Annotated in this window: 89 protein-coding genes, 1 tRNA gene and 1 riboswitch; of the genes, 55 read left to right on the top strand and 35 right to left on the bottom strand. The window is 67.3% G+C overall.

Annotated elements, in window-relative coordinates; genetic code table 11:
- The 14 genes from GGR33_RS24585 to GGR33_RS24520 all read left to right on the top strand — a co-directional run.
- Positions 1 to 171 (top strand): EF-Tu C-terminal domain-related protein (locus tag GGR33_RS24585; protein ID WP_484502666.1); only part of this gene is annotated, 171 nt, incomplete at its 5' end.
- Between the two features lie 124 nt (positions 172 to 295).
- A complete protein-coding gene (locus tag GGR33_RS24580) occupies positions 296 to 1,204 on the top strand; it encodes a DUF1444 family protein (protein WP_210302198.1) in 909 nt (302 codons plus the stop codon).
- Between the two features lie 89 nt (positions 1,205 to 1,293).
- A tRNA-Trp gene (locus tag GGR33_RS24575) sits at positions 1,294 to 1,370 on the top strand.
- 157 nt (positions 1,371 to 1,527) lie between these two features.
- The gene (secE, locus tag GGR33_RS24570) at positions 1,528 to 1,830 is read left to right on the top strand and encodes a preprotein translocase subunit SecE (RefSeq protein WP_183513349.1); all 303 of its coding nucleotides are present in this window, start codon (positions 1,528 to 1,530) and stop codon (positions 1,828 to 1,830) included.
- Positions 1,831 to 1,884: 54 nt separating this feature from the next.
- Complete coding sequence (nusG, locus tag GGR33_RS24565; RefSeq protein ID WP_183513348.1) at positions 1,885 to 2,418, top strand: transcription termination/antitermination protein NusG; 534 nt, start codon at positions 1,885 to 1,887, stop codon at positions 2,416 to 2,418.
- Between the two features lie 153 nt (positions 2,419 to 2,571).
- Positions 2,572 to 3,021 (top strand): 50S ribosomal protein L11, encoded by a 450-nt coding sequence (gene rplK, locus GGR33_RS24560; RefSeq protein WP_183513347.1) that lies wholly within the window; start codon positions 2,572 to 2,574, stop codon positions 3,019 to 3,021.
- A gap of 11 nt (positions 3,022 to 3,032) precedes the next feature.
- A complete protein-coding gene (gene rplA, locus GGR33_RS24555) occupies positions 3,033 to 3,728 on the top strand; it encodes a 50S ribosomal protein L1 (protein WP_183513346.1) in 696 nt (231 codons plus the stop codon).
- A gap of 318 nt (positions 3,729 to 4,046) precedes the next feature.
- Positions 4,047 to 5,690: a B12-binding domain-containing radical SAM protein gene (locus GGR33_RS24550; RefSeq protein ID WP_183513345.1), complete on the top strand. Its 1,644-nt coding sequence runs from the start codon at positions 4,047 to 4,049 to the stop codon at positions 5,688 to 5,690.
- Between the two features lie 781 nt (positions 5,691 to 6,471).
- Positions 6,472 to 15,885: a beta strand repeat-containing protein gene (locus GGR33_RS26335; RefSeq protein ID WP_183513344.1), complete on the top strand. Its 9,414-nt coding sequence runs from the start codon at positions 6,472 to 6,474 to the stop codon at positions 15,883 to 15,885.
- Positions 15,886 to 16,114: 229 nt separating this feature from the next.
- Positions 16,115 to 16,843 carry a hypothetical protein gene (locus tag GGR33_RS24540; RefSeq protein WP_183513341.1) on the top strand — a complete coding sequence of 243 codons (729 nt, stop codon included), beginning with the start codon at positions 16,115 to 16,117 and terminating at the stop codon, positions 16,841 to 16,843.
- An 8-nt stretch (positions 16,844 to 16,851) separates the two neighbouring features.
- Positions 16,852 to 17,559 carry an invasion associated locus B family protein gene (locus tag GGR33_RS24535; protein WP_183513336.1) on the top strand — a complete coding sequence of 236 codons (708 nt, stop codon included), beginning with the start codon at positions 16,852 to 16,854 and terminating at the stop codon, positions 17,557 to 17,559.
- A 40-nt stretch (positions 17,560 to 17,599) separates the two neighbouring features.
- Positions 17,600 to 19,210: a methyltransferase regulatory domain-containing protein gene (locus tag GGR33_RS24530; RefSeq protein ID WP_183513332.1), complete on the top strand. Its 1,611-nt coding sequence runs from the start codon at positions 17,600 to 17,602 to the stop codon at positions 19,208 to 19,210.
- Positions 19,211 to 19,277: 67 nt separating this feature from the next.
- Positions 19,278 to 20,408, top strand: a complete 1,131-nt coding sequence (locus GGR33_RS24525; RefSeq protein WP_183513329.1) for an aminotransferase class I/II-fold pyridoxal phosphate-dependent enzyme — start codon at positions 19,278 to 19,280, stop codon at positions 20,406 to 20,408.
- 83 nt (positions 20,409 to 20,491) lie between these two features.
- Complete coding sequence (locus GGR33_RS24520; protein ID WP_183513325.1) at positions 20,492 to 21,925, top strand: amino acid permease; 1,434 nt, start codon at positions 20,492 to 20,494, stop codon at positions 21,923 to 21,925.
- Here GGR33_RS24520 and GGR33_RS24515 read toward each other — a convergent pair.
- Positions 21,922 to 22,731, bottom strand: coding sequence for an exodeoxyribonuclease III (locus tag GGR33_RS24515; RefSeq protein WP_183513358.1), 810 nt, complete (start codon positions 22,729 to 22,731; stop codon positions 21,922 to 21,924). The genes GGR33_RS24520 and GGR33_RS24515 overlap by 4 nt on opposite strands.
- Positions 22,732 to 22,866: 135 nt before the next feature.
- Between GGR33_RS24515 and GGR33_RS24510 the strand changes: the two genes are divergently transcribed.
- Positions 22,867 to 23,595, top strand: a complete 729-nt coding sequence (locus GGR33_RS24510) for a lysophospholipid acyltransferase family protein (protein ID WP_183513324.1) — start codon at positions 22,867 to 22,869, stop codon at positions 23,593 to 23,595.
- A gap of 7 nt (positions 23,596 to 23,602) precedes the next feature.
- On the opposite strand, the gene GGR33_RS24505 is transcribed toward GGR33_RS24510, so the two are convergent.
- The 3 genes from GGR33_RS24505 to GGR33_RS24495 all read right to left on the bottom strand — a co-directional run bounded on the left by GGR33_RS24505 (position 23,603) and on the right by GGR33_RS24495 (position 28,185).
- A complete protein-coding gene (locus tag GGR33_RS24505) occupies positions 23,603 to 24,502 on the bottom strand; it encodes a LolA family protein (RefSeq protein WP_183513322.1) in 900 nt (299 codons plus the stop codon).
- A 144-nt stretch (positions 24,503 to 24,646) separates the two neighbouring features.
- Complete coding sequence (locus tag GGR33_RS24500; protein WP_425488813.1) at positions 24,647 to 27,634, bottom strand: DNA translocase FtsK; 2,988 nt, start codon at positions 27,632 to 27,634, stop codon at positions 24,647 to 24,649.
- 116 nt (positions 27,635 to 27,750) lie between these two features.
- Complete coding sequence (locus GGR33_RS24495) at positions 27,751 to 28,185, bottom strand: MarR family winged helix-turn-helix transcriptional regulator (RefSeq protein ID WP_183513316.1); 435 nt, start codon at positions 28,183 to 28,185, stop codon at positions 27,751 to 27,753.
- Between the two features lie 83 nt (positions 28,186 to 28,268).
- On the opposite strand from GGR33_RS24495, the gene GGR33_RS24490 reads away from it, so the two are divergent.
- From GGR33_RS24490 to GGR33_RS24475, 4 genes are all read left to right on the top strand, one after another.
- A complete protein-coding gene (locus tag GGR33_RS24490) occupies positions 28,269 to 30,104 on the top strand; it encodes a chloride channel protein (protein WP_183513304.1) in 1,836 nt (611 codons plus the stop codon).
- Positions 30,105 to 30,179: 75 nt separating this feature from the next.
- Positions 30,180 to 32,237, top strand: coding sequence for an NAD(+) synthase (locus GGR33_RS24485; protein ID WP_183513298.1), 2,058 nt, complete (start codon positions 30,180 to 30,182; stop codon positions 32,235 to 32,237).
- A 100-nt stretch (positions 32,238 to 32,337) separates the two neighbouring features.
- A complete protein-coding gene (locus GGR33_RS24480; protein ID WP_183513283.1) occupies positions 32,338 to 32,565 on the top strand; it encodes a hypothetical protein in 228 nt (75 codons plus the stop codon).
- A gap of 105 nt (positions 32,566 to 32,670) precedes the next feature.
- Entirely contained in the window at positions 32,671 to 33,090 is a 420-nt protein-coding gene (locus tag GGR33_RS24475) for a PilZ domain-containing protein (protein ID WP_183513279.1), read from the top strand.
- A gap of 9 nt (positions 33,091 to 33,099) precedes the next feature.
- Here GGR33_RS24475 and GGR33_RS24470 read toward each other — a convergent pair whose 3' ends face one another.
- Positions 33,100 to 33,531, bottom strand: coding sequence for an HIT family protein (locus GGR33_RS24470; protein WP_183513274.1), 432 nt, complete (start codon positions 33,529 to 33,531; stop codon positions 33,100 to 33,102).
- 176 nt (positions 33,532 to 33,707) lie between these two features.
- On the opposite strand from GGR33_RS24470, the gene GGR33_RS24465 reads away from it, so the two are divergent.
- The gene (locus GGR33_RS24465) at positions 33,708 to 34,673 is read left to right on the top strand and encodes a cation diffusion facilitator family transporter (RefSeq protein ID WP_183513269.1); all 966 of its coding nucleotides are present in this window, start codon (positions 33,708 to 33,710) and stop codon (positions 34,671 to 34,673) included.
- Between the two features lie 13 nt (positions 34,674 to 34,686).
- Here GGR33_RS24465 and GGR33_RS24460 read toward each other — a convergent pair whose 3' ends face one another.
- The 3 genes from GGR33_RS24460 to GGR33_RS24450 form a co-directional block, all read right to left on the bottom strand.
- A complete protein-coding gene (locus tag GGR33_RS24460; RefSeq protein WP_183513268.1) occupies positions 34,687 to 35,850 on the bottom strand; it encodes a M20 aminoacylase family protein in 1,164 nt (387 codons plus the stop codon).
- Between the two features lie 40 nt (positions 35,851 to 35,890).
- On the bottom strand, positions 35,891 to 36,958 hold the full coding sequence (locus tag GGR33_RS24455) for a hypothetical protein (protein WP_246413445.1): 1,068 nt from the start codon (positions 36,956 to 36,958) through the stop codon (positions 35,891 to 35,893).
- 166 nt (positions 36,959 to 37,124) lie between these two features.
- Complete coding sequence (locus GGR33_RS24450) at positions 37,125 to 38,345, bottom strand: GNAT family N-acetyltransferase (protein ID WP_183513259.1); 1,221 nt, start codon at positions 38,343 to 38,345, stop codon at positions 37,125 to 37,127.
- Between the two features lie 96 nt (positions 38,346 to 38,441).
- Here GGR33_RS24450 and GGR33_RS24445 point away from each other — a divergent pair, with 96 nt between their 5' ends.
- The 4 genes from GGR33_RS24445 (at position 38,442) to GGR33_RS24430 (ending at position 42,315) form a co-directional block, all read left to right on the top strand.
- Positions 38,442 to 38,789, top strand: a complete 348-nt coding sequence (locus GGR33_RS24445) for a hypothetical protein (RefSeq protein ID WP_183513256.1) — start codon at positions 38,442 to 38,444, stop codon at positions 38,787 to 38,789.
- Positions 38,790 to 38,903: 114 nt separating this feature from the next.
- Positions 38,904 to 39,914, top strand: coding sequence for a helix-turn-helix domain-containing protein (locus tag GGR33_RS24440; RefSeq protein ID WP_183513252.1), 1,011 nt, complete (start codon positions 38,904 to 38,906; stop codon positions 39,912 to 39,914).
- Positions 39,915 to 39,937: 23 nt separating this feature from the next.
- Positions 39,938 to 40,612: a cupin domain-containing protein gene (locus tag GGR33_RS24435; RefSeq protein ID WP_183513247.1), complete on the top strand. Its 675-nt coding sequence runs from the start codon at positions 39,938 to 39,940 to the stop codon at positions 40,610 to 40,612.
- A 170-nt stretch (positions 40,613 to 40,782) separates the two neighbouring features.
- The gene (locus GGR33_RS24430; protein WP_183513241.1) at positions 40,783 to 42,315 is read left to right on the top strand and encodes an acyl-CoA carboxylase subunit beta; all 1,533 of its coding nucleotides are present in this window, start codon (positions 40,783 to 40,785) and stop codon (positions 42,313 to 42,315) included.
- A 91-nt stretch (positions 42,316 to 42,406) separates the two neighbouring features.
- Here GGR33_RS24430 and GGR33_RS24425 read toward each other — a convergent pair whose 3' ends face one another.
- The 5 genes from GGR33_RS24425 to GGR33_RS24405 form a co-directional block, all read right to left on the bottom strand.
- Positions 42,407 to 42,703 (bottom strand): hypothetical protein, encoded by a 297-nt coding sequence (locus tag GGR33_RS24425; RefSeq protein ID WP_183513237.1) that lies wholly within the window; start codon positions 42,701 to 42,703, stop codon positions 42,407 to 42,409.
- Positions 42,704 to 42,913: 210 nt separating this feature from the next.
- Positions 42,914 to 43,372: an ABC transporter ATPase gene (locus tag GGR33_RS24420; protein ID WP_306484361.1), complete on the bottom strand. Its 459-nt coding sequence runs from the start codon at positions 43,370 to 43,372 to the stop codon at positions 42,914 to 42,916.
- A 58-nt stretch (positions 43,373 to 43,430) separates the two neighbouring features.
- Complete coding sequence (locus GGR33_RS24415) at positions 43,431 to 43,985, bottom strand: TerB family tellurite resistance protein (RefSeq protein ID WP_183513235.1); 555 nt, start codon at positions 43,983 to 43,985, stop codon at positions 43,431 to 43,433.
- 107 nt (positions 43,986 to 44,092) lie between these two features.
- Entirely contained in the window at positions 44,093 to 45,004 is a 912-nt protein-coding gene (locus GGR33_RS24410) for a metallophosphoesterase (protein WP_183513230.1), read from the bottom strand.
- Positions 45,005 to 45,035: 31 nt separating this feature from the next.
- Complete coding sequence (locus GGR33_RS24405; protein ID WP_183513226.1) at positions 45,036 to 45,248, bottom strand: hypothetical protein; 213 nt, start codon at positions 45,246 to 45,248, stop codon at positions 45,036 to 45,038.
- Between the two features lie 377 nt (positions 45,249 to 45,625).
- Between GGR33_RS24405 and yajC the strand changes: the two genes are divergently transcribed.
- The 7 genes from yajC to GGR33_RS24370 all read left to right on the top strand — a co-directional run bounded on the left by yajC (position 45,626) and on the right by GGR33_RS24370 (position 52,548).
- Complete coding sequence (yajC, locus tag GGR33_RS24400; protein ID WP_183513355.1) at positions 45,626 to 45,958, top strand: preprotein translocase subunit YajC; 333 nt, start codon at positions 45,626 to 45,628, stop codon at positions 45,956 to 45,958.
- 67 nt (positions 45,959 to 46,025) lie between these two features.
- Positions 46,026 to 47,627: a protein translocase subunit SecD gene (gene secD / locus GGR33_RS24395; RefSeq protein ID WP_183513221.1), complete on the top strand. Its 1,602-nt coding sequence runs from the start codon at positions 46,026 to 46,028 to the stop codon at positions 47,625 to 47,627.
- A gap of 69 nt (positions 47,628 to 47,696) precedes the next feature.
- Complete coding sequence (secF, locus tag GGR33_RS24390; RefSeq protein ID WP_183513216.1) at positions 47,697 to 48,638, top strand: protein translocase subunit SecF; 942 nt, start codon at positions 47,697 to 47,699, stop codon at positions 48,636 to 48,638.
- Between the two features lie 8 nt (positions 48,639 to 48,646).
- A complete protein-coding gene (locus tag GGR33_RS24385) occupies positions 48,647 to 49,030 on the top strand; it encodes an Mth938-like domain-containing protein (protein ID WP_183513205.1) in 384 nt (127 codons plus the stop codon).
- A gap of 10 nt (positions 49,031 to 49,040) precedes the next feature.
- Entirely contained in the window at positions 49,041 to 49,922 is an 882-nt protein-coding gene (locus GGR33_RS24380; RefSeq protein WP_183513200.1) for a phytoene/squalene synthase family protein, read from the top strand.
- A gap of 147 nt (positions 49,923 to 50,069) precedes the next feature.
- On the top strand, positions 50,070 to 51,809 hold the full coding sequence (locus GGR33_RS24375; protein WP_183513195.1) for an L-lactate permease: 1,740 nt from the start codon (positions 50,070 to 50,072) through the stop codon (positions 51,807 to 51,809).
- Positions 51,810 to 51,933: 124 nt separating this feature from the next.
- Positions 51,934 to 52,548 (top strand): GNAT family N-acetyltransferase, encoded by a 615-nt coding sequence (locus tag GGR33_RS24370; protein WP_183513189.1) that lies wholly within the window; start codon positions 51,934 to 51,936, stop codon positions 52,546 to 52,548.
- Here GGR33_RS24370 and tcuC read toward each other — a convergent pair.
- Both tcuC and trmFO read right to left on the bottom strand, forming a co-directional pair.
- On the bottom strand, positions 52,479 to 53,804 hold the full coding sequence (tcuC, locus tag GGR33_RS24365) for an MFS transporter (RefSeq protein ID WP_183513185.1): 1,326 nt from the start codon (positions 53,802 to 53,804) through the stop codon (positions 52,479 to 52,481). The genes GGR33_RS24370 and tcuC overlap by 70 nt on opposite strands.
- Positions 53,801 to 55,225 carry a methylenetetrahydrofolate--tRNA-(uracil(54)-C(5))-methyltransferase (FADH(2)-oxidizing) TrmFO gene (trmFO, locus tag GGR33_RS24360; protein WP_183513180.1) on the bottom strand — a complete coding sequence of 475 codons (1,425 nt, stop codon included), beginning with the start codon at positions 55,223 to 55,225 and terminating at the stop codon, positions 53,801 to 53,803. The genes tcuC and trmFO overlap by 4 nt, the downstream gene beginning before the upstream one ends.
- Before the next feature lie 300 nt (positions 55,226 to 55,525).
- Here trmFO and mddA point away from each other — a divergent pair, with 300 nt between their 5' ends.
- Both mddA and GGR33_RS24350 read left to right on the top strand, forming a co-directional pair.
- On the top strand, positions 55,526 to 56,311 hold the full coding sequence (mddA, locus tag GGR33_RS24355) for a methanethiol S-methyltransferase (protein ID WP_183513169.1): 786 nt from the start codon (positions 55,526 to 55,528) through the stop codon (positions 56,309 to 56,311).
- 331 nt (positions 56,312 to 56,642) lie between these two features.
- On the top strand, positions 56,643 to 57,401 hold the full coding sequence (locus GGR33_RS24350; RefSeq protein ID WP_306484358.1) for a TIGR01458 family HAD-type hydrolase: 759 nt from the start codon (positions 56,643 to 56,645) through the stop codon (positions 57,399 to 57,401).
- A 66-nt stretch (positions 57,402 to 57,467) separates the two neighbouring features.
- Here GGR33_RS24350 and GGR33_RS24345 read toward each other — a convergent pair whose 3' ends face one another.
- On the bottom strand, positions 57,468 to 58,442 hold the full coding sequence (locus tag GGR33_RS24345; protein WP_183513161.1) for a S1C family serine protease: 975 nt from the start codon (positions 58,440 to 58,442) through the stop codon (positions 57,468 to 57,470).
- Between the two features lie 327 nt (positions 58,443 to 58,769).
- Between GGR33_RS24345 and GGR33_RS24340 the strand changes: the two genes are divergently transcribed.
- Together GGR33_RS24340 and GGR33_RS24335 are read left to right on the top strand one after the other, a co-directional pair.
- Positions 58,770 to 59,321, top strand: coding sequence for a sigma-70 family RNA polymerase sigma factor (locus tag GGR33_RS24340; protein ID WP_183513155.1), 552 nt, complete (start codon positions 58,770 to 58,772; stop codon positions 59,319 to 59,321).
- Positions 59,318 to 60,031: an anti-sigma factor gene (locus GGR33_RS24335; RefSeq protein WP_183513151.1), complete on the top strand. Its 714-nt coding sequence runs from the start codon at positions 59,318 to 59,320 to the stop codon at positions 60,029 to 60,031. The genes GGR33_RS24340 and GGR33_RS24335 overlap by 4 nt, the downstream gene beginning before the upstream one ends.
- A gap of 331 nt (positions 60,032 to 60,362) precedes the next feature.
- Here GGR33_RS24335 and GGR33_RS24330 read toward each other — a convergent pair whose 3' ends face one another.
- Complete coding sequence (locus GGR33_RS24330; RefSeq protein ID WP_183513140.1) at positions 60,363 to 61,385, bottom strand: transporter family protein; 1,023 nt, start codon at positions 61,383 to 61,385, stop codon at positions 60,363 to 60,365.
- A gap of 534 nt (positions 61,386 to 61,919) precedes the next feature.
- The gene (gene uvrA / locus GGR33_RS24325; protein ID WP_183513134.1) at positions 61,920 to 64,949 is read right to left on the bottom strand and encodes an excinuclease ABC subunit UvrA; all 3,030 of its coding nucleotides are present in this window, start codon (positions 64,947 to 64,949) and stop codon (positions 61,920 to 61,922) included.
- A gap of 269 nt (positions 64,950 to 65,218) precedes the next feature.
- Between uvrA and GGR33_RS24320 the strand changes: the two genes are divergently transcribed.
- The 3 genes from GGR33_RS24320 (at position 65,219) to GGR33_RS24310 (ending at position 69,807) form a co-directional block, all read left to right on the top strand.
- Entirely contained in the window at positions 65,219 to 66,892 is a 1,674-nt protein-coding gene (locus tag GGR33_RS24320) for a methyl-accepting chemotaxis protein (protein WP_183513122.1), read from the top strand.
- A 162-nt stretch (positions 66,893 to 67,054) separates the two neighbouring features.
- Positions 67,055 to 69,208, top strand: a complete 2,154-nt coding sequence (locus GGR33_RS24315) for a marine proteobacterial sortase target protein (RefSeq protein ID WP_183513117.1) — start codon at positions 67,055 to 67,057, stop codon at positions 69,206 to 69,208.
- The gene (locus GGR33_RS24310; RefSeq protein ID WP_183513106.1) at positions 69,208 to 69,807 is read left to right on the top strand and encodes a class GN sortase; all 600 of its coding nucleotides are present in this window, start codon (positions 69,208 to 69,210) and stop codon (positions 69,805 to 69,807) included. The genes GGR33_RS24315 and GGR33_RS24310 overlap by 1 nt, the downstream gene beginning before the upstream one ends.
- Here GGR33_RS24310 and GGR33_RS26330 read toward each other — a convergent pair.
- Positions 69,804 to 70,580 carry a hypothetical protein gene (locus tag GGR33_RS26330; protein WP_183513099.1) on the bottom strand — a complete coding sequence of 259 codons (777 nt, stop codon included), beginning with the start codon at positions 70,578 to 70,580 and terminating at the stop codon, positions 69,804 to 69,806. The genes GGR33_RS24310 and GGR33_RS26330 overlap by 4 nt on opposite strands.
- 683 nt (positions 70,581 to 71,263) lie before the next feature.
- Between GGR33_RS26330 and GGR33_RS24300 the strand changes: the two genes are divergently transcribed.
- Positions 71,264 to 71,728 carry a DUF6632 domain-containing protein gene (locus GGR33_RS24300; RefSeq protein ID WP_343068623.1) on the top strand — a complete coding sequence of 155 codons (465 nt, stop codon included), beginning with the start codon at positions 71,264 to 71,266 and terminating at the stop codon, positions 71,726 to 71,728.
- Here the strand turns inward: GGR33_RS24300 and GGR33_RS24295 are convergent.
- On the bottom strand, positions 71,725 to 72,090 hold the full coding sequence (locus tag GGR33_RS24295) for a winged helix-turn-helix transcriptional regulator (protein ID WP_183513353.1): 366 nt from the start codon (positions 72,088 to 72,090) through the stop codon (positions 71,725 to 71,727). The two genes, GGR33_RS24300 and GGR33_RS24295, sit on opposite strands and share 4 nt — an antisense overlap.
- Positions 72,091 to 72,225: 135 nt before the next feature.
- Here GGR33_RS24295 and gstA point away from each other — a divergent pair, with 135 nt between their 5' ends.
- Positions 72,226 to 72,843, top strand: a complete 618-nt coding sequence (gene gstA / locus GGR33_RS24290) for a glutathione transferase GstA (protein ID WP_183513094.1) — start codon at positions 72,226 to 72,228, stop codon at positions 72,841 to 72,843.
- 42 nt (positions 72,844 to 72,885) lie between these two features.
- On the opposite strand, the gene GGR33_RS24285 is transcribed toward gstA, so the two are convergent.
- Positions 72,886 to 73,335 (bottom strand): MarR family winged helix-turn-helix transcriptional regulator, encoded by a 450-nt coding sequence (locus tag GGR33_RS24285; RefSeq protein WP_183513082.1) that lies wholly within the window; start codon positions 73,333 to 73,335, stop codon positions 72,886 to 72,888.
- Between the two features lie 223 nt (positions 73,336 to 73,558).
- Here GGR33_RS24285 and GGR33_RS24280 point away from each other — a divergent pair, with 223 nt between their 5' ends.
- Complete coding sequence (locus tag GGR33_RS24280; RefSeq protein ID WP_183513077.1) at positions 73,559 to 73,849, top strand: hypothetical protein; 291 nt, start codon at positions 73,559 to 73,561, stop codon at positions 73,847 to 73,849.
- 67 nt (positions 73,850 to 73,916) lie between these two features.
- Here GGR33_RS24280 and GGR33_RS24275 read toward each other — a convergent pair whose 3' ends face one another.
- On the bottom strand, positions 73,917 to 74,942 hold the full coding sequence (locus GGR33_RS24275; protein ID WP_183513072.1) for an LLM class flavin-dependent oxidoreductase: 1,026 nt from the start codon (positions 74,940 to 74,942) through the stop codon (positions 73,917 to 73,919).
- 244 nt (positions 74,943 to 75,186) lie between these two features.
- On the opposite strand from GGR33_RS24275, the gene GGR33_RS24270 reads away from it, so the two are divergent.
- The 3 genes from GGR33_RS24270 to GGR33_RS24260 all read left to right on the top strand — a co-directional run bounded on the left by GGR33_RS24270 (position 75,187) and on the right by GGR33_RS24260 (position 79,033).
- Complete coding sequence (locus GGR33_RS24270) at positions 75,187 to 76,761, top strand: amidase family protein (protein WP_183513067.1); 1,575 nt, start codon at positions 75,187 to 75,189, stop codon at positions 76,759 to 76,761.
- Between the two features lie 67 nt (positions 76,762 to 76,828).
- On the top strand, positions 76,829 to 77,599 hold the full coding sequence (locus tag GGR33_RS24265) for a helix-turn-helix domain-containing protein (protein WP_183513063.1): 771 nt from the start codon (positions 76,829 to 76,831) through the stop codon (positions 77,597 to 77,599).
- Positions 77,600 to 77,737: 138 nt separating this feature from the next.
- Positions 77,738 to 79,033, top strand: a complete 1,296-nt coding sequence (locus GGR33_RS24260) for a caspase family protein (RefSeq protein ID WP_183513062.1) — start codon at positions 77,738 to 77,740, stop codon at positions 79,031 to 79,033.
- A gap of 4 nt (positions 79,034 to 79,037) precedes the next feature.
- Here the strand turns inward: GGR33_RS24260 and GGR33_RS24255 are convergent, their stop codons facing one another.
- The gene (locus tag GGR33_RS24255; protein WP_183513048.1) at positions 79,038 to 79,829 is read right to left on the bottom strand and encodes a L,D-transpeptidase family protein; all 792 of its coding nucleotides are present in this window, start codon (positions 79,827 to 79,829) and stop codon (positions 79,038 to 79,040) included.
- Positions 79,830 to 80,094: 265 nt separating this feature from the next.
- On the opposite strand from GGR33_RS24255, the gene GGR33_RS24250 reads away from it, so the two are divergent.
- The 7 genes from GGR33_RS24250 to GGR33_RS24220 all read left to right on the top strand — a co-directional run bounded on the left by GGR33_RS24250 (position 80,095) and on the right by GGR33_RS24220 (position 88,255).
- Positions 80,095 to 80,307, top strand: coding sequence for a hypothetical protein (locus GGR33_RS24250; RefSeq protein WP_210302195.1), 213 nt, complete (start codon positions 80,095 to 80,097; stop codon positions 80,305 to 80,307).
- A gap of 47 nt (positions 80,308 to 80,354) precedes the next feature.
- Complete coding sequence (gene xseA / locus GGR33_RS24245; protein ID WP_183513037.1) at positions 80,355 to 81,860, top strand: exodeoxyribonuclease VII large subunit; 1,506 nt, start codon at positions 80,355 to 80,357, stop codon at positions 81,858 to 81,860.
- A 125-nt stretch (positions 81,861 to 81,985) separates the two neighbouring features.
- Complete coding sequence (locus tag GGR33_RS24240; protein WP_183513025.1) at positions 81,986 to 82,213, top strand: DUF4170 domain-containing protein; 228 nt, start codon at positions 81,986 to 81,988, stop codon at positions 82,211 to 82,213.
- A 151-nt stretch (positions 82,214 to 82,364) separates the two neighbouring features.
- Positions 82,365 to 83,309, top strand: coding sequence for a ribose-phosphate pyrophosphokinase (locus GGR33_RS24235; protein WP_183513023.1), 945 nt, complete (start codon positions 82,365 to 82,367; stop codon positions 83,307 to 83,309).
- Between the two features lie 93 nt (positions 83,310 to 83,402).
- A riboswitch (cobalamin riboswitch) is annotated at positions 83,403 to 83,599 on the top strand.
- A gap of 115 nt (positions 83,600 to 83,714) precedes the next feature.
- Positions 83,715 to 85,961 (top strand): TonB-dependent receptor, encoded by a 2,247-nt coding sequence (locus tag GGR33_RS24230; protein WP_183513018.1) that lies wholly within the window; start codon positions 83,715 to 83,717, stop codon positions 85,959 to 85,961.
- Positions 85,958 to 87,409 carry a PepSY domain-containing protein gene (locus GGR33_RS24225; protein WP_306484353.1) on the top strand — a complete coding sequence of 484 codons (1,452 nt, stop codon included), beginning with the start codon at positions 85,958 to 85,960 and terminating at the stop codon, positions 87,407 to 87,409. Before GGR33_RS24230 ends, GGR33_RS24225 begins: the two co-directional genes overlap by 4 nt.
- 159 nt (positions 87,410 to 87,568) lie before the next feature.
- Positions 87,569 to 88,255 (top strand): DUF1013 domain-containing protein, encoded by a 687-nt coding sequence (locus GGR33_RS24220; RefSeq protein ID WP_183513010.1) that lies wholly within the window; start codon positions 87,569 to 87,571, stop codon positions 88,253 to 88,255.
- 84 nt (positions 88,256 to 88,339) lie between these two features.
- Here the strand turns inward: GGR33_RS24220 and GGR33_RS24215 are convergent, their stop codons facing one another.
- Both GGR33_RS24215 and GGR33_RS24210 read right to left on the bottom strand, forming a co-directional pair.
- On the bottom strand, positions 88,340 to 89,323 hold the full coding sequence (locus GGR33_RS24215; RefSeq protein WP_183513006.1) for a hypothetical protein: 984 nt from the start codon (positions 89,321 to 89,323) through the stop codon (positions 88,340 to 88,342).
- 158 nt (positions 89,324 to 89,481) lie between these two features.
- On the bottom strand, positions 89,482 to 90,174 hold the full coding sequence (locus GGR33_RS24210; protein WP_183513003.1) for an RluA family pseudouridine synthase: 693 nt from the start codon (positions 90,172 to 90,174) through the stop codon (positions 89,482 to 89,484).
- 41 nt (positions 90,175 to 90,215) lie between these two features.
- On the opposite strand from GGR33_RS24210, the gene ftsY reads away from it, so the two are divergent.
- Both ftsY and GGR33_RS24200 read left to right on the top strand, forming a co-directional pair.
- A complete protein-coding gene (gene ftsY / locus GGR33_RS24205) occupies positions 90,216 to 91,505 on the top strand; it encodes a signal recognition particle-docking protein FtsY (RefSeq protein ID WP_183512998.1) in 1,290 nt (429 codons plus the stop codon).
- 95 nt (positions 91,506 to 91,600) lie between these two features.
- Positions 91,601 to 92,215, top strand: a complete 615-nt coding sequence (locus GGR33_RS24200; RefSeq protein ID WP_183512994.1) for a septation protein A — start codon at positions 91,601 to 91,603, stop codon at positions 92,213 to 92,215.
- A 3-nt stretch (positions 92,216 to 92,218) separates the two neighbouring features.
- On the opposite strand, the gene GGR33_RS24195 is transcribed toward GGR33_RS24200, so the two are convergent.
- From GGR33_RS24195 to ccmA, 6 genes are all read right to left on the bottom strand, one after another.
- A complete protein-coding gene (locus GGR33_RS24195) occupies positions 92,219 to 92,818 on the bottom strand; it encodes a DsbE family thiol:disulfide interchange protein (protein ID WP_183512987.1) in 600 nt (199 codons plus the stop codon).
- On the bottom strand, positions 92,815 to 92,970 hold the full coding sequence (gene ccmD, locus GGR33_RS24190) for a heme exporter protein CcmD (protein ID WP_183512982.1): 156 nt from the start codon (positions 92,968 to 92,970) through the stop codon (positions 92,815 to 92,817). Before ccmD ends, GGR33_RS24195 begins: the two co-directional genes overlap by 4 nt.
- Positions 92,971 to 92,980: 10 nt before the next feature.
- Complete coding sequence (locus GGR33_RS24185; RefSeq protein ID WP_183512976.1) at positions 92,981 to 93,784, bottom strand: heme ABC transporter permease; 804 nt, start codon at positions 93,782 to 93,784, stop codon at positions 92,981 to 92,983.
- A 76-nt stretch (positions 93,785 to 93,860) separates the two neighbouring features.
- Positions 93,861 to 94,922, bottom strand: a complete 1,062-nt coding sequence (locus GGR33_RS24180) for a zinc-binding metallopeptidase family protein (protein WP_183512972.1) — start codon at positions 94,920 to 94,922, stop codon at positions 93,861 to 93,863.
- A 165-nt stretch (positions 94,923 to 95,087) separates the two neighbouring features.
- Entirely contained in the window at positions 95,088 to 95,756 is a 669-nt protein-coding gene (ccmB, locus tag GGR33_RS24175; protein WP_183512967.1) for a heme exporter protein CcmB, read from the bottom strand.
- A complete protein-coding gene (gene ccmA, locus GGR33_RS24170) occupies positions 95,753 to 96,391 on the bottom strand; it encodes a heme ABC exporter ATP-binding protein CcmA (protein WP_183513352.1) in 639 nt (212 codons plus the stop codon). The genes ccmB and ccmA overlap by 4 nt, the downstream gene beginning before the upstream one ends.
- Positions 96,392 to 96,859: 468 nt before the next feature.
- Between ccmA and acnA the strand changes: the two genes are divergently transcribed.
- Positions 96,860 to 99,559, top strand: a complete 2,700-nt coding sequence (acnA, locus tag GGR33_RS24165) for an aconitate hydratase AcnA (RefSeq protein WP_183513351.1) — start codon at positions 96,860 to 96,862, stop codon at positions 99,557 to 99,559.
- Positions 99,560 to 99,740: 181 nt separating this feature from the next.
- On the opposite strand, the gene GGR33_RS24160 is transcribed toward acnA, so the two are convergent.
- The 4 genes from GGR33_RS24160 to GGR33_RS24145 all read right to left on the bottom strand — a co-directional run bounded on the left by GGR33_RS24160 (position 99,741) and on the right by GGR33_RS24145 (position 104,386).
- A complete protein-coding gene (locus tag GGR33_RS24160) occupies positions 99,741 to 101,519 on the bottom strand; it encodes a DUF7133 domain-containing protein (RefSeq protein WP_183512962.1) in 1,779 nt (592 codons plus the stop codon).
- 68 nt (positions 101,520 to 101,587) lie between these two features.
- A complete protein-coding gene (locus GGR33_RS24155; protein WP_183512957.1) occupies positions 101,588 to 102,595 on the bottom strand; it encodes an NHL repeat-containing protein in 1,008 nt (335 codons plus the stop codon).
- Between the two features lie 138 nt (positions 102,596 to 102,733).
- The gene (locus GGR33_RS24150; protein WP_183512951.1) at positions 102,734 to 103,969 is read right to left on the bottom strand and encodes a DUF2325 domain-containing protein; all 1,236 of its coding nucleotides are present in this window, start codon (positions 103,967 to 103,969) and stop codon (positions 102,734 to 102,736) included.
- A gap of 75 nt (positions 103,970 to 104,044) precedes the next feature.
- Positions 104,045 to 104,386 carry a winged helix-turn-helix domain-containing protein gene (locus tag GGR33_RS24145; RefSeq protein ID WP_183512944.1) on the bottom strand — a complete coding sequence of 114 codons (342 nt, stop codon included), beginning with the start codon at positions 104,384 to 104,386 and terminating at the stop codon, positions 104,045 to 104,047.
- Positions 104,387 to 104,606: 220 nt separating this feature from the next.
- Here GGR33_RS24145 and GGR33_RS26100 point away from each other — a divergent pair, with 220 nt between their 5' ends.
- Positions 104,607 to 104,846, top strand: a complete 240-nt coding sequence (locus GGR33_RS26100) for a hypothetical protein (RefSeq protein ID WP_246413444.1) — start codon at positions 104,607 to 104,609, stop codon at positions 104,844 to 104,846.
- Positions 104,847 to 104,903: the final 57 nt, after the last annotated feature.

The following is a 104,903-nucleotide window of genomic DNA, read 5'->3' as shown; positions in this document are numbered from 1 at the left end:
ACCGGCATCTGCACGCTGCCCGAGGGCACCGAGATGGTGATGCCGGGCGACAGCGTGACCATGGACGTGGCGCTGATCGTGCCGATCGCCATGGAGGAGAAGCTGCGCTTCGCCATCCGTGAAGGCGGCCGCACCGTCGGTGCAGGCGTCGTCGCCAGCATCCAGGAATAAGATGATCCCGGCTTCCATGCCGGGCCATCGTCGACAATGATCGACCATCGAGATCGCCGGTATCCGTCACCACGGGTGCCGGCGATTTTCGTTCGAAGCCTCTGCGGCAGGGAGGACGTCCCGAATGCCAGATGCGCCTACGAGCATCCGCCATCGGCATGATCGGCGGATGATGCTCACGATGGGAGGCGCGCTTCTGGTCACCTCGTGCTCGAAGGGGGACGACCTGCAATCGGGCCGCTTTCGCGACGAGGTCGCCGCGGCCGCCCGCACCGAATTTCCGGACTGGTCCATCGCCCTTGACCCGGCGGACCCGACGACCTTCAGGGTCGACGCTTTCCAAATCTATGTCGGCAACCTCTACGCGGTCGTCGATGGCCTGGAGCCCGGCCGCCGCAGGGCCGAGATCGTGAAATTTCTCGGCGTGGTGGAGGCGCAGCGCCGAAAGAAGGCTGCGACGGAGAGCACGAGCGGCGAAACCTTCGACCAGGCACGGCCGCGGCTGCGCATCCAGATCGTTCCGACAGACTACCTCGCCAAGGGCCTCGACGTCGTCCATCGGAAGCTCTCGGACGAACTGGTGATCGTCTACGCGCTCGACGAACCGGATTCCTATGGCACGCTGACGAACAAGCAAATCGATCGCTGGGGCGTGGCGGCGGCGACGGTCGAGAACACGGCGATCGCCAACCTCGAAGACGCCTCCCGCACGGTCGAGCCGAAAATTCGGACTGGACGCGGAGGCGGCTTCGTCACGATTTCGACCGGGGATTCCTACGACGGCGCGCGGCTCCTGCTCCCGGGCTTTCTCGATCGCGTCCGCAAGGATCTCGGCCCGAGCCTCGTCATGATGGTTCCTCGACGTGATTTCCTGATCGGCTGGACAGCGGACTACAGCGGCCGGCTCGATCTCTACGCCGATGCGAAGAGCGAATTCGAACGTGGTCCATATTCGCGCAGCCGCGAGCTGTTTCTCGCCTCCGCCGAGGGCGTGCGACCCCTCCGGCCCGAGGAACGGTCCGTCTATGATTAAAACCGGGCCGTAGTCGCGGGTAGGCGGCCGCCTACCTCTTGCATCCGGACCGCCCTTGCGGCATTGACGTCGCCGCGCCGAGGCGCCGTAGGAGTGTAGCTCAACTGGTTAGAGCGCCGGTCTCCAAAACCGGAGGTTGCGGGTTCGAGTCCCTCCACTCCTGCCAGTTCGGTGCAATTCCGCCTCCTTCGTTCATGGTCGACAAGCCGGAGCACTTGCGCTAGAGCGAGCGCACTCCGAGATCGTCGTCTGCGCTATCGCGGTTAGGGCTTGGGCTTCCGCCTGCGCCCCGCCGTCTCTCGGAATTTCCGGTTTACGTGATCATGGCATCGAACGAAGCGACGAAGAAAGCGGACCCTGCACGGGGCGCCGCCCGTGGGCCGGCAGCGCCGACTACGGCACGCTCCGCGCCTGCGCCGCGTCCTGCCGCCAAGCGCGTCGGACCGGTGGAGTTTCTCGGCCAGGTCCGCGACGAAGGCCGGAAGGTCACGTGGCCGACCCGCAAGGAGACCACGGTCACCACCATCATGGTGTTCCTGATGGTCGTCGTGGCGAGCATCTTCTTCACGGTCGTCGACCAAGCCCTGCGCTGGGGCGTCGGCATGATCCTCGGGATCGCAGGCTAGTTTTTCGGGCGCGCCATTCGCGCCGACGATCGTTTTGAGGAGTTGAACGGCACCGTGTCGAAGCGCTGGTACATCGTCCACGCCTACTCGAACTTCGAGAACAAGGTCGCCCAGTCCATCAAGGATCAGGCGGCTCAGCGCGGACTCACGGACCTGTTCGACGAGGTCATGGTGCCGACCGAGAAGGTCACCGAGGTGCGCCGCGGTCGCAAGGTCGAGGCCGAGCGCAAATTCTTCCCGGGCTACGTTCTGGTGAAGTGCGACCTGACCGACGAGGTCTACCACCTCATCAAGAACACCCCGAAGGTCACCGGCTTCCTCGGTGCCGATAAGTCGAAGCCCGTTCCGATCCCGGACGCGGAAGCCGAGCGCATCAAGGGCCAGGTGCAGGAGGGCGTCGACCGTCCGAAGCATTCGGTCTCTTTCGAGATCGGCGAGACTGTCCGCGTCGCCGACGGCCCCTTCGCCAGCTTCAACGGCACCGTCGAGGAAATCGACGATGCCCGCTCCCGCCTCAAGGTGGCCGTGTCGATTTTCGGCCGCGCCACCCCGGTGGAGCTCGAATACGGACAGGTCGAGAAGGCCTGATCGTAGGGCAGGCGGCCTACCGCCAGCCCATCATCCGCGGGAGATCCGCCCGGTTCGCCGCCGGGAGCTTCGGATCGCACCGCGACCTGCAACCGTCCGCTCCGTCGAAGGCTTAGGCAGCCCGGCGGCGGGCATACATTGGGAGCAGTCCCTATGGCGAAGAAGATCACGGGCTACGTGAAGCTTCAGGTCCCGGCCGGCGCCGCCAATCCGTCGCCGCCGATCGGTCCCGCGCTCGGTCAGCGCGGCCTCAACATCATGGAATTCTGCAAGGCCTTCAACGCGAAGACCCAGCAGATGGAGAAGGGCACCCCGATCCCGGTGATCATCACCGCGTATCAGGATCGCTCCTTCACCTTCGAGATGAAGCAGCCCCCGGTCACCTTCTTCCTGAAGAAGGCCGTCGGCCTGAAGATCGGCAAGAAGCCGGCCTCCGGCTCGAAGACCCCCGGCAAGGGCCCGACCGTCGGCAAGATCACCGAGGCTCAGCTTCGCGAGATCGCCGAGAAGAAGATGCCCGACCTCAACTGCGACTCCGTGGAGTCCGCCGTTGCCATGATCCGTGGCTCTGCCCGGGCCATGGGCCTCGAAGTCGTCGCGTAAGGGAGGGCGAAATGGCTGAAGGTAAGCGCATCCGCTCCGCCCGCGAGGGTATCGAGCCGACTAAGCTCTACACGATCGACGAGGCTATCAAGCTCGTGAAGTCGAAGGCGAACGCGAAGTTCGACGAGACGGTCGAGATCTCGATGAACCTCGGGGTCGATCCGCGTCACGCCGACCAGATGGTCCGCGGCGTCTGCAACCTGCCGAACGGCTCCGGCCGTACGGTTCGTGTGGCGGTGTTCGCCCGCGGCGCCAAGGCCGATGACGCCAAGGCCGCCGGTGCCGACATCGTCGGCGCCGAGGACCTCCTGGAGATCGTCCAGGGCGGCAAGATCGAGTTCGATCGCTGCATCGCGACCCCGGACCTGATGCCGCTCGTCGGCCGTCTCGGTAAGGTACTCGGCCCGCGCGGCCTGATGCCGAACCCGAAGGTCGGGACCGTCACCATGGACGTGAAGGGCGCCGTCGCCGCCGCCAAGGGCGGTGCCGTCGAGTTCCGCGTCGAGAAGGCCGGTATCGTCCATGCCGGCATCGGCAAGGTGTCCTTCGACGAGCAGAAGCTCGTCGAGAACATCAAGGCCTTCGCCGACGCCGTGTCCAAGGCCAAGCCCACGGGCTCCAAGGGCACCTACATCCAGCGCGTCGCCGTTACCTCGACGATGGGCCCGGGTGTGAAGGTCGAGCCGTCGAGCGTGCTCACCGCCTGATCGGCACCGCATCGAAGAAATTGCGCCCGGCCTCGCGAGAGGCCGGGCGTTTTCGTTTGGGGACACGGCGCCCATCTCACCACCGTCATTCCGGGGCGCCGCAGGCGAACCCGGAATCCACGAGTGGCTTCGACGGTGTGTCTGTGCCGCGCATCACGGATGGGTTCCGGGTTATCGCCTTCGGCGAGCCCCGGAATGACGGCGTGGAGGGTGTGAGAGCTGCGTTATCGCCGCATAGCGGCGACCTTGCGCCGCAACGCTGCAAAATCCCTGCAGCAAGGGGCAGTCAGCGCTCACGGCTGTGCTAGATAACGGTGCATGAGATGCACCCTGACCGTTTCATCGAAGCGACGCATCCTCTGCGTCTTCCCGGCCTACACGCCGTCTTTCGGGACCTTCTCCCACGCCTATCCGCTGATGGGCGGGGTCAAGGCGTTCATGCCGCCCCAGGGGCTCCTCGTCATCGCGGCCTACATGCCCGAGACCTGGGAATGCCGCTTCATCGACGAGAACATCAAGGCCGCGACGCCCGAGGAGTTCGCCTGGGCAGACGCGGTCTTCGTCTCCGGGATGCACATCCAGGAAGGCCAGATCCACGACATCCGGCGCCGCGCCCATGCCGCGGGTAAGGTCGCGGTGCTCGGCGGCCCCTCGGTCTCGGGCGCGCCCGAGAAGTACCCGGATTTCGACTACCTCCATTGCGGCGAGATCGGCGACGCCACCGACCATCTCATCCAGATCCTCGACGAAAGCTGCGCTCGCCCGGCGACCCAGGTCGTTCTCGACACCAAGGACCGGCTCGGCCTCTCCGATTTTCCCTCGCCGGCCTATGAGGCGGTGCCGCTCAAGCGCTATCTGATCGGCTCGCTGCAATTCTCCTCGGGCTGCCCGTATCGCTGCGAGTTCTGCGACATCCCGCAGCTCTACGGTCGCCAGCCCCGCCTGAAGACCCCGGAACAGCTCTGCTCAGAGCTCGATGCCATCGTGGCGCAGCCCGGCCACCCGGCCGTGGTCTATTTCGTCGACGACAACTTCATCGGCAACCGCAAGGCGACGCGGGACATGCTGCCGGTGCTCGTCGAATGGCAGAAGAAGAACAACTTCCCGCTTCAGTTCGCCTGCGAGGCGACTCTGAACATGGCCAAGCAGCCTGAGATTCTCGAGTTGATGCGGCAGGCCAACTTCATGACGGTCTTCGTCGGCATCGAGACGCCCGAGGCGGAGGCGCTGAAGGGCATCGACAAGACCCACAACGCCGCCGTGCCGATGTACGAGGCGATCGAGACCCTGAACTCTTACGGGCTCGAAGTGACGTCGGGCATCATCCTCGGCCTCGACTCCGACACGGACAAATCCGAGCAGAACCTGATCGACTTCATCGACAAGTCGGCGATCCCGGTGCTGACGATCAACCTGCTTCAGGCGCTCCCCAAGACCCCGCTCTGGGACCGGCTCGAGCGGGAAGGGCGCCTCGTTCACGACGCCAGCCTCGAATCCAACGTGCTGTTCATGCGGCCGCACGACACCGTCGTGGCGAGCTGGCGCCGGGCCATTGCCCATGCCTATACCCCCGAGCGGCTGTTCGAGCGCTTCAAACACCAGTGCGAGACGACCTATCCGCACCGGATCAAGACGCCGGCGGCCGGCAAGGTGACCTTCACGAACCTACGCCGCGGTCTGATCCTCGGATTCAACATCATCACGCGGGTCGGCCTGTTTTCCGACTATCGCAAGCCGTTCTGGAGCGCGGCCGGCTACGCGCTGAAGCGCGGGCAGATCGAGGCGGTGTTCAACATGGGCTTCGTCGCCCACCACCTGATCCGCTTCACCCGCGAGGCCCTGCGCGGCGAGCACAACGCCTCGTTTTATGCGGCCAAGGCTGCCGAGACCGAGGCCGCCCGGGATCGCGGCTTCTGGGCCAACGCGCGCCGCCGCTTCGTGCCGGAGCGAGAGGCGGCTTAGACCCCAGCTTTGGGATGAACGGATGAACGCTGGCGTAACATGGGACTTTGTCCCGTGCGCGCCGTTTTAGCCTGCCGTAAGCTCAGGCTTGGTCAAACAGGCATCATGAAACCGGTAAATCACTGATCGCGTCCGGTGATGGGCTCGCCACCCGATGCGGTGAACGAGCGGTCCACTACCGTGTGACTGGGTCGACGGTTCCGACACCGGCTGTGATTGTCCCGGTACCAAGCGGCCAGACCGGCGAGCGCCAGCTTGTTCCAAATCGATCCCCATCGCGCCGACCCGCCGCTCAACTAATCGTAAGGGACGGCCTCGACGCGCTGCTTGGCCGGCAAAAAGTGCAGGGTGATTCGGCTCGATTTGGCACAACCGGTCCGTCGAGGGCGCTCTGATGCGTCGAACTCGGTCGACGCGGCCTCGGCAACACCCGCTCTGATTGAAGCAGAAGCCCAGCGATGGCTCTTTGCAGTGTCTCTCCAGCAACGCATTTGTTGCAACCTAGAGACAGTCAATTGTCGGCAGGGGGTAAAACACTGCACCGATGAATGGGAAAATTCTTGGTTAACGCCCCTTAACCATACTTATTTTCAGAAAATCCAGTTCTCGCTCCCCCGCTGAACACCTCTTATCGGGCCGCATCTCGAGCACCGAGTGCAGAGTTTCGTGAGTAGAGCGACAACGCATTTCAAGCGTTGGCGCCCCGAAAATTCGTCGCTTCGAGAAACAGCTCAATCAAGCTCAAGTCGTCATAATGACTGGGCCGGGGGATTATTTTGCCATGTCCACGCACGTCTCCAACCTGCCGATCAACGCAGACGTCGTCCCGGCTCGGGTTGCATTACCCAGCGTGGACAGCACACAGATCAGTCACGCATCGATCCGGCATCGCATCTCCGGTGTGACGATCAAGCTCGGCGACCACTTCGTCCAGCAGATCACCAAGCTCGTTCGTCTCCGTCACCGGGAACTGATCGACGGGACCGTCGGCCGTCTCAACCGTTCGGCACGCCGCAGGCAACTGCGTCAGCAGCGCCGGCTGTCGGCTGATGCGACGCGAGGCGCCCTGCCTACCTGGCGGCGCATCGCCAGGCAGCTCACGGTGCCAACAGGTGCTGCGGCCATTCTGCTCGGTGCAGGCATCGCCGGCAGCTCGTCGGCTCAGGCGCAGACGATCCCGAAGCTCGCCAACTTCGCCAATGTCTGCTCCGGCATCAGCGTCACGCTGCCCACGCTGCAGCCTGTGACAACCGGAATCGGCGGCTTGCTCTCTGGCCTTGGCCTCAGCGGCCTCGGCAGCCTGCTGACGACCAACTTCGGACTTCTCAGCAACCAGCAGCTGGGCGCCAGTATCCTCGATGCGAATGGTCAGTTGGTGAACTCCGCGAATTGCGGCGTGTCCTCTACCAACGGCTTTGCCCTCAATAACAACGTCGGCATCAGCTTTGGCGGCGGCGTCATCACCGGTCTGGGCGGAGCCTCGAATACGGGGGCGACGGCAGGCGACATCACGGCCATCGCCATCGGAAATACCGCGACCACGTCAGCTGGCGCAGTCAACGCCATCGCGATCGGTGTCGCTGCGAAGTCGCTGACCACCGGTGCCGTGGCCCTCGGAGCTGGTGCCCTCGCAGAGGGCGGCAAAGCCGTCTCGATCGGCGTCGGCAACACCGCGAACGGCAATGGCGCGGTGGCCATCGGTGATCCGAACGTGGCGACCGGCACCGGCGCCCTGGCGATGGGTGCGAACAACACCGCAACCGGCACCGGCGCCGTCGGCCTGGGCAACACCAACACTGCGACCGGCACTGGCGCCCTCGCCATCGGCAACACGTCCAATGCCACGCTCGACGGCACGATCGCCCTGGGCAACGCCGCCAATGCCACCTTCCTCAACTCGATCGCGATCGGCACCAACACCAAGGCGCCGGGATCCGCCGTCGCCCAGGGCGTCATCGATTTCCGCACGGCTGGAAATCCCAACCAGCAACTCCTCAATTCGGCGACCGGTACGCTAACCATGACCCCGTCCGCGGTGGCGATCGGCGAGAATTCGGTCATCAACACCGGCGGTGGTGTCGCGCTCGGCTACAACAACAATGCCGGCAGCACGAACGGCTTCTTCTCGACGGCCATCGGTGCCGACAACCTGGCCAGCGGCGGCTATGCCACCGCCATCGGTGTCAACAATACGGCCTCGGGTAACGGCGGCGTCGCTCTAGGCGTGAACAACACGGCAAGTGGCCTTCGCGCGATCGCGGTCGGCCGCCAGTCCGTCGCTACCGGCGATTTCACCATCGCTCAGGGCTTCGTCTCGAGCGCCTACGGCACCAACGCGATCGCTTTGGGCGCCAACAGCACCGCCGGCGTTTCCGGCGGGACGGTCATCAACGATGTCGCGATCGGCTCGGCCGCTTCGGCGACCGCAGGCAGCTCGGTGGCGCTCGGCGCGGGCTCGACGTCCACGCGCGCTGGCCTCACCGGTGCCGCCGAGGCGTTCTCGCAGACGATTGTCGCTTCTACCAACGGCGCCGTCTCGGTCGGCGCGGCTGGCGGCGAGCGGCAGATCACCAACGTGGCGGGCGGCACGCAGGCCACCGACGCGGTCAACCTTCGCCAGCTCACCTCCGTCGCAAACAACGTCGCGACGACGCTCGGCTCGGCCTTCGATCCGACGACAGGCGCCTATACGGCTCCGAGCTACACTGTCGCCGGAAAGAACTACACGACGGTGAGCGCGGCGATCGCTGCGCTGAATGTGACCTCAGGCACCAGCGCCACCTTCGTCTCCGACAATACTGCGGCCAAGGGAGCGGCCGTTGCCACCGGGCAGAACGCTTCGGCAGGAGGCTACGGCTCGTCCGCGACCGGCAAGGCGTCGACCGTGATCGGCAACTCCGCCACCGACAACGGCACCGCCAACTCCACCGTCCTCGGCAATGCCGCCACCATCACCGCTGGCCTGACCGGCTCCAACGTCGCCCTCGGCCAAGGCTCCAACGTGACGGCCAACGCCGTCGGAACCCCGAATGCCGTCATCGGCGGAAACACCTACGGCTTCGCCGGGGTCGCTCCGGCCGGAACGGTCTCGGTCGGGTCGGCCGGTGCCGAGCGCACCATCACCAACGTCGCGGCAGGCCGTCTCTCGACCACCTCCACCGATGCGGTGAACGGCTCGCAGCTCAACGCCACCAACCAGCAGGTCACCACCAACACCACCAACATCACCAACATCACCAACGGCGCGGCCGGACCGGTGCAGCGCACCGCAACGGCAGGCCAACTCGCGCTGGTCGCCCCGGCCGGCAGCGGCACGGCACCGGGCGCGACTCAGAACCTCACCAACGTCGCGGCGGGCGCGCTTAACCCGACCTCGACCGACGCGGTGAACGGCTCGCAGCTCAACACGACCAACACCAACGTCACCGCCGTCACCGCCCAGACCACGGCCCTCGGCAACGCGGTCGCCGCCGATCTCGGTGGCGGTTCGACCTATACCGCAGGGGGCGGCCTGACCGCGCCGGCCTACAACACCTTCGGCACCACCGCGACCAACGTCGGCGCCGCCATCACCAACCTGCAGACGCTGGCGCCGGTCCAGTATTCGAACGCTGCGGGCACGGCGACGCCGCAGGTGCGCAGCAACGACATGGCTCTGGTCGGCGCTGCTGCCGGCACGGTCACGCTGCACAACCTCGCGGCCGGCACGGCCAATACCGACGCAGTCAATGTCGGCCAGTTGAACACCGCGATCGGCAACGGTCCGTTCGCCTCCAACCGCCCGGCCGGCGCGGCAAACCCGGTCGCCTCCGGCGCCGCTGCCACGGCAGGCGGCTACGGGTCGTCCGCCACGGCAGCCGCCTCCACCGCCCTCGGCAACAACGCCACCGACAACGGCATCGCCAACTCGACCGTCATCGGCAACGGCGCGAATGTCGCTGCGGGCGCCACCGGCTCCAACGTCGCCCTCGGCCAAGGCTCCACAGTCGTCGGCACCGCCGTCGCCACGCCGAACGCCGTCATCGGCGGCAAGACCTACGCTTTCGCCGGAGCAGCTCCGGCCGGAACGGTCTCGGTCGGCGCAGCCGGTGCCGAGCGCACCATCACCAACGTCGCGGCAGGCCGTCTCTCGACGACCTCGACGGATGCGGTGAACGGCTCGCAGCTCGATGCCACGAACCAGCAGGTCACCACCAACACCACCAACATCACAAACATCACGAACGGCGCGGTCGGCACCGTGCAACGCACCGGCACGGCAGACCAACTCGCGCTGGTCGCGGTAGGTGGCACCGGCGCGGCCCCGGGCGCAGCCCAGGTCCTCACCAACGTCGCTAACGGAGCGGTCACCGCTGCTTCGAAGGATGCGGTGAACGGCTCGCAGCTCAACACGACCAACACCAATGTCACTGCCGTCACCGCCCAGACCACGGCACTCGGCAACGCGGTCGCCACCGATCTCGGTGGCGGTTCGACCTACAGCGCGGGTGGCGGTCTGACCGCGCCGGCCTACAACACCTTCGGCACCACCGCGACCAATGTCGGCACCGCCATCACCAACCTGCAGACGCTGGCCCCGGTCCAGTATTCCAACGCCGCGGGTACGGCGACGCCGCAGGTGCGCAGCAACGACATGGCCCTGGTCGGCGCAGCTGCCGGCACGGTCACACTGCACAACCTGGCCGCCGGCACGGCCAACACCGACGCGGTCAATGTCGGGCAACTCAACACCGCGATCGGCAACGGCCCGTTCGCCTCGAACCGCCCGGCCGGCGCGGCCAACCCGGTTGCCTCGGGCGCCGCTGCCACGGCAGGCGGTTACGGCTCGTCGGCCACGGCCGCCGCCTCCACCGCTCTCGGCAACAACGCCACCGACAACGGCATCGCCAACTCCACGGTTCTCGGCAACGGGGCCAACGTCGCTGCGGGCGTCACCGGCTCCAACGTCGCCCTCGGCCAGGGCTCGGTCGCCTCGACCGGTGCCCAAGCCAACTACACTGCCTTCGGCCTGACCCCGCTGCAGAACGCGGTGGGCACGGTCTCGGTCGGTGCCGTCGGCGCCGAGCGTACCATCTCCAATGTCGCCGCCGGCAAGGCCAACACCGATGCCGTCAACGTCGCACAGCTCACCGGTGCTGCGTCGAACCTCGGCGGAACGGTCGCCACCACCATCGGCGGCGGCACGACCTACAACGCCACCACCGGCAAGCTGGCCGGCGGCTTCACCGTCAACGGCACCACCTATGCCGACGTCGCAGGCGCCATCGCAGGCAGCGCAGCCGGCGGGGGTGTCGTCCAGCGGACGGCGACGGCCAACCAAGTCGCCATCACCGCCCTGGGCGCCTCTGGTACCGCTCCGGGTGTAGCCCAGAACCTCACCAACGTCGCAAACGGCACCGTCGCCGCTGGCTCGACCGACGCGGTGAACGGAGGCCAGCTCTTCGGAACGGCCCAGTCGGTCGCCACCAACTTCGGCGGCACCTCCAAGGTCAACGCCGACGGCTCCATCTCCGCCCCGACCTACAATGTCGCCGGAGGCAGCTACAACAACGTCGGATCGGCCCTCAGCGCCATCGATAACGGCATCAACAACGGCAAGATCGGTGCCTTCGTCGCCGACAACACCGGCGGCAAGGCGAACGCCGCCGCCACCGGGGCGAACGCCTCGGCAGGTGGCTTCGGGGCGGTCGCCTCGGGCGCCGCATCGACCGCGATCGGTAACTCGGCACTCGACAACGGTGTCGCCAACTCCACCGTCCTCGGCAGCGGCGCCAGCATCACGGCCGGCTTGACCGGCTCCAACGTCGCCCTCGGCCAAGGCTCCACCGTCGTGGCCAATGCCGTCGGAACCCCGAATGCCGTCATCGGCGGCACGACCTACGCCTTTGCCGGGGTCGCTCCCGCCGGAACGGTCTCGGTCGGCGCAGCCGGTTCCGAGCGCACCATCACCAACGTTGCGGCAGGGCGCCTCTCGACGACCTCCACAGATGCGGTGAACGGCTCGCAGCTCAACGCCACCAACCAGCAGGTCACCACCAACACGACCAACATCACCAACATCACCAACGGTGCGGCCGGAACGGTGCAGCGCACCGCAACCGCGGGCCAACTCGCGCTGGTCGCCCCGGCTGGCAGCGGCACGGCACCGGGCGCAGCCCAGAACCTGACCAACGTCGCAAACGGCACCGTCGGTGCTGGCTCGACCGACGCCGTGAACGGAGGCCAGCTCTTCGGAACGGCGCAATCCGTCGCCACCAACTTCGGCGGCACCTCCAAGGTCAATGCCGACGGCTCCATCTCCGCCCCGACCTACAATGTCGCCGGAGGTAGCTACACCAATGTCGGATCGGCACTCAGCGCCATCGACAACGGCATCAACAGCGGCAAAATCGGTGCCTTCGTCGCCGACAACACCGCCGCCAAGGCGAACGCCGCCGCCACCGGTACGAACGCCTCGGCAGGTGGCTTCGGAGCCGTTGCCTCGGGCGCCGCATCGACTGCGATTGGTAACTCGGCGCTCGACAACGGCGTCGCCAACTCGACGGTTGTCGGCAGCGGCGCCAGCATCACCGCCGGCGTCACCGGCTCCAACGTCGCCCTCGGCCAAGGTTCGATCGCTTCGACCGGCGCCCAGGCCAACTACGCCGCCTTCGGCCTGACCCCGCTGCAGAACGCGGTGGGCACGGTCTCGGTCGGTGCCGTGGGCGCCGAGCGCACCATCTCCAACGTCGCCGCCGGCAAAGCCAATACCGATGCCGTCAACGTCGCCCAGCTCACTGGCGCTGCGTCGAACCTCGGTGGATCGGTCGCCACCACCATCGGCGGCGGCACCACCTACAACGCCACCACCGGCAAGCTGACCGGCGGCGTCACCGTCAACGGCACCACCTATGCCGACGTCGCCGGCGCCATCGCGGGCAGCGCAGCCGGTGGCGGTGTCGTCCAACGGACGGCGACGGCCAACCAAGTCGCCGTCACCGCTCTGGGCGCCTCCGGTACGGCACCGGGCGCGGCTCAGAACCTCACCAACGTCGCAAACGGCACCGTCGGTGCTGGCTCGACCGACGCCGTGAACGGAGGCCAGCTCTTCGGGGCAGCTCAGTCGGTCGCAAAAAATCTCGGCGGCGGCTCCACCGTCAACACCGACGGCACCGTGTCCGCTCCGAGCTACATCGTCGGCGGCAACACCTACGGCAATGTCGGCGACGCACTGGCTGCCGGCAACAAGGCCGCGGTCCAATATGCTACCGACGGAGCCGGCAATCCTCAGCCCACCATCGACCTGACCAAGGGCAACACGCTGGCTCCGGTCTCGATGACCGGGCTCGCCAACGCCACCACGGCCACAGGCGCAGTGACGCTCGGGCAGCTGCCCGTGCAATACACCGACGCGGCGGGTACCCCGACGCCGGCCACTTCGTCGAACACCGTCGGCCTCGTCGGCACAACCGCCGGAACGCCGGTGACGCTCGGCAACCTCGCCGCCGGCGCGGTCAACGCGACGTCCAACCAAGCCGTCAACGGCAGCCAGCTCTACGGAACCGCACAGTCGGTCTCCACGGCGCTCGGCGGCGGCTCGACGGTCGATGCCAACGGCGCCGTGGTCGCTCCGACCTACAAGCTCGCCAGCGGCAACTACTCCGACGTCGGCTCGGCCCTCACCGCCCTCGACGGCGGGCAGGCAGGCGCCTTCCGCTCGAACAATGCAGCCGGCGCCGCCGCACCGGTCGCCTCCGGTGCCAACGCCACGGCCGGCGGCTTCGGAGCGGTCGCTTCGGGAGCAGGCTCCACCGCCCTCGGCAACTCCGCGGTCGATAACGGTGTCGCCAACTCCACCGTCCTCGGCAACGGCGCGACCATCACGGCGGGCCTGACCGGTTCCAACGTCGCCCTCGGCCAGGGCTCGGTCGCCACGACCGGCGCCCAGGCCAACTACACCGCCTTCGGCCTGACCCCGCTGCAGAACGCGGTGGGCACGGTCTCGGTCGGTGCCGTCGGTGCCGAGCGCACCATCTCCAACGTCGCTGCCGGCAAGGCCAACACCGATGCCGTCAACGTCGCACAGCTCTCCGGCGCTGCGTCGAACCTCGGCGGAACGGTCGCCACCTCACTCGGCGGCGGCACGACCTACGATACGACGACCGGCAAGCTGACCGGGGGCTTCACCGTCAACGGCACCACCTACGCCGACGTCGCCAGCGCGGTCGCGGGCAGCGCGGCCGGTGGCGGCGTCGTCCAGCGGACGGCCTCGCCGAACCAGGTCGCCCTCATCGCGACCGGTGCCTCCGGCACCGCTCCGGGTGCGGCCCAGAACCTGACGAACCTCGCCGCCGGCACCGTGGGGGCAACCTCCACCGATGCGGTGAACGGCTCGCAGCTCTTCGGTACGGCCCAGTCGGTCTCCACCGCTCTCGGCGGCGGCTCCAAGGTCAATGCCGACGGCACGGTCGCCGGACCGACCTACAACGTCGCCGGTGGATCCTACACCAATGTCGGCTCGGCCCTGACCGCACTCGACAACGGCATCAACAACGGCAAGATCGGCGCGTTCGTCGCCGACAACACCGGCGGCAAGGCAAATGCCGTCGCCACCGGGGCGAACGCCTCGGCGGGTGGCTTCGGGGCTGTCGCCTCGGGGGCCGGCTCCACCTCGATCGGCAACTCGGCGGTCGATAACGGTGTCGCCAACTCGACCGTCGTCGGCAGCGGCGCCAGCATCACGGCCGGCCTGACCGGCTCCAACGTCGCCCTCGGCCAGGGCTCGGTCGCATCGACCGGTGCCCGGACCAACTACAACGCCTTCGGTCTGGCCGCTCCGCAGAACTCGGTCGGCACGGTCTCGGTCGGCTCCGCCGGAGCCGAGCGCACCATCAGCAACGTCGCGGCGGGCACAGCCGGGACCGACGCCGTCAACGTGAACCAGCTCTCGGGTGCCGTGAGCAACATCGGAACCTCGATCGCCAACAGCTTCGGCGGCGGCTCGACCTACAACTCCACAACCGGCCAGATCATCGGACCGAGCTATACGGTGGCCGGCAACACCTACACCAATGTCGGCGACGCCATCACCGCCGGCAACAAGGCCTCCGTCCAATACACCACCGATGCAGCCGGCAACCCGACCAACGCCATCGACCTGACCAAGGGCGGGACGCTCGCCCCGGTCACGATGAGTGGTCTGGCCGCAGGGACCCTCTCCGCGACCTCTACGGACGCGGTGAACGGAAGCCAGCTCTACGCGACCAACCAGGCGATCTCGAGCATCGTCGGCAGCAAGGGTGGGGCTTTCGTCTCCGACAACACTGCTGGTGCGGCCATCCCGGCCGCGACCGGTGCCAACGCCTCGGTCGGCGGCTTCGGGGCGGTGGCCTCGGGGGCTCGCTCGACCGCTCTCGGCAACGGCGCCACCTCCAGCGGCACCAACTCGGTAGCCCTCGGAGCGGGCTCGACGGATGGCGGTGTCGCCAACGTGGTCTCGGTGGGTTCAGCCGGCAACGAGCGGCGCATCACCAACGTCGCGGCGGGCGTCAACGCGACCGACGCGGCCAATACGGGACAGCTGACCGCGCTCTCCGCTCGCAGCCTCCAGTACGACACCACGGCCACGGGAACCACGAACTACCAGTCGGTCACGCTGAACCCGACGGGCTCCGGCCCGGTCACCATCCACAACGTCGCTGCGGGTGTTGCCCTCACCGACGCGGTGAATGTCGGACAGCTCAACGCGGCCTCGGCCAATTCCGTCCAGTACTCGACGAACCCGGACGGCACGCGGTCCAACACGCTGGCTCTTCTCGGCGGTACCGCCGGTGCTCCGGTGACGGTCTCGAACGTCGCGGCGGGTGTCGCGCCGACCGACGCGGTCAACGTCGGCCAGCTGCAGAGTGCTCTGAGCAACCAGTACAACAACCTGGCGCAGATCACCGAGTACCAGTTCCGCAGCGCCAAGATGGCGGCCTATGCGGGCACCTCGATCGCCCTGGCGACCGCAGGCATCCGCTTCGACGACCGGCCGGGCAAGATCTCGCTGGGCATCGGCGCCAGCGGCTATCACGGCTCGGCGGGCCTCGCGATCGGCCTCGGCGGGACGTCGGAAGACGGCAAGTGGCGCATCAACGTCTCGGCGGGCTTCTCGCCGAACAACCAGAAGGGTGCGGCTGGCATCATGGGAGGTGCGAGCTACACCTTCAACTGATCCCGCCACGATCGGGACGGCGTTTCGAGGGGTCCGGCGCGAGCCGGGCCCCTTTCGTCATGTCCGGTCGATCGAAGGCGCCGTTTCGGCAAACAGTTTTCCAACTCGCCGCCTTTCCGGTGACTGCGCGCTCACCGACTCTCCGTCGGCGCAAATCACTTGTTAACCATAAGTGCGCCGGGGCCACGCCATGATCGACCAAAGATTTCATCGCCCGCGCATGTTGATCATGGGCGGGGTCCTGAGTGCCGTGCTGCCGGTTCTGATCGTCTCATCGGCGACGGCAAAACCGGAGCCGGGCGCATTTCAGGTCGCGCAGGCCGAAGGTCAAGGCGATCCGGCGCCCGCGAAACCGCAGGCGGTGAGGAAGCCCAGGCCCAAGCCGGTCGCGCACGCCGCCAGCAAGGCCGAGACCCCTCCCAAGACTACTCCGCCCGCACCGACCGTCGCACCCACGGCCGCTGCCGCCGACCAGGCCACTCCGCCCGCAGCGCCTGCTGCGGCTGCCACCGACCCTGCCGCCGTCGTGGCCGAGCCCGTCCGCCACGCCCGAGAGGCCAAGCTCGGACGCTGCGTAGACACCATCTCGAAGGCATCGAGCAGCACCATCGACACGGCCCATGCCGCGGTCTCGACCTGGTCCCAGAAGGGTCCGGACGAGCATATGTTCCAGTCGATCGTGGCGTTGAGCTACAGCAACAAGGTCGCGCCGAAGGCGGCCACTGTCCTCGTGGCGGCGCCGGAGGGACCGGGCTGCGAGGCGACGACCGTGCAGGTCTATCCGACCACGCGCTCCTGCGGCGACGTCGAGGGCGACCTCAAGAAGGCCGGCCGCCAGGTCGGCGACTTCGGCGGGGTCGCGATGACCCAGGAGCAGGGCGCGTCCCGCCATCTGCTCCTGCCGGCGCCGGGCACGGGCTGCGTCGTGGTGGCGGTCGGGCTGGCCCTCAACCAGTGAGCCGGCCGATGCGCCTCCTGACCCTGATCGGCGCGGGCTGTGCCGTGTTGGCCGCCGCCGTCCCCGCAGCCGCACAGCAAGGCGCGGCGACGAAGGGCTTCACCACGGCGGCGGTGGACCGCGAGCTCTTCCGCGACGGTGAGGTGAAGCGCCGCAACGAGCGCTTCGCCGGATGGTCGCTCGATTGCGACGAGGTTCCCCGTCTGGGGCAGCGGTTCTGCAGTTTGCGGGCGCTGGCAAGGGACGCCGCCGGAACGGGCGTCGCAGATTTCGTGCTGTCGACGGACGACCGCGGCAAGCCCGCAGCCCTCGTCGGGCTTCCCCTCGGCCTCGATCTGTCGAGTCCGGTGACGATCGAGGCGGCGCATCCCCTCGTGCTCGGTCAGCCCTCGGCCAGCCTCGCCTCGTCGGCGCGCGAGATCGCGAAGACCGGGAAGAGGGCGCCGCCTGCTGCCAAGGGGGCCGTGACGACGGATATCCTGCGCTTCGTGCTGCATCCGACGCTCTGCGACCCGACGGGATGCCACGTCGTGCTCCCGCTGAAGCCGGCTGACATCGCAGCATTGCGGGCCGGGGCCGGCCTGCGGATGCGGTTCGCGGCGAGCGGCAGGGACGGACGCGGCTTCGCCGCCCGAAGCGATCTTCCGTCACGCCCGATCGAGGCGGTGATCGCGAGCGACGGGTTCGGGCAGGCGCTCGAGGCCTCTATCCGCTGAACGACCGGGATCGACACCACGGACGAGGGACGAGGCACCCATGATCACGATCCAGAAAGCCGCGCGCACCGAGACGTCGAGCTACGACGAGGTGCCCTATACCTCGCGCGCCTTCCCGGCGACCGATCCGCGCCGGCTCTCGGCCATCGCTCGGCTGTTCGGGCTCAATCCTCCGTCGCCGGCCAAGGCGCGAATTCTGGAAATCGGCTGCGCGGGTGGAGGCAATCTGTTGCCGCTCGCCGCCCGGATGCCCGAGGCGAGCTTCGTCGGCATCGACGCGTCGGGCAAGCACATCGCCCAGGCGCTCGAACAGGCCGAGACGCTGGGCATCGACAACGTCCGCTTCGAGCACCTGCTGGTTCAGGACCTCGACGATTCCTTCGGAAGCTTCGACTACGTGATCTGCCACGGCGTCTACAGCTGGGTGCCGAGCGAGGTGCAGGACGCGATCCTCGACAAATGCCGACTGCGCCTGACGCCCGACGGCGTCGCCTTCATCAGCTACAACACCTATCCGGGGTGGAAGACGCGCGAGATCGTGCGCGACGCCATGATGTTCCATACCGGCGGCGTCGAGGACCTGCGGGCCAAGCTCGGGCACGGTCGCGGCATGCTCGACTTCATGCGCGAGATGGCCGCGCCTGGGACCTTGTTCACGGAGATCCTGCAGGGTGAGGCGCCCGGCATCGCCACGGGCGAGGACGCCTACCTGATTCACGAGTTCCTGGAGGCGCACAACGCCCCCTGCTACTTCCACGACTTCGCGAAGCGCGCCCGCAGCGCCGGGCTCGCCTACCTCGCCGACGCCACGCTCGCCACGATGTTCACCGACAATCTAGAGCCCTCCGCCCGCGACCGGCTCATCGTCGCCTGTGGCGGCGACCAGATCCTGCTGGAGCAATATCTCGACTTCTGCCGCAACCGGCAGTTCCGCCAATCGCTCCTCGTCCACGCCGACAAGGGGCAGGCGATCGACCGGCGCCTCACCGACGAACGGCTGAGGGGCCTGCACTATCGCAGCCTGTTTCATACCCGCTCGCCCGACGCCGACGGACGCGGCTTCGTCTACGAGGGCCGCAACGGCTGGGCGCGGGCCGAGAGCGCTTTGGAGCGCACCGCCCTCGACACGATCTTCAGCGCCCAGGGCAGGGCGCTCGATTACGGGACCTGGGAGGCCGGCGTCGCGGCACGCCTCGGCGCGACCGCGATGGATCGTAGCGCCTTCGCGGGTTTCGTCAGCCTGCTGGTGACGCGCGGCCTTCTCGACGTGCTCGGCGAGGGCTGCGAGGCCGACGCTGCCGACAGTTCCACCGAGCACCTCCACGCGGACGAACTCGCACTCCGCATGGTGGCGGCCGGACAGCTCGACGTGACCAACGCCTATCACGAGCTGTCCCGACTCTCGCCGGTGGATGCCGTCGTGCTGCCCCGGCTCGCAGAAGACGATCTCGGCGAGGCGGTATTCGAGGCGGTCGAGGCCGGTCAGATCAAGCTACTGATCGACGGTACGCCGATCACCGACACGGAGATCCTGCGCAGCGAGAGCCAGCGGCACGCCGAGTCGTCCATCGCGCGGCTGCGGGCGCTCGGCTTCGTTCAGGGCGGCAGGAGCCAAGCTCCTGGATCGGAGGCCGTCGCGACCGGGGCGTGACGCGATCGCCGCGCCCGCTGCGGCACTCGGCCTTGACTCCCGTGCCGCGCGGATGGCTTGAGGCACCATGTCCAGCCTCGACGCCTTCGCGCGCGGCGCGCTCGCGGAACTCGACGCAGCCTCCCTGCGCCGCCGGCTCGTCGCGACCGAACGCGGCCCGGAGGCGTCGGCAGCGCGGGACGGGCGCAGCCTCGTCTCGTTCTCCTGCAATGACTATCTCGGGCTGAGTCACGATCCGCGCGTGATCGCGGCCGCCAACGAGGCGCAGGTGCGCTGGGGCACCGGGGCGGGGGCCTCGCGGCTCGTCACCGGCAACCATCCGCCGCTGATCGCCCTGGAAGAGCGGCTCGCCGCCCACAAGGGCAAGGAGGCCGCGCTCGTCTTTGGCAGCGGCTACCTCGCCAATCTCGGCATCGTTTCCGCGCTCGCCGGCACGGGCGACCTGATCCTGGTCGATGCCCTCGGCCATTCCTGCCTTTTTGCAGGTGGCAAGCTGTCGGGCGCCGAGTTGCTGCGCTTCCGGCACAACGACCTCGCGCATCTCGAGGTGCTGTTGGCCCGGCACCGTGGCAAGGCGCGACGCGCGATGATCCTGACGGAGCGGGTCTTCAGCATGGATGGCGATCGGGCGCCGCTCGCCGAAATCCTGGCGCTCGCTGAAGCACATGATGCCTGGGTGCTCGTCGACGACGCGCATGGGCTCGGCGTTGTCGAGCCCGGAGCCCGCGCGCCACTCGAGATGGGCACCCTCTCCAAGACGCTTGGCGCCTACGGTGGCTATCTCTGCGCCTCACAGGCCGTGATTGACTTGCTGACGAGCCGCGCGCGGAGCTTCGTCTACACCACCGGCCTGCCGCCGGCCGCCGCCGCCGCGGCGCTTGCCGCCCTCGACATCGTCGAGACCGAGCCGGAGCGCGCTGCACGGCCGCTGGCCCTCGCCCGGCGCTTCACGGCGCGGCTCGGGCTCCGCGAGGCGCAGAGCCCGATCGTTCCGATCGTGGTCGGGGAGACGGAGACGGCGCTCGCCCTGTCCGACGCCTTGCAGGCTCGGGGCTTCCTCGTGGTCGCGATCCGGCCACCGACGGTTCCCGCAGGAACGGCCCGGCTGCGTGTGGCCTTCTCGGCCGCGCATAGTGAGGCGCAGGTCGAGGCGCTCGCCGTGGCTCTTTCAGAGTTGCGGCCGCCGGTCGCGGCATAGACATCCGCTGACGATTGGCATTCGCGTTGCGGAGCGGATGCGGTCAGAATTTGGCTTGGCCGTTCGTTCGTAGGAAGCCTCGCTTGCTCGCCTCCGCTCTCGCCACCCGCAAGCCCATCGCGTCGATCCTGGCGCAGCAGGACGCCGCGGGCGCTTCGACCGGCCTCGCCAGAACGCTTTCTGCCTTCAGCCTCGTCTGCATCGGGGTCGGAGCGACGATCGGTGCCGGGATCTTCGTATTGACGGGGACGGCGGCCGCGCAGTTCGCGGGGCCGGGCCTCGCGCTGTCTTTCATCCTCTCCGGCTTCGCCAGCGCGCTGGTCGGGCTCTGCTATGCCGAACTCGCCGCGATGATACCGGCGCCTGGCTCGACCTACACCTATACCTACGCAACGCTGGGCAGCCTGGCGGCCTGGATCATCGGCTGGGACCTCGTGCTCGAGTTTGCCATGGCGGCGGCGACCGTCGCGGTGGGATGGTCGGGTTACGCGCAGAGTCTCGCTGCCGATCTCGGGGTGAAGCTGCCGGCCGCTCTCGCCTCGGCAGGCGGCAACGGTGGGATCATCGACCTCCCCGCCGCCGTGATCACCCTCGTGCTCACGCTGCTGCTCATGCGCGGAGCGCGAGATGCAGCCTTGAGCAATGCGATCCTTGTCGCCCTGAAGGTCGCGATCATCCTTGCCTTCGTGCTCGTCGGCGCCCTGCATGTGAAGCCGGAGCTGTGGTCGCCGCTGGTGCCGCCGAACCAGGGCTCGTTCGGCGCTTTTGGCTGGAGCGGCATCCTGCGCGGGGCCGGCGTGGTGTTCTTCGCCTATGTCGGCTTCGAGACCGTCTCCTGCGCCGCGGCCGAGACCCGCAATCCGCAGCGCGACGCGCCGATCGGTTTGATCGGTGCCCTGATCGTCAGCACAGTGCTCTACGTCACCGTCGCCGTCGTGCTGACCGGGCTCGTACCCTACAGGCTGCTGAACGTTCCCGATCCAATCGCCAAGGCGGTCGACACGATCGGCCTTGGCGGCTTCTCGCTCGTCATGAAGGTCGGCGCGCTGGTCGGGCTGACGACGTCCTGCCTCACGGCGCTCTACGGCCAGGGTCGCATCTTCTATGCGATGGCCCGCGACCGTCTCCTGCCCGATGCCTTCGCCCGGATCGATCCAGCCACGCGGGCGCCGCGCCTGGGTCAGGCGACCATCGGGCTGCTGACGGCAACCGTCGCCGCCTTCGTGCCGATCGACGTCCTGGGCGAACTCGTCAGCATCGGCACGCTGTTCGCCTTCATTCTGGTCTGCAGCGCCGTGCTGATCCTGCGTCGGACGGAACCGGAGCGGGCGCGTCCGTTTCGCGTACCGGGTGGCAGCCTGCTGCCGGTTCTCGGCATCCTCGGCTGCCTCGCCTTGATGGCGGGATTGCCCGGCGACACCTGGATCCGGCTCGTCGTCTGGCTCGGCCTGGGGCTCGCGATCTTCTACGGCTACGGGCGCCGCCGTTTGCGGGCCGCGTCGAGCGGCCCGGCTTAAAGCTCCAGAGTCAGCGTGACGGGGACGTGGTCCGACGGACGCTCCCAGCCACGGGCCTCACGGAACACGTCGACCGCGCGCACGGTGTCCTTCAAGTCCGGCGAGACCCAGGCGTGGTCGAGGCGGCGGCCCTTGTTGGCGGCCTGCCAATCGGGCGAGCGGTAGCTCCACCACGTGTAGATCTTTTCGGGCTCCGGCGTGAGGAAGCGTGCCGTATCGATCCACTCGGCCTCGCCGCGCAGCGTTTCGAGCGCCTGGGTCTCGATGGGCGTGTGGCTCACCACGTCGAGCAGCTGCTTGTGCGACCAAACGTCGTGCTCCAGCGGCGCGACGTTGAGATCGCCGACGAGGATTGCGGGACCAGCGCTACGCTTGCCGCCCCAGGCGCGCAGCTCCTGCAGAAAATCGAGCTTGTGCGCGAATTTCGGGTTCAGATCGCGATCGGCGATGTCGCCGCCGGCTGGCACGTAGAAATCGTGCAGCACGATGCCCGCCGCCTTGCCCGCCTCCGGGCCGAGCACCGCCGAGATGTGGCGCGCATCCTGACGCTCGCAAAACGGCATCACGGAGCGGGTGATCAGCGGAAAGCGGGATAGGATCGCGACGCCGTTATAGCCCTTCTGGCCGGCGAACTCGACGTTCTCGTAGCCCGAGCCCCTCAGCGCCTTCAGCGGAAAGGCATCGTCCGGGCACTTCGTCTCTTGCAGGCAGAGCACGTCGGGCTTCGCAGCGTCGAGAAAACGCAGTACCGAGTCGATGCGCAGCCGCACCGAGTTGATGTTCCAGGTGGTGACGGTGAAGCGCAACGGATCCGGCCCTGTAGGGTTGGCATCGGCGAAGGGCGTCACCGATAGATCGGTTTGGATCGTCCGTCGCCGGTGAAATGCCGCCGGAGAACACCTCTCCACGACCGCCTGCGAGCTCTCGGCCAAGGACCCTGCGTGTCACGCACTCGATCCGTGATCTTCAACCTGTACTGGGCCGGCTGGACGGGATTGTTCGCTTTTCCGCTCGTCGTCCTGGCCGCGCTCGGCTCTCCGGCGAAGCCGATCCGCGCCTTCACCCGGCTTTGGTCGCGAGGGATCCTGTTCGGCCTGCGTCACATCGTCGGCCTGACCTATGTCGAGGAAGGCCGCGAACGCATCCCGGCCGAGCCGTGCCTGATCGTCGCCAACCATCAATCGGCCTGGGAGACGCTGGCCTTCCTGACCCTCGTCCCGAACGTCGCGATCGTGGCGAAGCGCGAACTCGTGGCGATCCCGATCGTGGGCTGGTTTCTGAAACGCTCGCCGATGATCATCATCGACCGGGCCAACGGCACGCAGGCCCTGCGGATCATGATCGACGAGAGCCGCGCGGCGGTCGAGCAGGGGCGATCGATCCTGATGTTCCCAGAGGGCACACGCGGGGCGATCGACGAGCCGGTGCAGTTCAAGCGCGGCGTGGAACTGCTCTATACCAAGCTCGGACTGCCGGTGCTGCCGGTCGCGGTGAATTCCGGTCTCTACTGGCCACATGGCGGTTCACGCCATCGCCCTGGAACCGTGGTGGTGAGCTACCTCAGCGCACTCGCGCCGGGACTGAGCGGCGCCGAGTTCATGCGGGGCACGCAGGAAGCGATCGATACGGAGCTCGATCGCTGGCGCGAGCCCGTTCTGCAGGCCGGCTGAAAACAGCCTATTCCTGCGCGTTCGCCTGATTGCGCTGCTGCTTCAGCTGCTCGAGGGCGGCCTTGTCCTCGGCGCGACCGTAGTCGATGAAGAACAGGATCGGATCGACCGCCTTGCCCTTCTGCAGGTTCGAGAGCTGCACCGTGGTGAGGTAGCCCTGTGGGTCGGTGATCCGCCATTGGGACAGCGTCTTCATCTCGGCGTCGAAATAGAGCTGGATCTTCGAGGTGCCCCCGAGCGTCGAGCGGTCCTCCAGCGAGACGCGGATGCCGCCCGGATCATTGCCGACCTCGGTCACGTTGAGATCGCGGGCGAGGTCGATCTTCTCACGGATCAGGAATTTCAGCGGCGTCTGCGAGATGAAGTAGAGGTCCTGCGTGTTCAGCTTGCGGTCGCGCACGGCCACAGAGGTGCCGTCGGCGACGACTTCCAGCGGCGACGGCTGATCGTATTCGAAGCGCAGGCGGCCGGGCTTGGCCAGCGAGAGCCGGCCACCGATCTTGCGACCGTCGGGGCCGATCTGCAGGAAACCGCCCGTGAGCGTCTGGAAGCTGTTGAAATAGGCGTTGGCGCGCTGAACCACGGCTTCGGGCTCGGCATGCTGCATGGAAGCGCCGGCACCCGGCGATCCAGCGGCGGCGACCTGCGACTCCGCCGGCTTGGCGTTGGGCTTGGCAGCCGGCTTGTCGGTGCTCGCGGCCTTGCCCTGGGCGGGCTTCGGCGCCGCTTTCTTGGCGGCCGGGGCCTGGGGCGGCTCGGCCTCGGGAGCGGCGGGCGCCTTCTCCTCCTTGTTTCCGAGGAGGCCGTCGATGAAGTTGGACAGCTGCGCCGAAGCCGGCTGCGGCTGCAGCGCGAAAGCCAGGAGCAATAGCGGACCGGCGGCGAGGCGGGTGCGGCGGCCAGTCATCGTGTTGCGGTCTCCGAGACTTGCCGACGGATTCGGCGAGAAGGACTTCAGTTCGGAACCCGTATCGGTCCCCCCGAACGTCCCGAGGCGCGAAGCACCGGAACGTCCTTGGTTAGAGCCCGCGCCTGTGGCGAAGTTGCGGCCTCATTCGTCGTCGTCGTAGCCGGAGGACGGCATCGGCACGCCATCGACCAGGATCTCGCGCTTGCCGGCATGGTTGGCCTGGCCGACGATGCCCTCGATCTCCATCCGCTCCATGATCGAGGCGGCGCGGTTGTAGCCGATCTGCAGGCGGCGCTGGATGTAGGAGGTCGAGGCCTTCTTGTCCCGCAGCACCACGGCGATCGCCTGCTCGTAGAGGTCCGAAGCGTCCCCCCCCTGTGCGGCGACGAAGGCGCCGACGTCGAAGACGGGCGCGTCGGCCTCTTCCGCGTCCTCGTCCTTGTCGGCCTTCGAGCGCGAGCCTTTGGCGGGTTTTTCCGGCTCGGACGTGCCGTCATCCGCCGTGACCGCGTCGAGGTAGGACGGACGGCCCTGCAGCTTCAGGTGGTCCACCACACTCTCGACTTCCAAGTCCGAGCAGAACGGGCCGTGCACGCGGGTGGTGCGGCCGCCGCCTGCCATGAACAGCATGTCGCCCTGGCCGAGAAGCTGCTCCGCGCCCATCTCGCCGAGGATCGTGCGGCTGTCGATCTTCGAGGTGACCTGGAAGGAGATCCGGGTCGGGAAGTTCGCCTTGATCGTGCCGGTGATCACGTCGACCGAGGGGCGTTGCGTGGCCATGATCAGGTGGATGCCGGCGGCACGGGCCATCTGGGCGAGACGCTGGATCGCGCCCTCGATGTCCTTGCCGGCCACCATCATCAGGTCGGCCATCTCGTCGACCACGATCACGATGTAGGGGAGCGCCGAGAGGTCCATCGCCTCCTCGACGAACACCGCCTCGCCGGTCTCGCGGTTGAAACCCGTCTGGATCGTCCGCGTGATGGTCTCGCCCTTCTCGCGGGCCTCCTTCATCCGGCCGTTGTAACCGTCGATGTTGCGCACACCGACCTTGGACATCTTCTTGTAGCGCTCTTCCATCTCGCGCACCGCCCATTTCAGAGCGATGACGGCCTTCTTTGGGTCGATGACGACGGGCGAGAGCAGGTGCGGGATGCCGTCATAGACGGACAGTTCGAGCATCTTGGGGTCGACCATGATGAGGCGGCACTCTTCCGGCTTCAACCGATAGAGCAGGCTCAGGATCATGGTGTTGATGGCGACCGACTTGCCCGAGCCGGTGGTGCCGGCGACGAGCAGGTGCGGCATGCGGGCGAGGTCGGCGATGATCGGCTCGCCGCCGATGTTCTTGCCGAGGCAGAGCGCCAGCTTGTGCTTGGTGTGGACGAAGTCTTCCGAGGCGAGCAGCTCGCGCAGGTACACGGTCTCGCGCACCTGGTTTGGCAGCTCGATTCCGATGACGTTGCGGCCGGGAACTACAGCGACGCGAGCCGAGACGGCGGACATCGAGCGGGCGATGTCGTCCGAGAGGCCGATCACGCGGCTCGACTTGGTGCCGGGAGCAGGCTCCAGCTCATAGAGCGTGACCACCGGGCCGGGGCGGACGGCGAGGATATCGCCGCGCACGCCGAAATCCTGGACGGTCTGCTGGAGGTTGAGCGCGTTCTGCTCGAGCTCGTCGGCATCGACCTCCTCGCTGTCCGACAGCATCGGCTCGGCGAGCAGTTCGAGGGCGGGCAGCTCGTAGTCGGCGTTGCCGACGAAGGACATCGGCACGTGACGATTGGCGGGCACCAGGAGCTGCCGCTCCGGCATGATCGCGCGGGGCGTCGAGACGGGGGCGGGCTGTTCGGCGACAGGCTCGGGAGCGGGCTCCGGCTCGGCCAGACCGATCTCGATCTCTTCGATCTCGGGCGTGGCGGTCTTCGGCGTGCGCAGCAGGACCGGACGCGCCGGCATCGGCAGCCGACGGGGCGCCGGAGCAGGCTCGTCCTGCATCGACGGAAGAGGGGAGGGGGGCTGAGCAACCGGGCCGGCCTTGACCGCCGGACGGATTGCGGCGCGGGCGGCCATGGCCGAAAGCGCGGGCGGAGCAACCGGCGCAACGATGGCCGAGCGACCGCCGGGCAGGAGGCTCAGCGAAGGCTTCGCGGGAGCCGGCCGCTTGATCTCTTCAACGGGCACGTTGGCCGGAAGCGGCATCGGCATCCGTTCGAACCGGACGAGATGGTCGAGCATGTAGGCCGGCGCCGCCGGCAACGGATGCACAGCCTGCGGCTGCGGACTATCCGCGTACCAGAGTTCGGTGGAGGACGGCTCGGCGGCTCCGAACCAGCCCTGCAGGTCCGACCAGTCCGGCACGTCGGACCATTCGGCGTCCGGCATCTCGGCCATCGGCGCGGGCTTGGCGGCCTGGCGGGGCCGGTCGGGAGTGCGGAAGAAGCGCACGCCCGGCGGCGGCACGAAGGGGCGGCGCCAAGATGGAACGGCGTCGGCGCCGGCGCGCGCGGCGTCCTCCGCCTGCTCGGCAGCGAGTTCCTCCGCGCGGCGCGCCTCCGCCTCGGCAGCCTCGCGCGCAACTTCGGCAGCTGCGAGGGCGGCGGCGTGAGCCTCGGCCAGGGCCTGAGCCTGCCGTTGCGCCTCGCGCTCTGCCTCGATCGCACGCAGACGGCGCTCCTGCAGGACGGGGTCCGGCGTGCGGGTGAAGCGGACGCTCGGGTCCTGGGTCTGGACCGGCATGCCCTGTGGCACGATGGCGTCCGGACGACGCGGCGTGCGCACGAGGACGCCGTCACGCGAGGCGTCCTCGTCGATGCGGCTCTCGTAGGCCATGTCGAAATAGGGCTCCTGCGCGGCAGCCGACGGCGACCACGCCGACGAGGACTCGGACGGGTCTGCGGCGAGCATCGCCTGCGGCGAGGTCAGCCAGCTCATCGGTGCTTCGGGCGCGGGCCGTGCCACCGGCTGGGCCGAACGCTGCGGCGGCCCGTAAAGGCGGCGCGCGACGTTGGAGCGGATCTTCATCAAGCGCTGGGTGATGGCGCCGATCGAGAGGTCGAGGCGGTCTCCGCCACGACCGGGACGCGAAGGATCACGATGGGAATGGGGAGGCCGTCCCGTTGCGCGCATGATCTGTGAAATGACTCGATACAAGGTCCGACTCCCGCTGGAGCGGTTCTCCACCAGTTAGGCGGAGCGTCGTTAACGAACGCTTGAATGGAGGCCTTTCCGGCCGTCCCGAACGGTCACTCTGCGCGGTCGATCCCGCCCAGCGCGCGCACCAAGGCCGGCTCGAGGACACGCAATTCCTCGAGATGCGCCACCGTCAGCCGGCGCAGAATCGCCTCGGCCTTCGGCGTCAGCCCCAGTTCGGTTCGGCGGCGATCGTCGACGGAGGCCGTCTTGGTCAGAAGACCGCCCTGCTCCATCCGATGCACCAGTTCGGCCGCCGTATTCGGGGCGATCAGAAGCTGTCGCGCCAGCACTCCGACGCTCGGGCGCTCCTCGCCGCGATGGCCGGCAATCGCCAGCAAAGCCTGATGTTGCTGTGGCGGCAGTCCAGCCTGCATCGCCGCGCTTTCGCTGAAGGCGAGGAAACGCCTGAGCTGGAACCTGAAATCTGCGATCGCCGCATATTGCTCGGAGGACAGGCCGGGCTCGTCCGGGTGCACGGATGTCATGGCCGCATCCATACCATGTTGCACGAGGAGGAGCTATTATATCGTATTACGATATATAGACGTCCATGAAGTCGGAGAGGTCGATGCTGATCGAAACAGGAAAAGGTGCCCCCGTGGAGCCGACGAAGGCGCCGCGACATACCCCTCGGCCGCTCGGCGATTTCACGGCGGGCCCGCGCGTCCTGGTCCTCGTCGCGATGGCCCTGGTGATCGGTGTCGCCGGCACGTTCGCGGCCTGGGCGCTGGTGAAGCTGATCGCGCTCGTCACGCAACTGACGTGGTTCGGCCGGTTCGACGGGACGCCGATCTCACTCGCAAACGCCGCCCGTACGCCGTGGATGGTCGCGATTCCGGCGCTCGGCGGCCTGGTCATCGGGCTGATGGCGCGGTTCGGCTCGGAAAAGATCCGCGGCCATGGCATTCCGGAAGCGATCGAGGCGATCCTGATCGGCCAGAGCCGGATGTCGCCGAAGGTGGCGATCCTCAAACCCCTCTCTTCGGCCATCTCGATCGGAACCGGCGGCCCCTTCGGCGCCGAGGGCCCGATCATCATGACGGGCGGTGCCATCGGCTCGCTCTTCGCCCAGTTCTTCCACTTGAGCTCGGCCGAGCGGAAAACCTTGCTCGTCGCAGGCGCCGCCGCGGGCATGACGGCGATCTTCGGGACGCCTCTCGCCGCCGTGCTGCTGGCGATCGAATTGCTGCTCTTCGAATGGCGGCCGCGCAGCTTCCTGCCCGTTGCGACCGCCGTCCTCACCGCCACCGCGTTGCGGCCGCTGGTCTTCGAGGCTGGTCCGCTCTTCGCTTTCTCGGGCGCGCCGGCTCTGCCGTGGTGGGGACTGGTGGCCTGCGCCGGGATCGGTCTGCTCGCCGGACTGCAATCGGCACTGCTGACCAAATGCCTCTACACGCTCGAGGACTGTTTCGAGCGCCTGCCGATCCACTGGATGTGGTGGCCGGCGCTCGGAGGCGTCTGCGTTGGGCTCGGAGGCTTGGTCGAGCCGCGGGCACTCGGCGTCGGCTACGACGTGATCGGCGATCTGTTGGCGGGTCACCTGCTCGTCCAGGCCGTCCTCATGATCCTCCTCGTCAAGGCCGCGATCTGGCTGCTGGCGCTCTCCTCGGGCACTTCGGGTGGCGTGCTGGCGCCGCTCCTGATCCTCGGCGGCGCGATGGGATGGCTGGTCGGCTGCGTGCTGCCGGGTGATCCGGGTTTCTGGGCGCTGCTCGGCATGGCCGCCATGCTCGGCGGCACCATGCGTGCACCGCTCACCGGCGCGCTGTTCGCGGCCGAGATCACCGGCGACCTGCACACCTTGCCGGCGCTGCTCGCCGCGACGGCGACCGCCTACGCGGTGACGGTGCTGCTGCTCAAGCGCTCGATCCTCACGGAAAAGATCGCGCGCCGCGGCCAGCACATCACCCGCGAATACGCCATCGACCCGTACCAGCTGACGCGCGTGCGCGACGTCATGGTGAGCACCGTCGAGACCCTGTCCGCCGACATGACCGTCCCGGAGGCCATCGCCGCGGTCGAACGCGGCGAGCACCGCACCTATCCGGTCGTCGATGCCGATGGCCGCCCGGTCGCCGTCGTTTCCGGCAAAGACGCCTTGCACTGGAAGATGACGCCCGGCCCGAAGACCGAACGCCTCGAGGAGCGTTTGGCGGATTGTACGGCCACGGTAGTCCATCCGGGTGACGTCGTGGCGCATGCCGTCGACCTGATGCTCGGGCATCACCGGGGCTGTATAGCAGTGACCGAGACCGGCACCGGGCGCCTCGTCGGAATCGTGACGCGCCGCGATCTCCTGAAGGTGCGTGCCGAGGTGATCCGCTCCGAGGACGAGCGGCGCGTCTTCTTCACCCGGCGGATTTCGCTGAGGGGTCGCGCGCGGCCGCAGGCTGCAGAAAGCTGATTTTGCGCGTAAACTCCAAGACCCGAGCTGCATGGAGATGCCGGTCGGGTCCTTCACGGAGCAACGAACGGTCCGGTGGCGCAGGCACACGATCCAGGCGATTTTCGCTCGCTCTACCGCCACGGCTTCGCGCGCGTCGCGGCCTGCACCGTGCACAGCCATCCAGGCGATCCCGCTGCCAACGCGGAAGCCGTGCTGGACCTCGCACGTCGCTGCCACGAGGACGGCGCCGTGCTCGCGGTCTTCCCCGAGCTCTGCTTGTCATCCTACGCGATCGACGACCTCCTGCTGCAGGAGACGCTGCTCGACGCGGTCGAGACCGCGATCGCGCACGTGATCGAAGCCTCGCGCGCCATGCGTCCGGTCCTTGTCGTCGGCGCGCCGCTGCGCTGGCGCCACCGTCTCTATAACTGCGCTCTGGCGATCCAAGGCGGGCGCCTGCTCGGTGTCGTGCCGAAGAGTTACCTGCCGAACTACCGCGAGTTTTATGAGAAGCGGCATTTTGCTCTCGGAGCCGGGATCGTCGGCGAAACCGTCCCCGTCGCCGGCATCGACGCACCCTTCGGGACGGACCTCCTCTTCGCTGCCGACGATCTCTCCGGCTTCGTGCTCGGCATCGAGGTCTGCGAGGATCTCTGGGTGCCTTCGACGCCTGGGATGGACGCGGCGCTCGCGGGCGCCACCGTCCTCGCCAACCTCTCGGGCAGCCCGATCACCATCGGGCGGGCGGAATCGCGGGCACTTCTCAGCCGCGCCGCCTCGATGCGCGGGCTCTGCGCCTATCTCTACGCCGCCGCGGGGCAGGGCGAATCCACCACCGACCTCTCCTGGGACGGCCAGACCAGCATCGACGAGAACGGCGTTCGCCTCGCTGAGGGGGCCCGTTTCTCACCGGACCCGGTGGCGACGTTCGCCGATATCGACCTCGACCTGATCGCACAGGAGCGGCTCTCGTCGGGCAGCTTCGACGACAACGCGCGGGAACTCGGGCAGCCCTACCGGCAGATCGGTTTTCGGTTGGACCTGCCGACGGGCGATCTTGGCCTGAGGCGCAAGGTCGAGCGTTTCCCCTTCGTGCCGTCCGATCCCGCTCGCCTCGCGCAGGATTGCTACGAGGCCTACAACATTCAGGTCGCCGGCCTCGCACAGCGGCTGCAGGCGACAAAAACCAGGACGCTCGTCATCGGCATCTCGGGCGGCCTCGATTCGACGCATGCCCTGATCGTCGCGGCCAAGGCCTTCGATCGGCTCGGCTATCCGCGCACCGGCATCCTCGCCTACACGCTGCCCGGCTTTGCGACATCCGACGAGACCAAGGCAAACGCCCACGCGCTGATGGCCTCGCTTGGGGTCACCGCGAACGAGATCGACATCCGCCCCTCCGCCAGACGGATGCTGGAAGACATGGGCCACCCCTACGGCCGCGGTGAGCCTGTCTACGACGTGACCTTCGAGAACGTTCAGGCGGGTCTGCGCACCGATTACCTGTTCCGACTCGCCAACCAGCATGGCGGGATCGTGCTCGGCACCGGCGATCTCTCCGAGCTGGCGCTCGGCTGGAGCACCTACGGCGTCGGCGACCAGATGAGCCATTACGGCGTCAATGCCGGCGTGCCCAAGACCCTGATCCAGCATCTGATCCGCTGGGTGATCGCGTCCGGCCAGTTCGGCGAGACCGAGAACCGCACGATCGCGGCGGTGCTCGACACCGAGATCTCGCCCGAATTGGTGCCTGCCGCCGCAGGGGAGGGGCCGCAGAGCACGGAAAGCACGATCGGCCCCTACGCGCTGCAGGACTTCAACCTCTTCTACACGCTGCGCCACGGCTTGCGCCCCTCGAAGATCGCCTTCCTGGCCCTGCATGCTTGGGGGGACCGAGCCGCCGGCTCCTGGCCGCAGGACCTGCCGGAGGCCAAGCGCATCGCCTACGGCTTGCCGGAGATCCGGCGCTGGCTCGGTGTCTTCCTCGACCGGTTCTTCCGGTTCAGCCAGTTCAAACGCTCGGCCTTGCCGAACGGCCCGAAGGTGTCTGCCGGGGGCGCTCTCTCCCCGCGCGGAGACTGGCGCGCACCGTCGGACGCCAGCTCCCGTGCGTGGCTCGAGGAGTGGGAGCGCAACATTCCCGCTGATTAGGGCACCTCTGCAACCTCCCGGCGAAAGCATCCGGACACAAACCTGACCGATTGTGCCGCTATTGCGCTTTGCGCAGGGTGGCGCGGCAGAGGACGATCCGATGCGAAGCTACAACCTATTCCGCTTGAAGAGCGGCGAGGGGCTGTATTGCGCGGTGCCCGAGAGCCATGCGGTTCCACGCTTCGTCAGCGGCAACCGCTGGAGCTTCGGCGGCAAGGTCGAAGAGAGCTCGACGGCCACGCCCGGTTTCGACGGCAGAGCAGCCGCCACCTCGGTCCGATTCAACGGCTTCTACCTGTTTCAGGCCTTCGACCGGCCCACTCACTGACGCAGTGCACGAGCAGGAACACCCTCATCTTTCGAGAAAATCGGCGAGCTTTTTTTAAGTCCTTCCATGCAACGTCGATTTCGGGGTCGTGGCTCGGGGACCGAGATGTCGATGGATCAACGCCAGAACGTCCGCATGCGGACATTTCTGAGGGGACGCATCGTCTACAATGGCGGCGCGTCGAGCATGGACTGCCTGGTCCGCGACCTGTCGGCGACCGGTGCGCGCCTGGAGTTGAGCGAGACCTCGCCTCTGCCGGAGGTGTTCGACCTCTACATCCAGAACAAGGATCAGACCTTCCGGTCGACCATGCGCTGGCGGCGCGATAGCGGCGTCGGCGTCACCTTCGACGATGCCATAGCGAAAGCTGCCCCGGTTCAGGAGAAGCCGGTGGAGGCGCCCGCCGCGTCCGATTCCGCGATGAGCATTCTGATCCGCCGCATCGCAGAGCTCGAAGCCGAAAATGCCGCGCTCCGCACCGCCATCACCAGTCTCGGCCGCTCCCCGACAAGCAGCGCCGCCTGACGCGACGCCTCACGCCTGCCCGAGCGCCGCACGGATCCGATCCGCGTGCGCCGCAAGCACGTCCTTGTCCGCCATGCCACCCTCGTGCCGTTTGAGCGGCACGCCCTCGCGGCGCGGCACGATGTGCATATGAAGGTGAAACACCGTCTGGCCGCCGGCGGGCTCGTTGTATTGGAACAGCGTCAGGCCATCGGCATCGAACGCCGTCTTCACCGCCCGGCCGACGCGCTGCGCCACCTTGACGAGCTTGGCCAGCACCTCCGGCTCGGCATCGAGGAACCCCCGTGAGGGTGTCTTCGGGATTACCAGGGTGTGCCCCTCGGCCTGTGGCATCACATCCATGAAGGCGAGCGTGTCCTCGTCCTCGTAGACCTTGTGGGCCGGAATCTCGCCGCGCAGGATCTTCGCGAAGATGTTGTCGGGGTCGTAGGCGATGCTCATCGGGGGCCACTCCTCGGTCCTGACGGGGTTGGCCGGCACGTTGCACAGGGCGGCCGCCAGCGTCCACCGGCCGATGCCGGAACGAACGCTGGACTCGTCGCGCGAAGCATTGCCTTGGTGAGGCCTCGAAGCCTCCGGTCACGCTTGCGCCGGCATGGCGCAGCGGGAGCAGGTCATTGGCCGAGAGTACGGGTGCGATCTACACAGCGGCAGGCGCGAATCTCGCGATCGCCGTCGCCAAGTTCGTCGGCGCGTATCTCACCGGTTCGTCGGCCATGCTGGCGGAGGGCGCGCACTCCGTCGTCGACACCACCAATCAGTTGCTGCTGCTCGTCGGCTTGAAGCGCGCCCAGAAGCCGGCCGATGCCCGACACCCCTTCGGCTACGGACGAGAAGTCTACTTCTACGCCTTCATCGTCGCGCTGTTCATCTTCCTCGGCGGCGGCCTGTTCGCGATCTACGAAGGCGCCCACAAGATCCAGCACCCCGAGCCGCCGGCCGACGCGACGATCTTCGGCCATGCGGTTTCCGGCTTCTGGATCAACGTAGCGATCCTCGGATTCTCCATCGCTGCGGAGGGCTATTCCTGCTTCGTCGCGCTCCGCTCGTTTCAAGCCGAGAAGGCGGGGCGATCGACGCTCTCGGCCATTCGGCGGAGCAAGGATCCGGCCCTGTTCACGATTCTCGTCGAGGACGTCGCCGCTCTGATCGGCCTGGCGATCGCCATGGCTGGAGTCGTGGCGGCGCAACTCCTCGACTGGCCCGCGCTCGACGGGTGGTCCTCGGTGGCAATCGGGCTCGTCCTGGTCGGCATGGCGCTGTTCCTGATGATCGAGACACACGGCCTGCTGATCGGCGAGGCGGCCGATCCGGACGTCGTCGACGCGATCCATGAAGCCGTGCGCGGAGAGCCGGCGGTGCGCCATGTCAACGAGGTGCTGACCCAGCATCTCGGCCCCTCCGACATTCTCGTGAATGTCAGCCTCGACATCGACGACGCACTTCCTGGCGGGGAGATCGAGCGGCTCGTCGGGCGCCTTGATGGCCGCCTCAAGGCGATGAACCACGAGGTGAAACGGGTCTTCATCGAGATCCAGGCGAAAGGGCAGGGCGCTGCGTCCGTGCAGACGATCGCGACCTGAGCGCTCCGTCGGTTCAAGCCGCGACGGCGCTGCGCCGCTCCACCATTCGCGCCAGATAGGCGGCGCCCAGCGGCAGCAGCGTGTCGTCGAAATCGTAGCCGGCATTGTGCAGGCCGGGTCCCGGCGTCGCTCCGAGCCAGGCGTAGGCACCCGGCACCGCATGCAGCATGTCCGCGAAATCCTCGCTGCCCATATGCGGCTTGGATTGCGCATCGACGCGATCTGCTCCGAACAGCTCGGTGGCGATCTCGGCCACCGCCATCGCATGATCCGGGCTGTTCTCGAGGACGGAAAAGACGTCGCGGATTTCGACCTCAACTCGCGCCCCATAGGCCTCGCCGATGCCCCCGGCGATCTCACGGATGCGCGTCGACACGAGTTCCCGCAGAGCGGCATCGAAGGTGCGCACCGTCCCGGCGAGATGGGCGCCCTCGGGGATCACGTTGTAGGCCGCACCGGCATGGATCTGGGTGATCGAGACCACCGCCGCCTTCAATGGATCGGCGTTGCGGCTGACGATGGACTGCATGGCCTGCGGGATCGCCGTCGCCACCAGGATCGGGTCGATTCCTTCCTGCGGCCTGGCCGCATGCGCCCCGCGGCCAGTGATTCTGATGTCGAAGAAATCCGCCGCCGCCATGGCTGGTCCGGGCCGTACCAGGATCTTCCCGTGTGGTCCGTTGGGATTGTTGTGGATCGCGAAGATCTCGTCGACCGGGAATTTCTCGAAGAGACCATCGGCGATCATGGCGCGGGCGCCGCCGAGACCCTCCTCGGCCGGCTGGAACACGAAGACTGCGGTGCCATCGAAATCTCGTGTCTCGGCCAGGTAGCGCGCCGCGCCGAGCAGCATGGTGGTGTGCCCGTCATGGCCGCAGGCATGCATCGTACTGGGGATGGTCGAGCGGTAGGGGAGGTTGGTCTCCTCCTCGATCGGCAACGCGTCCATGTCGGCGCGCAATCCGATGCGCCGCTTGCCCGGCCGCCCGCGCAGCAGACCGACCACGCCAGTCTTTCCGAGCCCGCGATGCACCTCGATGCCGAGTTTTTCGAGGTGATCGGCGACGATGCCGGAGGTGCGGACCTCCTCGAAGCCGAGTTCGGGGTGGGCATGGAGATCGCGGCGGATCGCGGTCAATTCGTCCGCGTAGCTCGTGATGCGGTCGATGGGGCTCATGGTCGGTAGGCCTCTCGTTCGAGGAGTGCGTGACCAGGCGTCATCCGGTCCAGTTCCGTGCGACGGCTTCCTGCACCGATCGGCTGATGACTTCGTCGAACACGAGGAAGTCGACGGCAGCCTTGATGCCACGGAGGCGTTCGGCGAACGCGAGGATCTCCGTCGGGATCGGCGGCGAAGACGGCGGTTGAGCGACGATTCCCAGTTGATCGAACACGGTCGCCGCGAAGGCATCGTAGTGGTTGCGATGGCCGACGATCCCGAAGCGGGACAGCACCTCGACCGCGATGATCGAATTCGCCGGGAAAATCCGGTCGTCGGGCAGCCGGGTGGCCAGCACGCGCGTCAGCGGGTTGAAGAGCAGTCGATAGGCCTCTTCGGGCAACATCCGAAAGAAGCGCTTGAGACTCTTGATGTCATCGTAATCGAAATCGGCTGCGAATCTCACGGCCTCGATGAGGTCTCCCAAGCGCCAACTTTGCGCGTCGTCCTCGGCCAAAGCCGTCCGGGCGCGCAACCAAAGCATCCGCCTTGCCATCTCCACGAACGGATCTTCTACAAGGAGCGCAGATAGGACATTACCGAAATCGTACTCGCCTTCGTAGCGCGGTATCAAAATCGGCCCCGCGAACAGACGCGACTTGGAGTACGGATTTCCAAGCATATTGGACAAGATTTCTTCCGAAAGCTTATTTATATTAAAATAACTCGATTCGAAATGGGGGTACAAACTCTCTAGAAGAGAAGATTCTTGCTTGATACTCGCATTTATAAAGATCAATTTCTTTTCACAGAAATCCGACCTTGATGATCGTCGATGAATGAGCACGTTGGTGTCAGCATCATGGATCTCGAGATCCCGGATTTCCGAAATGCCCGGCAGATTGCCCTCGTTGATGATGAACCTGCACTGCCCCGTGGCATGCCAACCATTTGCGCGGATACCGGGGTCGATCTCGGTGGCAGAGACTTCCAGCACGGGTCGTCCCTCGACCGTGACCCGCACCCGGCTCACCGCGAGCTGATTGTCCGGAGCGACCCAGCCGGTGATGGCGTTTCCATCGTCGACGTCCAGCGCAAACTTCACAGCGGCAAAGGTCTCCAGCAACGGGCTAAGGCAAGGCCGCGACAGGCGCCCCCGACGGAATAACGAAGGCCGCCCTCGGGAGGAAGCCGGCGCGAGCCCATCGCCTCATCCCGACATGTCGGTGTCGCAGCAGTGGTGCCGATGGCTCTCAGGGCGCGGCAGCTTGTTGCATTTGGCGAGAGCATCTTTACGCCGCGCCATCCCTGCACCGGAACGGCGTCATCGTCTCGTATTCGTCGATCGCCGCGCGTACATAACCGCGCTCACGCTCGAGATAGTCGGCGACCGCGCGGCGCAGGTTCGGGTCGGCGATGTCGTGAGCCGAGTGCATCGCCACCGGCCGATAGCCGCGGGCGAGCTTGTGCTCGCCCTGCGCGCCGGCCTCGACGCGCTTCAGGCCGCGCGACAGCGCGAACTCGATCGCCTGGTAGTAGCAGACCTCGAAATGCAGGAAGGGGTGATCCTCGATACAGCCCCAGTTGCGCCCGTACAGCGCGACGTCGCCAATGAAGTTGATCGCGCCCGCGATCAACCGCCCCTCCCGCCGGGCCATCACCAGCAGGATGCGCTCGCTCATACGCTCGCCGATCAGCCGGAAGAACTTGCGGTTCAGATAGGGCCGGCCCCATTTGCGGGCGCCGGTATCGGTATAGAATTCGAAGAACGCGTCCCAGTGCCCCTCGGTGATCGCGTCACCGGTGATGGCCTCGATGGTGATGCCGGAGGCCAGCGCCTCGCGGCGCTCGCGCTTGATCGCCTTGCGCTTGCGTGAGGCGAGATCAGCAAGAAAGCCGTCGAAATCGGTGTAGTCGCGGTTTTCCCAGTGGAATTGCTGGTCAATGCGCTGGAGCAGGCCGAGCGCCCCGGCCTGCTCCCATTCGCGCTCTTGCATGAAGGTCACGTGGATCGAGGAGGCCTCTGTCTCGGCCCGCAGAGCCCGAAGGCCCGCGACGACGGCGGAGGCCGCCGCATCTGGGTTCTCCCCCGGCGCGATCAGGAAGCGAGGTCCGGACACCGGCGTGAACGGCACGCTGACCTGGAGCTTGGGATAATAGGCTCCGCCGGCCCGCTCGAAAGCATCCGCCCAGCCATGGTCGAACACGTACTCGCCTTGGCTGTGCGATTTCAGATAGCAAGGCGCCGCGCCGATCAGCCGACCGTCGCGCTCGACGGTGACATGCAGCGGCAGCCAGCCCGTCTTGCGCGAGACACAGCCGGATTCTTCCAGCGCCGACAAGAAGGCATGTGAGACGAAGGGGTTGAAGGTCTCGTCACCGCCCGAGAGTGTCTCCGGCGAGGTGGCGCAGCGATCCCAATCGGCGGCCGAGATCCGCGCGAGGCCCGGCACCGCACGCACCTGCAGCTCGGCTGCCGACGCGTCATCCTGGGTACGGGGGAAAGTCTCCATTGCGGGCAATGTAGACGGGCGGGGGGAGGGGGCAAGCAGGGCACACGCGCCCTGTCGTCACGGCCACGGCACTTGTCCTCGCGGCGCGTCCAGCCGATGCGTTCGACCGTCTCTGACCCGAAGCCGGTGTGCCGGGAGATCGATCCTTCTCTTTCAGACAAAGGCCGCGGCATTCTCAGTCATTGGCTCAGTGTCGCGATAGGCAGAACATCGCGACGCATGAACACCGAGCCGTCGCCCTCGCAACGCAGCGCGTCAGCCCCTGGCGTGGATCCGTCCTTCGCGGAGAGCGAGCACGCGCTGATCGTGAGTCTCGAGGCAGCGCTACAGAAGACTCTGCAAGATCGAAGCGACGAAACGACGTTCAGACTCCGCGTCCTGCTCGAAATGGTCATGATCGAATTGGCCAAGCTTGAAAAACGCAAAACAATAAACAAAAATTAATGTCGAGATTTCCTAGAACTGTTGAAGTTCTCGTGCTCGACCTTGCCCGCAAAGACAGGCTGGCGAGATCGGCATCGCACCCATCATCTTTGCACTCGTCGCCGAGGGCAATCCATGACCAACCGTTTGACAACCGAATGCGTGCCCGAGCGGCAGCGGCTCGACTACTGGCAAACGACCTGCGGCCAGCTGATCGGGGCGTTCGAGCTCAGAGACTACGAGGCGAACGACTTCCGCGCTTCGATCGATCTCTGTGAAGTCGGCAGTCTTAAGATCGGCAATTTCCAGAGCGTCAGCCAGACCTTGGAGCGGAAGAAGCCGCACATCAAATCCGGCGATTCCAACGACTTCATCGTCCTTCTCGAGTCCGGTAGCACCTTCAACATCGAGCATTGCGGGCGACAGCGATCCGGTACAGGCGGGATCGTCCTGATCGACATCACGCAGCCCTATTACACCCGCCACGTCGGCACGCTGAACGTCATCGACGTCTTCATTCCGCGTAAGAAGCTCGAAGCGGTGTTGGGATCGGCGCCTCAGGCGGCCGGCCTGCGCATCGAGAACACGCAGGCGAGCTTCCACGTCCTCTCGGCCTTCCTCCGATCCCTGGCCGAACACGGCTCCGAATTGGAACCGGCAAGCGCGACGCGCATGGCCTCGATCGCGATCGATCTCATCGCTGCAGGCTTTTCGGAGACGATGGGACTGGAGCATCCCCGCCAATCGGGCGGAGCCACGGCGCTGTACCGGGCGCGCTCCTACATCGACGAGAATCTCGGCGAGCCCGGGCTCGGCATGCGGCAGATCGCGAGTGCGGCCAACGTTTCGGTTCGCCGGCTTCACCAGATCGCGCTCGACGAGGGCGTTTCGCTGATCGACTGGATGTGGGAGCGGCGATTGTTACGCGCGAGCGCGATGCTCGCGGATCCTACGCACGGCTCACTCACCGTCGGCACCATTGCCTATACCTGCGGCTTCGTCGACCAGGCCCATTTCTCCCGCCGCTTCAAGGAGCATTTCGGCCGCACGCCGACGGAATGCCGGGCCGCCGCGCCGATGGCAGGTCTCCCGGAACGAGTCGCGCCGTCGGCCGAGGCGAGATCGTCCTTTTCGCGCAGTCTCTAGATCGGAGCCGGGGGGCTTGAACGATGACAATAAGTCCGCTGATCGATCTCGATAACCTGGTGTCGCCGGCGGACCGCACATCCGCATGGCATCAAACGATCAAAGACAATTATTTCGGCCTCGACATCACCTTCAAGAGCGGACGCAAGCCCGCCGGAAACATTGCCTATGCGCGCTTCGGCGAGATCGATATCTCGGCGATCGAGAGCGTCGCACAGCACCATGCCCGCACACCGCCCCTCATCGCGGACAATGCTGATCGCCTGTTCGCGATGATCCTGCTGCGAGGCAGCGTGACGGTGCGGCAGAGCGGCCGTGAGCGGACGCTCCATCCCGGCTCCCTCGCGATCTACGATTCGGCGGTGCCCTACGAAGCGGATTTCACCGACGACGAGCATCAGCTCTTCTGTCTCCAGATCCCCAGGCAGCGCTGCGATGCCGTGCTGGGCGCCGGGTCGCACTACACGAACGTCGTCCTCGACGAGGAGCGCGGCAGTACGGTCATCGCAGCCTATTTCCGGGACCTTGCCCGGCAGTTCGAGAGCCTGTCGCTCGAGCATCGCGCCCAGATGACCGCCTGCGGAGTCGAGTTCATGATCGACGCGCTTGCCGGCAGGCTGTTCGGCCTTCGGACCTCGCGCCGCACGGGCACCAGCCGCACGCCGTCATGGACGAACCTGGCCGCCACGATGATGTGACCGAGCCTGCAATCGGGACAATCCGAGCCTGATACGCGACGGTGGTCGGACCCGTTCCCGCCCGCGAACCTGCATGCTAAGGGCGATCAGCCAGCGAACGGCCAAGCCCTTTTCGGGGCTAGGCCGTTCGTACCAATCGCATTTTGAATACAAGCGGGCACACCGACACCATGAAGGACATTCTCGAAAAACTCGAGGAGCGGCGCGACGCCGCCCGTCTCGGCGGTGGCACCAAGCGCATCGATGCTCAGCATAATCGCGGAAAACTCACGGCGCGCGAACGGATCGAACTCCTGCTCGACCACGGGTCGTTCGAAGAGTTCGACATGTTCGTGCAGCACCGCTCCACCGATTTCGGCATGGAGAAGCAGAAGATCCCCGGTGACGGCGTCATCACCGGCTGGGGCACCGTGAATGGCCGCACGGTCTTCCTGTTCTCGAAAGACTTTACGGTGTTCGGCGGCTCGCTCTCGGAGACGCACGCGCAGAAGATCATCAAGGTCCAGGACATGGCCCTGAAGATGCGCGCCCCGATCATCGGCATCTTCGATGCCGGCGGCGCGCGCATCCAGGAGGGCGTCGCGGCGCTCGGTGGCTATGGCGAGGTGTTCCGGCGCAACGTCGCGGCCTCGGGCGTGATACCGCAGATCTCCGTCATCATGGGGCCGTGCGCGGGCGGAGACGTCTACTCCCCGGCCATGACCGACTTCATCTTCATGGTGCGCGACACGAGCTACATGTTCGTCACCGGCCCGGACGTGGTGAAGACCGTGACCAACGAGGTGGTGACTGCTGAAGAGCTCGGCGGCGCCAAGGTCCACACCACCAAGTCTTCGATCGCCGACGGCTCGTTCGAGAACGACGTCGAGGCGCTGCTGCAGATTCGCCGCCTGCTCGACTTCCTGCCCGCGAACAACATCGACGGCGTGCCGGAGCTCGACAGCTTCGACGACGTCAACCGGCTCGACAAGGGTCTCGACACCCTGATCCCGGACAACCCGAACAAGCCCTACGACATGGGTGAGCTGATCCGCCGCGTCGTCGACGAGGAGGATTTCTTCGAGATCCAGGCGACCTACGCGCGCAACATCATCACGGGCTTCGGCCGGATCGAGGGCCGGACGGTCGGCTTCGTCGCCAACCAGCCGCTGGTGCTCGCCGGCGTTCTCGATTCCGACGCCTCGCGTAAGGCGGCGCGGTTCGTGCGCTTCTGCAACGCCTTCTCGATCCCGATCGTCACCTTCGTGGACGTACCGGGCTTTCTTCCGGGCACCGCGCAGGAATATGGCGGTCTGATCAAGCACGGCGCCAAGCTGCTCTTCGCCTACAGCCAGGCGACGGTGCCGCTTGTCACCATCATCACCCGCAAGGCCTTCGGCGGCGCCTACGACGTCATGGCCTCGAAGCATGTCGGCGCGGATCTCAACTACGCGTGGCCGACCGCTCAGATCGCCGTGATGGGCGCCAAGGGCGCGGTCGAGATCATCTACCGGGCCGAGATGGGCGACAAGGACAAGATCGCCGAGCGCACCTCAGAGTACGAGACGCACTTCCTCTCGCCGTTCGTCGCCGCCGAGCGCGGCTACATCGACGAGGTGATCATGCCGCACTCGACCCGCAAGCGCATCGCCCGCGCCCTCGGGATGCTCCGCTCCAAGGAGATGGAGCAGCCGTGGAAGAAGCACGACAACATTCCGCTGTAGGTTTTTTTCGACGCTTGGCATCGGAGGGTGACGAAACCCTCCGGTGTCATCCTGGGGGCGCCGACGGCGAACCCGGGATGACAGACGACACCTACTCCTCCCCCGCGCCCCGCTGAGCCGCGACACAGAGCCTGACGGCCTCGTCGAGTTCGAGGTCGCGGGGGTCGCCGATGTTCACGGTCTCCTCCAGGCACTTGATGAAGTAGTCACGGGTGAGACCCGGCGAGAGGGCGGAGAACGACTTGCCGAGCCGCGTGGCGAGGTCGATCCGATCCGCGCTGCTCGCGTGGCGGTAGGCGCTGAGCTTGTCGGTGACGGTCAGCCGCGCTTCGGCGATACTCGGCGCACCAAAAACAAAGAATAAGATAAGAGTAAGCTTTTTCAACATGTCAGGCGTTGTCCCGGTGCATCCGCAAAGATCACCATAGGCGATCGGGACGCCTCGGACAGCGTTCGGGCCGAACGAAACTCTCGAAAATCAATCAAACGGCGCTCGCCGTCGTCGCGAACTTCAGGGAAACGATCCGGTGCCGCACCCGCACCATCGGCGCATCGACCCTGGACTGCTTCCGTTTCGCCTCGCAGTGCGGGTACCAGCTCAGCTCCGGTCGGCCTGCTCGATCGCGGCGCACATGGTCAGCGTGCCCTTGTCCGATTTCGTGAAGGAGCAGGTGACCTGGACTCCGCCGGCCGGCACCTTGCTGTGCCGTCGGGTCTGGGCCTCGGCCTGCGCCTTGCGGGCGGCATCGCTCAGCATATCGGCCGCGATGCCGGTCACCGCGTGGCCGGCCTTGCCGAAGAGAGCGTAATACTCGGCCGGCGGCGTCTCGCCGCGAAACTGGGCTCCGACCGAGGAGGGGTAGCTGCCGCCGCAGGACAGCGAGAGAGTCATGTCCGCCCCAGCCGCGAAGCGCACGAAATCCTCGATGCGCTCGCCGATCGCGGCCCCGGTCTCGACCCCAACTTTGATGGCGAGGTCGCCGCAGGAATCGGCCAGCGCCGGCTGCGACAAGGCGGTGACGACGGCGAGGATCGGGAGGAGGCGGTACAGGATCATCCCGCAAGTCTAGGGCGCAGCACGGTCGGTGACGAGCGCGGCGTCGCGCCGCCGGGCGTCAGCCGAAATCGCCGGAGCGGCTGACCTTCAGTTCGGGCTTGCCGGACAGGAGCCGGCGCTTGAGCCGGGCGACGGCCTCGCGTTGCAGGTCGCTCGGGCTCGAATGCGCGGCAGCGACCCTGGTCAGCATGGTGACGAATTGCTGGCGTTCGGCCTCCGTCAGGGATTCTCGCAGGAGCGGCAGCAGCTCGTCCGCGACGAGGGAGAAGGGGCGGCGCGCCTGCGTGTAGCCCCACGCCCGTTCGAACATCGCCGAGACGTTCTCGACCTGAAGCGGATCTTCCATCAGCTCCAGGATCTGCGTCTTCTCGGCGGCGGTGACCGGGCTTCCGGTGCGCACGAGCTGGATCATGAGGATCGTTGCGGCGAGGCGCACGTCGCGCACGCGGCCGAGCGGCGTGCCGATGATGTCTTCGAGGACGGATTTGGCCCGGCGCTGCAGTCCCTTCGTGTCTTGATCGACTTCCCGTAGCTGACGCACGGTGCCGTGGGCGCGGAGGATCCAGAACAAGGCGCCGCCGAGCACGGCAGCGGCGAGGATGAGGGCAGGCATCGATCGGCTCCCCGATTCGCAGCACCGCCGAAGCCGCGCGGTGCCCATCGGGATGAACCATTGCAGCGAGTGCCGATCAAGCGCCGTGCCCGTCCGCACAGGTTGTGTCAGGCCTGATCCGTGGTCCCGAGCTCGACGAGCACGATCTCAGGCGGCACGCCGAAGCGCACGGCGACGTTGCTCACGCCGAGACCACCGGAAACGATCAGCTGGCGCCGACCCTCGACGATGTGCCCATAGACGTAGCGCGGGTCGTGGTAGCCGGCGACGAACGGGGAGTGGCCGAAGATGCGGACCTGACCGCCATGGGTGTGGCCGGCCAGCGTCAGGGCGAAGCGGTCGGGGATCTTGGGAAAAATCTCCGGCTCGTGCGCCATCAGGATCGCCGGGGCATCATCGGTGAGCTTGGCGAGCGTGCCGGGGATGTCGGCGAGGCTGCGACGGTCGCGCCGAATCCAGAACGGCTGCTGGTCGGCCAGTCCGGCGAGCCAGAACGGCCTGCCGTCCTTCACAAGGCGGACGGCATCGTTCTCCATCACCGGGATGCCGCGCGCCTCCAGCACCCGGCGCGCCTCGACCGGCCCCTTCCGGGCATCGAGCGCCGCCTCGTCTTCCCACCAATCGTGGTTGCCGAGGATGGCGTGGACGCCGAGCGGGGCGCTGAGGCCCTCGGCGACGCGGGCGAACTCGGAGAGGGCGACGGGCTTCCAGGTCACCCGTCTGCCGGCTGGATAGTCGCCGAGCAGGAGGATCAGGTCGGGCTTGAGCGCGTTCGTCGCGTCGACGATTTCGGCGACCCGGTCGAGCGGCATCCAGGGCTCGCAGACGTGAACGTCGGCGATGGCCGCGATCCGCAGGATCAATCCCGGCGTCCAGCCCGCGAGCTTGGGCGCATATCGCGTGACGTCGAGCCGGAAGCGCGGCTCGACGGCAAAGGCGTAGGTGCCCGTCGCACCGGCGGCGAGGGTGCTCGCGCCAAGCCCGGTGAGCACCTGACGCCGGCTCGGCAGGATCAGCACGGACGGACCCTCGCCCCAGTGCGGCGAACGGTCAGACGACCGGCTCGTCCTCGTGGACGATCCGCGCCGTGCGGCGCGCCGCGAGCCGGACACGGGCGGCTTCGGCGGCCTCACGGTTGACGTGGACGGCGGCGGCGAGTGCGGGTAGCGCTACGGGACGGAAGCTCTCGCGAATCCGGCCTTCATCCGACCCGCGCGCGACGGCTCGGGATGCATCGTCCTGGCTCCGATGATCGGAATACATAATACTTGGGTCCTGTCCCTCGTGATCGGGCCGTTGTCCGGCCTTCGCGTGCAGATGTCGCCAGTGATCGCGACGACGTGTTGGCTCCAATGCGGCTCGACCTGGGCAGGACCTGAGCCGACGACCAGTCTTTTCGCCGGCTCCCTGAACGTGAGCTTAAAACTGGATCGCCGTCTATTATTCGCGCATGCCTGCCGCGGAGGCAGGCCGCCGGCATCCGACGATCGGCGCCATCGCCACGATGACGCAACCTCAACAGGCACCGTTGCTTTCGGGTCGCCCGTGGCTATAGTCCGCGCGCTTTTCGACAGGCCAAAGCCTACCCATCGCCCGGACGTGCCGCGGCGCGGGTCGTCGTACCATCAGGAGTTTTCGTGCTGATCACCCCCGCCTTCGCGCAAGCCGCCGGTGCGTCCAGCGGCAGCGACATCGCGATCCAGCTGGTGCCGTTCGCGCTGATCTTCGTGATCATGTACTTCCTGATCCTGCGGCCTCAGCAGCGCCGGCTCAAGGACCACCAGTCCCTGATGAAGAACCTGCGCCGCGAGGACACCATCGTCACCAATGGCGGCCTAGTCGGTCGCGTCACCAAGGTCACCGACGACGGGGCCGAGGTCGAGGTCGAGATCGCCCCGAACGTTCGCGTGAAGATCGTGCGCAGCATGATCTCCGAGGTCCGGGTCAAGGGCGCCCCGGTCAAAGCGGCCTGAAGGCGGCACCGCGAGAGCCGGGCTCGGACCCGGCCTCCCAGAGAAGAAGAAGAGCTGGAACCGGCGGATGCTGCGCTTTTCGAAGTCCAAGATCATCGGGACGCTCGCCGTCATCCTGTTGGGGCTGAGCCTCGCCATCCCGAGCTTCTTCTCGCCCGAGCAGCGCAAGGGCTTCATGGCCTCCCTGCCGAGCTTCATCCCGCACTGGATCATTCCGCAGCGGGCGATCGTGCTCGGCCTCGACCTGCAGGGCGGCTCGCAACTCCTGCTCGAAGTCGACCAGAACGATCTGCTGGCCTCACTGGTCAAGGGCCTGCGCGACGACGTGCGGCGAGCCCTACAGCATGAGAACGTACGCGCCGACGGCGGCATTCAGACGCTCAAGCGCGGCGTGCAGATCCGCATCTCGGATGCGGCTGGACGCGCCAAGATCATGCCGAAGCTGCGGGAGCTGTCGCAGCCGATCCAGAGCCTCGCCGCCGCCGGCACCGGCACGCTCGACGTCGCGGAACAGCCCGACGGCACGATCCAGCTCACCTTCACGGATGCGGGCCTCACCGAACGCACCCGGCGCGCCGTGAGCCAGGGCATCGAGGTCATCCGCCGCCGTATCGATTTCGGAGGCACGAAAGAGCCCTCGATCCAGCAGCAGGGAACCGACCGTATCCTGGTGCAGGTCCCCGGCCTCCAGGATCCGAAGCAACTGGAGGATCAGCTCGGCAAGACGGCCAAGCTCGAGTTCCGCATGCTGTCGGACAGCCCGTCGGGTGACGTCGATCTGCTGCCGTCGAAGGACGAGAAAGGTGCCAAAGTCCCCGTCGAGCGCCGCGTCATGGCCGATGGCGGCGATCTGACGGACGCGCAGCCGGCCTTCGACCCGCAGACGCACGAGCCAATGGTGAGCTTCAAGTTCAACCTCAAGGGCGCTCAGAGATTCGGCCAGGCGACGGCGGAGAATGTCGGCCGCCGCATGGCCATCGTGCTCGACAACGAGGTCGTCTCGGCACCGGTCATCCGCAGCGCGATCACCGGCGGCTCGGGCCAGATCACCGGTAATTTCAGCGTCAAGGACGCGAACGACCTGTCGGTTCTGCTGCGCGCCGGTGCGCTGCCGGCGAAGCTGAACGTCGTCGAACGCCGCGTCGTCGGCCCGGGCCTCGGCAAGGATTCGATCGAGGCTGGCAAGCACGCCACGCTGTTCGCCGCGATCTTCGTCGTGATCTTCATGTTCGCGACCTACGGGACCTTCGGCTTCTTCGCGAACATCGCGCTCGCCGTCCACGTCGGCCTGATCCTCGGCCTGATGTCGGTTTTGGAAGCGACGATGACGCTGCCCGGCATCGCCGGCATCGTGCTCACTATCGGCACCGCGGTGGATTCGAACGTGCTGATCTACGAGCGCATGCGCGAGGAGCAGCGGGCCGGGCGCTCGCTGGTCTCTGCGCTTCAGGCCGGCTTCGACCGGGCCTTCGCCACCATCATCGACTCGAACTCCACGATGGCGATCGCCGCGCTGATCCTGTTCTTCATGGGCTCCGGCCCGGTGAAGGGCTTCGCGGTCGTGTTCATCCTCGGCATCCTCACCACGGTGATCACGGCAGTGACGCTCACGCGGATGATGATCGCGCTGTGGTACAAGTACGCGAAGCCCAAGACCCTGCCATTCTAGACGTCCACGCCGTTTCGAGGCGAAGCCGCTTCGAACGCGACCGACACGAACGCCGTATCGAGACAGACCATGCGCCTGCTCCGCCTTTGGCCCGATGAATCGCATTTCGACTTCATGCGATTTCGCCGGCTGTCCTTCCCGCTCTCGGCGCTGATGTCGCTCGCGACCGTGGCGCTGTTCCTGACGATCGGGCTGAATTTCGGCATCGACTTCAAGGGCGGCACGCTGGTCGAGTTGCAGGCGAAATCCGGTCAGGCCGACGTCGCCACGATCCGCACCACGGCGAACGGCTTCGGGTTCGGCGAGGCCGAGGTGCAAGAGCTCGGCGGCCAGGGCAATGTGCTGGTGCGGCTGCCGCTCCAGGCCGGTGAGCAGGGCCAGACCGCAGTGATGCAGAAGGCGCACGCCGCCTTCGATAAGGATTACGACTTCCGCCGCACGGAGACCGTCGGCCCCCGCGTCTCGGGCGAACTCGTCCAGTCGGGCACCGTCGGCGTGGTGCTCTCGGTCGTCGCGGTGCTGCTCTATCTGTGGTTCCGGTTCGAGCGCGAGTTGGCGCTCGGCGCCATCGTCGGGACGCTGCACGACATCGTGCTGACCGTCGGCATCTTCATCATCACCCGCATCGAGTTCAACATGACCTCGATCGCGGCGATCCTCACGATCGTCGGTTATTCGTTGAACGAGACGGTCGTGGTGTTCGATCGGACCCGCGAGTTGATGCGCCGCTACAAGACGATTCCCACCGTCGAGCTGCTCAACCTCTCGATCAACTCGACCATGTCGCGCACGGTGATGACCTCGATCTCGTCGTCGCTGGCGCTGCTCTCGCTGGTGCTGTTCGGCGGGGAGGCGATCCACGGCTTCGCGGTGGTGATGCTCGCGGGCGTCGTGATCTGCACCTACTCGGCGATCTTCGTTTCGACTCCGTCGTTGATCTATATCGGACTCATGCTCTCGGGTGCGAAGTCGGCGCAACGCGAGAGCGGCGTGCCGCAGCCGGCCGAGTAAGGACCCGAATGGACGGGCGCCTTCACGACGGGTTCGTCCCCGGCCGCTTCGGGATCGATTCCTACGGTAATGGCGGCTTCCGCTTCGCGGATATGTCGCATCGCGGCTCGATCCTGATGCTGCCTTCGGGGATCAAGGCCTGGGACGTGACCGCACCCGGCGCGATCGACCTCGCCAGCCTGCGGCCGGTCCTCGACGAGAGCGAGCGCATCGAACTCCTGCTCGTCGGTACCGGAATCGACATCGCGCCGTTCCCCGAGCCCCTGCGGCGGCGGCTCAAGGAGGCCGGGATCGGCCTCGACGCGATGCAGACGGGCGCTGCCGCCCGGACCTACAACATCCTGCTCGGCGAAAACCGCAAGGTCGCGGCCGCCCTGATCGCGGTGGCATGACGAGGCCCGCGTGACCCGCACGGAGAGCAAGCTCGAACCCGCCGGCGAAGGCCTGGACTTCGCCTTCCGCCATTGTGAGGCGCTGGTCCGCGAGGGTGATCCGGACCGCTACCTCGCCACGCTCTTCGCGCCCGCCGCGTTCCGGCCCCATCTCTTCGCACTGGCCGCCTTCAGCCTGACCATCGCGCGCGTCCGCGATGCCGTCTCGAACCCGATGGCCGGAGAGATCCGCCTGCAATGGTGGCGCGACGCTTTGCAGGGTGAGGCGAGGGGAGATGTGAAGGCAAACCCCGTCGCCGCGGCCCTCGACGATGCCATCGTCGCACGCCGGCTCGGTCGCCAGCCCTTCGTCGACCTGATCGATGCCCGCGTCTTCGACCTCTACGAAGATCCGATGCCGCGGGTGAACGATCTCGAAGGCTATTGCGGCGAGACCGCTTCCGCCCTGATCCGCCTCGGTGGCCTCATCCTGGCCGACGGCGCCGAGCCCGGCGGTGCGGCTGCCGCCGGCCATGCCGGCGTCGCCTTCGGCGTGACGGGCCTCCTGCGCGCAATGCCGTGGCATGCCCGCAACGGACAGGTCTACCTGCCGGCCGACCTGCTCCGGCAGAACGGCGTCACCCGCGAAGACGTCGTCACCGGCCGCGGCGGCCCGGGCCTCGTGCGCAGCTGCGCCGAGTTGCGCGCGCTCGCTCGACGGCACCTCGAGGCCTACCAAGCCGCCAGCGGCACCATCGCCCCGGCCGCGCGCCCAGCCTTCCTGCCCGTCGCCCTCGTCGAGGGCTACCTCTCGGCGATGGATCGATCGAACTACGACCCGCTCAACACGATGATCGAGCTGCCACGCTGGCGGAAGGTCTGGCGGCTGTGGTGGACGGCAAGGCGGAGCTGACGGCGGCAGCACTTCATCCGCCTTGCCGGAACGTGTGTGCAACACCCTCTGAATACATGATTACACCGCGTTGAGCCGATACGCTGGCTCTGCTAGCGATATGCTTCAGGCCGGCAATAGACCGAGCCGAGGGAGGATTACCGCGTCATGCAACCCTGGAATCAGGTCTACGATCCCTTCGGGAACGCGTGGCTATCGACCATCGCGGCTTCGCTCCCCGTGATCGCCCTGCTCGCGATGATCGCGAGCGGCAAGATCAAGGCGCATATCGCCGCCGTCATCGCCCTCGTCATCGCCCTCGTCGTCGCCATTGTCGGGTTCGGCATGCCGACGGGCCTCGCCGGACGCGCCGCCATCCTCGGCATGGTCACCGGCTTCTTTCCGATCGGCTGGATCATCCTCAACGTCATTTTCCTCTACCGCCTGACGGTGGAGAAGGGCTGGTTCGCGATCCTGCAGCAATCGGTGGCCGGCATCACGTCCGACCGCCGCATCCAGTTGTTGCTCGTGGCCTTCGCCTTCGGTGCCTTCTTCGAGGGTGCCGGCGGCTTCGGCACGCCGGTCGCCGTGACCGGCGCCATCCTGATCGGCCTCGGCTTCTCGCCGCTCGCCGCCTCGGGCCTCTCGCTGATCGCCAACACCGCCCCGGTTGCCTTCGGCGCGCTCGGCGCCCCGATCCAGGGCCTCGCCTCGGTGACGGGCTACGATCCGAACATCCTCGGCGCGATGATCGGCCGCCAGCTTCCGTTCTTCTCGCTGATCGTGCCGTTCTGGCTGATCTGGGTCTTCGCGGGCTTCCGCGGCATGATCAAGGTGTGGCCGCCGATCCTGGTCACCGGCGCCTCCTTCGCGATCGCCCAGTTCGCGATCTCGAACTACGTGAACCCTTGGATCGTCGACATCGGCGCCTCGCTCTTCTCGATGGGCGCTCTGGTGCTCTTCCTGAAGTTCTGGAAGCCGGCCGAGGTTTGGACCTCTCCGGCCCTGCGTGGGAACGATCCTTCGATCGGCTACGGCGAAGCCCGCCCGGTCGCTCTCGGCGCCGGCGTCCCTGGCGACATGCCGAAGGTCCATACCGGCGACCGCACCGCCTCGCAGGGCCAGCTGTTCATGGCCTGGGTGCCGTGGATCATCCTCTCGATCGTGGTGGCGATCTGGGGGACCGGCTGGTTCAAGGCCATCGTGAACCCGATCTTCACCTGGAAATACGAGGTGCCGGGCCTTCACAACATGATCATGAAGGTGCCCCCGGTGGTGGCCAAGCCCATCCCCGAAGGCGCGGTCTTCCTGTTCACCTACATGTCCTATACGGGGACCGGCGTACTCATCGCCGCGATCATCTCGGGCCTGATCATGCGCTTCTCGCCGTGGCGCCTGATCACCGCCTACATCGAGACGATCTGGGTGCTGCGCTACTCGCTCATCACCATCTCGGCGATGCTCGCTCTGGGCGTGCTCACTCGCTACGCCGGCGTCGACGCCACGCTGGGTCTCGCCTTCGCCGGAACCGGCATCCTCTACCCGTTCTTCGGCACGCTGCTCGGCTGGCTCGGTGTGGCGCTGACGGGATCGGACACGGCCTCGAACGTGCTGTTCGGCGGCCTGCAGAGGATCACCTCGGAACAGCTCGGCCTGTCCGGCGTGCTGATGGCCGCGGCGAACTCGTCCGGGGGCGTGATGGGCAAGATGATCGACGCGCAGTCGATCGTCGTGGCCTCCACCGCCACCGGGTATTTCGGACAGGAAGGCAAGATCCTGCGCTTCGTGTTCTGGCACTCGATCGCGCTGGCCTGCCTCGTCGGCCTCCTGGTGATGCTGCAGGCCTATGTGCCGCCCTTCACGGAGATGGTGATCCACCCGGCCGTGACGGCACCTGCCGCTCACTGATCGGTCCGTCATACCCGATCCTCAGGCCGCCCCGGATGATCCGGGGCGGCCTTTTCGTTTACGCTGCAGTGGCTTTGCGCCGTCGATCCCTTCCCATGCGCCGCGGCGCGCCCACCTTGAGTCCATGGGCATTCTCTCCCGCATCTTGCGAGGCACCCGCTGGGAACGCCTCGTCCTCCCGATCATCGAGACCGAGCGCCTCGCCATCGCGCCGCTGCACGCGGACATGGCGGAGGAGGTGCGCCGCCTGACCGACGATCCCGCCGTCACCAGCGCGGTCGACTTTCTGCCCGAGCGCTTCGGATTGGCCGATGCCCGGAGTCTGATCCGGGCCGCATCGACCGGCCGTGACGTCTTCCTCGGCCTGGTCGAGCGCGAGGACCGCAGCCTCGTCGGAATCGTCGGCGCGCATCTTCGCGCGCTCGAGGCCATCGAGATCGGCTATTGGATCGGCGGCGGAGCGCGCGGTCGTGGATATGGCGGCGAGGGCGTCGGGGCCATCGTGCGAGCGTTGGCGGAAGCCTATCCGCGCCGGGCCATCGTCGCCGAGTGCCGGCCCGAGAACGTCGCCTCATGGCAGATGCTGCACAAGCTCGGCTTTCGCCCGACCGGAGACGGCGGCAAACGCCCGGGCCGCCAGCTCATGGTCTGGGATATCCGCGACGTACCTCAGGGGCGTCCGGTGGCATCCGGCATGGCGGCCTCACGGGCGGCAGCGCGGCCCGATGGAGCCCGATAGACGAGCAGCGTCGCCGCGAGACCGCAGGCGCCCCCCAGGGCCATCCAGAGGCCAGGCGCTGCCTTGTCGCCGAGTTCCTTGATGGCCCAGGTCGAGACAATCGGCGTCATGCCGCCGAAAAGCGCCGTCGCGAGCGAGTAGGCCAAGGAGAAGCCGGCCGTGCGGACTTCACCCGGCACGATCTCGGTGAGCGCCACGACCATGGCGCCGTTGTAGCTGCCGTAGAGGAACGAGAACCACAGCAGTATGCCGAGCAGCGCCGAAAAACTCGCATGGCCGGTCAGCCAGGAGAGCGCCGGGTAGGCGGTGAGCAGTGTCAACGTCGAGAAGACGAGCAGGATGGGCTTGCGGCCGATCTTGTCGGAGAGCGCTCCCATCACCGGCAGCCAGAAGAAGTTCGAGGCGGCGATGAGGAAGGTGACGATCAGGCTGTCGGTATCGCTCAGGCCCAGCACCGTCCGGCCGAAGGTCGGCGTGTAGACCGTGATCGCGTAGAAGCTGATCGTCGTCATCGCGACGAGCAGCATGCCGAGCAGAACGATCCGGCGGTTCTCCAGCAGCTTGCGCAGGCTCTCGCCGAGCTCCGGGTGATGCTTCCGTTTGGCGAAGACCTCCGTCTCCTGCAGCGAGGCGCGGATGTAGAACAGGAACGGCACCAGGAGGCAGCTCAGCAGGAACGGGATGCGCCAGCCCCAATGAGCCATCTGCTCGGGCAACAGCGCGCGGTTGAGCACGAAGCCGATGGCCGCCGCGGCCATCACCGCGACTTGCTGGCTCGCCGATTGCCAGGCGACCGTGAAGCCCTCGCGACCGGGTTTGGCCAGCTCCGCCAAATACACCGAGACGCCACCGAGCTCGGCGCCCGCCGAAAAACCCTGGAGCAGGCGCCCAGTCAGCACCAGGAGCGGGGCCGCGAGACCGAGGGTGGCGTACGATGGCACGAAGGCGATCAGGACGGTGCCCATCGCCATGATCGCCAGCGTCAGGATCAGGCCCTGACGGCGGCCGACCCGGTCGGTGAAGGCCCCGAGCACGACGGCGCCGAGGGGACGCATCAGGAAGCCCGCCCCGAAGGTGGCGAAGGTCAGCATCAGCGAGGCGAAGGCGCTCTCGGCCGGGAAGAACGCCGCGGCGATGTGGTTCGCGTAGAAGCCGAACAGGAAGAAATCGAACATCTCCAGGAAATTCCCGGAGGTGACGCGCAGGATCGCGCCGAGCGTCGATGCCGACGCCTGCCCGTGCGAAAGCCCGCTCATTCCGCGGCCACTCGCGGAGCATCGTCGCCCAGCCAGGCGGCGAGATCCGCCCGCGCCCGGTCGGTCAGGGCGCGCCGCTTCAGTGCAGCCTTTTCGGGTCCGCGCAGGCGCTTGCCGGTCTCGTTGCGCGGCGCGTGGTCGAGGGGCGGAAACAGCCCGAAATTCACGTTCATCGGTTGGAACGAACGCGGCTTGCCTGCCTCCTCCTCGGTGAGGATGTGGCCGCCGGTGATGTGCGCGATCAGCGCGCCGAGCGCCGTAGTCTGGGGCAGGGGGGCCAGCGGCGTCCCCGCACGGTCGGCGACGGCGAAGCGGCCGGCCATCAATCCAATGGCGGAGCTCTCGACATAGCCCTCGCAGCCGGTGATCTGGCCGGCGAAGCGCAGGCGCGGCGCGGCCTTCAGCCGGAGGGTCGCGTCGAGCAGGCGGGGGCTGTCGAGATAGGTGTTGCGGTGGAGGCCGCCGAGGCGCGCGAATTCGGCGTTCTCCAGGCCGGGAATCGTGCGGAAGACCCGGACCTGCTCGGCATGCTTCAGCTTCGTCTGGAAGCCGACCATGTTGTAGAGCGTGCCGAGCGCATTGTCCTGGCGGAGCTGGACAATGGCGCAGGCCTTCACGGTCGGATCATGCGGGTTGGTGAGGCCGACCGGCTTCATCGGGCCGTGGCGCAGGGTCTCCGGGCCGCGTTCGGCCATGACCTCGATCGGCAGGCAGCCGTCGAAATAGGGGGTCGAGGCCTCCCATTCCTTGAAGCTCGTCTTCTCGCCCTCGATCAGCGCCTGGATGAAGGCGTCGTATTGCTCCCGGTTCATCGGGCAGTTGAGGTAATCGGCTCCGGTGCCGCCGGGGCCGGCCTTGTCGTAGCGCGATTGGAACCAGGCCTTGTCCATGTCGATCGAGTCGCGATGCACGATCGGCGCGATGGCATCGAAGAAGGCGAGCGAATCCGCGCCGGTGACCCGGGCGATCGCATCGGCCAGGGCCGGGGAGGTGAGGGGTCCGGTGGCGACGATGGCGTCGCCCCATTCGGCGGGCGGCAGGCCGTCGACCTCCTCCCGGACGATCGTGACGTTGGGATGGCCTTCGAGCGCCGCGGTGACGGCGGCGGCGAACCCGTCCCGGTCGACCGCGAGCGCGCCGCCCGCCGGCACCTGATTGGCATCCGCCGCCCGCATGATCAGCGATCCGAGCGTGCGCATCTCCTGATGCAGCAGGCCGACGGCGTTGCCGTTGGCGTCGTCCGAACGGAACGAGTTCGAGCAGACGAGCTCGGCAAGATCCTGGGACTGGTGCGCGTCGGTGGCGCGCACGGGCCGCATCTCGTGCAGCACGACGCGATGGCCGCCCTCGGCGATCTGCCAGGCCGCCTCCGAGCCCGCGAGCCCGCCGCCGACGATGTGGATGGGATCAATTCCGGTCATGCGCCGGAATAGCGGATCGCCCCCTCGCCGATCAACGGGCGCGAAGAGGCAGCATCCGCCGCCGGCGCATTCGGCGATCTCTTCGCAGACGGTCCCACATCGTTATGCGCTTTCGACTCATGGCGGTGATGGACGATCAGGCTTGATCTTGTCTCGCCTGGGCAAGTTTTTCGGGTCGCAGCCAAGCGGACAGTCTTCGAAGCACCATCCATCTGTGATCAGGGTCACGGAAGGCCAGAAGCGATGTCTCCATGAGTCTGAAGCCTCTGGCGTGCAGAGGTGACAGCTTGGGAGCGGCTCATGACCCGCGTGGCGGCGATGATGTACGGCCTCTTTGCCTACCTGATTTTCTCGGTGACATTTCTCTATGCTGTCGGCTTCACTGGCGGCATCCTCGTACCGAAGGGCATCGACGACGGACTCCCCGATCTACCTTGGCCCGCGGCCATGGTCGCCAATCTTGGGCTGCTGAGCCTTTTCGCTGTCCAGCACAGCGTCATGGCGCGACCTGGTTTCAAGACATGGTGGACCAAGTACGTGCCGCAGCCCATCGAGCGGAGCACCTATGTGCTGCTTGCGAGCGCGGCTCTGCTGCTGCTGTTCTGGCAGTGGCAGCCTCTCACAGCATCTGTGTGGAGCATCGAAAAACCACTTATGGCTGGCGCTATAAAAGCCGCGTTTTGGCTCGGTTGGCTCATCGTGGTCACGAGCACCTTCATGATCAGCCATTTTGATCTGTTCGGGCTGAAGCAGACCTTTGCTCGTCGAACGGTCAATGCGAGTGGCGAGGCTGTCTTCAAGGCGCCGATGCTGTACCGGTATGTGCGTCACCCGATCTATGTCGGCTTCGTCATAGCCTTCTGGTCTTCTCCGGCGATGAGCGTCGGCCACTTTCTGTTCGCTGCAGTCACGACTGTTTACATACTCGTGGGCATCCAGCTCGAAGAACGAGATCTGTTGACGGTCTTCGGCGATCGCTATCGCCGCTACCGCGATGAGGTCGGTATGCTGGTGCCGCGCTTTCGGCCGGCGTCTAATCGAACCTCCGCAAAGTCTAACGCTTCGCTGGGATCGCTTGACGCCTGACAAGCACGTCAAGGGTTGAGGCGGCCTTCAACATCGGGCCGCCTTGCGTGCCATGCTCATGCTGGCGGGGCCGCCGATACAGGCGCGGAGCGGTCGCTTGTCGGCATCCAGACCACCGTCTGATCTCGTGATGTTTTCCCGAAAGTAGTCCGGCAAAAATCCGCCCCTGATGGACGCTCGCGACCGGTACCGAGCGTCGAATTTCCAGCACGAGCGCCACTCGAAGGTCTCCTCCTCGCCATCACTCGTAGCGCTATGTCGACCAGCGGCGCGGCACGGTGTTCGCTTGAGTCTGGATTGGCCGAGGAGCAAGGTACCGTCGATGACCAGGATGAGTGGCGTCCTCCTCGATCTCAGTGGCGTCGTGTTCAGCAGTGGCGCGGCGATCGGCGATGCCGTCGCGGCCGTCGCGGATTTGCGCGCCCATGGCATCGCGCTGCGTTTCGTCACCAACACCACCTCGGAGCCGCTGCGGGTGCTGCGCGAGACGCTGCAGGGCCTCGGCATCGCCGCCTCGGACGAGCACATCTTCACGCCGGCGACGGCCGCCCGCGGCCTCGTGCGTGAGCACGGCTGGTCGCCCCATTTCCTGATGAACCCCGCTCTGCTGGAGGACTTCGATCCGCCGAGCGGCGCCGATCCGGACGCGGTGATCGTCGGCGATGCGGGCCGCGCTTTCACCTTCGACGCGCTCAACGCTGCATTCCGTCTGATCGACGGCGGTGCCGCCTTCATCGCCTTGGCCCGGAACCGCACGTTTCGGGATGATGGCGCTCTGAGCCTCGATGCCGGACCCTTCGTCGCTGCGCTCGAATATGCGAGCCGCCGCGAGGCTCTCCTCATCGGCAAGCCGGCCGCCGCTTTCTACGACTCGGCCCTCGCCGATCTCGGCACGCCCGCGGCGAGCACGGTGATGATCGGAGACGACGCGGAATCCGACGTCGAGGGCGCCATGGCGGCCGGCATGGCCGGGATCCTGGTGCGCACCGGCAAGTACCGGGACGGGGACGAAACCCGGATCAAACCTGCCCCAACCGCGACGCTGGCGGATTTGCGGGAAGCAGTGGACTGGGTGCTGGAACGTCGGTGATCGTTTCCTCGTCGTCACGACGATGTGCGGACGGTCGGCCGAGGCCCGCGGAGATCATCGCCGAGATCAGTGCAGCTTCGGCCGCACGAGATAGGCGTTGCGGTCTGCCGACATCACCGACAGCGCGATCTCGGTGCCGTCGCGCTGGACGCTCAACGGCACGCGTGCGCCCGCATCGCCCAGGGCCCAGACTTGGCGAAAGAAGCCGGCGAGGTCGGTGACGGGCTCGCCCGCGACGGCCGAGAGGATGTCTCCGGCACGCAGATCCGCCGCCTGGGCGGGCGCATCGTCGACCAGCCCCATCACCACGACACCGTCCTCCGTCTCGGTGGCGTAGAGGCCCAGCCACGGGCGCGGCGGCGCATCGGTGCGTCCCTGCAGGCGCAGCTCGTCGAGGATCGGCGGCAGGAGGTCGATCGGCACGACCATGTTGATCGCCTGCGTCCGGCCGGCACCGCCCTGCTGCAATTGCAGGGAGCCGATGCCGAGGAGGTCGCCGCCCGGGCCGATCAGCGCGGTGCCGCCCCAATGCGGGTGAGCGGGCGCCGTGAACAGGGCCTCGTCCAGCAGGTACTCCCAGTAGCCCGCGAATTCCTGGCGCGCGACGAGTTCCACGGCGACGCTGTGGCCGCGGCCGCCCGCGCCCGCGACCACAGCCTTGTCTCCGATCGAGAGCGTGTCCGAACGGCCGATCTTCAGGGCCGGAAGGTCGAGCGTGCCGAGCGCCTGCACCAGACCGAGGCCCGTCGCCGCATCGAAGCCGACGACATGCGCCGGCACCGAGCGGCCGTCATGCGTCGTCAGCCATACGGACTCGGCCTCCATGATCAGGTAGCCGACGGTGAGCACCAGCCCGTCCGCGCCGATCACCACGCCATTGCCCGCCCGCTCGGTGCCGAGCGTATCGGCCGTGAAGGCTTCGGACGGCACGCGACTCGACAGAGAGACCACGGAGGTCAGCGTGCGCTCGAGATCGTAGCTGTAATCGGACGGCTTGGGCTGCACGGAGGCTGGAATCCTGAAAAGGTCTGGGACGGCCATCAGCCTCCCTCCAGTGAGATCGGCGGCTCGAGCGGGCCACGAAAAAATCGGCTTTCGCTCGAAGCCTGCTCTAACTCGTTGAAACGATCAAGGTTTCTGCGTTTCGACAGCTTCGATCGAGCCGCAGCATGATCTAGCTGGGAAAATAGGTGCCGGGGCGCCTTCCGACACCCGCTGCCGCGCGATCGTGATCCGTGGACAGCCGAGGCGTCACCCCGTGGCATCCCGGCGGCCACTCGGCTAATGATGGCTGCAACGTTCCATCGAGCGAACGGTTTGGCCAGGATTCGAAAAGCGCCATGTCACGCGACCGACAGGTGATCCCTCGTGCGTGACGACGCGACCCTGGCCCGGCTGTTGCGCGAGATCGCCGCCGGAGACCAATCCGCCCTGCGGGTGCTCTACGATCTCACCGCCCCGAAACTATTCGGGATCGTCCTGCGTATCCAACGCGACAGGAGCTTGGCCGAGGACGTGCTTCAGGACGTGTTCCTGAAGGTCTGGCAGGCGGCAGGTTCCTATGTCCCGGAGAACGGACGGCCGCTGCCATGGCTCTGCGCCATCGCACGCAACCGCGCGATCGACGGAGTGCGGCGGAAGAGCGAGGTACAGGGTCCCGTGCGTGAGGACGGCGAGGATTGGCTGGAGCAGTTGGCCGACCCGCGCTCCGGCGAAGGGGCGTTGCTCGACCGCGATGCGTTGAGAACCTGCCTCGGCCGCCTCGATGCGGTCCAGGCCGAATGTGTGATGCTGGCCTACTGCGAGGGCTGGTCCCGCGAAGAGCTGGCGCGCCGCCACGACAAGCCCGTCAACACCATCAAGACCTGGCTGCACCGCACACTCGCCAGCCTGAAGGGCTGCCTGGAGGGCGCGCGATGAGCGGCGGCCCCTTCCACAGCGACAGCGAGTTCCGCGCCGCCGAATTCGTGCTCGGCACGCTGCCCGTCGACGAGCGCGCGGCAATGGCGGCCGAACTCGGCCGAGACCCCGTGGCGATGGCGCGTGTGCGCGACTGGGAACGGCGCCTCGCGCCGCTGAGCCTCGCCGTGCCGGACGAAAATCCGCCTCCGCGCCTCTGGAGCGCGATCCAGCAGGCGCTGCCCGGACCCTCGGCCCTGACCCATCCGGCCAACGACAACCGGATCGCCGGCCTCGCGGCCCAGGTCAGGCGCTGGCGGACGGCTGCCGCCGGGACCGGGCTGATCGCGGCCGGGCTCGCCTTGTTCCTGGCTTTGGGACCACGTCCGTCCGAACCGGACGCACGGGGGCGCTACGTCGCGGTGGTCACAAGCGGGGGCGACCTGCCGGCACTGATCGTCAGCGTCGACACGGCCAGCGGCACGGCGCAGGTCCGCCCCGTCGCCGCGAAGGCGCCTGACGGCCGCAGCCTGGAACTCTGGTACATCGGAGCCGACAAGTCGCCGAAGACGCTCGGGCTCATCGGCTCCGGCGCCACCCGGATCTCGCTGCCGCCCGGCACCGGTGCCGGTGATGGCTTGATCGCCGTCTCGGTCGAGCCGCAGGGCGGCTCTCCGACCGGACAGCCGACGGGCCAAGTGGTCTATACGGGCAAGCTGATCCGAGACTGACGGCTCGGGCTACTCATCACATCCCAGAGAGCGGTTCACCCGAACCGGGCTCGTGTCGACAGATCGGGACCGTCTTTCGCCGTCGATGGCGGAGTGGGCGCCGTTCGATCTCGGCTGGGCAGCGGCAGGTGCCGGCAGTAGCGCCGCCCTTGGCCTCGACGCCTGCGGCCGCCGACATCTCCATATAGACGTTCGTCGGCACGCAACCGGACGAAGGACGTTTCGCCGACGCGCCGTGTCGGCAGCGCAAAGAAAAACCGCCCGACCCGGATGGGTCGGACGGCTCTTTGCGGTTTGACCGTCGGGGCGCCGCGGGGCGCCCCGGTTTGGATCAGTACTTGCGGACGATCGGGGCCGGAGCGGCAGCCGGGGTCGGCGAGTACAGGGGCACGATCACGCGGAACCAACCTTCGGTCACGTCGCCGTTGCCGTAGGCGCGGCTGTCGGACGCCACGTAGTGGGCGACGTAAGCCTGAGCGGTGAAGAGGCCGAAGTCGTAGCCGACGAGGCCGCCGAGGGCGAAGTAGCCGCGGTTGTTGAAGGCCGGGTTGTTCTGGTTGCCGAAGCCGTCGAAACGAGCGCCGGTGTCGAGGTTGACGGTACCGTAACCGATCAGACCGAACTCGAACTTCGCCTTGCCCTCGTTAAACAGGTCGAACTTCTTCGTGACCGTCACGTCGAGGTTGAGAGCGTCGGACGGGTTGTAGACGAACGAACGCGCAATGACGTTGGCGTTCTGGAAGCGGGCGGGCGTGTCGTAGAAGTTGTAGGTCAGGTTGCCGGTGATGTTCCAGCCGTCACCGGTGTACGAACCTGCCACGCCAAGGCGGTAGGTGTTGGAAGCGAGCTGTCCGAGAGCAGCGCCGAGCGGGTTCAGGGGCACGCCGGCATTGTTCACGAGGAGGCCGCGGCCGCCATCGAGCTCGTTCAGGTAGGCGCCGCCGAGGAAGCTGACACCGAAGTTGTTGCCGAGATCGAACGCCCAGAGACCACCGACGAAGGTGCCGACGTTGACCGAGAAGTCGCGAATGCCAGCGGCGCCGCGACCACGACCGAAGCCGAACACGGTCGGGGGAGCAACGGCGAGCTCGAGGCGACCACCGAGCGGAACCCACGGGGTCGACCACAGCAGGATCGGGATGTTGATGCCGATATCGACACCGGCGTTGGCCGGGTTGAAGTCGTTGCTGCGGTACAGGAACGTATTGACGGCGTACACGCCTTCCGGAAGCGGAGCACCGGTGGCGAGACCGACCTGCTCACCGGGAACGGTGGTGGTCTGGGCGAAAGCGGCAGTGGTCGTCATGCCGGCGGTAAGCGCGAGCGCTCCCGCGGCGATCCAGTTCTTCAACATTGTTATCATTCCTTCCCAAGGATTTCAGGCGTCCGCCCCGTAGCCCCCGAACGACTTGGTCAGTACCTCGCTTTGCTTCGCGGGTTCTGTACGGTCGCCCCGGGCGCCCCCTTACGGCCCCACCTCAAGTCTCAACGTTGGGAACTATTCTACAGTCCGATCCGGAAGGACAGAGCTTTGCCGTAAGGCTGGGCAGTTGCAGATCCACCGTTGCGCAAAAGCCGCATTTTTGCGGCAGAGCAACAGAGAGTTGCGTGGCGCACCATGGGGACGCGCCGCGACCATTCAGCCGCCGCCTCCAGCAAAATAAAACATGCCGATCAAAGCTTTGCCGCAGATTGCCCAACCAGGTAATTCGAGCAGGGGCGGCAGGATGATTGCGCAAACAACTCTGAGGGAGCCGTTTCCGCGCCCGAAGTGACGGCCGGCCGATGGCGGCTAGGTTAGCTCTTCGGACCGGCTCAGACGGCCGACCGGACCGTCCGGGACGAATCAAGCTCGGCCGTGAGTCCCGTTCGAACGTCTCGAATCGAGCTACTCGGCGGCTTGGCGGCGTTTCGGTGCCGGCGGAGCGACAGGCTTGGCCGGCCGACGAGCGAGCACGTCCCGCAGGAATCGTCCGGTATGGCTCGCCGTCGACTCGGCGATCTGCTCCGGCGTGCCCTCGGCCACGACCACGCCGCCGCCATCGCCGCCCTCAGGGCCCATGTCGATCACCCAGTCGGCGGTCTTGATGACCTCGAGGTTGTGCTCGATCACCACGACCGTGTTGCCCTGGTCGACGAGTTCGTGGAGCACCTCCATCAGCTTGGCCACGTCGTGGAAGTGCAGGCCGGTGGTGGGCTCGTCGAGGATATAGAGCGTGCGGCCCGTCGCGCGCTTCGACAGCTCCTTCGACAGCTTCACGCGCTGCGCCTCGCCGCCGGACAGCGTCGTCGCCTGCTGGCCGACATGGACGTAGTCGAGCCCGACGCGCTTCAGCGTCTCCATCTTGTCCCGGATCGCCGGCACTGCCTTGAACAGGTCGGCGGCCTCCTCGACGGTCGAGTCGAGGACGTCAGCAATCGACTTGCCGCGATACTTCACCTCCAGCGTCTCGCGATCGTAGCGCTTGCCCTTGCAGACATCGCAGGTGACGTAGACGTCGGGCAGGAAGTGCATCTCGATCTTGATGACGCCGTCGCCCGAGCAGGCCTCGCAGCGCCCGCCCTTCACGTTGAAGGAGAAGCGGCCCGGCTGGTAGCCGCGCGCCTTGGCCTCGGGCAGCCCCGCGAACCAGTCGCGGATCGGCGTGAAGGCGCCGGTATAGGTCGCCGGATTCGACCGCGGCGTGCGCCCGATCGGCGACTGGTCGATGTCGATGACCTTGTCGAGATACTCCAGCCCTTCGAGGCGCTCGAAGGGGGCCGGGTGCTCGAGCGCCCCGTTCAGCTTCTTCGCCACCGCCTTATAGAGAGTATCGATCACCAGCGTGGACTTGCCGCCGCCCGAGACGCCGGTGATGCAGGTGAAGGTGCCGAGCGGAATCGCGACGTCGACGTCCTTCAGATTGTTGCCGCGCGCGCCGAAGAGCTTGAGCAATCCCTTCTTCGCCATGCGCCGCGCGGTCGGCGTGCGCACCGACATCTGGCCGGTCAGATACTTGGCCGTCAGCGAAGCTGGGCTCTTCAGCACCTCCTGCGGGGTGCCCTGCGCGATGATCTGGCCGCCATGGATGCCGGCGCCTGGGCCGACATCGACGACGTAGTCGGCCTGCAGGATCGCGTCCTCGTCGTGTTCGACGACGATCACCGAATTCCCGAGGTCGCGCAGCCGCTTGAGCGTGCCGAGCAGCCGCTCATTGTCGCGCTGGTGCAGCCCGATGGAGGGCTCGTCGAGCACATAGAGCACGCCGGTCAGCCCAGAGCCGATCTGAGAGGCGAGGCGAATGCGCTGGCTCTCGCCACCCGAGAGCGAGCCCGAGCCGCGGCCAAGCGTGAGATATTCGAGCCCGACATCGACCAGGAAGGTCAGCCGGTCGCGGATCTCTTTCAGGATGCGGACCGCGATCTCGTTCTGCTTGTCGGTGAGCTTCGAGGAAATCTCGGAGAACCAGCGATGGGCATCGCGCACCGAGAGCGCCGTGACCTGCCCGATATCCTGCATGTCGATCTTGACCGCGAGCGCCTCGGGCTTGAGCCGCTTGCCGTCGCAGGCCTCGCAGGGAGTGGCGCTCATGTAGCGGCCGATATCCTCGCGGGCCGCGTCGCTCTCCGTCTCCTTGTAGCGCCGCTCCAGGTTCGGGATGACGCCCTCGAAAGGCTTGTTCACCGAGTAGGAGCGCAGGCCGTCGTTGTAGGCGAAGCGCACGGACTGCTTCTCGGTGCCGTAGAGGATGGCGATGCGGGCCTCCGTCGGAAGCGCCGCCCAGGGCACCGTCGTCTTGAAGTCGAAATGCTTGGCCAGCGCTTCGAGCGTCTGGTCGTAATAGGGCGATGTGGATTTCGCCCAGGGCGCTACCGCGCCGCGCTTGAGGCTGAGGGCCTCGTCGGAGATCACGAGTTCCGGGTCGATCCGCATCTCGTGGCCGATTCCGCCGCAGACCGGGCAGGCGCCGAACGGGTTGTTGAAGGAGAAGAGCCGGGGCTCGATCTCGGGTATGGTGAACCCCGAGACCGGGCAGGCGAAGCGCGACGAGAACGTGATCTTCCGAGGGGCCTCGCCCTCCGGCGCATCGGCGAACTCGATGTCGGCGATGCCGTCGGCCAGCTCCAGGGCCGTCTCGAACGACTCGGCGAGGCGGCTCGCCATGTCCTCGCGCACCACGATGCGGTCCACCACCACGTCGATGTCGTGCTTCAGCTTCTTGTCGAGCTTGGGCGCGTCGTCGATCGGGTAGTACTCGCCGTCGATGCGAAGGCGCTGAAAGCCCTTCTTCTGGTACTCCGCGATTTCCTTGCGGTACTCGCCCTTGCGCCCGCGCACCACGGGCGCCAGCAGATAAAGCCGTGTTTTTTCAGGCAGTTCGAGCACCCGGTCGACCATCTGACTGACGGTCTGGCTCTCGATCGGCAGGCCGGTGGCCGGCGAATAGGGGATGCCGACGCGCGCCCAGAGCAGGCGCATGTAGTCGTAGATCTCGGTGACGGTGCCCACCGTCGAGCGCGGGTTCTTGGACGTCGTCTTCTGCTCGATGGAGATGGCCGGCGAGAGCCCGTCGATCTGGTCGACGTCCGGCTTCGACATCATCTCCAGGAACTGCCGGGCATAGGCCGAGAGCGATTCCACGTAGCGGCGCTGGCCCTCGGCATAGATGGTGTCGAAGGCGAGCGAGGATTTGCCCGAGCCCGAGAGGCCGGTGAATACCACCAGCTTGTCGCGCGGAATCGTCAGGTCGACGTTCTTGAGATTGTGCTCGCGCGCGCCGCGCACCGAGATGACGCGCCGGTCATGCGCCGACACGCCTTCGTCGAACATCCGGTTCAGCTCTGAGTCGGATTTCTCGAAGGGCTTGGACGTCGCCTTCGCGCTGGATCTGGCGGGCACGGCTTTCGCCGGCTTGGCGGCGGATGGGGCTCTGGCCATGCAGGGCTCAGTCTCGCGTGAAGTCGCAACAATACGCCGGCAGCAAGCGCGGCGTGAAACCCATGTCGTGTCCCTCAGGATCCGGACAAGGCCATTCGGCTTTCTCTAGCCGTTGGAACGAAAAGAGTACACTGCCGCCGATTTGCGGGTCCCATGCGCAGCATGCACCCGACTTTGGTCGAAGACGCGTTCCCTCCAACGTCGCGGACCAACCTAAGCTTAACCATTAAAGAACAACACGCTAGCGGCCTCCTCCTCCGAGATCCGCAATGCACTCGATCAAGACCCGCCTGCTCGCCGTCATCGGCGCGCTGTTCCTCGCCCTGCTCCTCGTGGGAGGCGCGGGCATCTATGCCTCATCCGTCGCCGAGAGCGGCATGAAGACCGTCTATGCCGACCGAGTCGTGCCGCTCCGGCAGCTGAAAATCGTAGCCGACATGTACGCCGTGAACATCGTCGATACCTCTCACAAGGTTCGCAACGGCAATCTGGCATGGCCTGCGGGCATCGCGTCGATCGAGGAGGCCCGGGGCCGCATCGGCACGGTCTGGAAGGCCTATGCGGCCACGTACATGACCCCAGCCGAGCAACGCCTCGCAGCCGCGACGAGCGCCCAGATGGCGAATGCGGATGCAGCGGTCACGGATCTTCTCCAGATCCTGCGCCGTGGCGATCGCGCAGGGCTCGATCGCTTCGTGACCGAGCGGCTCTACGCCGTGATCGACCCCGTCAGCGAGTCGGTGGGACAGCTCGTCGACCTGCAGATCGATGAGGCCGGTGCGACCTACGAGTCGAGCATGGCCGCCTATGTCGTCAGCGAGTGGATCGGCGGCGGCACCATTCTGTTCGGCGCGGCAGCCACGATCCTGGCGCTCGCGATCGTTCTGGTGAGCGTCCTGCGTCCGCTCGGCCGCCTCAACGAGATGATGCAGGCGCTCTCCGCTGGCGATGCGACGCGCACCGTTCCGGGGCTGGAGCGCAAGGACGAGGTGGGCGCGATGGCCGCGACAGTCTCGGTGTTCAAGGACAACCTCATCCGCACACGCGAGCTGGAGACGGAAACCGAGCTCGCCCGCGCCAGTGCCGAGGAGCAGCGCAAGACCGGCATGCGCCAGATGGCCGACGGCTTCGAGCGCGCCGTCGGCGGCATTGTCGGCGCGGTCACCTCGGCGGCCACCGAGTTGCAGGCGACCGCCAAGAGCCTGTCCGGAACCGCGAGCGGAACCGCCGCGCAATCGACACAGGTCGCGGCCGCTGCGGAAGAGGCTGCCAGCAACGTCAACACCGTCGCCGCCGCCGCCGAGGAGCTGGGCTCGTCGGTGCAGGAGATCGGGCGGCAGGTCGGCGGCTCGTCGAGCCTCGCCCGCGCGGCGGTCGAGGAAGCCTCGCGCACGGCGACCCTCGTGTCGGAGCTCTCGGACTCGGCTGCGAGAATCGGCGACGTCGTCGCGATGATCGCGACGATCGCCGGCCAGACCAACCTTCTCGCCCTCAACGCCACCATCGAGGCGGCGCGGGCGGGCGATGCCGGACGCGGCTTCGCCGTCGTGGCCTCCGAGGTGAAGGCGCTCGCGAGCCAGACGGCCCGCGCGACGGACGAGATCGCATCGCAGATCACCCGGATCCAGGGTGCCACCGGCGAGGCCGTCACGGCGATCGGCGACATCACTGCGCGCATCGGGGAGATCAGCGACGTGGCGACGATGATCGCCGCCGCCGTCGAGGAGCAGGGCGCCGCGACGCAGGAGATCGTCCGCAACGTCGCGCAGGCCGCGACCGGAACCAGCGACGTCACCACCAACGTCTCCAGCCTCGCCGGCTCGGCGGAGGAGACCGGCGCCGCCGCCAGCCAGGTGCTGGCATCGGCCTCCGAGCTGTCCCTGCAATCCGAGACGCTCAGCGCCGAGGTCTCGCGCTTCCTCGCCACGGTGCGGGCGGCCTGATCCGCACGTCCACGCACAAGGGCCGGACGGAACCGCCTCTGGCCACCCGTCCTGTCCGGCTCCGGGCCGAACAAGCCTGACACTTCCCGTGGCGGCGTAGACCGCCGCGAAGGACGCTCTCGATCGACCCGGCACCAATGCCGGACGATCGGGAGATCCATCATGTCCGTCCTCGCCTTCCCCCTCGCGCGAACGCGGCCCCGGGCCGCGCGCCTCGCCCCGCTGTTCCTGGGATTCCTCGCCCTCTTCGCCATCCCCGGCGCAACCCGAGCCGCCACGCCCCCGCCCGGCAGCGGCGAACTCGTCCTGCGCGGTCCGGACGACGCTGCCCCGGTCGAGGCGCCGCGCCTGATGACCGACGTCACCGTCGACGTCAGCGGCCCCACCGCCCGCGCCGTCGTCACCCAGGCCTTCCGCAACACCACCAAGGAATGGGTCGAAGGCACCTATGTCTATCCGCTGCCGGAGGACGCGGCGGTCGACAGCATGAAGCTCGTCATCGGTGAGCGCATCGTGGTCGCCGACATCCGCGAGCGCGCCCAGGCCAAGCGCGACTACGAGGCGGCCAAGAGCGAGGGCAAGACGGCCGCGCTCACCGAGCAGGAACGCCCCAACGTCTTCACCAACGCTGTCGCCAATATCGGCCCCGGCGAGACGGTTCTGGTGCGCATCGAGTACCAGCAGACCGTGCGCCATACCGGCGACCGCTACTCGTTGCGCGTGCCCCTCGTCGTCGCGCCGCGCTACAACCCGGCCCCGCCGATCGTGAACCTCGTCGGCGAAGGCCCGGCCACGGGCGGCGCCGATCCGGTGCCGGATCGCGACCGCATCACCCCGCCTGTGCTCGATCCCGCGACGCATGCCCCGGTCAATCCGGTCACCGTGAACGTCAGCCTGAAGGCCGGCTTCGATCTCGGCGCTCTGCGCAGCGACACGCACAAGGTGAACATCGAAGAAGCCGGCCCGCAAAGCCGCACCATCAGCCTCGCCGACGGCCCGGTTCCGGCCGACAGCGATTTCGAGCTGGTCTGGAAGCCCGCGCCGAGCGTGACGCCGACCGTCGGCCTGTTCCGCGAGCATGTCGGCGACCGGGACTACGTCCTCGCCGCGCTGACCCCGCCCGAGGGCAAGGCCGGCCCGCGCCTGCCGCGCGACGTCACCTTCGTCATCGACAATTCCGGCTCGATGGGCGGCACCTCGATCCGCCAGGCGAAGGCCGGCCTGCTCGCCGCCCTCGACCGCCTCGGACCGAACGACCGCTTCAACGTCATCCGCTTCGACCACACCATGGACAGCGTGTTTCCGGCCTCCGTGCCGGCGGATCAGGCCAACCTCGACCGGGCCAAGGCATACGTCGCTGCCCTCGAGGCCAATGGGGGCACCGAGATGCTCGCCCCGCTGCAGGCGGCCCTCAAGGACACCAATCCGGAGGACACGAAAAGCATCCGCCAGGTCGTCTTCCTCACCGACGGCGCCATCGGCAACGAGGCCCAGATCTTTTCCGCCATCGCTGCGGGAAGGGGCCGCTCGCGGCTCTTCATGGTCGGCATCGGCTCGGCCCCGAACGGCCATCTGATGCAGCATGCGGCCGAGCTCGGCCGGGGCAGCTACACCAACATCAGCACGATCGATCAGGTCGCCGAACGCACCCGCGAGCTGTTCTCCAAACTCGAAAGCCCGGTCGTCACTGACCTGACCGCCACCTTCTCCGAGGGTGGGGCGGACGTGACCCCCGGCCTGCTGCCCGACCTCTATCGCGGCGAGCCGCTTGTGCTCTCGGCCAAGCTGCCGCAGGCCACCGGCACCCTGACCCTGAGCGGCCGGATCGGCGGCACGCCCTGGAGCCAGACCCTCGACCTGTCCTCTGCCCCCGAGGGCGCCGGCATCTCGAAGGCCTGGGCACGGGCCAAGATCGGCGATGCCGAGACCGCGCGCATCACCGGCAGGATGACCGCAGAGAGCGCGGATGCGGCGATCCTCGAGCTGGCGCTCGGCCACAAGCTGATGACGCGGCTGACCAGCCTCGTCGCCATCGATGCGACCCCGCGCCGTCCGGCCGGAGCGCGCCTCAGCTCGGCCGAGCTGCCGCTCAACCTGCCGGCGGGCTGGGACTTCGAGAAAGTGTTCGGGACCGCCGGCGAGCGGGCCGCCCCGATCGCGCCGCCGCCGGTGCAGCGCCGTGCCGAACTCCGCCGAGCCGCCGCTCCCGCCGTGGCGCTTCCTCAGACGGCGACGGATTTCGAGATCCGCCTCTGGCTCGGCCTGACGCTCCTCGGCCTCGGCCTGCTCGTCGCCCGCTCGCGCCGGTTCGCCTGATGCGCGCCCTGCGAAACCCAAAGAGGGGGAGGGCGGCTGCGGCCGCCGTTCTCATCGTCTGCGGCCTCGGACTCACCGCCCAGGGCGCCTGGATCCCCGCCAAGGCGGCTTTCGCCCAGGTTCTGCTGGAGCGGGCCTTCGCCCGGACGCTGGCCAGCGGCCACCCCGAAAAGCCCTGGCCCTGGGCCGATACGGTGCCGGAGGCGCGCCTCAGCCTCGGCGGCGAGAGCTACATCGCGCTGGCCGGCAGCAGCGGCCAAGCGCTGGCCTTCGGCCCCGGCCATGTCGAGGGCACACCGGAGGCCGGCGAGCCCGGCACGGCGGTCTACGCGGCGCACCGGGACACGCAATTCGCGGTGCTGGGGCGGCTCAGGCCCGGCGATCCCATCGCCGTCACCCGCTCCGACGGCACGATGGCCACGTTCCGCGTCACCGGCAGCCGCGTCGCCCGCTGGGACGAATCCGGCATCGACCCTCGGGCACCGGGGCGCCACCTCGCCCTTTCCACCTGCTGGCCCCTCGACGCCGTCACGCATGGGCCGCTGCGACTGATCGTGGAGGCGGAAAGCGATGGGCAGGGCGACGCGCGATCCGATTAAGGGCGCTTCGGCACTCGGGCGCTCATCTCGGCAGCCCGGGCATACCAGAGAGCGGCCTTCTCGGTTTGGCCCACGGCGCGTGAGCGGATCGACTTCAGGTAGGCGGGATCGTAGCTCCTCGCCATGCCGATCGCGCCGAGCACGTCGCCTGCCTTGAAGGCTTCCTCGTAGATGTAGCGCGCGATGGTGATCTGGCCGCGACCGAGATAGCGGTCGGCCTCCTTGATCTTATCGCTGGGCAGCAGCGATTCCGTATTGGAAACCCCATCCTCTCCGCTGGGGCCGGTCGTCTCGGGCGTGGCCGGGAGGCTCGCCGCGGCGTCCGCCTGTTCCGTGGACTTCGTGGTTCCGGTCGAGGCGGGAGGAGCGTCTTCCGGAGCGGCGGCAGGCGGCTCGTTCGGCGCCTCGAGCACCGGGGGCGGCAGATCTACGACCTGTTCGGGGATGGGCTTGCCCTCTTCGACGACCCGGCGGTAGTCGGCCGCCTTCCAGGGCGTCCAGAAATCGCTTTTCGCCGGTGCCGGAGCAGGGGCAGGGGCAGGAGTCGTTACGGGCGCGGGAGCAGGCGTAGGGGCGGACGTCGATGGGCCGTTCGTCTTCTGGAGAGCGACCGTCTGGCTCTGCTCGGCCGGCGGTCGCTGCCGGTTCGCCAGAAAGGTCACCGCCCCGATCCCGAGCAGACCGCAGGCGCCCGTCAGCCAGATCAGCCAGCCGTACCGTCGAACGAACCGACGCTGCCACGTCTCGGAGATGAAGCCTTCCGGTTCCGACAAGGCAGATTTCGGCGGAGTTTGCCGGGCCGTGGGCATCCCCCGACTCCATCAACGACCATCCTCAGCCATCGAGACAAGTTTTCGTGCTCCTGTCAGGCGGCAGATACTCATTACTGCTAGCACAGGACGAAAGGAAATCGACTCGCATGTTGCATTGAAGGAAAGGTTTCTGATTACCTGACGTCGTCATCGAATGAGAGCGCGCAACGCCGAAGCGTTACGCCGTCGCGACTGCGCGCTTCGACGACGGTTCCACCACGCCTAGAGCAGGCAGCCGAGAAGGTGTCCGGCGGCCCGTCGACCGTCTTGAGCGCCGTCGTGGCGCTGCCGATGACGGAAGTCACACCGCTGGTGAAGGTCGTACCGTTCGATCGAACTAGCCAAGCCGCTGCCGCAATGAGGATAACGGCGATGAGGACGTTGCTTGCCCTGAAGCGTCGAACGGGGAGCGCCAGCGCGCAGTGTGGACAGCACCGCGCGTCGCTGAGGATCGGCTGACGGCATCGCTTGCATCGCAGAAGGCGGCCCGCCATGTGCGCCCCCTCGCTCTCCCGGCGGCGCTGGAGTCCCCGACGGCAGGAGGCGCCCACGTGCTGGACACACGAAACGCTCCTGGCGCCGACGACCCACGTCGCAACATCATCCCAAATGACGGTGCGCCGGATCTCGGCGTGAGGCAACTCATGACAAACGAGAAGCGCCGAAATCTCCGATTTCGATCGATATGGATGCCGAAACCTGTATTCACGCGCGGCAAAGAGGAGAGGAGCCATGCCCGTCGAAACGCGCATCAGGCTCCTCCACATCGCCTCTTCGCCGTCGGTCTGATCTGTCTCGTGGCGTTCTACCCGCTCACGATCCTGTGGCCGTCCCGCTGGGCCTGGCACCATGGCGGGTCGTCGCAATATTTGCAGATGATCATCGGGATCTACGCGACCTTGGGCGTTTTCCTGCTCTACGCGTCGCGCGATCCGCTCGCCCATCGAAGCCTGATCTGGTGCACGATCTGGTCGAGCGTCGTGCATGGCGGCATCATGGCGGCCCAATCGCTGGCCGAGCCGGAGCACCGGGGGCACCTCCTCGGCGACGTGCCGGCGCTGCTGATCGTCGCCGCCGTGCTGGCATTCCTGATGCCGCGAGGCGCCTAGGCGGCGCGCCCTGCCGCCTCCAGCCTCGTCCGCTGATGCAGCTTCGAGCCGACCTCGACGATGGCACGAATCGCCGGGATCAGCTCCTCGCCGAGATCGGTCAGGGCGTAGTCCACACTCGGCGGGGTCGTCGCCAGCACGGAGCGCGAGACCACGCCGCGCTCCTCGAGATCCTTCAGCCGGGCGCTCAGCACCTTAGCCGAGATCACCGGCATCGCCCGGCGCAGCTCCGAAAAGCGGCGCGCCCCCTCGCTCAGGTTCCAGATGACGTCGGGCGTCCAGGCTCCGCCGAGCAGGTTCATGCAGGCTGACATCGGGCAGCCCGGTGGCGGGGGCACCTTCTTCCTCAGCTTCAAGACCATCACGTCGTACCGGGATCCGAACCGCAACCTAGTTTCCCATAGGATACCCGAAAACGGCGGTAACCGGAAGTTACCCGGTTTCCATAAGTAACGCTTCGATCTATCGCTCCGGCCATTCGCAACCGGAGACACCCGATGAAGCTCTTCTACGCCGCTGGCGCCTGCTCGCTCTCGCCTCACATCGTCCTGCGGGAGCTGGGCGTGCCCTTCGCCCTCGAATCCGTGGATCTGCGCAGCAAGAAGACCGAGACCGGCGCCGATTTCACCACGATCAACCCGAAGGGCTACGTGCCCGCCCTGCAGCTCGACGACGGCGAAGTCCTCACCGAGGGCGCGGCCATCGTGCAGTACCTCGCCGACAAGCACGCGCCCGGCAGCCTCGCGCCCCTCGCCGGCTCGGTGGAGCGTGCGCGGTTGAACGGACACCTGAACTTCATCTCGGCCGAATTGCACAAGGGGTTCAGCCCGCTCTTCAACCCGGCGCTGTCGCCGGAGAGCCGTGAAACGGCGCTCGCCAATCTCGGCCGCAAGCTCGGTGTCGTGGAGGCCGTGCTCGCAGACGGGCGCCCCTTCCTCACCGGCAAGGACTTCAGCGTCGCCGACGCCTACCTGTTCGTGACCCTGACCTGGGCCCCGAAGCTCGGCGTCGACCTCGCGCCCTGGCCGCACCTCGTCGCGTTCAGCCAGCGCGTCGCAGCCCGCAACGCCGTGCAGGCCGCGCTGGCAGCCGAAAGCGCACAGAAGGCCGCGTAACGGTCCATCGGGTGGCGGCCGGCACGGGGCCGCCGCCCATCGTCACTCGGCAAGTGCGGCCAGTGCCTTGCGCAGGACGCCGATTTCACCGGCACTGAGCCGTCCGAGACTCTCCTTCTGCGCCTCCTCCCAACGCGGAAGCGCCTCCGCGATGAGGGCACGGCCTGCTTCCGTCAGGGTGAGCCGACGCACCCGCCTGTCGCTCTCGTCCACGCCGACGGCCACCAGTCCGCGCCGCTCGAGCACCTTGAGGTTGGTCGTCGCCGTCGAGGGATCGAGGGAGAGACGTGCCGCCAATTCGTTGATCGTCGGCGTTTCGGGCCCAGCGAGCGTCATCAGCAACGTGAACTGCCAGCCCGAAATCCCGACGGTGCGGAAGGCTGCATCGTAGACACGGCTGACGCTGCGCGCTGCGCGCTGAATCCGCGTTCCGATGCAGGCCTCGCCGACCATCCGCGCGAGGTCCGGGGTGATCTCGCGTGGCCCAGCCATGATCCCAGCCTCCCGAACGTCGTGACGACCATGCCGGAAACTCGGCAAGGTTCGGCCCAGCATCTCCGGCACGATCACCATAGGCATTTTATTGCTTGATATCAAGCTATGTGCGCCCGCGCACGCCAAGCCTTGATTTAGCTTGATATCAAGTTTTTACGGAAGCGCGGGGCTCTGATGGCCCGCATCACGCAGCCGGTTTTTGAGATCGAGGAGACTTGAGATGACCTATCGTCACACTGCCTTCGCCGCCTTCACCCTGGCCGCTCTCGCAGCGACTCCCGCCAGCGCCCAGCAGACCTTCAACGCCTGGGGACACGTCTTCGACGTTCCCGGAAGCGCCACGCAGGTCTCCGACGTTCCGGCCCCGCGCGCCTTCAACGCCCTGAACGCTCGCGGTTCCGACGCTTACTACCTCGTCGATCGGCGGGCCGCTCCGGTCGTGGCCGCACCGGTGCAGGAGCAGCGCACCCTGAATGTCTGGGGCGCCCGCATCGACGCTCCGGCGCGTTGAACGATCGCCGGATCACGCCCAGGACGGGAAGACCGGCTGGGCGTGATCGGGATCGTCGGGTGGCCGATCAGGACCGCCAGCCCAGGGCCGGGGCGACGTGTTTCAGCATCGCCTCGATCACATGCGCGCAGTAGGCGACGCCGAGTTGGTTGGGGATTGTCAGCAGCAGGGTATCCGCCTCGGCGATGGCCTGATCTTGCCTCAGTTGCTCGACGAGCACATGGGGCTCGGCGGCATAGGTCCGGCCGAACACCGCGCGGGTTTCGGGCTCGATGTTGCCGATCGAGTCCCCGTCCTGCCCGCTGCGTCCGAAATAGGCTCGGTCCATGTCGTTCATGATCGGGAAGATCGACCGGCTGACCGAAATGCGCGGTTCCCGGCGATGCCCCGCCTCCCGCCAGGCGGCACGATAGGCCCGGATCTGGGCAGCCTGCTGGATGTGGAACGGCTCGCCACTCTCGTCCACCTTCAGGGTCGAGCTCTGAAGATTCATGCCCCGCTGGGCAGCCCAGACGGCCGTCGCATCCGACGCGGCACCCCACCAGATCCGATCGCGCAACCCGTCCGAATGCGGCTCCAACCGAAGTAGTCCCGGCGGATTGGGGAACATTGGCCTCGGGTTCGGCTCCGCGAACCCCTCTCCGCGCAGCAACTCCAGAAACGTCTCGCCGTGACGCCGGCCCATCTCGGCATCGCTCTCGCCGTCCCGTGGCTGGAAGCCGAAATGCCGCCAGCCTTCGATGACCTGCTCGGGCGAACCCCGGCTGATCCCGAGCTGCAACCGGCCACCGGAGATCAGGTCGGCCGCGCCGGCATCCTCCACCATGTAGAACGGGTTCTCGTAGCGCATGTCGATGACGCCGGTGCCGATCTCGATCCGGCGCGTCTTCGCGCCCACCGCGGCCAGCAACGGGAAGGGCGAGGCCAGTTGGCGGGCGAAATGGTGCACGCGGAAATAGGCGCCGTCGGCCCCGAGTTCCTCCGCCGCCACCGCCAGATCGATCGATTGCAGGAGGATGTCCGAGGCCGCGCGCGTCTGCGACTGCGTGCTGGGCGACCAATGCCCAAAGGATAGAAGGCCGATCTTCTTCATGACGTCGCCGCTGGTCCCTGCCGGATCATGTCCGTTCTCGAGCGCCCCTGCGGCGGAGGTGGGGAGCGCCCCCCAATTTGTCATCCAGTGGCGGCGCTCGCCGGATTCGAAACTGTATTCAATTCGTTTGCATTGCTGCGAATCTAACTCTAACCCGTTGTCGGACCACGCCTTCGCCCGATGAGCCGAGTCCAGGCCCGCCGCGCGGCCGCGCGCGCTGCAACTCCCTATCTCGGGTGACCGAATGAGCGTCTCGATCAAGCAGAGCTTGGCGGTTGGCCTCGTGGCCCTTCCGCTCCTGGGTTTGCCGGCACGGGGGCAGACACGCTTTTCGATCGAGGAAGCCAGCATCGCGAGCGTCCATGCTGCGCTGAAGGCCGGCACGTTGACCTGCCGAGGCCTGGTCCAGACCTATCTCGACCGCATCGCCGCCTACGACACCAAGGGGCCAGCGCTCACCGCGATACGAGCCCTGAACGAGGGGGCACTCGCACAGGCCGACGCTATCGACCGCGACCATGGCCGCCTTGCCGAGCCGCTCGCCTGCGTGCCCGTGGTGCTGAAGGACAACTACAACACCGCCGAGTTGCCGACGACCGGCGGGTCGGCCTCCCTGGCCGGCGCCCGGCCTGCGAAGGACGCCTTCGTCGTGGCGCGGTTGCGCAAGGCCGGTGCGATCATCCTGGCCAAGACCAACATGCAGGAATTCGCCCTCGGCGGCGTCTCGGTCAGCTCGATCGGCGGACAGGTGCGCAATCCTTACGACCTCTCGCGCACGCCGGGCGGTTCCAGCGGCGGGACCGGCGTGGCCATCGCCGCGAACCTCGCGCTCGCCGGGACCGGCAGCGACACGGTGAACTCGATCCGCTCGCCGGCCTCGGCCAACAATCTCGTCGGCCTGCGCGCGACACAGGGGCTGCTCAGCCTCAACGGCATCATGCCGGTCTCGAAGACGCAGGACGCCATCGGTCCGATCACCCGCAGCGTGGCGGACGCGGCGGCGCTTCTGCAGGTCATGGCCGGCGCAGACCCCGACGATCCCGCGACCGCGGAGGCCTCGGCAAAGGCCGCGAAGGACTACGCGGCCTTCTTGAAGCCCGACGCCCTCAAGGGCGCGCGCCTCGGCGTCGTCAAGGCACTGTTTGGGACGAAGCCCGAGCATGCAGAGGTCAACCGCGTCATGCAGGGCGCTCTCGCCACCCTGGAAAAGGCCGGTGCAACACTCGTCGACATCGACGATCCCGCCTTCGAGGCCGACCGTCTGAACGCCGAGGACGACGTCCAGACCTACGAGTTCAAGCCTCTGATCAACGCCTATCTCGCCGCGATCCCGAACGCGCCGCAGAAGGATATCGCCGGCATCATCGCCTCCGGGCAGTTCCACAAGGCCGCGCTCGAAAAGTTCATCACCGGCGCCGAGGCGCGCCGCGATGGCATGCAGGAGCCGGAGTATAAGGCCCGGCTCGAACGCATCGCCGCCTTCCGTACCCATGTCGCCGAGGTATTCGACAAGCAGCGTCTCGATGCGCTGGTCTATCCGCTGCAGAAGCGCCTGGTGGTGCCGATCGGCGAGCTGAACCAGTCCGACCGCAACGGCATCGTTGCCGGTCTTACTGGCTATCCGGCGCTCGACATCCCCGCCGGCTTCTCTGCCCCGACCGATCAGGCGCCACTCGGCGTGCCGGTCGGCGTCGATCTGCTCGGCAGGCCCTGGGAGGAGGGCAAGCTGCTCGGGCTCGGCTTCGCCTTCGAGCAGGCGAGCCGGCAGCGCAGGGCTCCACTGAGCACCCCACCGCTGGCCGACACGACGCCGCGCTGACGGCTCCTCGGACCTTGCCATCTTGTCCGGATTCGTGCGGATCTGTCCGCACAACCGGAAGGGGACCATGTCAGGATCGGACGCCGAGCTGCCCGAGGCCCAGAGTCGGGCCATCGCGCAGGCCGTGAGGGAGGCGCTCGCGCGCAGGCGCATCTCCCGCCAAACCCTGGCCGACGAAGCGCGGATCAGCATCTCGACTCTGGAGAAGGCGCTGTCGGGCCGTCGCCCCTTCACGCTGGCCACGACCATCCGGCTCGAAGAGGCATTGGGCGTCTCGTTACGCGAGCCCGGAGCGCGAGAGAGCACCGTCGAGTCCCCGCGCCACGCGCCGGAAGAGCTCGGCGCCTATTCCCGCGAAGGCGTCTCATGGCTGGAGGGGCGCTACCTGACCCTTCGGCCGTCCTTCGGCGCGCCCGACGCGATCTTCGCCTACCGCACCGAGATCGCCTGGGAGCCGGAAACCGCCCGGCTCACTTTCCGCGAGGCGGAGCGGATCGACGCGCCTTTCGCGCAGAGCGGCTTCGTCTCGGTGCCGAATCTGTCGGGGCAGATCTATCTCGTCACCAACTGGCAGGGTCAGTACCGCATCGCCATGCTGTGCCGTCCCACAATTCGTGGCGAGATGTACGGCGTTCTCACCACCCTGCATTCGGGCCGAGGCTCGCATCTCACCCCGGCCGCCTGTCCACTGGCGCTGATTCCCGAGCGAGAGGTGGCGGTTGGCGCGGATTCCTACGGCCGCATCGCGCCGGGCCACGCGTCCTACTCCACCTGCCGCGAGGCTCTCGGGCGGGTGAGCGAGGATGCGTATGCGATGTTCTTCGCCTGCCCAGCCTAGGCCGTCATTTCGGGTTCGCCTCAGACGCCCCGGAACGGCAGTGGGACATCGAGACCGCAGCCCGCCAAGCTCGCGTTGGCAGCGCCGACAGCACCGGATATCGTGACACCGTCCTGCCGCTGTGCCGGAGCGGAGTTGATGCGTCGAATCGGCCGGGTCGGCCTGCTTGCCCTCTTTCTGTGGTCCGCAGCCGCGCAGTCGGCCGAACGGCTCGCTTTCGTCGTCGGCATCGGCAGCTACCAGAATCTCGGGTCGGGCGCACAGCTCGCGCGGCCGCCGGCCGATGCGCAGGCGGTGGGCGACACCCTGCAGGGCCTCGGCTTTCGGGTGACCCTGCTCTCGAATGCCGTCACGCAGGAAACCTTCTTGCGCCGCTTCAGCATTTTCGCCGATCAGGTCCAGGCGGGAGACACGGCGCTCGTCTATTTCGCGGGCCATGGCATCGCGATCCAGGGCACCAACTACCTGCTGCCCTCCGACATCCCGGCGGTGGAAGCCGGCCAGGAAATGCTCGCGCGCAGCCGGTCGCTGGCGGAGGCCGATCTCAGCGCTGCCCTGCGCCAGCGCGGAGCACGGGTCGTGGTGATGGTGATCGACGCCTGCCGCAACAACCCATTCCCGAAGAATGGCACCCGCGCCATCGGGCAGGATGCGGGCCTCGCCCGTACCGAGCCGGCCGACGGCGTGTTCTCGCTCTATGCGGCCGGGGCGGGCCAGCAGGCCCTGGAGAAGCTGCCAGGCTCAGACCCGAACCCGAATTCGGTCTTCACCCGGATCTTCGTACAGCAGATCAGGAAGCCCGGCCTCAACCTGATCGATCTCGGCGAGAGCGTGCGCGACGAGGTGGCCAAGCTCGCCGAGACCGTGCCTCACAAACAGGTGCCGGCCTATTACAACGAGGTGCGCGGCGCTCGCTTCGTTTCGCTCGCGAGCCCGGATGCGGCGCCCGTCCCGACCGTGGCGGTGAGCCCACCGCCGCACGCCGTCTCGTCCGCGATCGCCGCGCGTCCGCCGGACCCGACGCCTCCTCAGGCGATCCTGCCGCCGCCCGCGCAGACGCAGCCGTCGCAGGTCATCAAGAACCCGCCATCCTCGATCGTCTATCCGCCTCCGGCGAGCACGCTGATGCGTCCGCCGGCCACGCCACCGGCATCCGTCGCGAATGCGCTGCCGCCCGAGCCGACGCCGGTCGCGCGCTTCGGGATGTTCAGCCATCCGATCCGGCTCGATCCGACCGGCGACAACTGGGTCGCCTTGCGCAGCCTGCCGAGCAGCCAGGCGGGGTATCGCATCGCTAAGCTCGGGCCTGACTCGCTGTTCAGCGTGATCGGCCGGCAGGGCGTCTGGGTAAACGTCAAGCTGCGCGGCGGCCCGATCGGCTGGGTGCACGGCGAGTATGTCGGCTGCTGCCGCAGGGCGCCGGTCGAACCGTAGACCGTCAACGGACGCCGCCGGGCAGGCAGCCTTCGAACCGGGCGACGGCATGGCGCGGTAAGATCGCAATCGCGACATCGCCGCGTCCCGAGAGTTCCTGAAGCGCGGCGACACGCGCCTCCGGCAGCGCCACACAGCCGGCCGTGCCGCTCGCCGGGCCGCGCCAGACATGGAGGAAAATGCAGGAGCCGCCGCGCCGGCCTGCATCGCTCGGATAATCGACAACGAGGCCGCGCCGATACAGCGGCTCCGCGCCCATATCCTCTCCGCGCGGCGTCGCGCCGGGGCCGGGGAACACGATGCTGTTGTAGGCTGGCGACGTGGGGTCGTCGACGCAGATCGATCGGCCCGGCCGCAGGACGAGATGCCCGGGACGCGCGCTCGGCGCGAAGCCGAAACTGCTCCCGACCCGATAGATGCCGGCCGGCGTGCGCCGGTCGCCCTCAGCCTTCACCGGCTCGCCCGCCTGCGCCAGCCCGCGAAACGGATAGCCCCACGCAAGCCCCTTCGTCCCGACGACCGCCGACTCCGCCCCGCCGACGGGTTGCCAGGCGCCCGACGACGCGATCCGCTCGAACACCCTGAGCCACGCCCGGGTCGTGTCCATCGTCTCCGCAGTCACGATGACGAGGTTTCGGGCATTCGCTAGCAAGGCAGGGCACGTACCTTCCGAGGCGCGAGCGTCCGCAGACACGATCAGCGCGAGGCAGGCCGACACGATGCGGGTCATCGCGGCGACGAGCACCGGAGACGGTTCGACGCGAAGATGTCCCGAGCGGCGGGAACTTGCGGGCATTTTCCGCGTCTTCAGCTTGACCGCACGGAATGTTGAGCCATGCATCGCTTCGTCTTCATCGTCAGCCTCGGATTGGTCGGCCTCGCACAGATCTGGCCGAGCTTTGCCGCCACCCTCGGCCACTGACGGAAACGACGCCATGCGCAACGTCAAAGGCTCGAGCGGTACCTCCGGATTTCGCCTTCCGCCGAACGGGCGGGTGGTCGGCGGAAGATCTGGTCGGGTCAGCGGAACGGCGGAACGCTTTCGCACGTTGTCCGAAGCCATGCCCCTCTGCCGCATCAACGTTCCCCCACCTACAGTTGATCCGCTGACGGAGAGGGTACGCGTATCGCATTACGTCGTCGGGCGTCGTGTCGGCATGCACCCCGCCAACGACAATCCCCGGCCGCGGGGCTCACAGGCTTGGCAATGGATCGTCGGGATCGCTGCTGCCCCGGCTCTCGGTGCGGTCGTGCTGCTCTCCGGATTGTTCTGACGGCCCGCGAAATTGCCCTGGCGCGGGCTTGGCTTTAGCCTTCCTGCATGCCTCTCGTCCCTCCGCCCCAGGCGCGCCCCCCGCTCGACGCGGAGACACCGCCTTCCGCACATCTCCAGTCAAATGCTCCCGAATGGTCGGTCGGCGATCTCGCCTCCGCGCTGAAGCGGACGCTCGAAGACGCCTTCGGCCATGTCAGGCTCCGCGGTGAGATCTCGGGCTATCGCGGGCCGCACGGCTCGGGCCACGCCTATTTCTCGCTGAAGGACGGCACCGCCAAGATCGACGCGGTCGTCTGGAAGGGCGTGCTCGGTCGCCTTCGTCAGAAGCCGAAAGAGGGACTGGAGGTTCTCGTCACCGGCAAGGTCACGACCTTCGCGGGCAAGTCCTCCTACCAGATCATCGTCGACTCAATGGAGCCGGCCGGTGTCGGTGCCTGGATGGCGCTGCTCGAGGAGCGAAAGCGGCTGCTCGCCGCCGAAGGCCTGTTCGCTCCTGAGCGCAAGCGTGCGATCCCCTACCTGCCGCGCGTGATCGGCGTCGTGACCTCGCCGACCGGCGCGGTGATCCGAGACATCCTGCACCGATTGCAGGACCGCTTTCCACGCCCCGTGCTGGTCTGGCCGGTGCGCGTGCAGGGGGAGGGCGCGGCGGACGAGATCGCCGCGGCCATCCGCGGTTTCAACGCACTGGATCCGAACGGAAAAATCCCACGACCGGACATACTGATCGTTGCTCGCGGCGGCGGCTCCATCGAAGACCTTTGGGCCTTCAACGAGGAGGCCGTGGTGCGGGCCGCCGCCGAGAGCACGATCCCGTTGATCTCGGCCGTCGGGCACGAGACCGACACCACGCTGATCGACTTCGTCTCCGACCGCCGCGCGCCGACGCCGACGGGCGCGGCCGAGATGGCAGTGCCGGTGCGTGCTGACCTGCTCGACGAGATTCACGACCTCGGCGCCCGGCAGCGCGGCACGATCCTGCGCCGCGTCGAGCGCGAGAGGCTGGACCTGCGCGCCCTCGTCCGGGCCATGCCCGACCCCGATAGCTTCCTCGCCGCCAAGCGCCAGCGCCTCGACCTCGCCGAGGCACGGCTCGCACCGGCGCTCGCCGCCAATGCCCGCGACCACCGTGAGCGCCTGACCCGCTTGGCAGATCGCCTTTCCCGGCGCTCGCCCGCCGTGGCCCTGGCCGATGCGCGCGGGAGCCTCTCGCGGATCGATGACCGCCCGCGCACGGCGCTGCATCGCACGATCGAGCGCCGTCGCGACCGGCTCGAAGCGCTCGGCGGCCTGCTCGGTGCCCTGAGCTATCGCGGCGTGCTCGCGCGCGGCTACGCGCTGGTGCGCGACGAGGACGGGACACCCATTCGGAGCGCGTCCGTGGCGGGGCTCGCACCGCGGCTGCAGCTCCAATTCGGCGACGGTGCAGTCATGGCCCGGCCCGAGACAGCGGAGGAAGACGCTGCGTCCCCGAGCGCGAGGCGCCCCCCCGGCGGCAGCAAGACTCGTCCGGCCAAGCCACCGGCCGCGAAACAGGGATCCTTGTTCTGAGGCTGCGTTTGCAGCCCTCTCCCGCGTGATCCCGGGTTGACGCTCGCCACGGCCTTTGCGAACCGCGGCACGGCTCCTGCCTCTGGCAGCAGCGGCCTGGTAACCGGGGCGCCAAGGAGAGACGCGTGACCACCACGATCGACAGCTCGCAGAAGCTCCACCTCGTCTTCGGCGGCGAACTGGAAAACCTCGACGGCGTGCGCTTCAGCGACGTGAAAGGCCTCGACATCGTCGGCATCTTCCCCGACTTCGCCTCGGCGCAAATCGCCTGGCGCGCCAAGGCGCAGTCCACCGTCGACAATGCGCTAACGCGCTACTTCATCGTGCATCTGCACCGGCTGCTAGAGCCCTGATTCACCAATCGGACGGCGATGTCTGTGCAGGAGCGGCAGCGTTGGGCGCCGATCCGGATGAAGGCATTGTGACGCTCGCCCCCCGCTGGTATCAGCGCCGCCGACCCACGGCCCGCCCCACGGGCGCCTCCCGTGCCGAGAGACGTCCGACATGAAATCCTCGATCAAGATCATCGCCGGCAATGCCAGCCGGCCCCTGGCCGAGGCCATCGCCGCCTATCTCGAGCTGCCGCTCGCGACCTGCATGGTCCGGCGCTTCGCCGACATGGAGATCTTCGTCGAGCTGCAGGAGAACGTCCGCGGCGAGGACGTCTTCATCGTGCAGTCCACGTCGTTTCCGGCGAACGACCACCTGATGGAACTGCTGATCATGATCGATGCGGCGCGGCGCTCCTCCGCCCGGCGCATCACGGCCGTGATCCCGTATTTCGGCTATGCCCGCCAGGACCGGCGCACCTCGGGCCGCACACCGATCTCGGCCAAGCTCGTCTGCAACCTGATCACCGAAGCCGGCGCCGACCGGGTGCTGACGCTGGATCTCCATGCCGGCCAGATCCAGGGCTTCTTCGACATCCCGACCGACAACCTCTTCGCCGCCCCCGTCATGGTGCGCGACATCAAGGAGCGGCTGCCCCCGGGCCAGCGGATGGTGGTCTCGCCCGACGTCGGCGGCGTGGTGCGCGCCCGTGCGCTCGCCAAGCGCATCGACGCTTCGCTCGCCATCGTCGACAAGCGCCGCGAGCGGGCAGGCGAGTCGGAAGTGATGAACATCATCGGCGAGGTCGAGGGCCAGTCCTGCATCCTCGTCGACGACATCGTCGATTCCGGTGGCACGCTGGTGAATGCCGCCGAGGCCCTGCTGAATGCCGGTGCCAAGGAGGTCTCGGCCTACATCACCCACGGCGTGCTCTCGGGCGGCGCCGTCTCGCGCATCGCCGCCTCGCGCATGAAGGAGCTCGTCATCACCGACTCCATCCTGCCGACCCAGGCCGTGAAACTCGCCAAGAACATCCGGGTGATCTCGATCGCACCGCTCCTCGGCGAGGCCATCGGGCGGACCGCCACGGAATCGAGCGTGTCCAGCCTGTTCACCTGAGCAGGCGACGGCTCGGCTGTGCCCGGCCAGTAACACGCCGGCAACATTCACAGTCGAAGCGTGGCCGTTGCGTTGACGCTGGCCCGGGGGGCTGCGCAGGCTGATCCCGACGGTTCCCGAGAGGGATCAATAGGGAATGCGGTGAGGGACTCGTCCCGATGCCGCGGCTGCCCCCGCAACTGTAAGCGGCGAGCCTTCCGCCACCGATGTCACTGGGTTCTCGACCCGGGAAGACGGTTGGAGGGCAACGACCCGCGAGCCAGGAGACCTGCCGTCAGTCGTGGTCACACGCGAAACGCGTCGGGCGGGGTGCTCCGGCGGGTGTCGAGACGCGGGGCTGCGCCCGGCGCCGAGGCCTCGTTCGCGGTGACGTGCCACTGCCGTTGCCCGAGCTCCGCCGACATCATGACGAGCCAACACCGCCGCCACCGCGCGCGCAAAGCCTCCATTCCCGCCTCGATCGCCTCGCTTGCCGTTCTCGGCCATCTCCACGGCGCGCAGGCTCAGGGCTCGCCCGAACGGCTCGACGAAATCGCCGTGCAGGGCCAAGCCCCGCTCGCGGTGAACGCGCCGGCCGAGGCCTATGGTGCCGGCGCAGGCGCGCAGAAGGTCAGTCTCCAGCATTCCTCTCCCGTCGGACTGAACCTCGACACGCCCTCGCGCAGCGGCAGCCGGCTCGGCCTGACGCCGATGGAGACACCGGCGAGCGTCGACATCGTCTCGGGCGAGACGGCGCGCATTCGCGGCCAGAATTCCGTCCTGGATGCCGTCTCGCAGAACGCGACCGGCATCACCTCCTACGGCTCGGCAGGCTTCGGCATCGGCAGCTTCACCAGCCGCGGCTTCGCTGGGCCGAGCTCAGTCCAGACGCTGTACGACGGCACCCGGATGTACGTCGGCGCCGGCACGGTGACCTTCCCCTACGACACCTGGAACGTCGAACGCATCGAGGTACTGCGCGGCCCGGCCTCAGTGCTCTACGGCGACGGTGCCATCGGCGGCATCGTCAACGTCGTTTCGAAGCAGCCGCTCTTCACGCCTCAGACCGTGGTCCGTGTCGGCGGCGGCTCCCAGGGCACGGCCCGCGTGGCTGTCGATACCACCGGGCCGATCGGCGAGTCGGTGGCGTACCGGCTGAACGTCAGCGGCAACCGTTCGGACGGTTGGGTCAATCCGCACGGCGAATTCCAGAACGTCGCGATCTCGGGCGCCCTGCTGTTCCAGGCCACGCCGAACCTGTCCTTCACGCTCTCGCACGATTTCGGCTACCAGGAGCCGTCAAATTACTGGGGCACGCCGCTCGTCGACGGGCGCATCCTCAAAGGCACGCGCTTCAACAACTACAACGTCCGCGACGCTAGGATCGCCTGGGCCGACAACTGGACGCAGTTGAAGACGGAGTGGACGCCGAGCGCCGACGTCACCGTGCGCAACACCAGCTACCGCCTGCAATCGCGCCGGCATTGGCAGGAGACCGAGCAGTACCGGTTCAACCCGGCTTCCGGGCTCGTCGACCGCTCGGATTTCCTCGAGATCTACCACCAGCAGGAGCAGATCGGGAATCGTCTCGACGCCACCTTCAGGGGTGAGCTGTTCGGCCTCGCCAACCAGTTCTCGGCGGGCTTCGACGTCAACCACATCAGCTTCCGCCACACGAACAACTTCAATGCCGACGCCGCCTCGGGCGACCCGGTCCCGGGCTACAGCGTTCCGCTGTTCGGCTACGATCCGGGCACCTTCCCTCCGAATTCGCGCGCGATCCCGGCCTATCAGACGAGCACGAACCAAGCCTCGGTCTTCGCGGAAAACCGGCTGCAGCTCACCGACCAGCTCTCGTTCCTGACAGGTGTCCGCTTCGACGCGCCGACGCTCCACCGCCAGAACCTGCAGACCGGCGGCGTCTTCGACAAATCCTTCCAGGCGTTGGGCTACCGCTTCGCGCTGCTCTACAACCCGACCAAGGACACGACGCTCTACGCGCAATACGCCACCGCCACCGACCCGGTCGGCAGCCTGATCACGCTCTCCCAATCGCTTGCCGGCTTCAAGCTCTCCACCGGCGAGCAGGTCGAGATCGGCGCCAAGGGCTACGCCTTCGACCGCAGCCTCGAATGGACGCTGGCCGGCTACCACATCACCAAGTACAACCTGATCTCGGCGGTGCCCGGCAACCCGACCGTCTCGACCCAGGTCGGCCAGCAATCCTCGCAGGGCGTCGAGGCGGCCATGTCGCTGAACCTGCCCGCAGGCTGGCGCATCGATGCCAACATCGCGCTGCTCCATGCGCAATACGACGAGTTCCGGCAGGGCGCGGTGTCCTACGCTGGAAACCAGCCGATCTTCGTGCCGGAGCGCGTGGCCAATCTCTGGGTGAACTGGGCCTTCGCAAAGGACTGGGAGGCCCGGATCGGCCTGCAGAACGTCGGCCGCGTCTTCAGCGACTTCAGCAACACCGCGCGGCTGCCGGCCTATAATCTGGTCAATCTCGGCCTCGACTATCAGGTGACGCCGAGCTCCCGCGCCTCGTTCCGCGTCTACAACCTGTTCGACAAGACCTACGCCATCGACGGCAACTCCGTGAACGGCGTCGGCACCAACTGGCTTCTCGGCAGGCCCCGCTCGTTCGAGGTCGCCTACACGGTGGCTTGGTGACGAGACGCCTCCTGAAGACCGGCAAGCGGTGGCTGATCCTCGGCCATCGCTGGCTCGGAATCGTGTTCGGGCTGTTCTTCGCCCTGTGGATCGGCTCGGGGCTGGTGATGCTCTACGTGCCGTTCCCGAACCTCTCGGAAGCCGAGCGGCTCGCGCATCTGACACCGATCGCCTGGGATCGGGTCGCGGTCTCGCCGGATGCTGCGCTCACGGCCTCCGGCTTGGCGCCGCCCGTCGACTTCGAGCTGCACATGCGCGGCAGCGAGCCGGTCTATCGGCTGGCGACCCCGTCGGGAGAACCGCTGGCGATCTCGGCCAGTACCGGCCGGCCACTCGGCCCGGTGAGCTCCGATGAGGCCATCGCCACGGCCGGTGGCCACGGCACGGTCGAGCGGGTCGAGCGCGACCAGTGGACGGTGACGCAGCGCTACAACCGGCTGCGGCCCTTCCACAAGGTCGCCCTCGGCGATGCCGCCGGCACCGAGCTCTACATTTCCGAGAAGACCGGCGAGGTCACCCTCTCCACCACGCGATTCGCGCGCGGCTGGAACTGGGTCGGCTCGGTCGTGCACTGGATCTACGTGACCCCGATCCGGGCACGGCCGGACCTCTGGCACTATGTGGTCGTCTGGGTCTCGGGCCCCGCTTGCCTCGGCGCCTTCAGCGGCATGATCCTCGGGATCTGGCGGCTCAGGCCGAGCCGGCGCTACCCCCGCGGCGACATCACGCCCTACCGTGGAGCGGCGCGCTGGCACCATCTGTTCGGGATCGTCGGCGGCCTCACGCTGACCACCTTCATCGTCAGCGGCTGGCTGTCGATGAACCCGAACAACTGGTTCAACTCGCCGACGCCGCCGGCCGGCTGGCTCGCGGCCTATGCAGGGGAGGGCGCCCCCACCGGCCTCGACCCATCCAGCCTGCGGGAACTGGTGGAACCTCATGCGAAGGCCCTGCGCTTCACCCGCCTCGGCGGCCGCTGGTTGATCCAGTCGCTCGGAGCGGAGTCGAAGCCAGTGATCGGCGCCGATGGAGCGGGATTGAGCGAGGACGAGATCCTTCGCGCAGCCATCCGCGCGGTCCCGACGACCACACCGCCGGCCGTCGAGCGGCTCACGGCCTACGATGTATACTGGTACGCCGTGCACGGCGACCGGCCTCTGCCGGTGCTGCGGCTGCGTTTCGACGACGAGGCCGCGACTTGGCTGCACATCGATCCGGCTACAGGCCGGATCCTCAATCGGCTCGACCGCTCGGGCCGCTTGGACCGCTGGCTGTTCTCGGCCCTTCACCGGTTCGACCTGCCGCTTCTGCTCAGGCACCCGCCGGTCCGCGAGATGCTGCATTGGCTGCTGAACGGCCTTGCCGCGGTCATCGCCTTGACCGGCCTGATCATCGGCTGGCGCCGCCTCATCAAGCCCAGGCGGCGCTCGGCACGCCGAGCCGCGTGATCGCGATTGCACGTCCCCCCGGCGTGCCTGTATAGGGATCGCTTCCCCTATTCAGCGTGAGACGGGATTTCCGGACCTGAAGGGTCAGGCCGGAGACAGCGGTTCTTCGTCCGCGGCACCGCGTTCCACGCACATACATCCGATATTGGAGCCGACCCGATGTCCCAGGGACCGTTGATGCCGAAGGCCACCGCCGTATGGCTGGTGGAGAATACGTCGCTCGCCTTCGAGCAGATCGCGGATTTCTGCCACCTCCACCCGCTTGAGGTGAAGGGCATCGCCGACGGCGAGGTTGCGGCCGGGATCAAGGGTTTCGACCCGATCACCGCTGGCCAGCTGACCCGCGAGGAGATCGAGAAGGCGCAGAAGTCGCCGAACCACAAGCTCAAGATCGCAGTCTCGAAGGTGAAGCTGCCGGAGGTCAAGCGCACCACCAAGGGTCCGCGCTACACCCCGCTCTCGCGCCGCCAGGATCGCCCGAACGCCATCCTCTGGCTGCTGCGCAACCACCCGGAGCTGAAGGACGCGCAGATCATCCGTCTCGTCGGCACCACCAAGTCGACGATCCAGCAGATCCGCGACCGCAGCCACTGGAATTCGGGCTCGCTGCAGCCCCTCGACCCGGTCACGCTCGCCCTGTGCTCGCAGATCGACCTCGACTTCGAAGTCGGCAAGGCTGCCAAGGATCGCCCCGCCGTCGTCCCGGCCGAGAGCGGCCCGACCCTGCTGCCGACAGAAGTCTCGACGGCTCCGAAAGCCGAGGAGCATGAGGACCTCGACCAGGATGCGGTGTTCGCCAAGCTCAAGGGGATGCAGCGCCCGCACGAGGACGACGACGAGGATTGAGCCATCGCCGTTCGGCAAACGATCGACGACTCATGAAAAACCCGCCGGCCATGGGCCGGCGGGTTTTTCGTTGCCGTCAGGTCATCAAGGCTTCGGCGTTTCCGTTTTCGGAGCCTCGGTCTTCGGCGCCTCGGTCTTGGCCTGAGCTTTGGCAGCCTCTTCGGCACCGCGTTTCTCCATCAGGGCCGAAAAATCCTCCGGAGAGTTCGCGAGGAAGTCCGCCAGGGTCGCCTGGAATTTCGGCTCGTCCTGGGCCGGCGGGCAATGCGGCTCGGGGCGCTTAGCGACCTGCTCGCGGACGGTCGAGTCGAGGGCCGCCATCTCCGTTTTCATCCCATCGATCTTGGTATCGAGGGCCGAGCGCTGCTTGCCGCTGGTCGACACCTCGCATTCCTTGACGACCTGCTGGAGCATGACGCCCAGGATGTAGGCCTGGATGCGGGCTTGCGGGGGCACGACCGGCGAGGTTGCGGGTGTCGCGGCAGGAGCGGGGGGAGCCTTCGCAGCCGTCGCCGCGGAGATGCCGGGGGCGACCGGTGCCGCAGCGGACGGCGCCGCGGCCTTGCCGGGGGTCGCATCGCAGCGGCGGAGCGACTCGTAGGCCTGCGGGAAGCCAGTGATGTCGAAATCGGCGTCGCCATCCTCGAACTTCAGGTAAAGCGTCTCGGTCGCCAGGAGGTCGGGCACAATGCTGTTCGGGAAGCCCGCTGCGAGGACCTGGGCATCCGCGTTCCACGAGGCCTGCTTCCTCAAGACCTTCTTGCCGGCCAGGAGGGACGCCTTGACCGCGTCACCTTTGTCCCACTCCCAACCCTGGTAGACGAAGGCCAGAGCCACGTTGCTGCCTTCGAGCGAGAAGACGATGCCGTTGACGAGGTTGTGGTCTTCCTTGTCCTTGTAGGTCTTGCTGATCAGGCAGGGATTGGGGCTGGTATCGCCGACGGTGCGTTCGACCTCCCAGCCCTTCACCATCTCGAACGGCTCCCTCTGGGCCGCCGCGGCCGGCAACGCCGAAACGATCGGAAGCAGGCCGGCGGTGAGTACCGCCGCGCGCAGGAACGACACCATGACCAAGTCTCGCTAAGAATTCAGCAGACGCCGGTGCGGGATGCGAAGGCCGTCGTGCACGGCCGAGCTTTAGCGTGAAGCGTTCCGGGCCGCCAGGACGAGGCGGAGCGTTTCCGAGCGCTCGGTGAATCTCGGTGACCCAAGCTTCGGGCGACGTCTCAGGGCTGCGTGAAGCCGCAAGTTGCAAGAGCTCCCGACATGTGATCGTGCGGTGGAGCCTCGATCCTGATCGCAGCCTTCTTTGGATAGAGCGGAAGCTCCAACGCACGGGCGTGGAGCTGGAGTCCCGGGCCGCCATGGCGCGGCGCATGGCCGTAGACGGTGTCGCCCCGGATCGGCCAACCCATCTCGGCGCAATGAACGCGCAACTGATGCGTGCGGCCTGTCTCGGGCGACAGTTCGAGCCACGCGCAGGTTCGCCCGGCGTCGCGGCCGAGCACGCGCCAGCGGGTGAGCGAGGGATCGCCGGCCGGGTCCGCCTTCATCCACCAACTGCGCGGATCGTCCGAGCGCCTGCCGAGAGCGAGATCGATCGTGCCGCCCTCTTCGCACGGATCGCCCTCGACGATCGCCCAGTAGGTCTTGTCGACACGGCCGTCGGCAAACAGCTTGTTGAGGCGCGCCAGCGCCTTCGGATGCCGCCCGAGCACGAGGCAGCCCGAGGTATCGCGATCGAGCCGATGCGCGGCCTGGGGACGCCGCGGCAGTCCGAAAAGCAGCGCATCGAGGTGGTCCGTGACCGTCGGGCCACCTTTCGGGCCCGGATGAACGGGTAGACCCGCAGGCTTGTCGATGACGAGCATCAGGGCATCGCGGTAGAGGAGGCGCACGCCTATGTCAGTCGGGACCATGAACCCCGGCTAGAGCCACGCGCCGGCAGGAGCAAGTACGGATGAGTCGAGACGAGAAGCCGGGCTGGTTCGGACGCCTGTTCGGGCGAAAGGACGAGGCGGCCGAGCCGGAGACCACGGATCATCCGGACGTCCCCGATCCCGCCTCGCCGGGCTCGCAATCCGAGGGTCAGCCCGACTTTGCCACGGGCGCGGACGACGTCGCCTCCGTGCCGATGCCGCCGAGCGTGCCGGCCCAGGACGACGCGGGGAGGAATCAGGTTCCGGACGAGATCGAGGGCGCGGATCTGCAGCCGGGCGACGAGCCGGGCGCGGCCGCCGCCGCCGAGGGCGCCGCGCTCGATCTTCAGCCCATCGCCGTCCCCGCCCTCGACGTCGAGCCCGACCCGCCGGCCGAACCCGAGCAGAAGCGCGGCTGGTGGACCCGGCTGACCTCGGGCATGAAGCGGACCTCGTCGGCCCTGTCCGACCGCGTCACCGGCCTCTTCACCAAGCGCAAGCTCGACGCCGACACGCTGGAGGAGCTGGAGGACGCGCTGATCCAGGCCGATTTCGGCGTCGAGACCGCCATGCGGATCTCGGAGGCCGTCGGCAAGGGCCGCTACGAGAAGAGTATCTCACCGGACGAGGTGCGCGCCATCCTCGCGAGCGAGGTCGAGACCGCGCTGGCGCCGGTCGCCAGGCCTCTCGTCGTCGATGCGACGAAAAAGCCGTTCGTGATTCTGATGGTCGGGGTCAACGGCGCCGGCAAGACCACGACGATCGGCAAGCTTTCGCTCAAGCTCAAAGCTGAGGGCCGCAGCGTGATGCTCGCGGCCGGCGACACCTTCCGCGCCGCCGCGATCGAGCAGCTTCGCGTCTGGGGCGAGCGCACGGGCACGCCCGTCATCAGCCGCGAGCAGGGCGCGGACGCCGCCGGCCTCGCCTTCGATGCGTTAAAGGAGGCCAAGGCGAACGGCACCGACGTGCTGTTGATCGACACGGCAGGCCGCCTGCAGAACAAGGCTGGCCTGATGGCAGAGCTCGAAAAGATCGTCCGCGTGATCCGCAAGCACGATCCGGAGGCGCCGCACGCCGCTCTGCTCGTGCTCGACGCCACGGTCGGCCAGAACGCGTTGAGCCAAGTCGAGCTGTTCTCCCAGGCCGCGCCGATCAGCGGGCTGGTCATGACCAAACTCGACGGCACGGCGCGTGGCGGCATCCTGGTTGCGCTCGCCGCCAAGTTCGGCCTGCCGGTGCACTTCATCGGTGTCGGCGAGGGTGTGGAGGACCTGGAGCCGTTCGCCGCGCGCGATTTCGCACGGGCGATCGCGGGGTTGGAGAAGGACTGAACCGAAAGACGGCCCGTCGCTCCGCCCGTCGCTAGGAATGGGCGATGGGCTGTCTTACATCCCTCCTGCTGCAAGGCAGCCCTTCCGGATCATTCATGCACGTCGAACCCGTTCCCCCCCGCCGCCACTTGCCGCCGCTGCTCAAGCTCGTGCTCGAGATTGGCCCGCTGGTGATCTTCTTCCTGGGCAACGCCTATGCCGAGAAGTTCGGTATCGCGCCCGATCAGAAGCTCTTCGCGGCGACCGGCGTGTTCATCGGGGCGACGATGGTCGCGCTCGGTGTCCACTACGCGCTGATCCGGCGCCTGCCGATCATGCCGCTGGTCTCGGGCGTGGTGGTGGTGGTGTTCGGCGGGCTGACCCTGGCGCTGCAGGACAAGACCTTCATCATGATGAAGCCGACCATCGTGAACAGCCTGTTCGGGCTGGTGCTGCTCGGCGGCCTGCTGTTCCGGAAGTCGCTGCTGTCGGTGGTGCTCGATTCGGTCTTCGCCCTCACCGAGGAGGGCTGGCGCAAGCTGACCTTCCGCTGGGGCCTGTTCTTCCTGGCGCTGGCCGTCCTCAACGAGGTGGTCTGGCGCACCCAGACCGAGGATTTCTGGGTCAGCTTCAAGGTGTTCGGCATCATGCCGCTGACCGTGGTCTTCGCCCTCGCCCAGACCCCGCTGCTGATGCGCTACGAGCGCAAGGACGAGACGCAGCAGGCCTGAGGCTCAGTTTGCTGCAGCGACCTGTCCCGCCGCGCGCAGCTTGGCCACGACACCCGCATAATTCTCCGGCGTGACGATGCCGACGAGCTTGTCGCGGATCGTTCCGTCCGGTCCGATGATGAAGCTCTCCGGCACGCCGTAGACGCCGAAATCGATACCCACGCGCCCGCTCGTGTCGGACCCGACGGCCGCGTAGGGCACACCGTTGCGCGCCAGGAAGCGTCGGCCCGCCTCCGGCGTGTCCTTGTAGTCGATGCCGACCACGCGGAAGCCCGACTCGCGGGCAAGCCGCATCAACATCGGGTGCTCGACCTGGCAGGGCGCGCACCACGAGGCGTAGAAGTTCAGCAGGGTCACGTTGCCCTTGAAGTCCTCGCTCGACAGGCCCGGCACCGGCTTGCCGTCCGCCGTCAGCTCCGCGACGGGCGGAAGCTGGAAGCCGGGCGCTGCCTTGCCGATCATCACGGAGGGGACGGCCGCCGGATCGGCTCCCGAGCGCAGGCGCAGGAAGAACACGCCGGCGAGCACGGCGAAGGTGACGACCGGAAGGATCACCAGAAGGGAGCGACGCGCCGTCGGCGCGCCCAGACGCGACTCGTTCACGAGCGACTGTCCCCGGTTTCGCCCCGGAGGGCGGTGAGGGCGCGCTTCTGGGCGCGCTGATCGAGCAGCGCGCCGATCACGAGGCCGCCGATCACGAGCGCAGTGAAGGCATAGGCGCCGACGATGAAGCCGGCATGCGATCCAAGATCCATGATGCTGTCCTCAGGCGCCCTGGCCGACCGTCATGGCGCGGGGCGACGTCACGATGGAAGCGGTGGCCGCACCGGCATCGAGCCGCTCGGCCTCACGGATGGTCAGCACCCGCACGCGGCGACGCAGGATCTCGGTGCGCATGGAATAGAGGTGCAGCGTCACCCCAAGCACGGTGAAGGCGAGGATCATCTCCAGCAGCGGGTAGAGCATCGAGGGATCGATGGTCGAGCCGCCCATGCGCAGGATCGAGGCCGGCTGGTGCAGCGTCGACCACCAGTTCACCGAGAACTTGATAATCGGCAGGTTCACGGCGCCGACGAGGGTCAGGATGGCGATGGCGCGCGCCGCCCGGTTCGGGTCCTCGATCGTCCGCCACAGGGCGATGATGCCGCAATAGATCAGGAACAGCACCAGCATCGAGGTCAGGCGCGCATCCCAGACCCAGTAGGTGCCCCACATCGGCTTGCCCCACAGCGAGCCGGTGACGAGGCAGATCAGCGTGAAGGCCGCACCGATCGGCGCGGCGGCGCGCTGGGCGACGTCGGCGAGCGGATGCCGCCAGACCAGCGTGCCGATCGCCGACAGGCTCATCGCCCCGTAGAAGAACACCCCGAGCCAGGCCGCCGGCACGTGGATGTACATGATCCGCACGGTCTCGCCCTGCTGGTAGTCGGGCGGGACCACGAACCAGGTCAGATACAGGCCGGCGGCGAGAAGCAGCGCCGAGAGCCCGGCGAGCCAGGGCGTCGCGGCGCCAGACCAGCGCAGGAAATGCCCGGGATGGGCGAGGCGGTGCCAGAGTGCGGTCCACATGCGAATGGTTCTATCCCGCACGGGCTCACGGCGGCAACGTGAACGATCGGCGCGGGTGTGAACGCATGGCCCGTGCTCAGACCCGTCCGTGCACGAGGTCGTGGATGAAGCCGAGCTTCTTGATCACGTCCGGCGCGAGCACGAAGGGGTAGAGGTCGCGCTCGCCCATGGCGCGGGTGACGCTGTTCATCGCGAAGACGAAGGGCAGCCAGGCGTCGATGATCTGCTGGATCGATTGCGCCGCGTAGGGATCGAAATCGATCCGACCCGCGAGTTCGCCCTTCGTATCGAGCCGCGGCGAAACCTGCATGCCGAAGGCCGAGGCCATCTCCAGCGTGTCGACGATGTGCAGGTAATGCGCCCAGGTCTCCGCAAAATCCTCCCAGGCATGGGTGGTGGCGTAGGAGGAGACGTAGTGCTCCTGCCAGTCGGGGGGCGTGCCCTGCTCGTAATGGCGCTTGAGCGCCTCGCCGTAATCCTCCGAGTCGTCGCCGAACACGGCGCGGCAGGCATCGAGCTTGCCCGCGTCGCGCACCAGCACGTCCCAGTAGTGATGGCCGACCTCGTGGCGGAAATGCCCGAGCAGGGTGCGGTAGGGCTCGCCCATCTGCTTGCGGCGCTTCTCGCGCTCGGCATCGTCGGCCTCGACGAGCGCAATGGTGATGACGCCGTTCTCGTGGCCGGTCAGCACCTTCTGCTGCGAGGCATCGCGCGGATCGGCGAGAAAGTTGAAGATCAGCCCATGCTCCGGGTCCTCGGCGCGGGTGACGAGGGGCAGGTTCCAGCGCTTGAGTGTATAGATCAGCCGGTGCTTGGCGGTCTCGATGTCGCGCCAGCGGGTCAGGTTCTCCGGCACGGTGAGATCCGGAACGGTGCCGTTGTGGCGGCAGGCGAGGCAGAAGGCGTCCGTGGAGCCGGCCGGCACCAGCCAGTTGCAGGCGTCATGCTGCGCGTTGGTACAGAAGAAGCTCGAGCGTTCCGGCGCCGCCAGCGGCGTCCAGCTGTCGTTGCCGGCAGGTTCGAGCGCCGAGAGCGTGGCCGCCTCCGGCAGGTAGGCCAGGCGATGACCGCAGCGTCCGCAGGTCCGGTTCTCGAAATAGACGATGTTGCCGCAGGACTGGCACTGGAAAAGCTTCATGGGGGGTCTCGCATCGCCGGGCGAGCCGGCCGTCATTCGTCCTCCCGACAATGCCGAACTGGCTCGGACGTTCATCACGAAAATCGAGCGGAATCAGCAATCTGGCGAAATCGCCCTCACTCCGGCCGGATTGCACAAACTATCGGCAGCCGGACGGCGGCGCGGCTATTCGGACCAGCGCAACGCAGCGGCCGAAGCGAGGGTGCCGACCACGGCCGCGATTAGGCTCAGGGCACCGAGGATCGTCAGCGGGGTCGCGAAGGGCACCGTTCCGCCCAAAGCCGCCTCGGCTGCCGACACTCCGAAGATCAGGACGGGGATCATCAGCGGGATCACCACGATCGCGAGGATCAGGCCGCCGCGGCGGATCGAGGCGGTGAGCGCTGCCCCGACCGCGCCGATGAAGGTCAGCGCAGGGGTGCCGATCAGCAGCGTCAGGGCCGTAGCAGCCATGGCCGTCGGCGACAGCGCGACCAGAAGTCCGAACAGCGGCGAGGCCAGCGCCAGCGGCAGGCCCGTGGTCAGCCAATGCGCGAGCACCTTGGCAAGCACCACGAGTTCCAGCGGGGCCGGGGAGGCGGTCATCAGGTCGAGGGAGCCGTCCTCCTCGTCGGCCTGGAAGATCCGGTCGAGGCCGATCAGCGTGGCGAGCACGGCGGAGAGCCAGAGGATGGCCGGGCCGATTCGCGAGAGCAGGTTGAGATCCGGCCCCAGCGCGAACGGCACCAGCGCCACGATCATCAGGAAGAAGACGAGCGACAGCGCGCCCGAGCCGCCCACGCGGGAAGCGAGGCGCAGATCGCGCCGGACGAGGGCGGCGAAGACGCGGATCATGCCCAGTCCTCCGTCTCGGCGACGGGCTGAGCCGGGGAGGGTGGTGCGATGCGGAGTTCGCGGGCGTCGTCGAGGCCGATCGGCATGTGGGTCGCGGCGATGACGAGGCCACCCTCGGCGCGGTGCCGGGCCATGAGGCCTGACAGCACCGCCTGAGAGGCGGTGTCGAGCGCGGCCGTTGGCTCGTCGAGCAACCAGAGCGGACGCCGGCAGACCAGCAGGCGCGCCAGCGCAACCCGCCGACGCTGCCCGGCGGAGAGATAGCCCACCGGCAACCGCAGGGCGTGGACGAGGCCCATGGCTTCGAGGGCGTCGCGCGGGCTCGCCGTCGGCGCGCCGAGGAGGTCGCGGGCGAAGACGAGATTTTCCTCGGCGGTCAGCGCGCTCTTCAGCCCGTCGCGATGGCCGACGACGTGGAGGCATTCGGCGAGCGTCGCCTCGCCGACGTCCTCGACGCGGATGACGCCGGCATCCGGCTTGAGACGGCCCGACAGCATGGCGAGGAGGCTCGATTTGCCCGCGCCGTTGCGCCCGGTGACCATCAGCGCCTCGCCGGCGCCGAGCGAGAAGCCGAGCCCCGCGAAGATGCGCCGCCCGGAGCGCCGGCAGGCAAGGTTTTGGACGATCAGGCGCACGCGTGTCCGGTTTCCATTCTGCCCACCGCCGGCCCCCCCGACGCTCTTCATGCCGAGATGCCGCGACCGCGGCCTCGAAGCACCGCGCAACGCCGATCCAACCTGCCTAGGGCGCCTCGGAGCAGCGCTCGGGCGTGCCCTCAGCGTGAGGAGCGTTGTGAATATCGGGGCTCGCTACGCAATCTCTCGGGCTGCGTCGAATCCCCTCGGAAACCGGTGCCGATCAGAACGACAGCCAAGCCGAGCTGTCATCGGTCCCGGTGGCGTGAAGTTTCGAACTGTTCTATATGGCGGCCAGGCTGCGCCGCGCGACCTCCAGGGCGTCCAAATCGCCTCTCGCGCACCACCCTACCCGGGCACCCCCGGGGCGGCGCGCGCTCTTTTTGAGCGTTTCCAGCCGAACACCTTTCGTGGCGCAGGTTATGCCTGCGCGTGTTCGACAACCGCCAGCTAAGGGTTCCGATCGCCGTGGCATCGCTCGACAGCTTCAAGGCCCGCCAGACGCTCACCGCCGGGGGCAAGACCTACACCTACTACTCCATTCCCGAAGCCGAGAAGAACGGGCTGGCCGAATCCGCCGCCCTGCCGTTCTCGATGAAGGTGATCCTCGAGAACCTGCTGCGCTTCGAGGACGACCGCTCGGTCAAGAAGGACGACATCACCGCGGCCGTGGCCTGGCTCGGCACGCGCGGCAAGACCGAGACCGAGATCGCCTTCCGCCCCTCCCGCGTGCTCATGCAGGATTTCACCGGCGTCCCGGCCGTCGTCGACCTCGCCGCGATGCGTGACGCCATGGTGGCGCTGGGCGGCGACCCTCAAAAGATCAATCCGCTGGTGCCGGTCGACCTCGTGATCGACCACTCGGTGATCGTCGACGAGTTCGGCACCCCGAAAGCGCTCGGCGAGAACGTGGCGCTGGAATACGCCCGCAACGGCGAGCGCTACACCTTCCTGAAATGGGGCCAGAGCGCCTTCGACAACTTCTCGGTCGTCCCGCCCGGCACCGGCATCTGCCACCAGGTGAACCTCGAATACCTGGCCCAGACCGTGTGGACGAAGACCGAGGGCGGCGAGACGGTCGCCTATCCGGATTCGCTGGTCGGCACCGACTCGCACACCACCATGGTCAACGGCATGGCCGTGCTCGGCTGGGGCGTCGGCGGCATCGAGGCCGAGGCCGCGATGCTCGGCCAGCCGCTTTCGATGCTGATCCCCGAGGTCGTCGGCTTCAAGCTGTCGGGCAAGCTGCCCCAGGGCACCACCGCCACCGACCTCGTGCTCACCGTCACGCAGATGCTGCGCAAGAAGGGCGTCGTCGGCAAGTTCGTGGAGTTCTACGGCCCCGGCCTCGACGACATGGCGGTCGCCGACCGTGCCACGATCTCGAACATGGCTCCCGAATACGGCGCCACCTGCGGCTTCTTCCCGATCGACCAGAAGACCATCGACTTCCTGAAGGTCACCGGCCGCGCCGACGACCGCATCGCGCTGGTCGAGGCCTATGCCAAGGCGCAGGGCATGTGGCGCGAGGCGACCACGCCCGATCCGGTCTTCACCGACACGCTCGAACTCGACATGGGCGAGGTGCGTCCCTCGCTCGCCGGCCCGAAGCGCCCGCAGGACCGGGTGCTGCTCGATGGTGCGAAGCCGGGCTTTGCCGAGTCCATGGAGACCGAGTTCAAGAAGGCCGCCGACATCGCCAGCCGCTACAAGGTCGAGGGCACCAACTTCGACATCGGCCATGGCGACGTGGTGATCGCCGCGATCACCTCCTGCACCAACACCTCGAACCCGAGCGTGATGATCGGCGCCGGCCTGCTCGCCCGCAACGCGGTCGCCAAGGGCCTGCGCTCGAAGCCCTGGGTGAAGACCTCGCTCGCCCCCGGCAGCCAGGTCGTCGGCGAGTATCTCGAAAAGGCCGGCCTGCAGGAAAGCCTCGACGCGCTGGGCTTCAACCTCGTCGGCTTCGGCTGCACGACCTGCATCGGCAATAGCGGGCCCCTGCCGGCACCGATCTCGAAGGCGATCAACGACAACGACGTCGTCGCCGCCGCCGTGCTCTCGGGCAACCGCAACTTCGAGGGCCGCGTGAACCCCGATGTGCGGGCGAACTACCTCGCCTCGCCGCCGCTGGTCGTCGCCTATGCGCTGGCCGGCTCGCTCCAGATCGACATCACCACCGAGCCGCTCGGGCAGGGTGCCGACGGCAAGCCGGTCTACCTCGCCGACATCTGGCCGTCCTCGGCCGAGATCCAGTCCTTCATCGAGGCGAACATCACCTCGGCCCTGTTCAAGAGCCGCTATGCCGACGTGTTCGGCGGCGACGCGAACTGGAAGGGCGTCGAGGTGACCGAGGCCGAGACCTTCGCCTGGGATGCGACCTCCACCTACGTGCAGAACCCGCCCTATTTCGAGGGCATGACGATGGAGCCTGCTCCGGTCACCGACATCGAGAACGCCCGCATCCTCGGGCTCTTCCTCGACTCGATCACCACCGACCACATCTCGCCTGCGGGCAACATCCGCGCGGCCTCGCCGGCCGGCGCGTACCTGCAGGAGCACCAAGTGCGCGTGCAGGACTTCAACCAGTACGGCACGCGGCGCGGCAACCATGAAGTCATGATGCGCGGCACCTTCGCCAACATCCGCATCAAGAACCAGATGGTGAAGGACGGAAGCGGCAACGTGGTCGAGGGCGGCTACACGCTCTACCAGCCGGGCGGCGAACGCATGTTCATCTACGATGCCGCGATGAAATACGCGCAGGCCGGCACGCCGCTCGTGGTCTTCGCGGGCAAGGAATACGGCACCGGCTCCTCGCGCGACTGGGCGGCCAAGGGCACCAAGCTGCTGGGCGTGCGCGCTGTGATCGCCGAGAGCTTCGAGCGCATCCACCGCTCGAACCTCGTCGGCATGGGCATCGTGCCGCTGGTCTTCCAGGGCAACACCTCCTGGGCCTCCCTCGGCCTGAAGGGCGACGAGACCGTCACGATCAACGGCATCGCCGGCGAGTTGAAGCCGCGCCAGACCCTGGTGGCCGAGATCACCTCGGCCGACGGATCGAAGAAGGAGGTCCCACTGACCTGCCGGATCGATACGCTCGACGAGCTCGAATACTTCCGCAACGGCGGCATCCTGCCCTACGTGTTGCGCTCGCTCGCGGCGTAAGCTGCCGGCTGACACCGAACTGAAAAGCCTCCCGCGTCGCCGACGCGGGAGGCTTTTTTATACCGGCAACTAAGAACTTCGCCGTCATTGCGAGCGCAGCGAAGCAATCCAGGGCCGCACGCGCATCGTCAACCCGTCGGCCCTGGATTGCTTCGGCTTCGCCTCGCAATGACGGTCAGATCTACTTCTGCTGCCCAAGCGCCCACACATAAGCCGACACCGCCTTCAGGTCGGCTTGCGACAGCTCGACGCCGCCCATCGGCGGCATGGCGCCGCCGGCGGCCTTCGGCTCGGGGACGCCGTTGGTGACGACGGCCTCGATTCCCTTCAGGCTGCCGTCGCTCCAGAGCCATTGGCCGGTGGTGAGATCGGCTCCGACGGGCGAGCCCTTGGCATCGGATCCGTGGCAGCCGCCGCAGGTGGCGCCCCCCTGCTCGCCATGGAAGACGCGCTCGCCGAGCGCGACCTGCTCCTTCGACGACCCCTCGGGAACCGGAAGGCTGGCGACCGCGCGGCCGGCATCCGGGTGAACGCCCTCCGGCGGCAGCTCGTCCTTCGAGGCCGTGGCCGGGGCCTTCGGAGCCGGTGCGGCCGAGACCGGGGCACTGGCATTGCCGCCCTGGTAGGTCACGCGCCAGATCCGGCCCTTCACGTCGTCCGAGATGTAGAGCGCGCCATCGGGCCCGACAGCGATGCCGGACGGGCGATGGTCGGCCCGGCCCGGCTCCTTGACCGCGCCGGCGAAACCGTCCGCGAACACGACGTAGTCGCCCGAGGCCTTGCCGTCCTTAAAGGGCTGGAACACCACGCTGTAGCCGCCCTGCGGGCCGGGCGCGCGGTTCCAGGAGCCGTGGAAGGCGATGAAAGCGCCGTCCTGATAGGCCTTCGGGAAGGCTGTCTCGGTGCCCTTGCTGGTATAGAACTTCATGTCATTGGGCGCCCAGTGGGCCGGGAAGGCCGCCACGGGAGCGAGGCGATCGGCGCAGAGCCCGACCTTCTTGCCGCCGTCGCCACCGTACTCGGGCGCGAGGACGAGCTTCTTCTGTGTCGGGTCGTAGTAGCATTCCGGCCAGCCGTAATCGCCGCCCGGTTTCAGCTCGACCACCTCCTCGGAGGGCAGCTCGAAGCCCTGCTTCGCCGTGTAGAGCTTGGGCCAGTTCTCGTGCAGCTGGTCGCGGCCGTGCTGGGTCACGAAGATCCGGCCCTTGGCATCGATGGCGATGCCCTCGCCGTTGCGGATGCCCGCGGCGTAGCGCTCCTTGGCCGAGAGGACTTGGCCGGTCTTGGCGGCGTCATAGCGCCAGATGCCGGCACGGGTCTCCTTCTCGGTACAGGGCGTGACGCCCGGCGAGCCCGGCATGCGGTTCTTGACCTCGCAGGCATTGGTCGCCGAGCCCATGCCCGAGAGGATCCCGCCATCTTTCGTGATGGCGAAGGGATGCATCGGGTGGTCGCCGGTCAGCGGGAAGCCAGAGACCACCGTCTCGCCTTTGACCTTCGGGGCGACCTCACCCTCGGCTAGCGGATAGCGCATGATGCGGTCGTTGCTCTCGGCGTAGACCGCGTCCTTGTGGAGCGCGAGCCCGGTGCCGCCATGGCCGCCATCCGCGACGCTCTCGCCGAAGCGCTCGACCAGTTCGGCGTTGCCGTCGCCGTCCTTGTCCTTGAGCGCGACGAGGAAGCCGCCGGGGGGAGGGGTGTCGTTCTTGTAGTAGCGGCCGCTCCAGGTGTTCACGTAGAGCGTGCCGTCAGGCGCCACCGCCATCTGGCGGGCATGGCCGATATTGTCGGCGAAGATGCTGGCGCAAAAACCCTCCGGCAGGCTGATGCCGCCATTATCGCCGGAGCATTTGGAAGCTGCCCCGGCAGCCTGCGCTCCGGTGGAGGCGGCTACGCCCGTCATAAGAGAGGCCGCCAGGGCAAGAACGAGGTGGGACGTCGACGAATGGGCGGAACGCATGGGCGCTCTCCTCAAAGGTTCGGTTCCAGGGAAAACCATCGAGCCCCCTCGAAGGATCGCCGCCTGAATCAGTGCGCCGGCAGTGGCACGGAATACGCCTTGAACGGCAGCTCAGGCTTGGTGCCCTTCTTCGACGGATCGGTGATGACGGCGAGCTGACCCTCGGAGAACCAGATCGTCGAGCCCACCGTGGTCACGCCGGTGACGCCGCCAGCGACGCCGCCCATGATCGTCTCGATCCTCGCGGTGTCGCCCTCGAAGGTCACCCGCTCGACGCTGCCGCCACCCTCAGCCATCACGAACGAGCCATCGGGGAGCGGTCGCAGGGCATCCGCCAGCACGACGGGACGCGAAGGCTTCAGGGCCGTGACCTTGCCGGCCTCGCCGTCCTTCACGCCGATGCGAAACAAATTCGCCTTGGTGAAGGTGTTGACGTAGAGGTTACCGTCCTTTCCGAAAGCGATGCCGTCGAGCCCGGCTTCGTTGCCCTCGATGGCGAAGAGCGGATCGGTCTTCCAGGTTTCAAGCGCCTTGGCACCCGGCTTCAGGCGGAAGATCTGCGGGCCCAGCGTGTTGGTGACATAGGCCGAGCCGTCGGCTCCCAGCGCGATGTCGTTGCAAATGGCCGGCGAGACGGGGAGGGGGACGCTGAACTTGCCCTCGCCGGTCTTCAGGTCGAAGCCCTTGAGCGCCGCGCCCTTCTCCTCGTTGGGGCCCTGCACGCCGAGCGCCGAGAGATCGTTCGAACAGAGCCAGAGCGTGTTCGACTTTTCGTCGGCGAGCAGGCCGAAGGTCGAGCGCGTGCCGAAGGCCGCCGGCTTGATCCAGACCTCGCCCTCCTTGGCACCGGGCTTTACCCGGATCACGCCGCCCGCGACGAAGCTGCTGACATAGAGTGTGCCGTCGGCAGTCGATGTGATGCTCTCGGGAAAGACGGCCTGGCCGGGGAGGGCGGACGTGTCGGGTGCGGCGGTCGCGGGAATTGCGGAGGCCAATGAAAAGGCCGCCGCGGCGAGAGACGAAGACACGGCCTGTCGAGCCGTCCCTCTGCGGCCGTCGAACTCACGTGATGTCATGGGATGTGAGGCTCCTGCTTCCGACTGATCTCATGTCGAACCGCAGGGCGAACTGGTGCGCTATACCCGTTCGACTATATCGATGCACCTCGCGTGGTGCGGCAGCGCACGTCGCTGTCATCAACGCGCGGGTGTGGATCAGCCGCCGACGCGCGCCGGCATCACCGCCTGGACGAAACTCGCGAAGCTGGCGCTGCGCACCGGACAGAAGCTCTTGCCGCCCGCTTCGCAGAAGCGTTTGACCAACCCGGTCGCCTCGTGGCTGACGCACTCGACCGGAAACAGCACGAGATCGCTGCGGCCGACCAGCCCGGCGAGGAGGCCGAGGCTGTCCTCGACGCCGCCATCGTGGCTGAGCAACTCGCCGCCATGTTTGCGTGTGAACCGGCGCAGATTCGCCACCTGCCGCGGGCGTCCACCGACATAGAGCAGCGTGCGCCCTTCGAGGTGCATTGCGGCGACAGACGGTTCGGCAGCCTCGTCGCCGGGCGTCTCGAACGCGGTTTCGAGCGCGGCGAGCTCCGTTTCCACCGCGCGCCGTCTCGCGATCTCGGCTTCGAGTTCCAAGCTGAGGCGGCCGGACGCCTGCACCAGGGTCGCCACCTTCTGCTCCAGAGCCTCGACATGCGCCTGCTCGCGCGCCAGGCGCTGTTCTAGACTGCGCGGGGCCTTGAACGGCTCTCGCACGGTCTGGCCTGCCGCCGCCGCAATGGCCTGCTGCGCCGCGATCGACCGGTTCCTGGCACCGAGGCCGTCGCGCTGCTCCATTAGCTCACGGATGCGCTGCTCCTGCGCCGTGATGGTTTCGTCGCGCTGAGCGAGCTCGGTTTCGAGCTGGCGCACCCGCCGGATATCGGCCCGGTTCGATTGACCGACGAGGTGCGAGAGCATGTGCACCTCGCCGAAGATGTCCTGGATCAGCGCCCAATCCGTCGCCGGATGCGTGATCGCCGCCCAGTAAGCGCCCGGAATCTCGCCGCCCTCTAGGGATTCTTGCCACAGGGCCTGAACTTCCGCATTTGTGCGCGCGGCATCAAATCGGCGGATCTCGCGCTCGTGCCGGCGATCGAGCAGTTTCTGGAGCAGCTTGCCACCGCCCTCACGGCGCCCGGCGAGATGCACGACCTGCCCGTGCAGGTGATGCTCGCTGATGGTGCGCGCATCCGGCACGCCGAGCTTCGCGAGCAGGGTCCGTCCGTCGGCGATGGTCAGACAGGTGCCGACGATCGAGCAATGCAGCGTCTCGGCGAGATCCCAGATCTTGTCGCGGGCCCTGTCTTCGGTCTCGAGATCGGCCGGAACGAAGGCGGGACGGCCGAAGCTCGCGGCGAGGGCACGCAGGGCCGGTCCGTCTTGATGGGTGGTATGAGACACGAGGCTTCTCAGCAGTCGCTATATCCATTTGGATATAGCCAACCTGCCGCAATCGCACCGACTTGACCAGGGGGGTCAGCCTTGAACCGTCCCGGGAGCCAACCGCGACAGGAAGGGCAGGGCGGCTTTCTCGGCAGCCCGCTCGATCGCCCGGTAATGCGCAACGAGATCCGCGCCGAACGTCGAGAGTTTGGCCCCGCCCCCGGCCTTGCCGCCGATCTGCGCCTCGACCACCGGCTGACCGAAACCCTTGTTCATGGCCTCCACCAGCATCCAGGCCCGGCGATAGGACATGCCGAGCGCCCGGCCCGCCGCCGAGATCGAGCCGTGCTCGGCGATCATCTCCAGCAATTGGATCTTGCCGGGGCCGACACGATTGTCCGGCGCCAGATCGATCCGGATGCTCAAGCTCGCCATCGGCAACAGTTCCACACGAAACCCGAGAACGCTTCTAGCCTGTCTAGACGAACGGGACGAGACGCCGCGCCGCAATCTGAAGGAATTGCCGAGAGCAGCGCCAGCATTATGTCGCATCGTGCACGGCGAACCGGACGCCATAAGAAGGCGCGGCCCCCAACACAGGTATTCCAGCCTATAGCTTCGCCGTAGCCTGAACTAGAAGGGTTCTAAGCTTGGCATGTGGCGCAAGGCCACTACGCCCGATCCGGTCTTCACCGACACGCTCGAGCTCGACATGGGCGAGGCCGGACCCTCGCTCGCCGGCCCGAAGCGCCCGCAGGACCGGGTGCTGCTCGATCTGGCGAAGCCCGGCTTCGCCGAGTCCATCTTGCCTCGCAGCCGCTTGTCGTTGCCTATGCACCTGCCGGGTCGCTGCAGATTGAACCGCGCTGGGTTTCCCGGAGGCTCTAATTCTTGAGAGGATGGAGCCATGACGAAGCGAACCTCACCGTATTCCCCTGAGGTCCGTGCCCGC

Origin of the sequence: Methylobacterium brachythecii (assembly GCF_014196345.1) — a bacterium.
In the GTDB taxonomy this organism is placed as follows: Bacteria; Pseudomonadota; Alphaproteobacteria; order Rhizobiales; family Beijerinckiaceae; genus Methylobacterium; species Methylobacterium brachythecii.
This window is presented reverse-complemented; position numbering and strand designations above follow the sequence as displayed.

Excerpts from the sequence above, each read along its gene's own strand:
- GGR33_RS24580 (WP_210302198.1), top strand. The coding sequence starts at position 296 with ATGCCAGATGCGCCTACGAGCATCCGCCATCGGCATGATCGGCGGATG.
- secE (WP_183513349.1), top strand. The coding sequence starts at position 1,528 with ATGGCATCGAACGAAGCGACGAAGAAAGCGGACCCTGCACGGGGCGCC.
- rplK (WP_183513347.1), top strand. The coding sequence starts at position 2,572 with ATGGCGAAGAAGATCACGGGCTACGTGAAGCTTCAGGTCCCGGCCGGC.
- rplA (WP_183513346.1), top strand. The coding sequence starts at position 3,033 with ATGGCTGAAGGTAAGCGCATCCGCTCCGCCCGCGAGGGTATCGAGCCG.
- GGR33_RS24550 (WP_183513345.1), top strand. The coding sequence starts at position 4,047 with ATGAGATGCACCCTGACCGTTTCATCGAAGCGACGCATCCTCTGCGTC.
- GGR33_RS26335 (WP_183513344.1), top strand. The coding sequence starts at position 6,472 with ATGTCCACGCACGTCTCCAACCTGCCGATCAACGCAGACGTCGTCCCG.
- GGR33_RS24540 (WP_183513341.1), top strand. The coding sequence starts at position 16,115 with ATGGGCGGGGTCCTGAGTGCCGTGCTGCCGGTTCTGATCGTCTCATCG.
- GGR33_RS24535 (WP_183513336.1), top strand. The coding sequence starts at position 16,852 with ATGCGCCTCCTGACCCTGATCGGCGCGGGCTGTGCCGTGTTGGCCGCC.
- GGR33_RS24530 (WP_183513332.1), top strand. The coding sequence starts at position 17,600 with ATGATCACGATCCAGAAAGCCGCGCGCACCGAGACGTCGAGCTACGAC.
- GGR33_RS24525 (WP_183513329.1), top strand. The coding sequence starts at position 19,278 with ATGTCCAGCCTCGACGCCTTCGCGCGCGGCGCGCTCGCGGAACTCGAC.
- GGR33_RS24505 (WP_183513322.1), bottom strand. The coding sequence starts at position 24,502 with ATGACTGGCCGCCGCACCCGCCTCGCCGCCGGTCCGCTATTGCTCCTG.
- GGR33_RS24500 (WP_425488813.1), bottom strand. The coding sequence starts at position 27,634 with ATGCGCGCAACGGGACGGCCTCCCCATTCCCATCGTGATCCTTCGCGT.
- GGR33_RS24495 (WP_183513316.1), bottom strand. The coding sequence starts at position 28,185 with ATGACATCCGTGCACCCGGACGAGCCCGGCCTGTCCTCCGAGCAATAT.
- GGR33_RS24490 (WP_183513304.1), top strand. The coding sequence starts at position 28,269 with ATGCTGATCGAAACAGGAAAAGGTGCCCCCGTGGAGCCGACGAAGGCG.
- GGR33_RS24480 (WP_183513283.1), top strand. The coding sequence starts at position 32,338 with ATGCGAAGCTACAACCTATTCCGCTTGAAGAGCGGCGAGGGGCTGTAT.
- GGR33_RS24475 (WP_183513279.1), top strand. The coding sequence starts at position 32,671 with ATGTCGATGGATCAACGCCAGAACGTCCGCATGCGGACATTTCTGAGG.
- GGR33_RS24470 (WP_183513274.1), bottom strand. The coding sequence starts at position 33,531 with ATGAGCATCGCCTACGACCCCGACAACATCTTCGCGAAGATCCTGCGC.
- GGR33_RS24460 (WP_183513268.1), bottom strand. The coding sequence starts at position 35,850 with ATGAGCCCCATCGACCGCATCACGAGCTACGCGGACGAATTGACCGCG.
- GGR33_RS24450 (WP_183513259.1), bottom strand. The coding sequence starts at position 38,345 with ATGGAGACTTTCCCCCGTACCCAGGATGACGCGTCGGCAGCCGAGCTG.
- GGR33_RS24445 (WP_183513256.1), top strand. The coding sequence starts at position 38,442 with ATGCGTTCGACCGTCTCTGACCCGAAGCCGGTGTGCCGGGAGATCGAT.
- GGR33_RS24440 (WP_183513252.1), top strand. The coding sequence starts at position 38,904 with ATGACCAACCGTTTGACAACCGAATGCGTGCCCGAGCGGCAGCGGCTC.
- GGR33_RS24435 (WP_183513247.1), top strand. The coding sequence starts at position 39,938 with ATGACAATAAGTCCGCTGATCGATCTCGATAACCTGGTGTCGCCGGCG.
- GGR33_RS24430 (WP_183513241.1), top strand. The coding sequence starts at position 40,783 with ATGAAGGACATTCTCGAAAAACTCGAGGAGCGGCGCGACGCCGCCCGT.
- GGR33_RS24425 (WP_183513237.1), bottom strand. The coding sequence starts at position 42,703 with ATGTTGAAAAAGCTTACTCTTATCTTATTCTTTGTTTTTGGTGCGCCG.
- GGR33_RS24420 (WP_306484361.1), bottom strand. The coding sequence starts at position 43,372 with ATGATCCTGTACCGCCTCCTCCCGATCCTCGCCGTCGTCACCGCCTTG.
- GGR33_RS24415 (WP_183513235.1), bottom strand. The coding sequence starts at position 43,985 with ATGCCTGCCCTCATCCTCGCCGCTGCCGTGCTCGGCGGCGCCTTGTTC.
- GGR33_RS24405 (WP_183513226.1), bottom strand. The coding sequence starts at position 45,248 with ATGTATTCCGATCATCGGAGCCAGGACGATGCATCCCGAGCCGTCGCG.
- secD (WP_183513221.1), top strand. The coding sequence starts at position 46,026 with ATGCTGCGCTTTTCGAAGTCCAAGATCATCGGGACGCTCGCCGTCATC.
- secF (WP_183513216.1), top strand. The coding sequence starts at position 47,697 with ATGCGCCTGCTCCGCCTTTGGCCCGATGAATCGCATTTCGACTTCATG.
- GGR33_RS24385 (WP_183513205.1), top strand. The coding sequence starts at position 48,647 with ATGGACGGGCGCCTTCACGACGGGTTCGTCCCCGGCCGCTTCGGGATC.
- GGR33_RS24375 (WP_183513195.1), top strand. The coding sequence starts at position 50,070 with ATGCAACCCTGGAATCAGGTCTACGATCCCTTCGGGAACGCGTGGCTA.
- GGR33_RS24370 (WP_183513189.1), top strand. The coding sequence starts at position 51,934 with ATGGGCATTCTCTCCCGCATCTTGCGAGGCACCCGCTGGGAACGCCTC.
- tcuC (WP_183513185.1), bottom strand. The coding sequence starts at position 53,804 with ATGAGCGGGCTTTCGCACGGGCAGGCGTCGGCATCGACGCTCGGCGCG.
- trmFO (WP_183513180.1), bottom strand. The coding sequence starts at position 55,225 with ATGACCGGAATTGATCCCATCCACATCGTCGGCGGCGGGCTCGCGGGC.
- mddA (WP_183513169.1), top strand. The coding sequence starts at position 55,526 with ATGACCCGCGTGGCGGCGATGATGTACGGCCTCTTTGCCTACCTGATT.
- GGR33_RS24350 (WP_306484358.1), top strand. The coding sequence starts at position 56,643 with ATGAGTGGCGTCCTCCTCGATCTCAGTGGCGTCGTGTTCAGCAGTGGC.
- GGR33_RS24345 (WP_183513161.1), bottom strand. The coding sequence starts at position 58,442 with ATGGCCGTCCCAGACCTTTTCAGGATTCCAGCCTCCGTGCAGCCCAAG.
- GGR33_RS24335 (WP_183513151.1), top strand. The coding sequence starts at position 59,318 with ATGAGCGGCGGCCCCTTCCACAGCGACAGCGAGTTCCGCGCCGCCGAA.
- GGR33_RS24330 (WP_183513140.1), bottom strand. The coding sequence starts at position 61,385 with ATGTTGAAGAACTGGATCGCCGCGGGAGCGCTCGCGCTTACCGCCGGC.
- uvrA (WP_183513134.1), bottom strand. The coding sequence starts at position 64,949 with ATGGCCAGAGCCCCATCCGCCGCCAAGCCGGCGAAAGCCGTGCCCGCC.
- GGR33_RS24320 (WP_183513122.1), top strand. The coding sequence starts at position 65,219 with ATGCACTCGATCAAGACCCGCCTGCTCGCCGTCATCGGCGCGCTGTTC.
- GGR33_RS24315 (WP_183513117.1), top strand. The coding sequence starts at position 67,055 with ATGTCCGTCCTCGCCTTCCCCCTCGCGCGAACGCGGCCCCGGGCCGCG.
- GGR33_RS24310 (WP_183513106.1), top strand. The coding sequence starts at position 69,208 with ATGCGCGCCCTGCGAAACCCAAAGAGGGGGAGGGCGGCTGCGGCCGCC.
- GGR33_RS24300 (WP_343068623.1), top strand. The coding sequence starts at position 71,264 with ATGACAAACGAGAAGCGCCGAAATCTCCGATTTCGATCGATATGGATG.
- GGR33_RS24295 (WP_183513353.1), bottom strand. The coding sequence starts at position 72,090 with ATGGTCTTGAAGCTGAGGAAGAAGGTGCCCCCGCCACCGGGCTGCCCG.
- gstA (WP_183513094.1), top strand. The coding sequence starts at position 72,226 with ATGAAGCTCTTCTACGCCGCTGGCGCCTGCTCGCTCTCGCCTCACATC.
- GGR33_RS24285 (WP_183513082.1), bottom strand. The coding sequence starts at position 73,335 with ATGGCTGGGCCACGCGAGATCACCCCGGACCTCGCGCGGATGGTCGGC.
- GGR33_RS24280 (WP_183513077.1), top strand. The coding sequence starts at position 73,559 with ATGACCTATCGTCACACTGCCTTCGCCGCCTTCACCCTGGCCGCTCTC.
- GGR33_RS24275 (WP_183513072.1), bottom strand. The coding sequence starts at position 74,942 with ATGAAGAAGATCGGCCTTCTATCCTTTGGGCATTGGTCGCCCAGCACG.
- GGR33_RS24270 (WP_183513067.1), top strand. The coding sequence starts at position 75,187 with ATGAGCGTCTCGATCAAGCAGAGCTTGGCGGTTGGCCTCGTGGCCCTT.
- GGR33_RS24265 (WP_183513063.1), top strand. The coding sequence starts at position 76,829 with ATGTCAGGATCGGACGCCGAGCTGCCCGAGGCCCAGAGTCGGGCCATC.
- GGR33_RS24260 (WP_183513062.1), top strand. The coding sequence starts at position 77,738 with ATGCGTCGAATCGGCCGGGTCGGCCTGCTTGCCCTCTTTCTGTGGTCC.
- GGR33_RS24255 (WP_183513048.1), bottom strand. The coding sequence starts at position 79,829 with ATGCCCGCAAGTTCCCGCCGCTCGGGACATCTTCGCGTCGAACCGTCT.
- GGR33_RS24250 (WP_210302195.1), top strand. The coding sequence starts at position 80,095 with ATGCCCCTCTGCCGCATCAACGTTCCCCCACCTACAGTTGATCCGCTG.
- xseA (WP_183513037.1), top strand. The coding sequence starts at position 80,355 with ATGCCTCTCGTCCCTCCGCCCCAGGCGCGCCCCCCGCTCGACGCGGAG.
- GGR33_RS24235 (WP_183513023.1), top strand. The coding sequence starts at position 82,365 with ATGAAATCCTCGATCAAGATCATCGCCGGCAATGCCAGCCGGCCCCTG.
- GGR33_RS24230 (WP_183513018.1), top strand. The coding sequence starts at position 83,715 with ATGACGAGCCAACACCGCCGCCACCGCGCGCGCAAAGCCTCCATTCCC.
- GGR33_RS24220 (WP_183513010.1), top strand. The coding sequence starts at position 87,569 with ATGTCCCAGGGACCGTTGATGCCGAAGGCCACCGCCGTATGGCTGGTG.
- GGR33_RS24215 (WP_183513006.1), bottom strand. The coding sequence starts at position 89,323 with ATGGTGTCGTTCCTGCGCGCGGCGGTACTCACCGCCGGCCTGCTTCCG.
- GGR33_RS24210 (WP_183513003.1), bottom strand. The coding sequence starts at position 90,174 with ATGGTCCCGACTGACATAGGCGTGCGCCTCCTCTACCGCGATGCCCTG.
- ftsY (WP_183512998.1), top strand. The coding sequence starts at position 90,216 with ATGAGTCGAGACGAGAAGCCGGGCTGGTTCGGACGCCTGTTCGGGCGA.
- GGR33_RS24200 (WP_183512994.1), top strand. The coding sequence starts at position 91,601 with ATGCACGTCGAACCCGTTCCCCCCCGCCGCCACTTGCCGCCGCTGCTC.
- ccmD (WP_183512982.1), bottom strand. The coding sequence starts at position 92,970 with ATGGATCTTGGATCGCATGCCGGCTTCATCGTCGGCGCCTATGCCTTC.
- GGR33_RS24185 (WP_183512976.1), bottom strand. The coding sequence starts at position 93,784 with ATGTGGACCGCACTCTGGCACCGCCTCGCCCATCCCGGGCATTTCCTG.
- GGR33_RS24180 (WP_183512972.1), bottom strand. The coding sequence starts at position 94,922 with ATGAAGCTTTTCCAGTGCCAGTCCTGCGGCAACATCGTCTATTTCGAG.
- ccmB (WP_183512967.1), bottom strand. The coding sequence starts at position 95,756 with ATGATCCGCGTCTTCGCCGCCCTCGTCCGGCGCGATCTGCGCCTCGCT.
- GGR33_RS24160 (WP_183512962.1), bottom strand. The coding sequence starts at position 101,519 with ATGCGTTCCGCCCATTCGTCGACGTCCCACCTCGTTCTTGCCCTGGCG.
- GGR33_RS24155 (WP_183512957.1), bottom strand. The coding sequence starts at position 102,595 with ATGACATCACGTGAGTTCGACGGCCGCAGAGGGACGGCTCGACAGGCC.
- GGR33_RS24145 (WP_183512944.1), bottom strand. The coding sequence starts at position 104,386 with ATGGCGAGCTTGAGCATCCGGATCGATCTGGCGCCGGACAATCGTGTC.
- GGR33_RS26100 (WP_246413444.1), top strand. The coding sequence starts at position 104,607 with ATGTGGCGCAAGGCCACTACGCCCGATCCGGTCTTCACCGACACGCTC.